The sequence below is a fragment of the Bacteroides sp. 3_1_23 genome (assembly GCF_000162555.1).
GTDB classification, from domain to species: domain Bacteria; phylum Bacteroidota; class Bacteroidia; order Bacteroidales; family Bacteroidaceae; genus Bacteroides; species Bacteroides ovatus.
In genome coordinates, this window is record NZ_GG774955.1 from 1,130,990 (window position 1) to 1,246,332 (window position 115,343).

Here is a 115,343-nt window from a genome sequence, read left to right on the forward strand (position 1 = left end):
AATTTTCTATAAATTGAATAACGGGATATTTTTTGGGGGGGAGAGATTAAATCTCAAAATCCGGTAAATAGTCTGTCAGGACTTTATTAACCTGTTTCCCTTTTACCTGATCTGTTACCGTCGTTGCACCTTCCTTTTTACCGGCATCGTAGTTTAAGGAAACTTTCTCCACTTTATTACTAACGTGAATAGCGGCTTTTCCTTTTTCCGTAAGGTTGCAAGTGATAGTCCAGTCACCTACTTGAATGATATTGCCTTTGCGAACTACCTGCATATCCGGACGGTTGTCTCCATGTGTATCCATCACAGTCAGGAAACGGGCGGTTTTGCAAGGAACAGTTGTAGAAGAGAAATGCCAGTGATTAGGATATTTCACTGCTTTTCCTTGTGCATTCGTCACATTTTTCCAGTTGGTCGGAGCACAGAAGAAAGTATCTACCATTGCCTGTTCCGTTTTTGCCGAACTGAAAAGATGGGCAACAGAGATACCGCCAGCTTTATTCCTTCCGGTTACTTTCACCTCATCGGTCAGTTCCTGTATTTCCATCGGTAATTCTACAGTATGTAAAAGGTAACTCCATGTAACAGCCTCCTTTCCTTCCAGTTCATCATAAATCACGAAAACTCCGGTACTTCCCAGTTGGATGATATGACGGCGGAACATATTCAGTTTGTTCTCATCCCATCCTTTTTCAGGCGTATATTGCGTACCGGATAGTTCTCCACGTTTCAGCCATAGGGGAGAAGTCACTTTACCATAAGCATTGGAAGCATCTCCTACCATATAAGCGATTTTTTCTCCTTCATACCAACGCGGAATCCAGCCATATCCTTCCGTTCCAATCTTTTGAGTCATTCCATTTACCAAAATGCTGTTGTGTGCACGGGTGTTACGGTAAGAATACATACAATGATCGTCCGTAAAACCTGTACGATGTCCGCTGCTGTAAAAAATGGCTTTACCTCCATAGAATGTATTAAAAGCATTCTGATTGGCCAGTGCATGGGAAGTGGAACCATAAGAACTGGAGCGGAACGATAACATGGCATTCTTATCTATATCTCCCAAAGAGGTATTCATCGTACCGATTCCCGTTTCATTGAATACTTTTGCCATGGGTAGTTCGGCAAGAGTATGTCCTTCTTTGGGGAGAGCTTTTTTGGTTGTACAACGATACCAGGTCAAGTCTCCAGATTTTCCGAGGAAAGTTTTTTCCATGATATCCGGTTCCTTTTGCAGAATGGTACGTACATAAGCAGCCGCCCACGGATTATTACATTCACGTGCCAAGGCATCCGCATAACCTACTCGTGTACCGTTCGGCTTCATTTTGCTTTCATGTGAATTGCCTTGTCCGGCTGATTTTGAGAATGGAGGCTGCTGGTAGATGACGTAAAATGCATTGTTGTTATACCACGGATCAGCGAAGAAATCGAATCCGCTGATACGGGAGTAGAAAGCGGGAACTTCAATCAATGTGCGGAGATTGACCTGGAAATAAGAATCACCATTGTGCCATCCTCCATCCGCGTTGAGGCCCGGCAGACGGGATACCCATTCATTGTAGCAATAATCCACCCAGGTGGAAGCCATCGGGAGTTCGCCATACGTAGCAAATGCCGCCATATTCAAGATACGGAAAGTCATTTGCCAGACATGATTATCAGCAATGCGGTTTTCCAAGTGATTGACATATTCATGATAGAACTTCTTTCCATTGTCACGAATCGTTCTTAGGAGTAGTTTTCTCTCATTCGGAGTCAACAGATTGTACCATGCATCATACGCTGAAGTGCTCATGGACAGAATAGTAGAACGATTGAAATCTCCAGCAAAGTACTTACTTTTTTTCCAGGAAAGAATTTCGGAAAGACGCTTAATGCCTTCTTTGTAGTATACCTCATCTTTCGTTAACAGGTAAGCGCGTACCATGGCTTCGATATTTGCTTCTTCACGGTCTACAATCTTACGACTTTCCCGAATCAGGGCAGAACGATATTGAACAATATTTGTCAACTTGACAACCTGGGTTGTATCAATTTCTTCTTCCAGATGTTTCAGCGGGTGGTTCAGGCATTTATCGGCTTTTCGGATATAAGCCTGTGCCTCCGGATTGTTTTTATTCCGTTCGATGATATTATCCCAATCTTCGGCATCAAGCAAGATGCGGGGATGAGTCTTAGGCAATTTGGTTAATACTTCCTGTAGAGAAGGAGGGTTGAATGTACGTATGTGTTCGTCTATATAAAAATGATAAACAGGTGACCATTCTTCTTTTCCTTCTTTGTTAACGTAGGCATGTTGCCAATACCATTTCCCTTTTTCAAAGAGTTTGAATGGGTTGAAAAATGCCCATTTTCTTTCGGCGGTAATCACTTCCGATTTAAATTCGGGGTCGCGTGCAATACGGATGCGGTAGGTTACTTCGGGTTTGTAGTCCTCTTCTTCAACTCCGTCCAATACAGCACCGAGGTGCGGGAACTTATCCGGCCACATAAAACGTGGGGGATTGACAGTAATATGCTGTCCGTCCAGAGGCGAAGGCGTTTCGCGGACTTCATGCATCAAGGTCTGTTGAGTCAGACGCATGATTCCTTTTTGTGCATATCCATTGGCGAATAGCAGAAGGGTGAACAAGAGAAAAATAGATATTCGTTGTTTCATCATATAACTTTGCTTTTATTATTCATCGCTTTGTTATTCAGCGTTGTTTGAACAAATCTTTCAGACGAACAGTCTTGTTATTAATCAGTGGACATGCCCAGAAACCGATAAAGGTGATATATCCTACAAAAACAAGGATAAAGAGCATACCCGTACGGAGTGATGTTGCATCTGCCAGTGTACTTACAATCATCGGACCACCGGCACCACCTACAATTGCCGAGCATAGTATACCTGCGAATGAACCGTGGTGCTGTGACGCAGAGTTCAGTGCCAATGAGAATACGATGGAATACATCATGGAGATGCTGAATCCAACAGCAGGGAAAGCAAGCATGGATACTTCCTTACTTCCGAATAATGCTGATAATAATAGGATGATCGTCAGAATTCCGGAAATTTGCAACAATTGTTTACTGTCAATTAACTTGAGCAGAATCATACCTACCAGACAACCGGCTGTCATCAATCCCCAGAAATAGCTTACGGCCTGTGCACCGTCTGTTTGTGGGTTAACTCCATGATATTGTTCCAAGAAGGTACTCATGAAGATTGAAGTTCCCTGTTCCGTACTTACATAGCAGAAAATTCCCAGGAAAAACAGCCATACATATTTCTGTTTGAATAAAGCCAGATATGAATCTTTAGACCCGCTTTTCTCGTCTTCTTTCAACTCGATCTTGGGAAAACGGGATACACCGACAGCTATCAGCATGACCAATAGCAGGATTGTAAATACCCAATAAAGAGATACCCACGGCATTTCCCGTGGAGTGACATCGGCCAACAGGTCGATAAAGAAACCTTTACCTGCTGTATATGTTGCCGGATCAAGTTCACGAATTAGATAAGTATATACCAGAGGACTTAGGAAAGAAGCAATGCCAAACATGAACTGTGCCAGTTCGGCGATAAATGCATAGTTTTCTTCTCCTCCTACGGTACGTTGGAGTGGATTCAATACCGTTTGTAACATGGCCATTCCCAGTCCGATGATGAAAGAAGAAGCCAATAACATCGGATACGTGTGCATGCAGGCAAATAGGATGGTGCCGATAAACGGCATCAGAAATCCACCGAATAATATCGGCTTTTCACCGAAACGGTCGATGAGCAATCCGGCAGGGATAGACATGATGGCATAGGCCAGGAAGAAAGAAGTCGGGATAAATCCCGCCATTGCCAGGTCACTTAGATTGAAGTTGTGGATAATATCCGGAATGAGTGGGCCTAGAATATTGGTGATAAACGAGATGGTAAACCAGAACGCCATAATCAGCGCCAGCATCCCTAAATTTTTTCTCATAATCTTAAATAGTTGATAGTTGATAAATGATAACTGATAGATGGAAGTTGATAATTAATTGATGATTGAGTATTTGTATGTTGGGATAACTTTCATTTACTAACTATCATTTATCAGCTATCAACTATCATTTATTTTTGTTTTCATTTGAAAAAGAGTGAAGCGGCTCCAATACTTCCGGCCTTGTTTCCAAGAGCGGCAGCTATGATTTGAGTATTCACGGCACAGTCGGGGATGGCGTAACTGCGGGCTTTTTCGCTTACTTTCTGAATATAAAAGTCTCCGGCTTCGGAAAGTCCTCCACCGATCACAATCTTTTGAGGGCTGAAGATATTAATGAATCCTGCAATTCCATGTCCCAGAAAATCACAGTGTTCTTCCAGCGATAGTTGTGCAATCTTATCTCCTTGTTTGTAAAGGCGGACGATCAGTTCTCCATTAATCTCCTCATTCGGGTAGGAGATACCTGCGTCTATTATCCGTTGACTGAAACGGTGTACCAAGGCGGAAGTGGAAGCATAATGTTCCAGACAGCCGACGGAACCACAGGCACAAGGTTCGCCATTGGCAATGAGAGGCACGTGCCCCAGTTCTGTCCCCCGGTTGGCATAACCGTTGAACAATTTGCCATCGATGACTACTGCACCGCCAATGCCTGTTCCTACTGTTAGGAAAACAACATGAGTGGCTCCCTGTCCGGCTCCATACATTGTTTCTCCTAATCCCATCAGATTGGCATCATTTCCTAATAAAGCCGGGAGTCCGGTTTCCTTTTCAATGCGGTCCGCCAGATGTATGTTTTCCCAACCGTTGATGTTTTCCGCACCTCCCAGAACTATGCGGTTTGTAGAATCTACGATGCCCGGTGTACCGATTCCTATACCATTGATTTTGTAGCCTTGTTCCTGTGCAAAGGCTTTCACTTCATTGATAGCAGTAACCAACTGTCCGATGACAGCTTCTGCTGATACATCGGCTTTCGACGGTAACTTCCCTTGAAAGTAAAATACGCCTTCATTATCAATTAGGGCGTATTTTACAGAAGTTCCGCCAAGGTCAATTCCTATAGCGTATTCTTTTTCCATATCACCAAGTAATACTTAATACATAATACTTAATACTTAAAAAAATCACACTCTTTCTGCCCAAATCGGTGAACTCCAAGCCCATTGTCCGTCACGTTGGCGAACGCGTACATAGTAGTAGTCCGTATCACGTTGCGGGTCTTTATCTTCCATGTAGTGTTCCAGAGTGAAACAGCTTTCCGGCATAGCACGATTGAAAAGGATCGCCTCGCTCAACCAACCGATCATGAAGTGTGAACGTGAACCTTCGAGCAGCTCGCCCAACGTATGTTCAAACTTCTTGCCATTGAATTCGGCAATGATCTTACCGTCTTTGGGCATTTCCACATCCAGAATGACGGCTTGCATGGCTGCTGTAGTCGTATTCGGATTTTTGCTGCTATACATATCTAGTTCGGTTTCCTTGTTGCCAACGGATACGATACGGTTGACATGCGTGTGGAATTCAGTTTCACCTTCTTGCGGAGAAGTGAACGCTGCGCCACGGAAACAAGGAGTTACACTATGGATCTGTCCTTTGTCCACGGACAGTTTACCCTGCCAATGTACGTATTTCTCTTCACGATTCCAACCAAAATCAACTTTAACTTTGCAACGTACCGTATCACCTTCCGGGGCAATCGGAGTCAACGGGCCATTCATGCGAGCTAAAATCTGTCCGTTCTTGACAATATCTACATAGTCGATACAGCTTTCACCTGTAACGTTCAGATAGATACGGCGGCTGTTACCGCGAACCACGTCACCCATGAAAGCGTCGTTGAGGCGGAAGTCGATAATAATTTTATCACCGGTTGCGGCACATACATGGCGGGTGCGGAGAGCTTCCCAAATAGCGTCGCGAGTCAATGACGGAGCCATGACACCGATACGACCGTCGCCATAGCTTCCCGGATAACCGGAATGTTGATCGGTAGAAGCCATGATACCGAATTTGTTGCCTAATTCAAGACCATATTGAATGGTTCCTTCCCATTGGCGCGGACCCATATCGTGTAGATAAGGATAATCTCCCTGATCGCTTTCTGCCAGACCATGACGGGAATACATTTCTACGAATGGGGTAATATCTCCTTCGGTAAAGCATTTCCAGTTGTAACCGCGATAGCCGCCCTGGTAACCCATGTGATGTGGAGTAATAAATACTTTGTGTCCTTTTGCCTTCTGTTTCCAGTCTTCGATAGAAGTACATTCCACAAGCGGTGCGTCGAGATCATAATTCAATGCAACATGGTCACCATGTTCCATGCTGTGGGCCTCGTATCCGACAAAAGTAAGGAATTCACCTTCTTTATTATATTCATTCGTCATTTTTACGTACTTCTCATAACCGCCTTCACGCAAACGTTTGAAAGCTCCTGTGTGATAATCAATCACCCATTTCAGGCGGGGATCATCTGCTCCGGGAATATCCGGCCACATAGCATGAGGAGTGACACTGACAAAATCCAATTGTCCTTTCGCTGCTTCAAAAGCGTCGCGCATGTCGCCGTGTCCGTATGTGATGTTGCAATGGTTATGTAAGTCGCCCCAGTACATTTTGAGGTTACTGGCTGACGGCATAATCTTTTTTGCTTCTTTGCTTCCAGCTGCGCAAGAACCCAGCAAACTGCCTGAAGCTGCCAATCCGAGGAAAGACCAGCCTGTGTTTTTTAAAAACTTTCTTCTATCCATGGTTTTATCTAATTTATTCGGTAAACTAATAATGAAGCATATTAATTCTTATTTATATGTCCTCCTCTTAGCGGTTTTGCATTTGTCGGCGATCACCTTTAAAGAGGACTTTTTCCTTTTCATCCGGGTCAGTATCTTTGTACTGTTTTTGAGTGTCCTGAAGTAGCTCCATCAGCTCTTTTTGTACTTTAGCATACTCCGGTTTGCCGAAGACGTTGTTCATTTCTCTCGGATCAGCTTTCATGTCATACATTTCCCATTCGTCAATATCGTTGTAGAAATGAATTAGTTTGAAATCTTGTGTACGGATGCCATAGTGACGTTTTACAGAGTGTTCTGCAGGGTATTCGTAATAATGGTAATAAGCAGCTTTACGCCAGTCGGCCGGGGTTTTGCCTTCGTTGACCAATATCGGTTTCAAAGAAGCTCCTTGAATATCTGACGGAATATCTACTCCGGCAAAGTCGAGGAAGGTAGGAGCAAAGTCTACATTCATGCTGATTGCATTACTGGTACTTCCTGCTTTGATTGCTTTCGGGTAACGGATGATAAGAGGCATGCGCTGACATTCTTCATACATGAAGCGTTTGTCAAACCAGCCATGTTCGCCAAGAAAGAAACCCTGGTCGGAGGTGTAGACAATGATTGTATTGTCTAGTTCACCAATCTTTTCGAGATAATTCAGTAGTCGGCCGATATTTTCGTCTACTGCCAGAACCGTAGCCAGATAATCGCGCATATATTGTTGATATTTCCAGCTGATTAAAGATTTGCCTTTCAAGTCACCTTTGCGATATTCGGCAATGCGCCCGGCGTATACAGAATCCCATTTATCCTGAACTTCAATTGGCATACGTTTATATACACTATAAAGACGGTTGGTTGTATCTTTCAGCATTTCTTCACGAGTCATCAATTTGAGATCCCAGTCGTTTGTCAACGTGTGCTCGATAGACATATCCTGCTCGCGAGCAGCTCTTCCACGACCTTCGTAGTCGTCGAACAGATTAGCCGGTTCCGGAAAAGTTGTATTGTTGAATATGCCCAAATGGCGGGGAGCGGGCATCCAGTTACGGTGTGGGGCTTTCTGGTGATACATCATGCAGAACGGTTTGTTCTTGTCACGTCCTTCAAGGAATTTAATTGCTTTGTCGGTAATAATATCCGTAGCATATCCTTTTTCTACGATATGTTTTCCGTCTTCCCAGAAATCAGGATCGTAATAGTCACCTTGCTCATGTTGGCCGCTAAGGATACTCCAATGGTCGAAACCTTGCGGTTCGCTGATGAGATGCCATTTGCCAATCATGGCAGTCTGGTATCCGGCTTGCTGAAGAAGTTTGGGGAATGTCTGCTGATCGCCGTTGAATGTACTTGCATTATCGGTAAAACCATTTTCGTGACTGAACTTGCCGGTGAGGATGCAAGCGCGCGAAGGTCCCGAAAGAGCATTGACAGCGTAACAATTATCAAAGCGAATACCTTCATTGGCAATCCGGTCCATATTAGGAGTTTGAATCAAATTTCCTCCATAACAGGACATCGCTTGAGTGGTGTGATCATCCGTCATCATGAAGATAATGTTCGGCTGTCTGACTTCTTCTTTCTTTTGGCTGCTGCAAGAAACGAGACTTAGTGCTGCCAATGGGAGGAGTAGGGTAGAGGAGGTGTAATAGTTTTCCATAATGATAAGAAGCCTCTCCCAAGAAAAGGGGCAGGGAGAGGCTTTGAGGCTTTTTATAGTTTGTATTTTAATGACTGTTTCTTTCCGTTTACTTTCACTTCTACTTCCAGACCGTTTTCATCGAACGCTTTGTTCTTGAATTTAGCGTCAAATTTAGGGGCATCTGCGCTTTTCTTAACCGGGTAGATAACAGTGATGTAACGTACAGCTTCTTCGCCGTCTTTTCTCACGTTGAACGATACATTCATACGTTTGTAGCGTTTGCGATAAGCTGTTGAACACCATCCTGGTTCTTTCTTCATACTCATGCCAGCAGGGCCAAAGCATTGCAGTTTCATATTGCTTCCATCCTCAAACTGTGTCAGGAACGTCATGTCTTCGCGGCTGTTGGCAATTTCTCCTTTCGGCATCTGATAGTGAAGATTGATAGAACCTTTACCGCTACCTGCCATTTCATCTACAATGACAAAGTAAGTGTTATTAACGAAGAAAACAGAACGACGGTGTTTCAGATTCTTGTAACTCGGATTTTCAGTCACTAAAGTCTGGATAGCACCTTCCGGTTGCCATAACTTAGTAACAGATTCTGTTGTCTCGAGATTTTTGTTGTCCAAGGTTACTGTGTTGTGAACACAAGTCTGACGGTGCCAGTTGCGTTGTTCCATTACTTCGCCTTCACCGGCGTATACATACGAACCTGAATCCGGGAACAAATTCTTGCCGTTGAACCAAAGTTCAAATGTACCATTATCCGGCTGACAGTGCCAAAAAGCTTTCGGACCTGCCTTTACTACCATTTGGGTAGCATCCATTCCCCATGAATTACGGAATACAAAGAAGCCTGATTTCAGGAAACCTTTAGACATATAATCCGGCAATGCACCTTCTTTTCCTTCTGTAGCAAAGTATTTGATTGCCTGGTTCTTCGGGAACAGTTTGCTCCATGACTTGTAGTTTTTCACCATTTCTTTCTTTGTTGTCAACTTGGCGTCGCTGAAACATGGATTGGTGTAATCAGGGAAAGAAATGTTTGCATAGAACATAATCATGTTTTCAATGGTATCCAAATAATCTTGAGGGAATTCCTTACGGAATCCGTTGGCATCTGCGATACCTAAAGCTTTACAGAAAATGTTAATAGCTGCCAGATGATAATGTGGATCAAGTTCGAACTGTCCGCCATCTTCGTATACCTGTACGTGAATTTCACGGTTCAGAATGTCGATACCACTTTTTCTCCAAGCCGGAGCATCTTTGAATTCAGGGAAAAAGGCACCTGCATAAATCATGCGTTGAGCTTCAAACAGTAAATGGTTGCCTTGATCCGAGTAATTAGCAAGGATATGTACAGCATGTTTGTAATAGTTCACCAGGAATTCTGTCAGGAAGTCTGGAGTGAAAGAAGGGGAGGGGAGGAATAACTGGAACTGTGAAGTCTGGTCTTGCAGACGATTACTCACTTCCAGAGGACGCCATGCAAAACGTACGTTTTCTACTTCACCTTTGATTTTTCCATCACTTACCAGCTCATATTCTTTCTTGTCCATCTTCACCAACGGATTCTTTTTAATCCAATCGATATACTGGTGTGCCCATTCTTTAGCATATTTTTCATCACCGGATATGCGGTAAGCTTTTCCCATCGGAGTGAACCATTTGTGACGATGCAACTGCCAGCGCAGCTCATTATCTTTCACCGGCCAGTATTGCCAGTTGATATCTTCTCCATAATTGTAAGAAGGTTGATAACCTTTATGTACGAAGAATGTATGTTTCAATCCATCATCTGCCCATTGCTGTTCTTCTTTGCTGATGGTCACTTTGTTCAGATTAATATCCGGAGTTTTTACGTTGGTACGTGCACGGTAATAGTCCAGTAATGCTTTGGCAGCATCCTCATCTTTACCCTCCTGATGCAAAGCTTTTACTTTCTCCAGTCCCGGATAATCCAGGTTAAGGAGAGAAAAGACTTCACTTTTCAGTTCTTGGGCGTAACCCTTGCTTACGAAACATGCGATTGCAAGCAAAATGATGTACTTTAAAGTTTTATTCATGATATAATAGGTGTTATAATTTTATGTATTAGATATCTTTGTAGTTGATACCTTTCAGATTCATGAATCTCTTCAATGCTTCCAGATAATAGTAGTCAGCATAGTTCAGTGGAGTGTCGATTTCAGAACCATTGGGTAGTGAACCTACGGAGTGCATCAAAATGAATCCTTGATTGTCACCCACTTTTGCGAGATACGCATCACTTGACAAACTCTTCAGAATCTTTTCCGCATAATCCAGATATTTCTGTCCATCGGGAACCATTGTGCTTAGTTCGATCATTGCAGAAGCAGTGACAGAAGCAGCAGATACATCACGTGGAGTTTCTTTGGTTACAGGAGCATCATAATCCCAATAAGGAATAGCGTCGTCTGTTTTTACGCGATCCATAATCATATCGGCTATGTCCTTTGCAAAGTTCAGGAAGATACTATCATTTGTTTCGCGGAAACAAGCGGTGTATCCGTATACAGCCCATGCCTGTCCGCGTGCCCATGAAGAATCATCGTTCTTGCCTTGGTGGGTTTGTTTTCGTTCTACTGTACCATCGCTATTATAGCTTACTACATGCCAGCAAGTATAATCCGGGCGGAAGTGATTATGCATGGTTGTCATGGCATGCTTGATAGCGATGTCTTTATATCTATTGTCACCTGTCGCCTTTGCTACATTGAACAGAAGATCAAGGTTCATCATATTGTCGATAATAACCGGGAAGTTCCATGTTCCGAAATCCCATGAACGGATAGCGCCGATAGAGTCGCTGAAACGACCGCAGAGGTTATCGGCAGTTTCTCTCATCACAGCGGCAATGGTGTCGTTGGGTGAAAGACGCTCTGCATTGCCATAGCTGCAGTTGACCATGAATCCCAAATCATGCGTACCTTTATAATAGCGTACCGGATTCAGTAGATTTGTATATTGGATGGCTTGAGTTTTCAGTGTATCGTTTCCTGTCAATTCGTATGCATACCACAGTGAACCGGGGAAGAAACCGCTCGTCCAGTCATAAACGTTGCAGAGGCGACGTTTGCCTAATTGCTCGGCAGTAGGTTGTGCACGTAGTGAATCTTTAAATGTTAATGAATCTCTTTCCAACTGACGGCAAAGGAAATCCATGTCATAGCCGGTACGGATGGAGCGTGGCAACATCCCTGTACCACTAACCTCTTCAGCAGAAAGTTGTAATTGGGCAGAAGCTACATCCAGTCCTTTTTTTATCCAACTGTAGTCTTCCTTTGGGGGTATCTGGCACGACGCAAGTGCAATACTAACCGAAGCAAAGAGAACAAGTTTCTTTTTCATGTTATTCATTTTAAGTAATTGTTTTTAGAAGTTTTGTAACTGATGCAAAAGTAACCGAAAGACTAAACTTTCCGTTGCAGGATTGTCCAAAAGGTGTTTGAACCTTGCTTTTCAAGTTTTGATTTTGTTGAAAATGGTTTTAAATTTCTCCAATATGCCCTATCTAAGGCATATTGGAGAGAAATTATGTTTCTATTTTAAATCAATTATTTACCCCAGCCCGGATTTTGATTGAACTTTTTCATCAGGTCTAAATCTCGTTGTGGAATAGGGAGTAATTCATGTTTACCTTTCTTCGTAAAGGTGTAGGCTATAAAATTACCTTCTGGATACCAACCCACAATATCTTTGTACGTATTAACAATTGATTCATAATAAATTCCCCAACGCACTAAGTCTTGACGACGTTGACCTTCAAAAGCTAGTTCATAAGCACGCTCATTTTGAACGGCCTTTTTGAAGTCTTCATATGACATTGTTTTTAGATCAATTGCAGAATTGCCTGTTAGATAAGGTTTCCCATATCCGCGACGACGTACCATATTAATTGCAGCTAATGCATCACTGGTTGGTCCATTATGACACTCGTTTAAGGCTTCAGCATAAAGTAGGAGGACGTCTGCATAACGAAGAATATACCAATTTATGTTTGACTTATCTTTGTTTAATAGTGAGTTGTGTTGCTCAACATATTTTTCGGTATCCCATTTTGCCGGAGTGTAAATTTGTTCGTTTTTCTGTCCTGCACTTGGATCTTCTAATTCACTTTCTTTGACGTATAATATTTTATTTGGAGCATATTTGTAGTTGGCAATTGATAGATCACGACGCAAATCATTGGGCTCTTTTTCTTTCCATCTTAGATAAAAAGGGTGTATAACTTTTACGTTTGCTGAATTACTAGCACGTTTACCTTCAATTTCAGATACGGCTACTCCATTCCATTTGCCGATACGACCACATGGATCTTCACTTGCGCTACCTGTAACAGTTGGAGCAAAGAAACTAACTTCAATTAAGCTTTCCGCAGGATCCCAAACACCATTACAAGTGTTTTTCCATAACTGTTCATAGCTATCTAACAAACGGTGTTTACCAGAATTGATGAGTAAAGAAGCGGTTTGAGCAGCCAGTTCCCATTTACTTGTATCCTTTAAGGGGGCACCCGCCCATGTTGCATACACTCTGGTCAGTAATCCTAATACAGCTCCTTTAGATAAACGGAATTTATTATCTCCCCGAAGTTCATCTTCAGTTGCATAGGGAAGTACGTCAATAGCATATTTCAAATCATTTTCAATATACTTATATACATCTGTGGGATCTGCTTGCACAAAGGTTTCTGGATTCTTATAAGATTCAGACGTACTTGTAATGAGTGCTATGTGTCCATACCACCGTACTAGTTCAAAATAATATAATGCTCTCAATCCCCGTGCTTCTGCTAAATAGAGTTTTGCTAATGCTTGGTCTTCAGTGTTATAAGTTATCATTTTTGCTTCTAATCTTTCTATAAAATCATTGGCGTCATAAATAGCGTTATATAGTGCAGCCCAAGTGTTTTGTACATATGAATTACTCGTAGTAAATGCGTTTGCCGGATAATCCCGGAAACTATTAGTTGTATTACCTTCGCATTGGGCCAAATCATTGGTTATGTCAAAGTATATAGATAGGTTTAAGGCATACATGTTGTCGGAAACCATATCTCTGTATACACCTAATAATACATTTTTAGCTTCTGTCGCGTTATTCATGTAGTTGTTTTTTCTGATTTCAGAACGTGGATCTTCGTCCAATAGGTCAGAACATGAAGTGAAAGGCAGAATGCACAAAGCTAATGTCGAAATATAATATACTAGTTTTTTCATTGTCTTTCTTTATTTAAAATTGAATATCAAGTCCGAATGTAAATACTTTGCTCTTAGGATAAGCTCCCCAATCCAGTCCTGGTGTCATCGGATTGCTGGCAGCTGAACTGACTTCAGGGTCGTATCCACTGTATCCGGTAATACAAAATAGGTTTTGCGCACTAGCATATACACGAAGTTTGGATATATATGCTTTCTTAGTCCATTTATGAGGTATAGTATAACCCAAGGTTAGGTTTTTCAATCGTAGAAATGAGCCATCTTCTACAAAACGGGAATATACATCTCCTTTTACATAGCCTTTTAAAGAAGGTACTTTGTTGGATGCATTCGTTTCTGTCCAACGGTCTGCAACTTCTGCTAGCATATTGTATCGTTCGTCTTGTGAGCAAGTGGCGAATAAACGAGTGGCATTATACACATCATTTCCATAGTTGAATTGCAGCATGAAACTAAGATCTACTCCATAGAAATTGAATGTGTTAGTGATACCACCGAACCATTTTGGCATAGCGTTTCCGATTACAGTACGGTCTCTGGTATCAATAATGCCGTCTCCATTCTGGTCTTTGTATTTTACAACACCAGGTGCTACTCCTTGTGTATAACGTGTATTATTAGTAATCCCGGGTTTTAGTACTTTTTGCCCTCCCGGAGTTGTATAAAAATCGTTGGCTTGATAAATTCCATCAAATTCATAACCGTAAATAAGACCTAATGATTCTCCTACAATAGCCCGATAGTCTGATTGAGTGAAGTTTGTTTTATCAAAATTAGAATATGCTTCAGCATAATTGGCTCCTGAAGATAAAGCTTTCAGTTCATTGCGGATAAATGAAATATTGAAATCTGTAGTCCATAGAAAATTTCGTTTCTGAATATTTGTACTGTTGACACTTACTTCAATACCCCTGTTTTGTATTTTACCAATATTCTGCATTTGTGATGAGAAGCCAGTTACGTATGCTAAGTTTTGGGCCAATAACAAATCTTTGGTGTTTTTGATGAAAAAGTCTGCTGTTATGTTCAAACGGTTAGCGAAGAAGCCTAAATCTATTCCGAGATTGGTAGTCGTTGAACCTTCCCATTTCAAATTATTATTTTTCAGATGTTTGGGGTTCAACACGGTTGCGGTGCTGTTGCCTATACCATATTTACTTAAAGAATATAAATCGAGAGATAGGAAGTTAGCAATCCGGTCGTTACCTACAGTACCCCATCCCAGGCGTAGTTTCATATTTGAAAGGAACGGTAAATTCTCTTTGATAAATTTCTCTTCGGAGATACGCCAAGCAGCAGAAAATGAAGGAAAGAATCCCCATTTGTTTTTGTATGAGAACACTGTAGAGCCGTCAGCACGTACAGTCGCCGTTAATAGGTATCTGTTGTCATAGCTATAATTACCACGGGCAAAGAAAGATAGCATGGTTTTATCAGTGAAAGAAGTCGCAACTTTACTAGGGGTGGCACCTAATCCAAGATTATCATTTTCCATTTCATCAGTTGGAAAGTCTTTTGCCTGTCCCAGTAGATATTCTGTGCTTTTGTACGAAATCTCTTCACCTAACATTACATCATAACGATGTTTTTTAATTTTCTGTTCCCAAGTTAATTGATTATAGTTTGTCCAACGTTTGTCACGTCCCATTTGAGTTTCTCCATAAGGCATTCGGCCATTTGTAATCGACTGGCGTGATTTCTCTTGATAGAATATATCTGTACGGCTGTTGTTAGTATTATATGTTCCGGCTGTTTTAAATGTCAATCCCTTTATAATCTTATAAGTTAATGACATATTTGCAGTCCACATTTCATTTCTTTTGTTATTTGTCACAGATTCAGCTTGAACGATAGGATTCATTTGTGCCAGACTTTCTCCGCTTTCCATCATGATAGGGTCTATGGCACTTGCCAATAGTTCTTCATTGGTCATTCTTAATCCACCGGTAGGACGAGCTCTTAATACTTGTGCCAACATATTGAAGCGTCCGCTATCACCGGAAGTTCCTGCTCCCATTTTATTCGTGTTAGCATAATTAATAGTAGCATCTAAGGTGATTTTCTTTGTGATTTTCTGGTTGACACGGAATTTACCTGTAGTTTTAGTGAATCCACTATTTTTAAATATACCGTTTTCTTTATAATGTGAGAATGAAGCTGAATATTTCGTGTCTTCATTACCACCCGTTATCGAAACATTGTGATCTTGTGACCAAGTTGGAGTGAAGGTCTCATCTTGCCAATCTATCGGACTAACTCCGATATAGTCATCTAGTGTCTGGTATCTGTATGGAACGCCATTTTCATCTTCTCCTTGTTTGTAGTAATTAGGAATATATTGCGCTTTTTGTTCACTTTGTAATTTTACAAATTCATATGGATTCAATACATCTAATGTTTGTGCGATTTTACGGTAGCTTGCCGAACCATTATAACTAATAGAGGGCTTGCCGGATTTTCCGGATTTTGTTGTGACTAATACAACGCCATTTGCTGCACGGGCACCATAGATAGCGGAGGAAGAAGCATCTTTTAATATTTGAATAGATTCAATGTCAGAATTGGATAAATAATCAATGTTGTCTACTTGAAACCCATCAACAATGTATAGTGGAGAAGCATCACCATTTAACGTTCCTACACCGCGAATTTTAATGTCGAATCCAGCACCGGGAGTACCATCTGTTTGGGTAATTTGTACACCGGCTACCTGACCTCCTAATGCTTCCATAACGGAGCTACTTTTGAAACCTTCAATATCTTTAGAAGCGACAGAAGCTACTGAACCAGTCAAGTCATTTTTCTTCATGGAACCATATCCCACTACTACGACTTCTTCCAGCATGGCATTATCGGGAAGTAATTTTATAGAAAGGACTTTTCCCGATTGAGCTTTTACTTCTTGTGTTTGATAGCCAATATAGCTAATAACCAACGTTGCGTTTTTGCCGGCTTTAACTGTAAACTTACCATCTAAGTCAGTCGTTGCCCCGGTTTGAGCACCTTTCACTCTGACTGTTGCTCCAATAAGAGGTAAATCAGTTTCGTCTACTACAACTCCTTTGATGTCTTGCGCTGAAACGCAAATTGTAATGAGGAGAGCTAAGAGGGTGAACCACCCTCTTTTGCTGATTGTTTTATTTAATATATTATACATAGTATATTTACTTTTTTAGTTTAGAAATTTTCGTCAAACCAAATTAATATAGGGAATATCTTGGAACCGTTGTTTATATTATTTTCATTTTTGTCTTTTGTAAACGTCATTTGTCCTATCATTATTCCATTTGCATAACTGCTGGCAGGTGCTTCTCCTTCATTAGATAAATTATCGTCGCCATACCATTTATTTGCATTAATCTTAACTGCGAATGTTTCGGGAATTACATAACCTAAAGGTTTGGTAAGATCTCCGGTATTTTTATAATATGACATTGGGCTCTTTTCTCCGTAGTTAGGTACTCCACTTCCATAATAGTTGCGCCATACTTGATTCATAAAATAAGATTCGTCAGCTGGAGTAGTGACTCCTCCAGTCGTCTTATTCGTACTAATAGCACCACTTTTGTGGGATTTAGGTCCATTCAGATTATAATAGAAGAATGAACGACGATAGTCTAATAATAACTGGGATGTGTCGCTTATACCACTAATTACAGGATTTGTTGAAGTCCCGCCCCTATTTGGATTCACTTTGAATACAAATGGAGTGTATTCGATAGTAACGCCACTAGATGCGGCAGCGTAATCAAAAGCCACTGGTATTTTAAGAGTTCTTTTTTCTTCTCCTGATCCGGCAGAAGCTTCTATAATAAGTAGAGCGACTGGTGAATCTGTTGATATGTAGTCATCAGCAGATAGAGTTATCTTACCTGTATTTGGATCAATGGTAGCATTTGCCATGTTACGTTGACTTGTAATTTTCCAAGTGATGTTGATTCCCTTACCATCCAAATTAGTGGTAGGCATTAAATTCAAAGCAGCTAGGCTAGCACCATCTTTTACTCTATATTGTGAGGCTTCCTTCGTTTTGTCAAGACCTAAATTGTTTCCATAATAAATATATTGGATGTCGTTGGGATTTTCCTTTATATTTAATGTAAATGTTGCATTCTGGCTACCTTTATTATTAATTGCTTGTACGGTAATAGTATAAGTCCCTATAGGGATCGTATTATTCTTTTCAGCTTTAATAGCTCCGGTCTCACTATTGAGTAGTAATTTACCATTCCACTTCGGATCTGGATCTACAAATGAAAATTGTATATCATCTCCTTTTAGCCCTTCTGAAGGAGCGACTGAAATACTTGTATATTGCACTCTTTCTACATTAGTATATGAGAAGTTTTCAATAGGAGCGATATATCCTACCGCAGATAGTGTAAAGGCACCTTCCATTACTATACCTTCTGGTGCATATTCATTGATAACTTTTATATCAATCACATAATCAGTTCCATTTATCATTCCATGATTTGCTGCTACGGATAATACACCGGTTGTCGGATCTATTTTTATTTTATCTGTAGCAGGTGTCACTTTTTCAATACTGTAAATCAAACCTTCTGTTGAGCCTTTTAGTGTTGGTATAGGGCTGGTATAGCTTGTCGGTCCACTTGAAACGGATTCTTCTTCTATTTTTCCCTTATTTTCAGAGTTGTAAGTTACTGATAATGGTTTGGAAGTTATATTGAAAGTAATTGCATTTTCAAATATACCTTCTCCAGCAAGCGTAGTTAGTTTTAAAGAAACAGGATAAATGCCAGGTTGCATTTCTGCTGTTTTATCTTTATTGATTGAGATAACACCCGTGTTGGATATTTTAAAAAAGTCGCTATTTGGTCCTTTTGCGATCGCATAAGTTCTGATAGACACATGCTCTCCTTCAGTGGTGACTTGGGCAGTTGCTTTAGATTCTCCAACTTCTTGGAAATTAACCTTTATATAGTTAGGTTCTACTTTGATACCATCAGGAACAGGAGCCATCATGTTTATTGCAATTGCATCTTTAAATTCATGATAAGAGCCATTGGACTTACACCCAATTGAAATGCTATAAAGACCTACTGCTAAATTCTCCGTATTAGTGATTTCAATAGAGCCTTTATTAGGATCTATGATGAAACTTTCACTCGAACATACTTCTCCGTTAAGAGTGATATTGGTTATGTTGAATTCTGATGGCGTACCTCCGACATACGTTGGAGGATTTACAGTGTAACTCATTGATGGCCCTATATCAGTTACACCATAGTAATAGACTGCAAAACCGATAGTATTCGTTGTCTCTGTATCTTCACAAGAGATACCTATAGCACTTAAAGTAGCTATAGACAAGGTTATAAAGAATCTTGTTGTTAACTTTTTTAGATTCATTGTTTTTATAATATTAGTTAGTTATTATAGTGTATAGCTTAAATTATATTCTTCGCCATTGACTGTGACTTTGATAGAACTTCCGTTCTCGCTGTAATTTTCATCTGTAAATTCGGCAGATATGGTAGCTGATGCGGCATCTGCAATAGGTAAAATTACTGTGATAAAACGAACAGCTGTCTCTTTAGCTCCCTTTCTAAGTGTTACCGTATATCCTTTGCGATTAATTGAAGTGTCGATATCATTGGATAGCTTTCCATTGAATGAAGTTGCAGCGTCAGTGATATTCTTGCTGGCAAATGTTCTCATTATAATGTTGTTTCCGTCAGCAAAAGCAGTATGAGCTCCAAACTGGTTTAAGTCAAGAACTACTTCTTCATCAGTTCCTGGGCAGAGGTTGAAATTTAAATTGTATTTTTTTCCGTTATCAGCTCCATACCCTTCATCTATAAGAACAAAGAATTCTTTATCTACATTATTCTTATTTACATAGAAAATGGCACGGCGATGAGATAAGGTTTCGTAGCTTGCATTTTCTGTTACTACAACATCCACATTATTTTGTGTTTCCATTTTCAGAAAACGTCCTTCTGTTGTTGTAATATTATTCGCATAGATAGTCATTGTGTTGTGCCATTTAGTTTGGCGGAACTCATTACGCTTAGCTTCATTGCCACTATATGCGAATACTCCTGAATCAGGGAAAAAATTACGTCCGTTACGATATAAACTGAATGTACCATTATCTGGTTGACAGTGCCATTTGTCATCCGGATTATAGTTGTTTTTTAGAATCAACATAGTGGAACCTGCGTCCCAACCGTTACGTAAGATATAATAACCGGAATATTTGTAGGCTTTGGTTAAATAGGTGGGTTTTTCCCCCTCATTTCCTTCGGTAGCCATCCACTTCATGTTTTCATTATCGGGAAACATCTCAACATAGCGTTTGAAGTTCTTGATTAATACGCTCTTTGATAAACGTGCTGACCGGGTATCATTGAAATTATCCATTGTATAGTCAGGGTAAGTGATATCCATGATAAACTCTGTAGCTTTACGTAATGACTCCATATAATTGGCAGGAAATTTATTAGCCTTATTGTTTTTTTGAGCTACTTCGTAAATATTGTAAAAATCGGATATTGCACCAATATGATAACTTGGGTCAAGCTCATAATGTACACCGTCTTCATTGAACTGTTCTTGTACTTGAGTATTCAGCTTATTAGCTCCTTCTTCTAACCATGTGGAAGCATTCTTAAATTCGGGCAATAATACGCCTGCCATAGCTACTGCATATGCTTGTGTTACTAAAATATTACTATCTGCATAGTAGTTTTTGCGAATGTTTTCCACTTCATCAGAGAACTGACTTAGAAAGATTGATAACCAAGCTGGAGTGAAGTTGGAAGAATACATATAATAAGTCATCAATTCTATTTGTGAAGTAACGCGTTCTGCTACTTGCAATCCGATCCATGGATAATAATCATTAGGAGTGATACCGTCTGGGCATGGATAATTCGCCATCCAATTTGAATAAACTTCAATCCATGATTTAACATATGATTCATTTTGAGTGACCCGATAAGTTTTGGCTTGGGGGACCATCCATTGATGACGATGAAGCTGATATTTGAATTCGTTGTCTGTTATACCACTAGGAATATAATTCCAATCAATTTTTCCATCTTTATTTTTAAAAGAGTAATAGACATTGTCGGCATCAGTTTCACCTTTTTTCTCCTGAAAGTTACGAATGTAAAATCGGTATTCTAAAGCTTGCTCTGCCATATTTTGCTCGGAAGCGGATGCTGTTGTACTAATAAGAGATATGTTAGGGTTGATTACCTCTGTTCGCAAACGATAATATTCTAGCAGTGCTTTAGCTGCTTCGTAATATTCTTCCGCTTGATAGTGCTTTTTAACTTCTTCCAATCCGGGATAGTCGAGGTTGATGACATCAAAAAGTTTTTTTTCAATACCATTTTCGAGGGATGGTTTGGATGTTGTTCCTTCTTTGTTGGGTTCTCCAATGATTAATTCGTCTTTGTCGTCTGTGCAATTAGACAGAAAGAACATTGCGAATAAACAAATAAAGATGTTCTTCATACTTTATTAGGTTTTAATTATTAAAAGTTATATTTTACTGTTTGCAAATGTAATCTGTTTATTTAGAAATAGTGATTGGTCTTGTTCACACTTTGTTCAAAAAATGATTTTTTGATATTAATATTGTTGAATCATATATCAATAATGTCTAAAAAAATGTTTTTTAGGCTGATAGTAAGTCTTTTATATATCATAATGTAAACTTTATCCTGTTCAATTCATGAAATAAACTAATTCATTTTGGTGCGGAAATGAGCTAAATAATCATTTATTTTTAGGCATAAGAACAAAAGAACATAAATGCTGCGCTTTGAAAATTATTTCAGTTGCTTATTGAACTGCTATTTTATTTTTTGTTCTTATGTTCTTCTGTCTGAATTAAATTCCCGTTTAACCAAAAACTGCCTGGTTTGGAATCAATTGGCACTAATGATTTTATTAGTTATTTTTAAGCAATCGTTTACCTATTAATAGGTATTTCATTTCCTAAGGAGTTTTCGTTTGACAATTGTCAAGCGATAGTTCAACATATGTCAAGCGTTCGTTCAACAACTGTCAAACGAAAACTTCTTAGGCAATTGAAAAAATAATATAAGCAAGAGAAAGAAATAAAAGCTGCATATTGACGAGTTATTGTCAGCGATAGTATTGGGGGCTATTTCCATACCGAAATGAATTAGTCCAAATCCGTGCGGGAAAGAAGAAAAGCGCTACTTTATATATTGGTGTATGTGCAAAACTTCACCTTGTACTTACAATAGGAATTCTTCTATATTATCAGGAGTAATCACTGTGAAAGTAGCTTCCGGATTTATCAAAAGAACAAAATTCAAGCTTTTTTCTTCAAATCCAAAAATATCATGGTTTTTGTGGATTGTATTCCGTAAAAAACATGATATTTTTGGATTTGCTTTGCTGGTTACTTATCCTTTTGCTTTCTTAATATACTCCGTAGGCAAACATCCGAAATACTTCTTGAAACTCGTAGCAAAATAAGACGGCGTATTGAAACCTACCATTGTGCTGACCTCTGCTATTGTATAGCGGCCATCCTTCAGTAATTTTGCCGCTTCGTTGAAACGAATCTTGCGTATAAAGTCAATAGTCGATTCGCCTGTGATGGCTTTCAATTTAAGATGCAGATTAGAACGACTCATATTCATTTCTCTGGCAAATTCGTCAGTAGAGAATTCAATATTATCCATATTCTTTTCTACAATCGCTACAGCACGTTTTAGTAAAGCTTCATCCATGGCGTTAAACGTAATCTTTTCCGGTTCCACTTCCAGGGATTTGGAATACCGTTCAAGCATACGTCTACGGGTACGCATCATATTCTGTATCTTCGTAGTCAGGATAGCAAGTGAGAATGGTTTCGGGATATAATCATCCGCACCCATTTGCAGACCTTCCATCTGGTCTTTGACTTCGCTTTTAGCAGACAGGATAATCACGGGAATATGACAGGTACGGATATTTTGCTTCACATTCTTGCATAATTTGATACCATCCATCACAGGCATCATGACATCAGTTACAATGATGTCAACTTCATTGTCTTTCAGTTTTTCCAAAGCTTCTTCACCATTTCCGGCTTCCAGCGTATTGAAGAGTTCGGCTAGTCCGCTGCTAAGATAATGGCGGATTTCATTATTGTCTTCTACAATAAGAATAGTGCCACGCTTCTTGTCACCGCCTTCGATCGTTTCGTTTTCGACCTTTTCCGTATCAATGAAATACATTTCTTTCGAGTTGGTGGAATATACCTGTCCTTCCTCATTCAGAGTGTCATTAGAAGCTAGTTCGGAGGGTTTGTAGGTATTTATGTCTTGTGGCAGATAAACAGAGAAAGTACTGCCTTTACCCTCTTCACTATCCAGTTCGATACGACCATGGTGCAATTCTACCAGGCGTTGTACCAGTGAGAGACCGATACCACTTCCTACGTGCTCACTCTCTATCTGATAAAAACGTTCGAATATTTTTCCCTGTTTATTGATGGGAATACCAATACCGGTATCACTAACTTGCAGTACCAACCAATTATTTTCCTCTTTCAATGTCACAGTAATGCTTTGACCGCTTTCCGTATATTTGAAAGCATTTGAAAGTAGGTTATTAACAATCAGTTCCAGATAATTAGGATCAAAAAGTTCCTCTTTATCTTCCAATTCGGAATGGAGAGTATAGGTAATCTTTTTGTGGCGTGCCAGTTTATCATAAAACAAGAAATTATCTTGTATTAGTTGATGCGCATTCTCTCTCTTTGCTTTCAGCTCGAAAACTCCCAATTCGGCGCGGCGATAATCCATCAATTGATTGACAAGATGTAGCAGGCGATTAGCGTTGCGTTGGATATATTCCAGCTGATTACGAGTCCAGCGGTCACTGATCTTATTGATTATTTCTTGTAGAGGAGCTAAGATAAGAGTCAACGGCGTGCGAAGCTCATGGGAAATATTGATGAAGAAACGCATCTTCATCTGGTTGATTTCTTCTTGATGTTCCTTGTCCCTACGTTCAATCTCCAGCTCTGCTTCCATGCTTTTACGCATCCAGAAGAAGCGGAAGACGAAAGTGATAAAGCCGATAAAAATAGCGAGGAAAAGCACGATTGCCCACCAGGTCTTGTACCATATAGGGAGAACAACGATTTCCAACATCGTAGGAACGGTATTCCATTTCCCGTCACTATTAGCAGCTTTTACCAGAAAATGATAAGTACCTTGTGGCAAGTTGGAATAGGAGACAGTACGTTTGTCTGTCAGATAATACCACTCTTTATCATATCCTTCCAATTTATAAGCGAAAGTATTGTGTTGACCTGAAATATAGTTGGATACCACAAATTCAAGCGTAAAAGCCGTTTGCCATGATTTTAGCGTGATACTTTCTGTTTCATTGATATTCTTAGTCAAGATACCGGTTTCATCATCCGGACGGACTGTTTTGTTAAACAGTTGAAGTTTAGTAATGACTACCGGAGGAGTGTAAGGGTTGTCCAGTAGGAGTTCCGGGCGGAAAGTTGTGATACCGTTGATACCCCCGAAGTACATTTGCCCGTTAGAGGTGCGGCAGAATGAAGAAGTATTAAACTGATTACTTTGCAACCCGTCGGATTCCGTAAAATTGCGGAACTTCTCTGTCTCCGGATTGAAACAGGAGATACCACGGTTGGTGCTTACCCAGAGACGCCCAAAGGTATCTTCCAGAATACCGTAAACCACATTATTGGGTAAACCGTTAGCAGTCGTATATCGTTTGATCTTCTTCTCTTTTTCATTAAAACAGTAGAAACCTTCACGTGTACCTACCCAAATGATGCCATTGGCTGCTTCATAAATGCAATTGGTAAACATCTTTGTTACAGATGATTCCGGAAGGATAGGAGCTTTTTCTATTTCGATTCCTTCCTGCTGAAAGACTGATATACCTTCTTCACCACCGATCCAAAGACGTTTACGAGAATCTCTGAACAGGATTGTGATTCGTTGTGAAGTAAATGGCGTACCGTCTTTTTCTTTATCTATGGTGGTGAAGCTCCGTTTCTCCGGATTAAAACTAACCAGTGCACTTAAAGTTCCTAATAAGATACTACCCTCCTTGTCAGGAAGAATGGCATACACATTTTCATTGACCAACTGGCTATTCAGCTGGTTGAAACTTTCCATTTGTCCACTGTTGCGGTGGAGAACAGTCAGGCCACCAGCATGTGTTCCTATATATACAAGCGATTTTTGTTCATCTACATATACGGCTTTAATATTGTTGGAACCAATACCGATTTCCCGTTCGTTTTCCTGTAAGATATAGTGCGTAAACTGTTGTGTCTTGGGACTATATAGATTCAATCCCCCATCATTCGTTCCTATCCATAAGTTCTTATCCTTATCTTCGGTAATGCAACTGACTACGTTGTCACTTAAAGAATTCTTATATGGAATACGCTGAATATTCTTGAATCTGTTGCGGATCGGATGATAATAGTTTAGTCCTCCGAAATAGGTTCCAAGCCACATTCCACCCTGCGAATCCATAAAGATACTGCGGACCGAACGCTGTGACAGACTGCCGCTTTCTACCGGACTGCTGCTGTAAGAAACGAAAGAATCGTTTCCTTCATGATAAATGTTCAGATCATTGAATGTTCCTATCCATAGGCGATTTTGCGAATCCAATGCCAGGGAACGGATATAATTGGAACTGATACTTTTAGGATTGGAAGAAGAATGATGATAGGCCTTGACTTCTTGTGTTTTCGGGTTAAATAGAAGTAGACCGGCTCCTTCGGTGGCTATCCAGATGCGGGTAGGAGATTGTTGCAAAATGGCTTGAATCTGCTTAGTGCCTGTTATCGGAGTAATTCTTTCCAGTTTCTTTTGAGGAATGGAATAGCTGTAAAGCCCGTCAACCGGGGTACCAATATAGATAATATCGCCCTGTCTGTAAAGAGCAGAAGCCACTATCTTATGCATAGCCGTACTAAAAGAATCATCAACGAATCGTGATTCTTTAATATCGAACATAGTCAGACCTTCCTGTGTACTTATGAGCAGTTGTTCCGGTGAGATCTCCGCAATACCGTTGATTTGCAGCTTCTTCCCCTTCTTTTCGTAGAAGAAATTTCTGAATTTATCCTTCTCTTCATCATAATATGACAAACCGTCCCGCGTGCCGATCCAAACCCGTCCCTGACTGTCAGCCTTTACGATTCGCGAAATGTCATTAGCGATGCTGTTCGGATCATCTTCATTATGCTGATAAACTGTAAATGAATACCCATCGTACTTGTTTACTCCGTCATAAGTTGCGAACCACATATTGCCTCGTTGGTCCTGATCGATAGAGAATACAGTACTTTGTGACAATCCTTCATTAATAGAGATATAGGAGAAGTTGATTTGCTCCGGAATATCAGAAAAAGCATAATTAACCCCTGCGCATAGAAAAAGTAGACAGATTGCTATTTTGTTAAAGCTGCTCATTATTAGTTCATAAGATTAATAATGGCATCAAAGATAGTGAAATCTTTGATATACCCCATGAATTGACCGGAAAACTATACAATCTTTCCAGTCTATACAGTGGGTGTATGGAGGTGTTCAACAGAGAGAAAGAAAATGTAGGAGGATGGAAAAAATGCCACCGATTTCACAGATTAACATGGACTTTTGTATCGAAAATCTTCGAATTACATTTAAGTCCATGTTAATCTGTGAAATCGGTGGTGAAACTTGAAACTGGCAGGCAATTTATTATTTAGCTAAATCTCCTATTTCGTCTAAATTCTTCTGAATATCATCATCAGTCAATGAATAGTTTACCAAGTCACCGGCCAAATACTTATCATAAGAAGTCATATCGATCAGGCCATGTCCGGAAAGGTTGAACAGAATCACTTTTTCTTCTCCTGTCTCTTTGCATTTGTTAGCTTCGCGGATAGCTGCTGCAATAGCGTGGCTGGACTCTGGAGCCGGAATAATACCTTCAGACTGTGCAAACAGACAACCTGCTTCGAAAGATTCCAATTGCTGTATATCTACTGCTTCCATCAGATTATCCTTGAGCAACTGTGAAACGATGACACCTGCACCATGATAGCGAAGACCGCCGGCATGGATATGGGCCGGAGCAAAATTGTGTCCTAAAGTAAACATCGGTAGCAACGGAGTATATCCGGCTTCATCACCGAAGTCATACTGGAACTTACCACGTGTCAGTTTCGGGCAAGATGCAGGTTCGGCAGCAACGAAACGAGTCTTTTTTCCTTCCTGTATCGTGTGACGCATGAATGGGAAAGAGATACCTCCGAAGTTGGAACCACCTCCGAAACAACCGATTACGATATCCGGATATTCGCCTGCCATTTCCATCTGTTTTTCGGCTTCCAGTCCGATAATAGTCTGGTGAAGAGTAACATGGCTAAGCACAGACCCGAGCGTATATTTACAGTTGGGAGTCATTTGTGCCAGTTCGATAGCTTCTGAAATGGCTGTTCCCAATGAACCCTGGTAAGTAGGGTGCTTAGTCAGAATATCCTTGCCGGCACGGGTAGACATGGATGGAGAAGGGGTCACCTGTGCTCCGAAAGTCTGCATGATGCTGCGGCGGTATGGCTTTTGTTCATAACTGATTTTTACCTGATAAACAGCAGCTTCCAAACCGAAAACCTTAGCTGCATAAGAAAGAGCGGCTCCCCATTGTCCGGCACCGGTTTCAGTGGTGATGTTGGTAACTCCTTCTTCTTTGCAATAATAAGCCTGTGCTAATGCGGAGTTCAACTTATGTGAACCGATAGGGCTGACACTTTCATTCTTAAAATAGATATGAGCCGGAGTACCGAGTGCTTTTTCCAATCCGTAAGCACGAACCAGCGGAGTACTGCGATAGTACTTATACATTTCGCGTACTTCTTCCGGTATTTCGATCCATGCATCGGTTTGATTCAGTTCCTGATGGCACAGCTCTTTAGCGAAAATCGGATACAAGTCTTCCGCTTTCAGCGGTTGTTTGGTTCCCGGATGCAACGGAGGCATAGGTTTGTTTACCATATCAGCCTGAATGTTGTACCAGTAGTGTGGAATTTCTTCTTCGGGTAAAATATACCGTTTTCTTTTTTCACTCATAATATTGTAGTTTTTTAGTTTCTTGTTGCCAAAAGTACTCATTTTTTTAATATTCAGAAAATTTTGTCAACAAAGAATCGGTTCTGATTGTTATTTTACTTAAGTTTGCACGACCCTGTTAAAAAAGATGATATGAAGATTTATCATAAGTTTTTATTGTATCAAAATAAACTGCTAAAACCCTATGTACGTATCCTGTTAGGACTGGTAGAAGCACTCACCTATCTGGCATCTCTGTTGTTGATTGTCGGAGTAGTATATGAACACGGCTTTCCCTTATCCGTAGATGAAGTGGCTAATTTGCAGACATTGTATAAAACAGTCTGGATTATCTTTCTGATTGATGTTACTTTACATATTTCACTGGAATACCGGAATACTAAAAAACAATACCGGCGATTAGCCTGGATATTAAGCGGGTTATTATATCTTACTCTAATACCCGTCATTTTTCACCGCCCGGAAGAAGAAGGAGCTATTTTGCAGATTTGGGAATTCCTGCATGGGAAGTTTTATCATCTCCTGTTATTATTAGTCCTTTCTTTCCTCAACTTGTCCAATGGTCTGGTGCGCCTGTTGGGACGGCGTACCAATCCGTCTTTGATATTAGCAGTCAGTTTTATGGCTATTATCCTGATTGGAGCAGGTCTACTGATGCTTCCGCGCTGCACGGTGAATGGTATTACCTGGGTAGACTCTTTATTTACGGCTACCAGTGCCGTATGTGTTACAGGTTTGGTTCCGGTAGATGTATCCACTACATTCACCACTTCCGGATTAGTTGTCATTATCCTGTTGATTCAGATTGGAGGATTAGGAGTGATGACATTAACTAGTTTCTTTGCCATGTTCTTCATGGGAAACACCTCCATTTATAATCAGCTTGTTGTGCGTGATATGGTTAGTTCCAATTCGTTAGGATCTTTGCTGTCCACCTTACTATATATATTAGGCTTCACCTTGGTAATTGAAGGGATTGGCATGGTCTCGATTTGGTTTAGTATTCACGGTACGTTGGGAATGACTTTGGAAAACGAGTTAGGTTTTGCTGCTTTCCACTCTATATCAGCTTTTTGTAATGCGGGCTTTTCTACGCTTTCCGGTAATTTAGGAAATCCGATGGTGATGACCAATCATAATGGACTGTTTATTTCTGTTTCTTTGCTGATAATCTTCGGTGGTATCGGCTTCCCCATTCTTGTCAATTTCAAGGATATTGTATTATATCACCTGCGTCGTTTCTGGAAATTGGTCCGTACACGCAAACTGGATCGTCACAAAATGCAGCATCTTTATAACCTGAATACGAAAATCGTGTTAATCATGACTTTTCTGCTTTTATTAATCGGTACATTAGCTATTGCTGCTTTTGAGTGGAATGCTTCCTTTGCCGGTATGCCTTTGGCAGACAAATGGACACAAGCTTTCTTTAATGCCACTTGTCCTCGAACAGCCGGTTTTAGTAGTGTCGACCTGGCATCATTGAGTGTGCAGACTTTGTTGGTTTATCTATTCTTGATGTGGGTTGGCGGTGGTTCACAATCTACGGCAGGTGGTGTGAAAGTGAACGCTTTTGCAGTTGTGGTTCTGAATCTTGTAGCCGTATTGCGTGGTACTGAACGGGTAGAGGTGTTTGGCAGAGAATTATCTTACGATTCAATCCGGCGTTCCAATGCAACAGTAGTCATGTCATTGGGAGTGTCATTCATTTTTATTTTCACATTGAGCATACTCGAACCGGGTGTTTCCATCATGGCATTGACTTTCGAATGTGTCTCTGCACTTAGTACTGTGGGATCCAGTCTGAATCTGACCCCTCATTTGTGTGATGCCAGTAAGTTGTTGGTATCCTTGTTGATGTTTATCGGACGTGTGGGATTGATAACATTGATGTTGGGAATTGTCAAACAGAAAAAGAATACAAAATACCGTTATCCGAGTGATAACATTATAATAAACTAAAGATATGAAGTATATTATTATCGGTTTAGGAAATTACGGCCATGTGTTGGCAGAGGAATTGTCTGCATTAGGGCACGAGATTATTGGTGCGGATATTAGTGAAAGTCGTGTAGATTCAATCAAAGATAAGGTTGCTACGGCTTTTGTCATTGATGCCACTGACGAACAATCATTATCAGTGTTGCCATTGAATAGTGTGGATATAGTAATTGTAGCGATTGGTGAGAATTTTGGTGCATCGATACGTGTTGTTGCCCTATTGAAGCAGAAAAAGGTTCCCCGAATCTTTGCCCGTGCTATTGATGCCGTACATAAAGCGGTGCTTGAGGCTTTTGAACTTGAGCGAATCCTGACTCCGGAAGAAGATGCTGCCCGCAGCTTGGTGCAATTGCTTGATTTTGGAACGAATATGGAAGGATTCCGCATCGATCAGGATTATTATGTTGTGAAGTTCACGGTTCCGGAGAAATTTGTAGGATATTTTGTGAATGAGTTGAATTTGGATGAAGAGTTTCATTTAAAGATGATAGGGTTGAAGAGAGCCAATAAAATAACCAATTGCTTGGGCATTTCTTTAATGGAGCTTCATGTAAAGAATGAATTACCGGCGGATGAGAAAGTGGAAGAGGGAGATGAGCTGGTTTGTTACGGTAGATATCGCGATTTCCAAGCTTTCTGGAAAGCTATTTAATGTGCAAAATCTAGTGGATTTCAAGATAGAGGGATGATGATATTTGTTGGTAAATAGTATAATGTTGGCAGTTATCCCCTTTGGTTTTGTCTGATTATTGTAATTCCGGTTTGCAATTATTAATTGTTGCAGGATGAAGTTTTATACTATATCCTATAGAGGTGAAATTGAGCTGCACAATCAGGCTTTGTGATGTTTCCGGTTTTCGTTGGTCGAACACGAAGTTGCCTAGACTATAGAAAATAGGCTTACCTTTAAAATATTCTTCTTTCTGAATGACATGCGGATGGTGTCCGATGATGGCATCCGCACCTGCACGGATAAGCCGGCGTGCTCCTTTTCTTTGGCTAAGAGTAGGGGAGGACTGATATTCCATTCCCCAATGTAGAATAACCACCACATAACTTTCGGGATTCTCTTGCTTGAAATTCTTGATTTCCTTTTCCATCTCTTCTATTGGTTGCTGGCAGATACCGGGATCATTTTCTAAATATACCCAATTTTCCAAAGGAAGTGTAACTGAATTGAAGAGTGCTACTTTAATTTTTCCTTTCTTTATCACTACAGGTTGGCAACTTTCGGAAGAAGTATTACCATATCCTATCGGAGTGATTCCTGCCGATAAGAGATGCTGATAAGTATCTATCAATCCACTTCGCCCCTGATCCATAGTATGATTATTCGCTAAAGCCGCATGACTGATGCCAGCTTTAGCCAATTCTTCCATCCATCTCGGTTCCGCGCGAAAGATATATTTCTTGTGTAACGGTGAATGAACGAAAGTGGCGGGACATTCCAGATTGATTACCGTAGCATCCACTTGGTGAAAGAGAGGAGCTACCGACGCAAATAAATCTTTGACACCTCCCCGTTGAATCTGTTGGCGTACCCCTCTGTCCAGAAGAACATCTCCGGTGAAAGCGATAGAGAGACATTCTTCTGACGAGTGCTGGCAGGCAGTAAGCAATAATAGGCTTATACCACCTATAATCCGGTTAATTCGGGAAAAGGATATTAGCATCCTGAACTATAAAAAACTCTGTCATCTACTTTAGGTTCTTTCTCCAGCAGGATATTTTTCATCCATTCCGGGACGGCAGGCGCTTTCTTTTCTTCCAGCATTTTCTGCCATTCTTCGTCCGTGAGCCGAGTATCCAGTGGCTGGACAAACTCGTAGTAACTAAATGTGGCACCACGGGTAAGATAGAGATTACCCCCTATTTCTACTACCACATAGATATTGTTGGCATTTCCTGTTGCTACATGCAGTACTCCATTCTTATCACATCCCCTCACGTTGTGGGTATAAATATCAGCCACTACAGCTATCGACTTGTCCGGACCTTGCACTAATGACCAGTTATCCAGATGTAAATCAGGATCGAGTACAGACAGAGTGAAATATTCTATACTACTTCCCATATACTCAAGAGTGCGATATTCTTGTTCGGTCAGTTTTTCTCTCCGCAGTTCCTTTTCTGTTACTTGAATCAGAAAGCTGACATAGTCTTGCAGCTGCTCTGTTTTTCCTTTCAAGTCATCTGTCAGGCAATTGCTTTGTTGCAGAACCAGTTGGGTGGCTTGCAGAATCCCTGACATTTTCTTCCAGAAAGGAAGATTCGGTTCTACATATCCCACTACGATCGGATCAGGAGGTCCGGCGCCTCCACATTCTGCTGCCATGGGCTGTTCTCCGTAAAGGATCGCGTCATGCTTCAATTCAGCCCAAGATGCCAGAGCTGTATTCAGGTTCTTGTATCCCCATTCGGGCGTTTGCATAAATCCCGGCTGGCTCTTATCCGTTTTCTGCATGGTGAACAGACTTTTCATCCATAATTCGTAGACAGATACTTGCGCAGGCTGGGAAGCTTTGAATTTATCTTTCAGTTTTTGTAATTCTACGGTATACTGGTTCCAGTTGTCCGGTTCTTTGTAAACATCAGTCAGTAAAGTCTCGGCGGAGTTTACTCCGAAAGCTGCAAAGACATCCAATCCTTTCGGATAAGCACGTTTGCTGTTTGGAGTGACGTCTACCAATTCCTGAAGTATTTCATTATCTGCCAGATATCTTTGTGGCATAAAGTTGATTTTGTCCCGGCAGGAGATTTCTATTTTAGGTTTTATCCTGTTCTTACTTTTTGCCAGTTCAATGAGCGCTTGATTCACCTTTTCTATTTGAACCGGAGTCAATGCATCTTCAGTATATTCTGCTTTATTTTTCTTCAGAATCTGTGCAATATCGAGAAGAGAAAGATTATCAGTCTCACCCATCAGGAAAGTAAGTGGTGTATAGACTCGTTGGTATAGTTCTATTAGCGGTGTCCTGGCCATATCCTTATAAGTAGATAGTACGGTAGCCTGAAAGATTGCTTGTTTGAGCTGTTCTTGTTGTTCTCTGCAAAAGCAGGCAGTTTGAAGCCACATCATAGCCTGAAAGTATGCCTGTAATTGGGGTTCACGGGTATAATGTCCGCGTGGTTTGAAAAGACTGTATGGGAAGTATGCCTCTTTGTATGAAAGAAATTCCGAGAAATCATCTTCTTGTGCATTAATATGTTCTATTTCCTGTTGATATGCTTTTTGATATTTAGCAGGGAGATTGGGCGTTTCCTTTGTCAGCAAATAATAAGGGATAGCATAAAAAGTAGCGGCATATTCTGCTATATCTTTCAGAGATTCGTCTTCTGTCTGGCGGGAGATGCTTATGCAAGTTGCGTTGAGTGATAGACATAGTCTTTCCAAAGTAGGAATGATGTGTTGTTTCTCCAGACTTTTCAGTACATAAGAGAAATACATGTGAAATGCCTGTAAATATAAGTCAGTGGTGATGAAATTGGGCACTTGGCGATAGTCATTCTCTTCATAAGCATGAAATAACTGTAAGTTACTTCCCTCTGTAATGGCAAAGTTGTTCTGTTGCAACCTGGCTAGTAATGTCTCGTCTATATCTTTGAATTGGAACAGGTTGACTATATTATTTGCATTTCCTAAATAATAAGAGTCTCGTTGAGTAAACTGTTGCTGACGCATTTCTGCCATGCGAGCATCGATGCGTTCTACGAAAGCCTTCTCTTCAGCCGTCAGTTTGACTTCATCATAGTTTTCCGGAAATTTATTCTCTCCGTCCGCCTCCGATTCTTCCCATAACTTCCAGACAAGATCATTATACCATTTCGTATTGGCCGAGAAGAAAGCATTGATGTCCGCTTCCATAAAATGATAACCGTGTATAGCGTATGGATAACTACGTAATAAACGCAACTCCTGAAAAGAGTAACGACTGATATCCTGCTTCAAATCAATAGATTGAGGTAGAACCGTATCGGTCAATAATGAAGTGGCAGTCGTAACAGTATCTTGTGCCAATGCCGTTGAGGTATTTTTATTCTTGTTCTTGCATCCGCAGAGAATAAGAATCAGTGTACAGGACAGTAATAATAGTCGTCTCATGTTTTTCATTATCCTATAAATATCCATATATAAATGATAGTATCTAACGTTAACGTTCAAGAATGCGTTTGGCCTCCTTTTCTTCTGTCTCGCGTTTCAGATATCCCTTAAAATCCAGACCAAAACCTCTCCATGCATATTCCGCTATCAGAAAATTTCCACTTCGTTCCCGTTCCACGGTGCGTATCAATACAGGAGTATGTTCACGAATCACTCTAAAATCTTCCAAAGGTTGTGCTACCCTCGAACCTAACCAAAGTGGGCGGATATACGCTTCATCTGCAATCCGGTAAATAAATAACCGCTTGTCGGGTTTGGGATCGAATCGGGTAGGCTTGATAACCCCCACAATAATTTCCGGCATCCCGTCTCCTGTAACATCTCCATAATCAAATTGATAGACAGGATAAGGCAATTTCCAAACAGAGTGGGAGGGTTGGTCTGTATTCAAATGAATGACATAGAGCGAATCAGATTCTTTGTTCAGAGATACTTCCATGTGTCTTTGATTTACTTGCCATTCAAACCTGTTTTCTTTCCGGCATGAACAGAACATCAGTAAAAGACCTGTAAAAATAAGGAAGTGAATCCTGTGCGACATATCTGTAACGTTTTCTTTGGCAAAGATAGATATTAACCTGTATTTACCTGCTTCTTTTCTCGTAAAAGTGAAAAATCCAGTATATTATATATGAAAACCACCGGACTTCTCTTTAGTTAAGAAATCCGGTGGCTTATCAGATATTATAAAGCGTATGCCTTATTTCGTTTGAATACGAATATTTCCGGCTTTCACTCCATTTGCTTTGGCTGTAAATACAATTTCTCCGGCAGTTTCACCAGCTTGTATGATAGCTGTCAACATTCCGTTGAAAGCATGCATCTTCGGAAGATGAAATTGTTCCAGATTTGTCGGGTCGCCATTGGCAGCGGCACGATATTTACCAGTTCCCTTTGCAGAGAAGTTAATCTGACGATTATCAGTAGGGCAGAGGTTACCATCTTTGTCTACAACTTTCACAGTCACATACGCTAAGTCTTTTCCGTCTGCAGTCAATTCGTTACGGTTGCTGACCAGTTCGATATGATGAGGTTTTCCGGCAGTACGAACCACTTTTTCCGCTACAGCTTTTCCTTCTTTGTTATAGGCTACTACTTTTACTTCTCCCGGTTCATATACAGCATCCATCCACATCAGACGATAGCGGTTCTTCAACGAACTATTATTCTTGCTTTGTTTACCATAACTTTTACCGTTGATAAACAGTTCGGCTGTAGGATAGTTGGTATATACAAATACAGGAGTCACTTCGCCTTCACGTCCCGGCCATGTCCAGTGAGGCAGAATATGCAAGGTTTCCGCATCCTTGTTCCATACACTGCGATACAGATAATAGCGGTCTTTAGGCAGACTGGCAAGGTCGATAATACCAAACATGGAACTGTGATTGGGCCATGCATCCGTGTCATAAGGTGATGGCTCGCCCAGATAGTCAAATCCTGTCCATACAAATTGTCCGATTGTCCAATGGTTATCGTCGGCCAGTGCAAAGTCCTCGTCCGGAATATTTGACCAGGAACAGGCTTCCACATCATAAGAGGAACACTGATGGTCTTCATACTTAGTACTTTTCTTATCCTCTACCGGGAATTTGTATACCCCGCGTGAACTGACAGTAGAAGCAGTTTCACTACCCAGAATCAGATTCTGCGGAAGTTGGTCATAAGATTCCTTATAGCGTTGGGTACGGTAATTAAGTCCCGGAATGTCAATCATTGCTGCAAATCCGTTCGCAAGTACACAAGTAACCTGATCCATTCCACAAGTGACAGGACGTGTCGGATCTTCTCGGTGGCAAATGTCTTGCAGGAATTTAGCCACTTTATAGCCGACAGGGCTACATTGGGTCGGCACTTCATTACCGATACTCCACATAATCACACACGGATTATTCCGATAATTATGGAGCATATTTACCATATCACGTTCCGCCCATTCATTGAAATAACGGTGATAACCGTTTTCGCACTTGGCAATGTCCCATTCATCGAACGGTTCAATCATCATCATAAATCCCATTTCGTCACACAATGCTACGAGTTCGGGAGTCGGCATATTATGAGAAGTACGGATAGCGTCACATCCCATATCTTTCAGCAATGTAAGCTGATGGCGAAGTGCTGCCACATTAATAGCGGCACCCAGCGGACCTAAATCATGATGATTGCATACCCCTTGGAATTTGCGATGTTTTCCGTTCAAATAGAAACCCTTATCAGCGATATATTCAATGTTGCGGATACCGAAACGGGTCGTGTAAGTATCCACCAGTTTATCATCTGCGTAAATTTTGGAAACAGCCTTGTAGAGCGACGGACTTTCCGGCGACCAGAGCTCGGGCGCATTTACAATAAAGTTTTGTTCGAATGGTTGTCCATGATTAATGCGGCTCGTATTCTCTTTGCTGGTAGCCACTTTTCCGTCCGGAGAAAGAATCTCTGTTTCTATACGGATTTGTGTTTTCTCATCGGCATTATCAATCTTCGTTTGAAGACGTACGGCTGCAAAGTCCTTGCTGACATGAGGAGTTGTGATTTGTGTTCCCCATACAGGCACGTGCACTTTATCAGTCACGATCAGATGCACATTACGATACAAACCTGCTCCCGGATACCAGCGCGAGGACTGCGGACGATTTTCCAAACGTACGGCCAGCGTATTATTCTTTCCGTCTTTGTTTAATAAAGACGTCACGTTACAGTGGAAAGAGTTGTAGCCGAAAGGCCAGAAACAAGCTTCTTTTCCATTTACATAGACACGTGCTTCGCTCATGGCGCCATCAAAGAGCAGCGTCACCTCCTTATCGGCAGGAGCATCAAAACTGGTTCGATACCATCCGGTGCCTACATAAGGGAGCCCACCGGTACGTCCTGTTTTCAAGGAAGCCTTTTTCTCGAAGTTCTGTGTTACAGCTACATTCTGCAGGTCATTATTCATATCGAATGGACCGAAAATCGCCCAATCATGCGGAATAACAACCGACTCCCATTTAGTGTCATTAAACTCCGGCTGGCTAGCCTCTTTAAAATCTCCTTTACTGAATTTCCAGTTTTTCTCGAGCAGCGTCTCACTGCGTTGCGCTTGCAATGTGCAAGCGACGCCCATCAAAAGTACAGCTAATAACTGTTTTTGGTGTTTCATGTTCATTTTTGCTTTTCAGGTATAAAATATTTTGGATTCGGGGTAAAGTTATAAAAAATGATTCAATAATCTTATCTCTTGAAAGCATTAAATGCGCTGGTGGGTTTACCGGTATCGTCAAACAAGCCTTTGTGATAGCCTTTCCAACCACCGTAACTTTGAGGTTCCCAAGTGAAAACACCGAGGCATTGATCTATTTCTTTAGCTTTAGTCATGAAATCGGTAAAAAACTCTTCTGCTTCTTCATAATTCCAGTAAATACCAAGCTCACACATCATGACAGGTGTATTATATCGTTCAATCAGACTTTTCATATTAGCAATACAATCATTGTTTAATTGTCGCCAGTCTTGGGTATCCGGTTCCGGATAAAGAGACATGCCGATTATATCCCATTTTCCCCCATCAGCTTTCAGACCGTCAAACAGCCAGATATATCGATTGGAATTATTGCCCTGATCGATATGTACGATAACTTTAGCTTCCGGGTAGATTGTTTTAACGGCATCGTATCCCGCTGTTACCAATTGAGCGAAGTTGGCGGTTTTTCCGCTGCTAGCAGCTCCGTCAGGTTTTAACATGCCTGTACGTGTCTCATTACCCACCTGCACCCATTCCACATCGATACCTCTTGCTTTGATTGCACTTAATACTTCAGTGGTATGGTCGGCTACTGCTTGTTTTAATTCATCAAAGGATAGGTCGGCCCAAGCCGCCGGTTTCTCTTGCCGTCCCGGATCCGCCCAAATATCACTATAATGGAAATCAATCATAATACGGTAGCCTAAGTTGTGAGCGCGCCATGCCTTGGTCACTACATCGTCTTTATCACACCATCCTTCCGGATTAAAGAAACCTTCCTCTTCCGACCATCCCTGATCGGGATTTACCCATACACGTAGACGGATGGCATTCATGCCCAAATCCCGAAGTAGTGACATACATTCATGTCCGTTTCCTTCAGCATCATAGAATTTGTAACCTTCCTTTTCCATTTCTGTCAACCAACTGACATCGGCTCCTTTAGCAAAACCGGACATGTCATAGGCTTGATCTTGATTTTCCGGAAATACCGGTTTATCATCATTGTCGTCACAGGCTGTGAAGAAGGCTCCGCATAGTAGTGCGGAAGCCATCAATATATTTTTGAATCGTTTCATAATTATATACTGTTATCTAAAGGTTATTTATTAGAAGCGGAATAAGTACCGTCTATCAGATTGACTGTGATAGTATAAGTTCCGGCAGTCAATGGAATACCGTCGTTACTGTTATAATATAGTTTTCCATTGCTTCCTCCATACGCTCCGGTCCAGTCCTCTTTTATATAAAATTTGATTCCCCAGTTAGAATCTTGTGATAACGTAATCGTTCCCGAATATTCTCCGGCAGTTCCTGTTGTGGCGATAGGATATAAATTGTTATCCCCCTCTATTCCATAATAACAATAGATGTTATTTCCAACTGCATAAGTTTTATAGGTCAACTCTTTTAATGAAACGTCAAACAGATAAAGACCGGCAACAGGTGCAGGAATATTCTTTGCTTGTCCATTTACAAGAGTTCCAGCTTCTGCCGTACTTTCCGAGTCATCATTGGCAATGGTGTACATTTTGTCGGTGTCCCATGCATCTCCTGATGAGAACAGGGTCATCGCATAATTTCCGTATTGTGAGTTGACATCCACTATACCTGCATATTTTTGTTCTTCCTTATAGTACACTTCAATTTTATGATCGTATGTCCAGTCGCTACCTTGGCCGATTCCCGGCAAATACAAATATTGTCCCTCTTCCGGTTCCGGCTCCGGTTCTATAGAACCTTCTTCTACTGATACAGTCCATTGTTGAGAATTACTTAGATCGATAGAAAGCGTACACTCTCCTGCCTGTGGCACATTAACTGTTATGTCTCCAGCTGTTTCTCCGAGATTTAACGCTGTGCTGCTGCCGCTGAATGCCATAGGAGTATCTTTAGCTTTCGTGTCATCAATGTCGTATCCACCATTATCATTCGGATTGGCACATGTATGGTCATATAATTTACCCGTTCCACTGATTTGGATAGTCATACTTCCGGCTGCATTAGCATTGAATGTAGCTGTCCATTTTCTGCTTGTTTGGTTAAATTCCATTGTTGCATCGATATCTCCACTGACGTTCAATGTTGGTATTTGTATTCCGTTCCATTGCTTATTATTCGTGTCAAATGTGATATAATAGCAACCTCCAACTCCTGGGAACCAGCATTTCCAATCCCCTGCTGTAGTTAGTAAGAACGGCATTCCGGTTTCGTTGTCATTTCTCCAGATCGTTCCGTTGGCTTCTTTAATCAGGAAGTTGTACCAGGCATTTACTCCTACAAATCCTTTGTATACACCATCTGTATTTACTGAAAATAAACTCATACCGGTGTCTGTGCCGTTTTGATCCAGCATGCTGGCGAAACGCATATCCAGTTCATAAGGAGTGATGGTGATTACTTCCACATTGCTATATGCCGGTTCGATGTTGTTCCCCGTTGTTCCTTTCAGTCTGAAATAGAATTTAGTGGCTACATTGGCTTCAACCCCCAGATTATTGGTAACAATATTCAATTCGGCTCCATTGTAAGTCTTGGAAAGAGAGGTTTCGGTAGACTCAACGATCGTTCCGGAGAAATCTTTGTTTAATGCAACCTGTATACTTGTTTTCAATAAGTTGGTCGGTTTGAAATCCGGATTGTTGATAGCCAATGTCCGGTCGGTCCATGCCAGTGACAGAACATTCTTTTGTGCGATATCTTCCGTCAATACAATGTTGTTTGTAGAAGCTATCAATTCATTTTCTGTCAGGCTCGATAAATAATATTTATCTGCGTCATCTTCACAGGCACTCCATATAAAGAGAGCCGCCAATGAAAGGAACAGACTGTTTATTGTTTTCATATATCGTTTGTATTAGAGGATGATTAATAATTTTCATTATATAAATTGGGATTAGCCGTCAGTTCGGTAGCCGGTATCGGATAGATATTATACTTGCTATTTACAGCTACGCCACCTTTTTCACCACCTTTCCATTGCCACAGATATTTGTCGGTAGTGAACATTCCGAAACGGATTAAGTCGGTACGACGGTACCCTTCCCAATAAAGTTCACGGGCACGTTCTTTCAGGATAAAGTCCAGTGTCAGGTCGGCTTCCGCTTTATTATGAGAGTCGTCGCCATAAGCACGTTCTTGCAGTTTATTGATATATCCCAATACAGTTCCTTTATCACTACCCGTTCCGCCACGTACCACAGCTTCCGCCATCATCAGATATACGTCTGCCAAACGGAATAAAGGATAATCTGTATTTACACCACCATCTGCAGTGTTGGAAGCAGTTGCTCCGGCATCTGTCAGGTTAGTCCATTTTTCTACAAAATATCCGTTTGACTGGTTATCTATCACATCCAGATATTGTGTTTGTCCGTCAGTGAAGAACATATAGCGCTTATCATCAGTTCCACTAAATAAGGCCGGAATCTCTCCGCGTACACGGAACATTCCCCAACCGCTTTTCACACCATAATTTTCAGGAATCTGTTTGTCGGAAGTATTACTTACGGCACCACAGACGATGTAGGTGGAAGAACCCCAAGATACGGTATGTGTAGCGTCCACAGGTAAGGTGAATATAATTTCGTTGGCAGTACGCTTATCATTATCCGCATTGAATAGTTTGCTGTAGTCATCTTCCAATGAATATCCCTGTGCGATAGCCTGTTGACAGGCAGCGATACATTCTGTATACTTCGACGTTTCAATATACACCTCTGCGTTCAGATAAAGTTTGGCAAGCAATGTATAGGCGGCTCCTTGTGAAGCACGTCCATAAGGACAATCCCCTTTGCTAAGCATATCATTTGTAATGGCATTTAATTCAGATTCTATATAACTGAAAATTTGTGCAGACGTATAATGTGGAGGCAGATAGCCGACAGTCGGGTCATTCTCTGTTATGAACGGGATGTTGCGGAATAAGTCCATTGCATGGTAGTAGAATAAAGCACGCATGAAACGAGCTTCAGCCCGGTAATGGCGGATTTCAGCTTGATCCTGTTCGCTAAATTCTGCCAGCTTTTCATCGGTTGCGTTACGGAGAAATTCATTGCACAATGCTATGTTATAATAAATCCGATAGTACATGTCCGATACCCAAGGATCATTAGCATCCCAACTTAAATAAGTCAATCCACTCACATTATCACCTGACAACCAGGTAGAGGCCACCTCGTCTGTTCCACATTCCTGCAGGTTGAAGAAGCAACGCATATAATCCTGTCCACTATTACTGCTCAAGTCTGGATCACCCCCTTTTTCCTGTCCGGTGGTCACCATGGCAGCATATATCTTACCTAAAACGGCTTTATAGTTTTCAGCATTGGTATATATCGTAGAAGATGTTTCGTCTTCATGCGGATATTGGTCTAAGTCGCCTATGCAGGAGTTCAGCAATAATGCACTGCAAAAATAGAAGGCTGTATATAATATCTTTTTCATGATTCGCTTGTTTTTAAATAGTTAGAAGTTGAAACCTACATTCAGTGAGAAGGTGCGCGGACGTGGATAGAAGGAATTATCCACACCATTAGGAACCTCCGGGTCGACACCGCTGTACTTGGTGATACAGAATACGTTCTGAACCATAGCACTCACATTCAGGCTACATCCTTTGCAGATTTGACCGAAATTATAGTTCAACGATAGATTATCCATTTTCAGGAAAGAAGCATTTTCTACATAATAGTCGGACAAGTACTGACGGGTCTGGAATCCGGTTTTCAGATAACTTGTAGACAGGTTATTCAATTGATAGGAGTTGTAGCTTACTGTTTCCCAGGCTCCAGCGTTCATAGCCATGGCATTATAGACATAGTTGCCGATGTTTGCACGCAAGCTTGTACTCAAGGTCCATTTTTTCCAGCGCAGTGAAGTACTGAAACCGAGAATGTAATCCGGAGCGGGAGAGTGGTAACGATATAAATCGGAAGAGTTGATTTGTCCGTCTCCATTCACATCAAGATAGGCACCTTCTACCGGTTTTCCTGTTTTTTCATCATAGAGTTGATGATAAACGTAGAACATATAAGGGGCGTATCCCTCACTTAATGTTTGTACTTGGTAACTGTCGATATATGGACCTACTGAAGTATTTGTAGCGACAGTTCCGGCAGATAAAGACAGATTTTTTACCTTCATCTTTTGCCAAGTCATGTTGAAGCTGACATCCCAGTTCCAGTCTTCTGTCTGGATAGGAGTTGCATTCACGCTGAATTCAATACCCTGACTGTCCACATTTCCCACATTGGTGGTGATGTTACGGTCGAAGGTGGTACCTGCTGCGGCGGGAACTGTTGCAATCAAATCTTTAGTTTGGCGAGTGTAGTAGTCAAAGCTACCGGTAATACGGTCTTCCAGAAAGCCGAAGTCGAATCCTATATTCCATGAAGTAGTGGTTTCCCATTTCAAGTCAGGGACGTAAGAGCTGGGACGGTAGGTATGAATATATTCATTTCCCATGATACCTTCCGCACCATTTTGGCTTTGAGTATAGATAGGTAGATAATTGTAGTTACCAATACCGTCCTGTTGTCCGGTCACACCGTAACTGGCACGAATTTTCAGATTGCTCAATACTTTATTATCTTTCAGGAAAGATTCTTCTGTCACTCTCCATCCCAAGGCTACAGAGGGGAAAGTACCCCAACGTACATTCTTGGCAAAGCGTGAAGTAGCGTCCCGGCGGATGGTGGTAGTTAGCATATAACGTGAATCGAACGAATAATTCAAACGACCGTAGTATGAAAGTAGTACATGGCGTTCGTCTTTAGCCTTTGAAGTCTTTTGTATTTCTCCCAGCGTGTTCATTTCGTAGTAAAGCGGAGTTGTAGCTTTCCAGTACTGATAATCGTAACCGGCTGTTACGTCAAAACTACTTTTAATCGATTCTACCAATTTGTTGTAGTTGGCATACAAAGTCAGCAGGCGATTTTCTTTCTTCTGTGGACCGTAGCTGTAATCCAGACCGGAAGTGGTGTAATTCTGTGCAGCTTCCGCCGGAACATATACACTTCCCTTACCTTGTGCATAGTCGTAACCTAATGTAGCGTGTAGCTTTAAATCGGGGAAGAAATGAACACGATAGTCCGCATCGATATTTCCGATGAAACGTCTTACGTTACTTTGGGAATCATTCATTTTGATAAGTCCCACCGGGTTCATTACAGCACCGTTGGCTGGTGCACCTGTATTGTCTATTGCTTCCGTGTATCCTCCAAAAGTATCCAGTCCTGAATAAACAGGGATGGTTGGATTCATTGTAGAAGCTGCCCAGATAGCATTCGTGTTACCAAATGTGTTGTTGTTAATAGACCCTTTCGCATTAATATTCAGTTTCAAGTGGTCTTTGAAGAAAGAGGGGGTTACCATGATGCTTCCCGTGTAGCGTTCTGCGTTGTCTGTGCGTAACAAACCGCTTTGATTGTAATAACCTACTGATATACGAAATGGCCAGTTTTTAGCAATTTTTCCGGAGATACTAAGATTATTATCCGTACCGAAAGCATTCTGGTAAATCTCATCATTCCAGTCCGTATGGGCTGTGCCGAGTAAAGATTGTTGGGCAGTCGTTCCTTGCGTACGGATAGTGTTGACAAATTGGTCATAACTTAGCATATCAGCCAGCTTGGTACGTGTCTGGATGGAATTTGTCGTACTGAATGTAATCTTCAGTTTATCCGAACTTCCTTTCTTAGTAGTAATCAGAATAACCCCGTTGGATGCACGCGAACCGTAAATGGCAGTCGAAGAAGCATCTTTCAGAATGGTCATACTTTCAATATCGTTCGGGTTGATGAGGCTAAGGAAATTCCCGTCATTACCGCTGATGCCTCCCTGTTCCAAAGGAACGCCGTCCAGTACGATCAAAGGGTCATTACTAGCGTTCAGTGAAGCACCACCACGCACACGGATCGTACTTCCCGCAGTGGGAGAACCACTGTTGGACATGATTTGCACACCGGAAATCTTACCATTAATCAGTTGCTCGGGAGAGCTGACCAATCCCATGTTGAAGTCCTTGCTGCTGACGTTAGTTACCGAACCTGTCAGGTCGCTTTTACGCTGCGTACCATAGCCGATTACTACAACGTCGCTCAATACCTGTGAATCACTTTTCAACTGGACATTCAAAGTAGTACTGTTGGCAGGAACTGGTACTACCTTTGTTTCATATCCTACATAAGAGAATTGCAACTCTTTGCTGCCTTGTGGCACATTGAGTGTATAATTACCGTCGAAATCGGTCACTGTTCCGGTAGAAGTACCGACAATGAGGATACTTACTCCGATCATCGGTTCCTTGTTCTCGTCAATCACTTGTCCGGTGATTTTCTTGCCTCCTTGTTGGGCGAAGGCAGGAATGGTGCCTCCTAAAAAGGCTGTACACAACATAAGTAGTACAGTCAGATGGCGTAGATTTAAGATATTCCTGTTCATAATTACTGTGTTATTGATAATAGATTTATTTTTACTTTTTATTTAAAAATCAGCGGCTTTTCCCTTTCTGTCTCTTCCGTTTGCTACCCCCTTTCAGAAGGCTTCAGACGTGGTTCAGACGAAAGATTTGTTCCTCACCGAGGAAGACCTTGTTCCTCACCGATGAACGACCCTTTCCTCACCGAGGAACGAAGGCTTCGACAACGGGGAACTTTAAGAACGATTATTCCAGCCAGATATTTCCTAGTTCAATCTCAACTAACTCTTTCTTGTTTCCTGACATTGACAACTCCAGCTTTTCAATCCTTTCCGGTAAAAATGCGATTTCCGTTTCCGGATGGAAATACTGTTTCAAGAAGGTCGGATAAGCTATCGGCAGCAGTGCCGTGTCTGTCTGGCGTAAATCTTTCAACGGTATCCGTATGATTCCCTCCGATGATGGAGCAGGACAAGGGCTTTTATAAGTATATCCGTCTGACGTTACGAAACCGGCACTGAGTCCTTCCGGAAGTGCTTTCGTGCGATTTACCCGGATACAGAGAACGCTACAACCCTTTACTCTTTCTTTTCTTTCTTCAATCAGGTTCTTTACGAACGTGCGGAGGAAATAGTGCGGATTTTCTCCTTTAGGAGTAAACCGGAACCGGAGCAAAGGTTTTTCCACCGGAGAAGAATCAACCAAAGTACGTTGGAGATCATTCCATTCGGGAAGCGTGTATGCTTCTATCCGGCTATCTGCGTCCGTAATAGTCAATAGTGGTATCGCACTATCTGGGGCAACAACACGAGTAGTCCAATAGGCTCCGGAAGTATAATTCCAGTCCAGTGGATTTCCCTTTATTCCCGATGATGAATTCCTGTAATCGGAATTTCCTGTGGGATAAGTGCGAGTGCTGTTGCCCCGGCATACGATGATGTTATACCTGAAACAATCATCCTTTATTTCTGTAGCGGGTATCGTTGCTTGATAGGTATATCCGCCTGTACGTTTCATCTTGATATATGGATTATGCTCATTCCAAAAAGATATCTTATCGGTGTAGATAATCACAGAATCCGGGAATTCGGTTCCTACCACCTGTGCACTAATCGTCAAATCCTTATTTGCTTCAGTGGTTGCCGATGGAGTATGAACGACTTTATAATCCGTCACACGTGGAGCAGGAGCCACATACTCTCCGATGCGGATGGAATTCCATTGAGAGTCTGCCTGCCAGTTCTGTTTGGGCGTACAGTTTTTACGTTTCAGCAGATAGGTACCCGGACGAAGTCCGCGGATAGTCCCGTCTGTCACATCTCCTTTCTGCTGATTTCCTTGATTGAGGGCCGTAAAGGTAAATTCCATCCCTAAATCAGGTATTTGCAAAGCCATGTCCCAAGTACCATAAGCGATGGTAACCACTTCTTTATCGAGTGACGGTTTGGCAAACGGATCGTTCACTACTACCGCGTCCGGCATCACTTCCAGTCTCCAGACTCCCGGTTCGAGGCAATCCATGAAATAAGCACCTGTTCCCTCATAATGAATGATCGGAGAACTGCCACAACCGGCAATGGAAACAAGTTGTGACGCATCTTTGGGCTGGGTGTTGGTATGATTGGAATAATAGAATTTCTTTCCATTATTTAATTCGCTCAAGTCCTCTGTATAACTGACACGAAAACCGTCACCAAATAAAGTGTTCTGTGGATAACTGCCGTATGATTCACCTCTTTTCAGACTGCGTGCAGCTTCGGCGGCTATCTTCATACTGATAGCTTTATGAGGCGTACAGGCAAGATTCAAGAAATGAGTCTGATATTCCGTATTGGCATAAGCGATATCCATCGGATCATACGCAAACTGGGTAATCCATTGAAAACCTGCTGTACGGAAAGTGCGTACCATGGCCGGATACATATAAGAATACATGATATCTGCCGGATCGAACTCATATACCATCCGTGTTTTCTTATCGAATCCTTTCACTTTATCGGAAAAGGGAATATCATAGCGGTCTATATAGGGAAGGAAATTTCCCTGCTGTGTCTGTCCGGATACCAGTCCGATGGGATACCATTGATAAGTAGTTCCCTGAATGGCAGTTTCGTAATAAGCCTCTACTACATATCCGTTGTGGCTTACATTATAGAATACAGGTTTGCGGTTTCCTGTTTTATTGATCGCTTTCAGCATCCGGTTGATATAGGCTTTTACCTCTTTCTTCGTACCGGAATGACAAGGTTCATTATTGATTTCGAACCCAACAATGGAGGGATCGTCTTTATAAGCTAACCCCGTATATGGATTGACGTGCTTCACCAAACCATGAAGATAGGTTTCTTGTGCAGCGATAGCTTCCGGGTGGGAGTGCATATCGCATTTATCATATTTATAGGAGAAGCCGCCCGTCTGTATGTTTCGTTCGGGATATCCGTTCCCGAAGTTGGTCTGCGCGGTAATCACAATATGAATATTGCGTTCTTTGAGTTTGGCAATCAGGTAGTCCATCAAGTCGAGATGCTCGTTTTCGAGGAGATTTCCCTGTCCGTCTGTCAGTTCCACATCCCATAAATGAATATGGTAAGCATTCAGTCCCAGACGGGAGATATGATATACATCTTTATCTATAGCAGCTTTGCGGTCCAGTCCCAAATATCCAATGGCACGGTAAGCATGGGCGAAAGGCAGCGTATAATTAACACCGAAAAAGGAAGCCTCCCGGCGGGTGTCACTCCAACGCATCACCCCATTTCCATCTATATATATAATAGGTGTAGAGGATGATTTGCCTTGCACTTTGACAAAGGTAGATATCAAACAAATAAAGGTAAGGATCAACAGTCTTTTCATGCTATCAAATTTATCGGTTTATTGACAGCAACAAAAGTAATTTATTGGTCATTTCAATAAAAGCACAGATTGGACATATAAGGATAAAAATAGGACGAAATGTCTCCAAATGCCTCTACAGGTCTTCATTAAGGTACTGGCGTGGCGTTTTTCCGAATTCTGCCTGAAAACATTTGGAGAAGTAAGAATGATTGGAAAAGCCTACCATGTACATCACTTCGGCAACGGTAAACTTCTTTTGTTGCAACAACATGGCCGCCTTTTTCATCCGGATCGATTTGATGTATTCCACTGGAGACATTCCGGTCAGCTGTTTAATTTTCCGGTAAATCTGCTTATTACTGATACCGGATAATTCACAAAGCGCATTCACATTCAATTCCGATTCAGAAAGATGATCCTCAATCAGGCGGATAATGTTCGACAGAAATTTCTCATCTTGAGATTCTGCTTCGATTGGTTTAAGAACAGGCAACGATTCCAACTGCTTTTTCACTTGTGTCGCCGGAATCTCTTCTTTCTCTACGGCGATGACAGGGATATTCAGGCCAATGGAAGTTCCTTTTCCTTCGTTCGAGGTGACTCCGTTGATGTGACCGCCATGAAGTTCCGTATAAGTCTTGACCAGATAAAGTCCGATACCTGTACCTTCCTTATTGCCGGAATGTGGAGACTGGAAAAAGCGCTGGAAGATATATGGAATATCTTGTTGCGGGATTCCGCTTCCTGTATCAGAAACACAAATATCCAACAATTCCGTTTCTTCACGATAGAAAAGAGACAGGCGGACACTTCCACCATCCGGGGTGAATTTGACGGCATTTGAAAGCAGATTATCTAAAATCACTCCAAGTTTGATGGCATCCATATCAGCATAAATTTTGGCTTTATTCGTCTCGAAATGGAATGTGATCTGTTTGTTTTCCTCATAGACGGAAAACAGGCTACGGCTGAATGACACAAGTTCGATGCGCGACAAAATCAGCAGCGAATCTTTATTATCCTCTATCCGGTTGAAGTTTAATACCTGATGAATCAATGAGTTTATTTTCATTGCATTACGCTGTACCTCCTCCAGTGTCTGTTTCTCATGCACTTCTTCTGCAACGGGGAGCAATTGACTGACAGGAGCGATAATCCGGCTAAGCGGTGTCTTTAATTCATTAGACAAATGGGTAAAGAAAGCCATTTTCTGGCGTGATTGTTCCAGAATCTTCTCTTTTTCCATCCGTTCCATTTTTAGACGGTTCTTGACACGGAAAAAGTTGATAACCCAGGCAATGAGGCTCAAGAATAAAAGAATGTAGATTATCTTTGCCCAAAGTGTGTAATACCATGGAGGGAGAATTTTAATATTCAGGATATATGGATGCTCGGAAGGAGAACCGCTCTTTTCTACTTTGCTGATTACCAGCTGATAATCCCCATAACCCAGATTACTGTACGTAATGCGATTCGTGTTGGATTGCAGGAAATTCCATTCTTTGTCCATACCTTCCAGCCGGTAGACGAATTCATGTTTTTCTTCTAGCGAGTAGGGGAGGTCTGAAAGTTCGAAAGCCAGGTTGTTCTGGTCGTATTTTAGTTCGATAGCATCGGTATAACGGATGTTGGGAATATTCTCTCCAGTATGCGGAGACATCAGTTGATTGTTGATATATAAGGCAGTCAGTAAAATGGAGTGTTCCGGCTGATTCATGGCTTGTATTTCGGGACGGGATATGCCGAACCCGTCTGCACCTCCCAGATAGATATTTCCATCTTCCGGATCAAACATGAGACTGGTGAAACGTTTATCCGTCAGGCTTTGCTGGCGGGCATCCATTGTTCTCCGGTCGATGATCCAAAGTCCGTTAGTGGTGGAAACCCAGATATGTTCTTTTACAGAGGTCATAGACAGAATCTCGTTATTGCTGAAATTGCCGAAAGAGATACTTTGCTGACTCGAGTCTTTGGGATTGATACGCATCACCCCTCCGTGAAATCCTACCCAAAGCATGCCGTCTTCATCCCGTAAAAGGTAGTTCGGGCTCTTCTCGCCACTTAATTCATCGGCAAACAGCTTTGTCACTTGCCGCGTACGGGCATTGATTTTGTCTATTCCTTTGCTGTTGTATAACAATACCCATACATTACCTTCCGCATCAGGGACAATCTGATTAATGAACATCCCCGATAACCCATTATGAATGGAATAATTTTGATCGGCTACATACGATTTTCCGGCAGATTGTATCAGTTTATGTTTGTCCACTACAAAGATGCCTCCGAGACAGGTGGCGATCCAAAGCTTCCCGTCAGTATCTTCAAACAGGTAATAAGCCCAGTTGGTATTATAAGTTCCTGTATTGTCTACGATGTTGTAATGTACAAATTGATGGGTATTATAGTCATAGCGGTTGATACTTCCGTCTGTGGCTATCCATAACTGCTGTTCTCTATCCTCGTAGATGTGCCGTATCCGGTTGTGGGATAACGGATGGTTTTTATCCCCCATTCTATACCAGATAGCATCGTGTTTATTGCCTGCCGGATGGGTGAACCGGATCACTCCGTTTGTACCTCCGAACCAATAGAATCCTTTGGAATCCCGGAACAGGGAATAGAACTGATTTCCGTCTCCCGTGCCTGTGATTTGAGAAATCGGTACAAATTGCAGCGCACTGTTATAGCGTGACAGGGAAATGCCATAATCTGTTCCCAGCCAGATATTATGTTCCTGATCCGAGAATATGTTCCAGATAATATTGTTGGTTAGTGACTGGATATTGCGTGAATCGTGAATGATATGCTGCAAAGGTTCTTTGTCATTCTGGTACACATAAAGCCCGTTGTCTGTACCTGCCAGCAAATTTTCATCTCCGTCCAGTGCCAGTGATTTGATGGAGTTGTTATGAAATACCTCTATCGCCTTCATCTCTCCTGTAGTGGGATTGTATTGGAAGAGATAACCTTCCATCCCGATCCAGATACATTGTCGGGTGGTGTCTTCCAACAGAGAATTGACAAACAAATTGCTGCCTCCCCGGTTAACGGGCAAAAGGATGTTTTCAAATTTTCCACTTGCCTGCACATAGCGGCATAATCCGTTGTAAGTACCTATATAAATTTGATTATCTTTTGTCTGAATGACGGAATAGATGGTGTTATGAGGCAATCCGGTCTGTTTGCTATCGAAATGATTCAGTTGACGGCTTTTTAACTGATAAGTATATAATCCATTCAACGAACCTATCCACAATGTATCTCCCTGGAGTACCATGGTACGGACATCCGTTGGGAAATCAGTATCCGGTTGCTCATATTTGTCTGTTCGATAGTTATAAACAAGAATCCCGTTATCTGTTCCCAGATATAAATAAGTGTTATCTGCTATAATACCGCAGTAGATACGTGTGTTAGTACGTTCTCCATACGTGAAATGCTGTTGTGTGGAATAACCGTCATAACTGAATAAACCCTTGTTGGAACCCACCCATATCAGTCCCTCGCTATCTTGCAGGAAGCAACTAATCACCGAAGCTTCGGCCCCGAGATAGATGTTGTCGAATTGCTGATAATTTACTTTTTGCCCATACACATTGCCACTGCTACAGTAGGCAAGGATGAGAAAAAGAATTGTTGTAATTCGTTCGCGCATGGTGTTAGGTTTGCAGGTTTTTAAATCTGTAATTGTTGTAAAAGTATTCCTTCTTTTCTGCAAATGTAGGAAAAATGTCGGTTACACTTGTAAATATCCCGCTCTTTTTGTTCCTTTGCTATCTATTTATAAACAGAAAACTTACGTATGAGAAAACTAATTTATTGGCTTTTATTGCCGTTGGCAGTGGCTGTGAGTGCATGTGGCGGTAAAAAAGGATCTTCAGATAATACGTCGACATTGGCGATGATAGACAGTGTGGATGCTCACGGATTGCAGCGTATGCAGACGTCTAAGAGCGAAACCGACTTTAAATTTAAGGGGAAAGATTATCATTCCCTCGTTTCGCGTACTCCGGATGAAAATCTGCCCCATGTGACAAACGAGCTGGGAGATACCTATGTCGACAATAAAATAGTGTTGCACCTGACTCGTGGTAATGAAACCGTGTTGAACAAGACCTTTACCAAGAATGATTTTTCATCGGTAGTCGATGCGAACTTCCTATCTAAGTCTATATTGGAAGGCATTGTATATGACAAGACTACTCCGCAGGGAATTGTGTATGCAGCGAGTGTTTGTTATCCGCAGACAGATTTGTATATGCCGCTTTCCATAACGATTACCGCTGATGGAAAAATGAGTATACAGAAAGTGGATATGCTTGAAGAAGATTATGACGATGAAGCACCTAATTAAGCTTGTAGGCGGGTGTTGACAGTAAAATTACACAAATGTGAAAACATTTGAGACAAAAGAAAGGCAGCCAATGAGGTTGCCTTTCGTATTTTTGCACCGTCAACAAACTTAATACCGAATAGAATGAAGAAAAACATTTTTGCTATCTGTGTGGTAGCAGTAGGATGTACGGCACTGACCGCTCAAACCCAAGATACACAAACGTTGGTTCCGCTTACGGAACGGGTAAACGTGCAGGCGGATTCGGCACGCGTCAATCAAATTATAGACGATTGCTGGGTAGCAGTAGGGACTAAAAAGCCTCATGCAATTCAACGCGACTTCACACGTATGTTCAACGGTAAGCCTTCCTATCGTTTTGAATTGAAGGAAGATGATAACACCCTGTCAGGATATGCCAAAGGGGAAACAAAAGGGCGTGCGGAATTTTCTTATTGTTATGCAGCTTCCGATGATTTCAAAGGCCTGCCTGCCGATGTTTATCAGAAAGCACAGATTACCAAAACTGTATATCATCATGGGAAAGGTATTTGTCCGCAAGGAGCTTCCCGCGACTATGAGTTTGCCGTATATATTCCTTCTTCATTGGGTAGCGATGTCTCGACAATTTTTGCCCAATGGCATGGGATGCCGGATCGTACATTGGTACAAACTCCACAGGGAGAAGTGAAGAAACTTACGATTGACGAGTTCGTTGAACTGGAAAAGACTACAATCTTTAAAAAGAATGAAGGGCACGAGAAAGTAGCCAAGCTGGATAAACAAGGTAATCCGGTGAAAGACAAACAAGGAAATCCTGTATATCAGGCCGGAAAGGCCAACGGATGGCTCGTGGAACAAGGAGGCTATCCTCCATTGGCGTTCGGGTTCTCCGGCGGATGGTTCTATATCAAAGCAAATTCCGACCGTAAGTGGCTGACGGATAAAGACGACCGTTGCAACGCAAATCCCGAAAAAACACCGATCATGAAACCTGTAACATCAGACTATAAAGCATCGACCATTGCTTACAAAATGCCTTATGCCGATTTTCCGAAAGACTGCTGGATTACATTCCGCATTCATATTGACTGGACAGTCTATGGCAAAGAGGCGGAAACGATTGTAAAACCGGGTATGCTCGATGTGCAGATGGACTATCAGGAAAAGGGGAAAAAGGTTAGTAAACACATTGTAGACAATGAAAAAATCATGATTGGACGTAACGACGATGATGGTTATTACTTCAAGTTCGGTATTTACCGTGTAGGTAATAGCACTAAGCCGGTATGTTACAATTTGGCAAACTATTCAGAAAGGTAATTAGTCAGAAGGTAAAAAGAGAGTGATATCCGGATGTTCTTTTTGTGAGCATCCGGATATTTTTTTAGTTCTTTTACCGTTTATTTGTCAGCGCAGCAATGATAGTGATACCATTTTTTACTGTCATAATTTGCTGATTGTAATAAAGTTAAAAATGATAAAAAATAGGACTGCATCTAGTAAGTACGTGTCAGGTATGCAAAAAGATTTGTTTTTTTGCCGCTTGCCAAATGGCATATATAAAATAACTAGTGATGCAAATGATGAACAAAAATGGGTTTAGCCGATGTGCAGAGTTCTACATCGGTCGTTTGCGAAAGGAAGGAAGGCATTCTACAGCGCATGTCTATAAGAATGCTATCTTCTCTTTTAGCAAATTTTGTGGCACGTCCAATGTGTCGTTCAGACAGGTTACCCGCGAGCGTTTACGACGTTACGGGCAGTACCTTTATGAGTGTGGCTTGAAGCCTAATACGATTTCTACGTATATGCGTATGCTTCGTTGTATTTATAATCGAGGAGTGGAAGCAGGTAGTGCACCTTACGTACCCCGATTGTTTCATGATGTTTATACGGGAGTAGATGTTCGCCAAAAGAAAGCTTTGCCTATCGGTGAATTACGTAGACTTTTGTATGAGGATCCCAAATCGGAGCGTTTGCGTCGAACACAGGCTATTGCTGCCTTGATGTTTCAATTCTGTGGAATGTCATTCGCGGATTTAGCTCATCTGGAGAAATCAGCTTTAGATCAGAATGTGTTACGGTATAACCGTATCAAGACTAAAACTCCGATGAGTGTGGAAATACTTGATACTGCAAAGGAAATGATCAACCGGCTTCGTAGTAACCAGGATTCTCATCCGGATTCTCCGGATTATCTGTTTGATATTCTTAGCAGTGATAAGAAACGGACGGATGAAAGGGCTTATCGGGAATACCAGTCTGCCCTCCGTCGATTCAACAACCGTTTAAAGGACTTAGCGAGAGCTTTACGTTTGAAGTCTCCTGTCACTTCTTACACACTTCGCCATTCTTGGGCAACGACAGCGAAGTATCGGGGAGTATCGATTGAAATGATTAGTGAATCATTGGGACACAAATCTATAAAAACCACACAAATCTATTTGAAAGGCTTCGGACTTAAAGAACGTACGGAGGTAAATAAAGGGAATTTATCTTACGTGAGAAACTGTTGTGTAGACAGATGGTAGATATGTAAAATGTTGATAATCAGAAGTAAAATATGTGTGTTACTTCTTAGGTAACAGAACTTAAATTTGACGCAAAGATAGACAAAAACACGAATAGTAAGCAAATATTCTTCCACTTTTTTTCGTTTTATCTGAAACATAGAGCAAAAAACTATCTGAACATGAAATAATCTTATTTCCATGCTCTATACTTTTTCATTGCCTAATTCAATAGTTTTCTTATTGAATATTAGGCTTTTCCATTTTCTACGCCTTTGTCATGTATGTGATTTCTATTTTCACTGTAGTATGCGTTTCGTGTATGTATTGTCTGTTACCTAAGAAGTAACGGATGAACATGGGGTAAAAAAATATGATTTTAACGAAACCGAAATCAGTAAATGCCGGGCCTAGTAGTGGGACAGGGGAAGGCGTAGCACACTCAAAACGCTGGTATGTAGCACTCGTTCGAATGCATCACGAGAAAAAAGTTGCCGAGCGTTTGTCTAAGATGGGAATTGATTCTTTTGTTCCCGTTCAACAACAAATCCATCAATGGAGTGACCGTCGTAAGATGGTTGATACAGTCTTACTCCCAATGATGGTTTTTGTACATGTCAATCCAAAAGAACGTATGGAAGTCCTTTCATTTTCTACGGTCAGCCGTTATATGGTGATGCGTGGAGAGAGTACTCCTGCCGTTATTCCTGACGGGCAGATGGCCCGTTTCCGTTTCATGCTCGATTATTCCGAAGAAGCAGTCTGTATGAATGATACTCCACTAGCGCGTGGTGAGAAAGTTCGTGTCATAAAAGGTCCTTTGAGTGGACTTGTTGGCGAACTTGTGACTGTAGGCGGGAAGAGTAAGATTGCCGTTCGTTTAAATATGCTTGGCTGTGCTTGTGTAGATATGCCAATCGGTTATGTAGAACCCACAAAGATCACCAATGACAACACGAAGAAAATTTAACGTATTTCTATTCATTCTGTTGCTGGGAGTTTTTTCTCCTTTAATGGCTCAAAATATGAGCGACTCCCAAGTTCTTGAATATGTCAAGGATGGCATCCGCCAGGGTAAAGAACAGAAACAACTAGCTTCTGAACTGGCACGTAGAGGTGTGACCAAAGAACAGGCAACTCGTGTGAAGCAACTCTATGAGCAGCAAAACAATGTCAATGCTTCCAATGCAACGGGTACCGACATCAATGAATCACGCCTTCGTGAGGAAATGAAAGAAAACACTTCCGATATGCTGGAAGACCACCCGAGCACTCAAGACCTCGCACTTGGGAACCAGGTTTTCGGACGAAATATTTTCAACACCCGTAACCTTACTTTTGAACCCAGTGTCAATATCGCCACCCCCTTGAACTATCGTCTGGGTCCCGGTGATGAAGTGATTATCGATATCTGGGGAGCCAGCCAGAACACTATCCGCCAACAGATTTCTCCTGACGGCACGATCAACATTCAGAAAATAGGTCCTGTCAACCTGAACGGACTAACTATTGCTGAAGCCAATGACTATCTCAAAAAAACATTAAACAAGATATATAATGGTCTTAATAATGCGAATGATCCCACCTCTGACATCCGTCTGACTTTGGGCAGCATACGTACTATCCAGATCAATGTAATGGGTGAGGTTGTCCAACCGGGCACTTACTCTCTCTCTTCTTTTGCCACAGTCTTTCATGCACTTTACCGTGCGGGTGGAGTCAGTGACATAGGAAGTCTTCGCAATGTGCAGCTGGTACGTAACGGCAAAAATATCGCCACGATCGACGTCTACCAATTTATCATGAAAGGAAACATTCAGGATGACATTCGTCTTCAGGAAGGCGATGTAGTAATAGTCCCTGCCTATGACGTATTGGTTAAGATCGACGGAAAAGTGAAACGCCCGATGCGTTTCGAAATGAAAAAGGATGAGAGCTTATCCACCCTTATTAGTTATGCCGGTGGCTTTGAAGCTGACGCCTACACCCGTTCCTTGCGTGTCGTACGTCAGAACGGACAGGAATATGAAGTAAACACAGTCAAAGACCTTGACTATAGTGTCTATAAAATGCGGAACGGTGATGTTGTGACCGTCGAAGCCATCCTTAATCGTTTCATCAATAAACTTGAAATCCGTGGAGCCGTTTATCGTCCCGGCATCTACCAGTTGAATGGAAAACTGAATACAGTCCGTGAACTGGTAAACGAAGCTCAAGGCCTGACCGGTGATGCCTTCTTGAACCGTGCCGTTCTCTACCGCCAGCGTGAGGACTTGACTACCGAAGTTGTTCCAGTAGACATTAAAGCTATCATGGACGGTACTTCCCAAAACATCATCCTGATGAAAAACGATATCCTTTATATTCCGAGTATTCATGACCTGGAAGACAGAGGCAACGTCGTAATCCATGGTGAAGTAGCCAAACCTGATTCCTATCCTTATGCGGATAACATGACCCTTGAAGACTTGATCATTCAAGCGGGTGGATTGCGTGAAGCCGCTTCTGTGGTTCGTGTAGATGTATCCCGTAGAATTAAGAATCCTCGTAGTACAGTAGATAACGATACTATCGGCCAGATATATACATTCTCCCTAAAAGAAGGTTTTATTGTAGATGGAACTCCTGGCTTCGTACTTCAACCTTATGATGAAGTTTATGTACGTCGTAGTCCAGGGTATCAGGCTCAACAGAATGTGGTTGTTGAAGGTGAAATTCTGTTCGGAGGCTCTTATGCAATGACCAGTCGTGAAGAACGTCTTTCGGACTTGATCAATAAAGCTGGAGGTGCAACGAATTATGCCTACTTACGTGGTGCAAAATTGACTCGTGTGGCTAATGCAAGTGAAAAGAAACGCATGGGTGATGTGATCCGCTTGATGAGCAGGCAGTTGGGTGAGGCTATGATGGACTCTTTGGGTGTTCGTGTGGAAGATACCTTTAGTGTTGGTATTGACTTGGAAAAGGCATTGGCTAATCCTGGTAGTACAGCAGATATTGTCTTGCGTGAAGGTGATGTGATTTCTATTCCGAAGAACAATAATACGGTTACAATTAATGGTGCTGTAATGGTTCCGAATACAGTTTCATATATAGAGGGTGAGAATATAGATTATTATCTGAATCAAGCCGGTGGTTATTCTGAAAATGCAAAGAAGAGTAAGAAATTTATCGTATACATGAACGGCCAGGTAACTAAAGTGAAAGGTAGTGGTAAGAAACAGATTGAGCCTGGGTGTGAGATAATTGTTCCCAGTAAATCAAAGAAGCGTACTAATATAGGTAATATTCTAGGTTACGCTACTACATTCAGCACTTTGGGAATGATGGTTGCATCTATTGCTAATCTGATCAAAAAATAAAAGATAACAGCTTATACCACTATGATAGAAGGAGAATCTGAAAAAGAAATAAGACAGAAGCAGAGTAACCATACAGATGAAGAGATCGAAATTGATCTAATGGATATTCTTCGTAAGATTATAGGTATTCGTAAGACAATCTATAAAGTTGCTGGTATTGGTTTGATAATTGGCATTATTATAGCAATCAGTATTCCTAAACAGTACACAGTTGAAGTTACTCTTTCTCCAGAGATGGGAAGTAATAAGGGCAATGGTTTATCTGGTTTGGCAGCTTCTTTCCTTGGAAATGAAGTTGCCATGGGTGATGGTACTGATGCATTGAATGCTTCTTTGTCTGCCGATATTGTTTCTTCTACTCCTTTTTTACTAGAACTTTCTACAATGGAAATATCAGTATCGAAAGATGAAAATATGACATTGAATATTTATTTGGATGAGGAATCTTCTCCATGGTGGAATTATGTAATTGGATTCCCTGGTATGGTAATTGGTGGAATGAAGTCATTGTTTGTTGAAGAAAATAACGAATTAGTAACTTCAGATAAAATCAATCAGGGGATAATTGAATTATCTAAGAAAGAGTCAAGGAAGATTGAAACTTTAAAAAAAATGATAACTGCCTCTGTAGATAAGAAAACATCTATGACCACGGTTGCTGTGACTTTACAAAATCCTAAAGTAGCTGCGGTAGTTGCTGATTCTGTTGTAAGAAAATTGCAAGAGTACATTATAGACTATCGTACATCCAAGGCTAAAGAAGATTGTCTTTATTTGGAGAAACTCTTCAAAGAACGTCAACAAGAGTATTATACTGCCCAGAGAAAATATGCTAATTATGTAGATTCTCATGACAATATCATATTTCAGAGTGCGCGTGCTGAACAGGAGCGATTACAGAATGATATGAGTTTAGCGTATCAAGTGTATAGTCAGGTTGCAAATCAGCTTCAAGTTGCTAGAGCTAAAGTTCAGGAGGAGAAACCTGTATTCGCTGTTATAGAGCCTGCAGTGGTACCATTGAATCCTTCGGGAACCAGTAAGAAAATATATGTTTTGGCTTTTGTTTTCTTTTCTGTTTGTATTGTCATACCATGGAATTTATTTGGGAAAGATATTTTGAATAAATTTAAAGATATGCGAGCTTAAGATCAATAAGTAAAGTGATATGGCATCAACTAACCAGATAAATAAAATAGTAGAACTTATTGCTGTTTTAGGAGATTTGATCATACTGAACTTTAGTTTGTATCAATTCCTTTTCTTTTGGAAAAAAGTATTCATATATTTACCTTTTTCTTGTACTGCTTCTTTTATGATGACTTCACTAAGTCTTTGCTATTTGGCATGCTCGGTATCTCGTGGAAAAGCTTGGAATAGTCGAGAGATTCGTGCAGACCAGCTAGTGTTACGTGTATTGAAGAATATTATAATATTTTCAGTCTTTTGGGCATGTATCATGGCTTTTAGCGGAATTTCTATTATTTCTCCACTTTTTTTTGTTCTTTATTTTTTTATTCTCTTTGTTATTTTAAGCATCTATCGTATCATTATTCGTCATTTGCTAATTAGCTATTGTGCTAAAGGTAATCATAAACATTATACAGTTTTTGTAGGTGGAGGTAATAATATGCAGATGCTATATGAGGAAATGGAGAGCTCTTTGGCATCTGTCTATGAAGTTGTCGGCTATTTTGATATTCTCCCTAATGAGGAGTTATCCTCACAGTGTCCTTATCTAGGTACTCCTGACTGTTTTGCGGATTTTATGGCAGGAAGGACTGATATAAAGCATATCTTTTGTTCTTTGTCTGTGGAACAGGGGCGTTATAATGTTCCTATAACAAATTATTGCGAGAATCACTTACTTTATTTTCATGGTGTTCCTAATGTTTTTAAGGGGTTTCCTAGGCGTATTTGTCATAGTATGGTAGGAAATATGCCGATTCTTAATTTACGGTACGAACCGCTTAGTAAAATGGAGAATCGTCTATTGAAACGAGTGTTTGATATAGTTTTGTCAGGATTCTTTTTAGTTACTATTTTCCCATTTATTTATCTAATTGTGGGGATTATTATTAAACTAACTTCTCCTGGACCTATCTTTTTTACACAAATGAGGACAGGCTTGAATGGTGTGGAATTCAAGTGTTATAAATTTCGTTCTATGAAAGTAAATGAAGAAGCTGATAGTAAACAAGCAACGATTGATGATCCTCGAAAAACAAAATTTGGAGATTTCATTCGCCGTTATAACATTGATGAACTGCCTCAATTTATAAATGTTTTTAAGGGTGAAATGTCAATAGTGGGGCCTCGTCCTCATATGTTAGCTCATACTGAAATTTATGCACAGCTAATTGATAAATATATGGTACGTCATTTTATCAAGCCTGGAGTAACTGGGTGGGCACAAACACATGGCTTTCGTGGTGAAACTAGAGAATTGTCCCAAATGGAGGGTCGTGTTAAGGCTGATATTTGGTATATGGAACATTGGACACTATTACTTGACTTATATATTATTTATAAGACTGTGATAAATGCACTTATTGGAGAAAAAAATGCATACTAAGGAAAGATATATAAATAGTCTTTCTTTCTAGGAAAAATGTTGTAAAAAATAGAAATATGGAAGCTCGAATTATAGATTTGCCTAAGATTTTAGATAGACGAGGTAATCTTTCTATTATAGAGGAAGAAAATCATATACCATTTAAAATAAAACGTACATATTGGATTTATGATGTTCCTGGAGGAGAAAAACGCGGAGGTCATGCTTATAGAGAAAATCAAGAGTTTATAGTAGCTCTCTCTGGAAGTTTTGATGTACTTCTTGATGATGGGAAAGAACAAAATATTTTTCATCTAAATCGTTCTTATTATGGATTATATGTACCGAAAGGATTTTGGCGGAAAATGGAAAATTTTTCAACAAATTCACTTGCTTTAATATTATCATCTACTCCTTTTAATGCGGATGATTATATATATGATTATGAACAATTTAAGAAAGTATTTAATGGCTAAGTCAACAGTATATGATTGTTCTATCATAGAACTTCCTAAAATAGAGAATCGTGCGGGAAATATAACCCCTATTCATGGAGGTTTGAATGTTCCTTTTGAGATAAAACGTGTGTTTTATAGCTATGATATACCTGGTGGAGAAGCTCGTGGAGCACATGCTCACAGAGAATGTCATCAATTTCTTATTGCTGGTAGTGGTAGTTTTGAGGTAGTACTTGATGATGGAGTAAATAAGCGTACTGTATTACTGAATCGTCCTTTTTATGGATTACATATTCCCCCTGGAATATGGGCTTCTGAACAGGGTTTTTCTTCAGGATCTATTTGTTTGGTATTAGCTTCCGATACTTATAATGAGAAAGATTATATAAGAAATTATGATGATTATTTAGTATATAAAAATGCGCTATGATTGAAATACAACAATATAAACCAGATTGTATACAAGTTTGGAATCAGTATGTCCATAATTCAAAGAATGGGACTTTTTTGTTCGACAGAAATTATATGGATTACCATTCAGAGCGATTTCAGGATTTTTCCTTAATGATATATCGAAATTCTAAACTTTATTGTCTTTTACCGGCAAACAAAGTCGATAACATTCTATATTCTCATCAAGGATTGACTTATGGTGGTTTTATTATAAATTCTAAAGTAACAGTTTCGGATTTAATAGAAGTTTTGGATGCTGTTAATTGTTATTTGAAAGAAAAGGGGATTGTGAAAGTCATTTATAAGGCAATTCCATATATTTATCATAAATTGCCAGCGCAAGAAGACCTATATGCTTTATTTAGAATTCCTGGATGTAGATTAATTGCTCGAAATATTTCTTCAACAATCTTTCTAAGTAATAAAGTGAAATTTATAGAATCTCGTAGGTCTGGTATTCGCAAAGCTTTGAAGAATGAAATAAGAATAGAAGAAAGCGATCATTTAGAATTATTTTGGGATATATTAAATACAAATCTGAAAAATAGATATGGTGTGAGACCTGTTCATACACTTCAGGAAATGCAATTATTAAAATCTCGTTTTCCGGAGAATATAGTTCTATATTTAGCTTTTCAAGGAGAACGTGCAATAGGGGGAACCTTATTGTATCTAATGGGGCATATTGTTCATACACAGTATATTTCAGCCAGTTTAGAAGGTAAAGAGGTTGGGGCTTTAGACTTGCTTTTTGATTATTTGATTAATACACAATATGCAACTTGCGAATATTTTGATTTTGGTCAGTCAACAGAAAATAATGGTGAGTATTTGAATGAAGCCTTGATTTTTCAGAAGGAAGGCTTCGGGGGGCGGGGAGTTATTTATGATATTTATGAATATGAACTATGAAGATTGATATTTATGATGGCTTTATCATTAATCCTACTGTTGAAGTAACTCCAACCATTCGGATTTCTCCTTTCATCGAGAAGGATTTGAATCGTTTAAATGTAGATATAGAGATTGCTAAAGAATATTTGCGTGAAAGATTTGGGGAATATTTATTGACCATAAAAGCACGTGATGCAATTTCTTTGGCTTTGTCATATTACGATCTAGTTCATGATGATGTTGTAACGATATTAACGACATCTGGTAATTATTATATAAGTAGCTGTGTTACTAGAGAAATAGAGAAATATTGTTTATGGTCTAGAGAAATAACAGAACGGACTAAGATTATTTTTATTAATCATGAGTTTGGGTATCCTTGTGAGAGATTAAATGAATTGAAAAAATATAATATACCGATTATTGAAGATTGTGCACATTCTTTTATTTCTAAAGATAAACATTCACTGATAGGAAAAATAGGTGATTTTGTAATATATAGCTTACCTAAAATTTTTCCAATGCAAATAGGAGGTGTTTTAGTCTCAAATAAAATGCAATTTCCTTCTGATAATATGATACCATCACGTTATCAAGATTATATTTTAAAGAATCTTTCAAGAAATATACCATTAATAGATTATATTGCTGAACGGCGTTTATTTAATTATACATATTTGTCTGAAAAGCTTTCATATATAGGGATCTCTCCGTTTTTTTTATTGGAGAAGAAGAGCATTCCAGGTGTCTTTTTATTTAAATGGGAGGATAATATAGACTATAATTCACTGAAGATTTTTATGCAAAACAATGGTGTTGAATCAAGTGTTTTTTATGGTAAAAGTGCATTTTATATCCCAGTCCATCAACAACTCGATATGTTTCATTTGGATTATATGATAACTTTACTAAAATATTTCAAAGATGGTTTATGCTAATATTATGCTAGGTGAAAATGTGCAATTAGACCCCTCATCGTCGATTAATAATATAATTATAGGAAATAATGTAAGAATAGCCAAGTATGTATCTGCATATGGTGGTCCTAATAATTTATTAGAAATTGGAGCTAATACCTATATTGGGATGAATTGTATCTTAAATGGGTTTTCTGCAAAGTTAACAATAGGAAAATATGTAAGTTTTGCTCAAAATGTTAATATTATGGTAGATTCAGGTCCAAATGCTAGTAGTGAAATGCAAAAAATTTATCCAATATATAAAAAAGAAGTCTCTATTGGAGATCATTCATGGATTGGTGCATCGGCAATTATTATGCCAGGGGTTATATTGGGCAAATTTTGTGTTGTTGCAGCTGGTAGCTTTGTAACAACTTCATTTCCTGATTTTTCAATAGTTGGCGGAACACCGGCAAAACTGATTCGAAATTTTTCAGATAGTGAAATAAAAAAATTAGCTTATGATTAAATTTTTAGATTTACAAAAAATAACAGAAAGATATTCTGTTGAAATACATGAAGCGGTTAGTCGTGTTATTGATTCAGGCTGGTATCTTCAAGGGAAGGAAAATGAAGATTTTGAGGTAAATTATTCCCAGTATATTGGGACTAAATATACCGTAGGTTGTGCAAATGGGTTAGATGCATTAGTTTGGATATTTCGTGCTTATATAGAAATGGGGGTAATGCATCCTGGTGACGAAATAATAGTTCCTGCTAATACTTATATTGCCTCTATTTTAGCGATATCAGAGAATGGGTTAATCCCTATTTTGGTAGAACCTAATATTGAGACTTATCAAATAGATGACTCCAAAATAGAAGCATTTATAACAGAGCGCACAAAAGGTATCTTAATTGTTCATCTTTATGGCCAATGTGCCTATACTGATAAAATAGGGGATATTTGTAATAAATATCATCTTAAGTTGGTGGAAGATAATGCTCAAGCTCATGGTTGTATATATCAGAGTAGAAAGACAGGTTCATTAGGAGATGCTGCTGGGCATAGTTTTTATCCAGGTAAGAATTTGGGGGCATTAGGAGATGCTGGTGCAGTAACAACTAACGACGAGGAATTAGCAAAGGTGATTCGTGCGATTGCTAACTATGGTTCACATAAAAAATATGTATTCAAATATTGTGGACGCAATAGTCGATTGGATGAGATACAAGCAGCTGTGCTAAATGTGAAATTAAAGCATTTGGATGAAGATTTAGCTATTCGTAAGGAATTTGCAAGATATTATATTGATCATATAACTAATCCAGCAATTATTACTCCAATAATAAAAGACTGGGATACTCATGCATTCCATATTTTTACTATTCGTGTAAAAAAACGTAATGAATTGCAGAAGTATTTAGCTGACAATGGTGTACAGACTATTATTCATTATCCTATACCTCCTCATAAACAAGAGTGCTTTAAGGAGTGGAACAAACTTTCGTACCCTATTACGGAACAAATTCATAATGAAGAACTTAGTTTGCCATTAAGCCCAATAATGATGAATATGGAGATAAAAACTATTGTTGATTTACTGAACAAGTGGGAATGATATATAAGTTTGCCTCTTTTGCTAAACGTACAGCGAAAGAGGATATAGTAAAAGTGTTTTCATTTAATGCTATATCTACCTTAGTGCGTATGCTTACAGGATTAATAAGCGTAAAAGTTGTGGCTTCTATTATAGGTCCATGTGGGATTGCTCTATTAGGTCAATTGAATAATTTTTCAACTATCTTATTGGGAGTAGCTAATGGCGGAATTAATAGTGGAATAACGAAATATGTAGCAGAATATAAAGAAGATGAATCTGCAATAAAAAAAATTCTATCCAATGCTTTACAGATAACTTTATTTTTCACTTTTATAGTGAGTTTAGGGTTAATAATTTTACATAATCAACTTAGTCGTTTGGTAATGCTTTCTGATGAATATGGATATGTATTCTTAATTTTTGGTTTTACAATATTTCTGTACACTCTGAATACTCTATTAATTTCTATCCTAAATGGATATAAAGAGTTTAAAAGATATGTGATTGTGAATATATCAGGGACTATAGTTGGATTACTTTTTACTATATGTTTTGTTTTTTCTATGGGATTGAAAGGTGCATTGATTAGTGCCGTTTCTTATCAGAGTGTGGTGTTTTTTGTTACATTTTGGATATGTAGAAAAGCTCCATGGCTATCTGTCATCTATTATAGAGAGAGGTTAGATAGGAAGATACTTCGACGTTTCCTGAATTATTCAGCTATGACATTAGTCTCATTATCAGTTGTTCCGGTTAGCCAAATGTTATTACGTGGATATGTTATTTCTGAAATATCTATGACAGAAGCTGGATGGTGGGAAGCAATGAATCGTATTTCAAACGTATACTTAATGGTGATAACCACCTCTTTTAGTATTTACTACTTACCTCGTTTATCAGAGATAAAGGAAATTTCGGAATTACGGTATGAAATATTCAAGTGTTACAAAGTCATTATTCCTATATTATTATCGGGGTTAACTCTTGTATATTTATTGAGACATTTTGTTGTTATGATACTTTTTTCTCCAGATTTTTATCCGATGGAGAGCTTGTTTATTTGGCAATTGTTAGGAGACTTTTTTAAAATATCTAGTTGGTTGTTAGCTTTTTTGATGGTAGCAAAATCTATGACTAAAACATTTATTGCAACTGAAGTCGTATTTTCTGGTTTATTCGTGGTATTAGGATATTTGTTTATGAATCTAAATGGAGTGGTTGGGATAACACAAGCATATTTTGTGAACTATGTAATATATACGGTTTGCATGGTTGTCATATTTAGAAAAATTATCGTTTATAGGGTATTATGAGGCAATAATAGAGATAATGTAAGATTATAAATTCTCTTTTATTTTAATATTAATTTGTAGTGTTGAGAACGTAGATTGTTTTGTCGTTGAAAATCAAAACTAAAGTATATACTTCATAACTATATAGAAAACTAGATAAGCTGATAGTTTAAATAAGTTTAGATTATTTGTGAACAGAATAGAATGCTAAAGTGGCATAGATTATGAAAAAGGGTACATTGACAGAAAGGCAAGTAATAGACATTTTTGAGATAATAAAACAAAAAGCTTCTGATAAGATGCAAAGTGGGCATTTGGAACAGAGTATTTGTTATATAGAAGTAGCTGCACAATGGGCTTATAATTATAATTTTAAATATGTTGATGAAGATTTGGAGTTTCTTCTGCAAAATATATCTTGTAGTATAAAAGAACGTTTGCTGCAGGATAGATTCACGGTAAATAATGGAGAAGAACGTATCGTGCTTGTTTGTAACAGAACTATAAATGGAGGGGAAGTGACTCAACAATATAGTAAAGCATTGGCCAAGGTCGGAGTTCCTGTTTTAATAATCGTATTAAATCGTATTGTTCAAATTAATGGGGTTAGAATTGGTTCTACAGAAATTCCAGCCTATTTGCAAGATAAAGAAAATATTACCATTAAAATAATTGAGGAGTCAAGATCTTTAATGGATACAACGGAGGAGGTGGCGAGAGAAATCCGTAATTTTAATCCAACGAAAATATTGACTCATGTATGGCCATGGGATGCACGGTTAATAATTGCTGTCATGGCTGCTAAGCAATGCCCATGTTATAATATTAATTTTAATGATCACACATTTTGGATTGGTAAATCAATGCTTGATTATTTGATAGAATTTAGACCATATGGAGCTTCAGTTTCGGTAGATAGACGTGGGGTGAAGTTGAGTCAATTGCTTTATTTACCTTATTATCCTATCATATCCGACGATATACCTTTTCAAGGATTCCCTTTTGATCGAACAGGGAAAGTTGTGATTTTTACAGGAGGGACAGAGTATAAAATGTTAGATGAGGAGAATTTATTCTTTGACATCATGGATAAAGTTTTAGATGATAACCCAAATTCGATTGTCTTTCTTGCATCTACATCATTAAGGGAGATAAAAAAACGTATCCTTAGAATGAAGAATGGAGAGCGCGTATATACATCTAAATATAGAAAGGATATATCTCAACTTTTTAGAAACTGTGATATATATTATGGTACATATCCTTTGTCTGGAGGTCTAATGTGTCAATATGCAGCTGCTTTTGGTAAACCAATTTTGGCTTATGCAAAAAAGAGAGTAGAGTTGGATGAGGTGGATGGCATTGTTAATTATCATAATGAAGCACCGATTGCCAAAAATGATTTAGATACACTATTTGCATATGCTAAGGAATTATGTAATGATCCTTTGTATAGAAAATCAGAGGGACAAAGATTGCGTTGTGCAGTAATTAATTCCCAAGAGTTTGATAAAAAACTTAATGATTTATTGACTGGTAATTATGAATCAAAGCAAATGTTACCTTTGGATATTGCTTATGATAACATTAAGGAGTTCTATTTTAATTATGCAAACAACTATTGTAATGGGTATTTATCACTTCTACTTAAAACATTTAAGTTTCGCTCTTTTATTTATTTTCCTCGTTATTCTGTATTATTTGTAATGCGATTATTAGACTTTTTTATATATAAGTTGAAAGCTTTCTTTTAATGGACATATCTAGCTATATGTGCTATGTTAATATGGGAGATTTGCAGATGAAGAGCATTTTAATGATATATAGTTTTGATGAATTGCTAAAATATAATGATGTATGGTTTATTTATTGGTATTTCAGTTGTTAGTTTTCTTATTGATATGCAATACTACTTTTGTTGCGCTGACATCACTAATAGTATTTTTATCATATAAGATAAAAAGAAAATATAAATTGGGAGGGGTGGACAGTCAAAACGATGTAATAAAGAATAAACACTCTTCTCTTTATCTGTTGAAACGCTATTTGGGTGGATTTATGCGTTATTATGATTACCGGGTATCACAAGTACCATCCCATCATTTTCGTAACTTTGTTTATCGTAATGTATATTGTGTAGATATGGCACCGAAAGTCGTAATATATTATGGTACTGAAATGAGAGAACCCTATAAAATAAGAATAGGATGTGGAAGTATTATTGGAGACCGGGCCATATTGGATGGGAGAAATGGCATTGAAATAGGTGAAAACGTAAATTTATCTTCTAATGTGTCTATTTGGACAGAACAGCACGACCACCGAGATTCATTTTTTCGTTGTGATACACAAACGAAAACTCCTGTTAAAATAGGTAATCGTGTTTGGATAGGTCCCAATGCCTTAATTCTTCATAGTGTGGAGATTGGAGAAGGAGCAGTAGTGGCAGCAGGTGCAGTAGTCACGAAGTCTATAGAGCCTTATACTATTGTTGCAGGAGTTCCAGCCAAAAAAATTGGGGAACGAAATAAGAATTTAAAATATGAAATGACTGGGGAATATGTACCATTCTACTAGTATCTTGATATGAATATTGATGATTTTACTATAGGAATAAAAAAGAATGGAATTCTAATCTTTTTAAAGTGTAATAGTTGATGATATAGGATCCTTGAGCTTTTTATTTGTATGAGTTGAAGATTAGAGAATACTTACTAATAAAAAAGAATGTATGTTTTTCCGAAGAATGCAAGACCTTTGTTTTAAAATTATGTCTAAAATGGTAAGCCCACATGGTGCAGCTGAGCTTATGAGGAGTAAGTTTCATTATCTTGGTAGAAATGTGCAGTTATATTCGTGTAGTATACCAGAACCATATTTAGTTAGTATTCATGATAATGTAATTTGTGCTGCAAATGTAAGGTTTATAAATCATGATGTAAGTTGCTTTAATATAGCACAGTATTTGGGGATTTCATTATCAGAAGTGGATAAAGTCGGTAGTATTGAACTTTTTGAGAACTGTTTTGTAGGGGCATATTCAATACTTTTACCTAATACCTCTGTTGGTGCAAACTCTATAGTTGCTGCAGGTAGTATAGTTACTAAACATATTCCATCTGGGGAAGTATGGGGAGGAGTTCCTGCTAAATTTATAATGACTACGGATGAATATGCCAAAAAAGTAATTAAGAATTGCCATAATTATCCGTGGATGAGTAAAAGATGCAATAATAGGGATCTTATAAAAATGAGGCAACAATATTTTTTTAGTAAAAATAAAGCCTAGTATTTTCTTTTTTTGATAGATGATTTCTTCATGTTTACATTGTTGTATTTAATAATTAGTTTAAGATTCTTATTTATATTCTAATTAGAAAGTGTTTATTAATATTGGGGATGATAAATGAGGGTAATATATTTATATGAGTGATGCGAATTAACCGTAAAACATTAGTCGATTATTGGGGAGTTTTAGTCATAATATTAGGGTCTGGGTCATATTCATTTGCTCATAAGTCATATGTTCCAGCATTTATTGTAATGTTGTTAACTTCACTATTTTACCTTTATTATGATAAGCATACCGTAAATAAACATCGTCTGCATACTTTAGGGTTCATATATTGTTTGATATATGGAGGAATAATCTTTGTAAATCGGTTTGTTATACATACAGATGTATTGAATCATAGTTGGGTGTCTTGGCTGTTTAATTTGATGTTTTCTTTTGTTATAATTTGTCGTTATCCATTTTATATCTTTAAAAAGATTTATTTAAATATTTTGACAGTACTAGCTATATTTAGTCTGATAGTTTTTGGAGGGGTTGAAATGGAATTATTTACTCCTCAAATAGTCAGTAGATCTGGAGAAGAGGGGCAGTATTTAGAATTTTTTTTTTCATTGTGTTGGGTGGGATTATTTATTTCATCGGAATGCTGGTTTATTCCATGAGCCAGGTGCATATCAATATTTCTTAAATTTTGCTTTTATATTGTTCATTCCTGAAATAAAAGAGGGGATGTTGAATCGAAAAGAAAAATGGCAAATGTTAGTTATTGTAGTCACACTTCTTACAACTCTGTCTACAATGGCCTATATTGCTTTTTTGGGAATAGCTTCATTGGTTATTTTCTTCTCAAAATATGGTAGGATGCATAAGGGGTTTTATCCTATAGCTATGTTGTTGATATTTGGGTTATGTATTATGATGATAAATTCTCCCGTGGTTGCAAGAAAAATAGCAGCAAATGATGCAGGAGAGGAGCACATATCTAAAGTGACTCGTACTCGTGATTTGATTACTCAATTTGAAATGACATTAGAACAACCGATTTGGGGATATGGCATTGCTACAAGAAACTTTGAGAAACGAAATTATGGGAATGCTGGCGGATGTATTGGTTTAGTAAATAACTCTGCATCATTGGGATTGCTATGGTTAGTGATATTTCTTTGTTTTGCTTATAGAGGTATTAAACGGATGCAATTAGGCGTTCCAACAATTCTTGTTCTACTTATATTTATTTTAATAGAATGCAATGAGAACTTTGTGGATTTACCTATTACTTATCTATTTATCTTAAATTTTTTGAACTATCAACGTATTAATGTAAATGCAAAAATAGAAAATAATGAAAGTGTGTAATATTGGATATATTCAAATCTTTACAATACTCAATACTTTGCTTTTGTCTGGGGTGTCTTGGCTGATAGGTTGGCATATCAGTGCTATTCATTTTCCTGTTGCGTTTATATTAAGTGTTGTTATCCTGCATTGCTTTAGGAAGAATATAATCAAAGATGTAAGTATTAGCTTACTTTTAATGTTGTTTGTAATCTTACTATCAGCTATCATTCCTGACGGCAGTTATGACGGACAAGCTTATCATCAACCTATGATTTACGCTTTGTCTCATGGATGGAATCCTATTTATGATAGTCACAATACAATAATATCAGAAAACTGGGAAATGAATATATGGATAGATCATTATTGTAAAGGAATGGAGACTGTTTCGGCAACAATTGTAGCTATGACAGGAAATTTAGAATCAGGAAAGGCTGTCTCTTGGCTACTAGGATTATCTTCTCTTTTTCTTATTCATGATTTTTTGGGTAGGAGTGTAGTGGGGAGGACATTAGATTTTAGAAAAAAATTATTTTATACTCTTTGTTTAGCTTTACCTCCCATTTTTGCAACACAAGTATTTTCATATTATATAGATCTATGTGGGTACTTTACTGTTGTTTGGCTTATTGTCGCTTTATATGGAATTTACAGTAGAAAAGCTATTTTAGATTATTTATTAATGACTGCAGCAATCATTTTAGCTGGAAGTACAAAATTTAATATGTTATTTTGGGTTGGATTTTTTACTTTTGTCTTTTTAATATTTCTTTTTGTACAGAAAAAATATAGATTAATGAATAGAATTATAGCGGTGGCTTTGGGGGCTGTAGTTCTTACTATTCTAACTTCAGGTTTTAATCCATATATTACTAATACCATCGATCATTGTAATCCTATTTATCCTCTTGGAATTGGAGATAAGGAGACTGAATATCTAAATGATGGTGCTCAACCGCAATTTTTGCAAAAGAAAAACCGTATTATACAAATATTATATAGCTATACTTCTCGTCCTAGCAATATTCTTGATGGAAAATATATTCCACCATATATTGTAACAGAGAATAATATAATGAGTGCCGGTTCTCCTGGTGCTAGAATAGGGGGAGGTGGAATTGTATTTGTGGATGTTTTATTACTTTCTTTTATATTGTATGCTATATCTAAAAAGAGTTCAATATATAGGAATACTTGTATTTTTATAGGTGTGTTGTTATCATCTTTACTGATACTTCCAATGGGAAGTTCATATAGGTATGTACCTTTTTTCTATATCCTCCCTATTGTGATTCTATTATATACTGAATATGCAGGACTTAAATATAATATTGGGAAATGGTTGAGACGATTAGTGTATGTGTTACTTGTGCTGAATGTAAGTATGGCTATGACGATTTCTTTAGGATATTCAATTCTTAATAAATGTGTGACGGAATATTATGTAAAAGCTATACAGCAAACGAGTCCGCAATACTTTAGAAGTAAAAATTGGAGTTTCAATTATAAAGTTTTTAAAGATGAAATCATAAGGTATGATCCAACGGAAATTGGAGAAGACGCAATAGATTATGAAGAAATTCCTTTTCAAAAAAGTATTCCAATATATGTCAATAGAGAAGAGTTGGACAAAGCAAAAAAGGGATGGGTTACCAAGTTTTTGATTAAGTAATTTTATACTATATGTATGTTCTATTTATGAATTTATTGAGGCTAATTAGGCCACAGCAATGGCTAAAGAATTTATTTATTTTCTTGCCATTATTTTTTGGCGGACATATTATGGACTTGTCTTATATGTTCACATCTCTAAAAGTTTTTTTTGCCTATTGCTTTATAGCTAGCAGTATTTATTGTTTTAATGATATTTATGATCGTGAGTCGGATCGCTTACATCCTAAGAAAAGGCTACGTCCTATAGCAAATGGAAGAGTATCAGTGTTTGTTGGATATATACTAATGATGGTGATGTTTACTCTTTCTATAGTAATATGTTTTTTGCTTACTGATGAAATTGCTTGGAAAGTGATAAGTATTATCATGTTTTATTTTATAATGAATATTGCTTATTGTATTAGATTGAAACGAGTTGCTTTGATAGATGTGTTCATTATAGCAATAGGTTTTGTATTGCGTATATGGGTAGGTGGGATCGCTACTGGCATTTGGATTTCTCAATGGATTGTGTTGATGACATTTCTTCTCGCTTTATTTCTTGCTTTTGCTAAACGTAGAGATGACGTTGTTATGTATGAGGAAAGTGGGGTAAAGGTCCGTTACAATATTAATCGATATAACTTGCAGTTTATGAATCAGGCAATTACAATAGTGTCGGCTGTTACAATGGTATGTTATATTATGTATACGGTATCACCTGAAGTACAGGAACGAATGCATACCTCTTATTTGTATGTAACATCAATATTTGTATTAATTGGATTATTACGTTATATGCAACTAACAATTGTGGATGTGAAAAGTGGGAGTCCTACCAAAATTCTAATGTATGATCGGTTTATTCAACTGTCTATCCTTGGCTGGCTTTTGACTTTTTTTGTCCTAATCTATTTGTGATGAGTATGCTAGAGGGAAAGAAAAATATTGCCGTATTTGATTTTGATGGTACAATTACAAATAAAGACACTTTACTGTATTTTATTCTTTTTACAAAAGGATATTGGGCTTTTATGGTGGGTTTCTTGTTGCACTCCCCTTTATTAATAGCATTTAAGTTAAGGTTGTATCCTAATTGGAAGGTCAAACAAGCTCTTTTCTCATTATTTTTTTGGTGGCATGGATTATAAGGAATTCCAACGATGGGGAGAAATTTTTGCTGATGAAGTGGAAAAAATAGAGCGTGAATCGACTGTCGATAAATTAAAGAATCATTTGAAAAATGGTGATAAAGTGTATGTGATAAGTGCTAGCATAGATGATTGGGTCCGCCCATTCTGTTGCTCGCGTTTGGGAGTAACTGCTACTATAGGAACTAAAGTTGAAGTTGATCCTGGTGGAAAACTGACTGGGCGTTTCTTGACGAAAAATTGTTATGGTCCCGAGAAAGTAAATCGTTTATTGGAAATAGAACCTGATAGAAAAAATTATTTTTTATATGCTTATGGGGATAGTCGTGGCGACAAGGAAATTTTGGAGTTTGCTGATAGAGGCATAATGATACGATGAACATTTAAATAGTATTGTCTTATAAATGAAGTTTATGTCTAATAATGTCTATTGTTTAAATTTACTAAAACAAATTTATATCATTTATATATTATAATAATATGAATATCATACTGATTTTAGTCAGTGTTTTACTGAATTGTACTGCACAACTGTGCATTCGCAAAGGTATGTTGCTTGTGGGAGAAACGGGAATGAGTAATATGACTACAAATATAGGTGCGATGATAACAAATCTTTGGCTTTGGGGAGCTATGATTTGCTATGCACTTAGTATTTTTCTTTGGATGGCGGTTCTTTCAAAAGTAGAAGTTAGTTTTGCTTATCCATTCTTAAGTGTAGGATATGTTGTAGCGGCAGTGGTGGGATATTACTTCTTTGGTGAAGCACTCTCGGTAATTCGGATTGTTGGTATTGTAATTATTTGTATTGGTGTGTATTTAATTTCAAGAAGTTAAAATAGTAATGAAGTATTATATTTTTGGAGGAGATGGTTTCGTTGGGCGTTACTTGAGCAATGCGCTGATTGAGCGTGGGGAGAATGTGGTAGTTGGTGATATCCTTTCTACACTTGATGAACGTATTAATAAGAAAGCCAAGTTTATAAATGTAGACATTCGTGATAAGTCTGCTATACGTAAGATTGATATAATGCCCGATGATTTGGTAATCAATCTGGCGGCGAATCAGTATCACACTAAGGTTCCAAAAAATCGTAAAGAATATTTTTACAGTACTAATTATGTTGGTACTAAGAACATTCTAGAAGTGATGGAAGAAAAGAATTGTATGCGCTATTTGATGTTTACTACTGATATGACGTATGGTAGGCCACAATATCTTCCAGTGGATATAAAACACCCGCAAAATCCTTTTGGTCCTTATGGACAAAGTAAAAAAGCGTGTGAAGAAATCTGTCGGGAATATCGACAAAAAGGTATGAATATTACTATTTTCCGCCCTCGTATGATCAATGGACCAGGCCGCCTAGGTATTTTAGTAAAGTTATTTAAGTTAATTGATATGAATTTACCAGTACCAACAATTGGTAATGGCAAGAATCATTACCAAATGATTTCAGTATTTGATTGCGTTAGCGCTATTCTTTGCGCTATAGACAAAGGATTACCTAACAAAGAATATAACTTAGGCTCTAAGAATCCGCCTGATATTCGTACCCTATTGCAGGGGGTTGTTACGTCAGCGGATAAACATTCTATAGTAATTCCAACGTCTGGTAAACTCGTAAAGTTAGTGTTAGGATTATTAGATAAATATGGTTTTACATTAATGTATCCAGAACAGTTTATGATTGCGGACGAAGAGTATGTTCTGGATATTCAGGAAACTGAAAAAGATCTAGATTGGCATCCACAGTATAGTGATGAGGACATGCTGAAAGAGGCATATAAGATGTATAAAAAGAAGAAATAAGATTTTACATACTCAAATATGAATAATAACTTTCCTCGTGTCTCAATAATAACAGTTTGTTATAATGCTGTATCTGCCATACAAAGAACTATATTGTCTGTACTTAGTCAGACTTATGAAAATATAGAATATATAATTATAGATGGAAAAAGTACAGATGGTACCTTAGCAATTATAAAGAAATACGAAAGCAGGATATCTTTTTGGTTATCAGAGCCGGATAATGGTATATATGATGCTATGAATAAAGCTATCAATAATGCCACTGGAGAGTGGGTTCTTTTTATGAATGCGGACGATGAGTTTGTTGATAATAAAGTAGTAGAACGTTTTGTTTTTGTTGTAAAAACTCATAAAAATTATGCTGTCTATTATGGTGATACGATTCTCCGTTATGCCATAGGAGATAGACCAGTGAAAGCTTTGGGGTTGAAAAGTATGCGTTATATGATGGCTTTCTCACATCAAAGTGTGTTCATTCGAACTGATTTGATGAAGGGGAAAAAGTATTCTCTTAAATATAAGCTTGCGTCTGATTATGATTTTCTACTTTCAATTTATCTCGCAGGGGAACGATTTTATTATTTGAAATATTATGTTTCGAGAGTGAGGATTGATGCAGGTGCTAGTTTCTCACATTTTATAGAATCGAAGAAGGAAGTACTGCAGATTCATAAGACAAATGGATATGGAAGGTGGGAGGCTTATTGTTATTATTGGAAGGCGGTATTACGCTTTAGGTTAAGCAATATGCTAAAGAGCATAATCCCAAAAGGATTGATAAAATTGTTACTCAAGATTGAATAAATAATAAAAAGATTTGTAGTAGTGATGAGAATACTTGTTGTTTCTTTTTCTGTTAATGGTGCAATGGGGGATAATTTTTTCTTGCTAACAAAATTCTTTTCAAAAGAGCATGAAGTATTTGTTGTGACTAATAAAAATATTGGGTATGAACTATTAGGAACGAAGAATATATGCAACATCCCTTTTGATAGAAAAAAAACTTTAGATTTCGTAAATCCATTGTCATACTATTGTATTTATAAGTATGTTCATTCTCTCGATTTTGATGTGTGTTTCATTCATAGTCCGCATCCGGTTAACAGATTCATCTATAGAATAGTAGACCATAAAAAAATTATTTCTTTTGTTCATGATCATATTCTTCATTCGGGTGTTAGACAATTAGATGCTTATCTTTTGAAGGCTCAATACAAAGATTATTTTAAATATAGCGCAAAAATAATTGTATCATGTCATTTTATGAAAAATGATATACTGCGACTTGGGCTGATAAAGGATGAAAAAAAAATAGCAGTGAATTATTTGGGTTTAATTGAGAATTTGGTATATCCTAAAAATGAAAATAAGATTTTAGATATAGATGTGTTATTTTTCGGTAGAATAGAATATTATAAAGGTCTTGATATATTAGTAGAAGCGGGAAAGCAGATGAAGAATGTGAAATTCATGATTGCTGGAAAAGGGGATATAAGTCAAATTTTTGGAATAGATTCGCTGCCGTCAAACTTTGAACATGTTAATAAGTATGTGCCTGATAATGAGTTGGCAGGATTGATTCAACGAAGTAAAGTAATAGTATTACCTTATAGAGATGCCACAGGTACGCAGACGGTACAGAGTGTGTTCTATTATGAAAAGCCAGTGGTAGCAACAAATACAGGCTGTTTCCCTGAATATATAGAAGATGGAGTAGATGGTATTATTGTACCAGCTTTAGATATTGTGGCCTTACGGCAAGCTTTGGAGAAACTTTTAGGAAATGATGAGCTAAGAAAAACTATGGGGAAAAATGGTTTCAAAAAGCTTGCAGTGAAGTTCTCTAATGATGAAATTTACAAGAAATACATTTCGATATTTGGCTCGATTTGTAAATAAGAAACAGTTCGAAATAGAATTATGAAAATTTTGCATGTTGGTCAAATGATCGGTGGGCTTGATATTTATATCCGAAACTCTATTGTATATGCAGAAAGTGGTTATGAATATGTTATTGTTCATGGAGATAAGGATAATAACAAACCGATAGAGAAATATGGAAGAGAAATAAAGGAGTATAGAATAAAACTTTATCGGGATTTAAATTTGTGGAATGATTTAAAGGCTATTGTGCAGACTGTGAGAATCATAAAGAAAGAACGTCCTGACTTGATTCATTGTCATAGTGCTAAAGGTGGAATTGTTGGGCGGGCAGCTGGATTCTTGACTCATACGAGAACTTTTTATACACCTCATGCTTTTTCTTTTTTAAGTGCACAATCCGTGGTAAAAAGAAATATCTTTTTGTTTATTGAATGTATCACGAAGTTTAATGCTCGTCTTCTGGCTTGCTCAGAGTCTGAAAAAATAATGGGAGTGAATATGGTGCATTATAAAAAAGATAGGGCTTTTGTTTGGAATAATGCTGTGCCTGATGCTATAAATGAATTGAAAAAAAAATGAGACTGGACAAATATATTTGTTATATAGGGAGACCATCATATCAGAAGAATCCTATTTTTTTAGTAGAAGTGGTGAAAGAGGTTCATACTTTACATCCAGAGGTGGGATTCTGTTTATTGGGAGTAGGTTATTATTCACCAGATCTGGATAGGATGAAAGTAAAGATTGCTGAATATGGTTTGGATAAAGTAATAGAATTGTCTCCATGGCTTAGCCATAAGGAAACATTGGAATGCGTAAAGAACTCAATGTTTTACCTGACTGTAGCCCGATATGAAGGGTTACCTTTGGCAGTGATTGAAGCTATGTCTTTAGGGAAAGCAATAGTTGCATCTGATGTGGTTGGGAATAGAGATTGTGTAGAGGATGGGTATAATGGAAGATTACTTCCTTTTAAGAAAGAGTCTTTTTTGAAGGCCATATGTGAATTGGTAGAAGATAGACAGAAAAGAGACTGGTACGGAGAAAATTCACGAACTCTTTTTGAAAAGAAGTTTCTGATAACTAATAGAATTAAAGAATTAGAAGCTATTTATCAATCATTCTCTTTATAAAATTCTTCAATTATTGGGAACTACAAAATGTACAGTCCTATCATATAAAATATATTGTGATTATCATTAAAAATGAGTATCAAATGAATTAGTATATGAATGTTAGACAAGAATTAGGTATAAAATAAAATGTTGAGATGTAATAAACACGTGAGTGTTTCGTATGTGAGATGAAAAAAATGTAGGTCCCTAGCTTCATGCTGTAAACAGTATGATTCTCCTACATTGTGGATTGGAAATCGTACGACGGTACATTTCTGATCTACGCCCTGACATCGGAGGTTAAAGCCGATGTGAATTTCCCACTATATCAACTGTCTGTGAAGATCGTTGATATTTTTTTACTCTCATTATACTGGATAATAATATCAGTTTTCTTTGTTTATATGTTGAAATATTTGTAACTTTATAGCATAGAAAATAGTAATAAAGAAACGATGGAACATTCAGACTTTGTAGTGAAATGTTATAATAAACAAGAGTTAGCCCAGATGTATTTTCCTGATTTGACAATTCGTGCTTCGGTCAATAAACTTCGGAGGTGGATGAGGAGATGCAAGCCATTGATGAATGAGATACTGTCTACTGACTTTCATCCGAAGACAAAGGCATTTTCTGTGAGAGAAGTGCGGCTTATTACTTATTACTTGGGAAAGCCGGGAGAACTATAAATGATATAAACATAAAAAACTACGGGAGACTGCACTTTCGCGAGCTCCCGTAGTTCTTTTTATATATTCATATACTCTTTTCGACTGTCAAAACAGGGACAAGCCTTATGAATCGAAGCACTAAGTTGATAATGCCCCAGGATTTGCGCATCCGGATACTGATGTTTGAGAATCGTCAACAAGTCAAGTAGCGCGAAGCGCTGCGCCTGTGTTCTCGTATCCGCCGGACGACCTTCTTCATCCAACCCACCTTCATAGCAAATTCCAATACTATGCCGGTTGAAACCTCGCACATGCGCACCGGGCTCTGATACCGGGCGACAATGGTGAAGTTCCCCATTACGGGTGATGTAAAAATGATACCCTATGTCCTTGAAACCTCGTTGCAGGTGACATTGTCGAAGCTGCTCTACGGTGAAGGAAACATTGCAGCGCGTCGCGCTGCAATGAATCACCAACAACTTAATCTCACGTGGGAGATAGTTTTCTTCTGAATTTTCCATATCGGTCAGCAGGAGATTAATGTCCCACGCAGGACGTTACACCGATAGCCGAAATGATCGAAGTCGCGATAGTTACAATAAACTGGAGAATGTTTTTCCAAAGTTGCTTTTTCATATAAATTTGAATTAAAGAATAAATACTACTGATACATTATGAACTCAAGAACCAGTCAACAACCGGTTGATTAAGCTGCCGGGTCCGGAGCTTCCCCGCTGCCGGAACCTCCCTGATTATCATCACCGCCATCATCAGGAAGCGGATCTTTATCCGAATCAGTGGAAGAATCACTTTTATACAATGTATAATCCAATGTCTTACACAACTTGCGGAGATCACTACCCGGATAGAAGAGCACTTTGCCCTTATCAATGCATGATGCCTTGAATTCCTTTGCCGTATCGGTAGGAGTACCGGTCTTGATACTCATACGGAAATTACCCAGGTCACCCATCTGGACGATATTTCCTTCATCCAGTACATTGACGATTTCGAGCAAAAACTCACCGATACAACCTTCCAGTTCCCCTTTGGAATAAGAAGAGCGTTCAGTGATACGTTTACAAACTTCCTTGACCGTCACTTTACGACCGCTACGCGCCACTGCATAAAATTTCGGAGTTTCACTAGGTTTCAACAGGTTCTTACGAGCCATGAGAGTGTAATTCTGTGCCATAACTTTTAATTTTAAATCATTAATTTTTAATTGTTTAATTGCCTTGTAATCGATTACATGACAAAAGTACTACATCGGGAAAGCGGCATGACGCATAATGACGCACACAGGCGCACAGATAAAAAGAAAAAACATCGGGAGATTTGTATCGAAACTTCCCAATGTTTGATTTCAATCATTGAGATGTTTTTTTCAAATCTCCCGATGTTTTTCCGGACTCTTCAAAAGGACAAAAGGACAAAAAGGACAGATGTGACTATTGCTCATTCATCTTGGTATAGGAACCATGGGATATCTTATTGATCTTTACTCCATTAAGCGATTTTAGCAGACGTGTTACCTTACGATGGTTGAAATCGTATTTTGCGCCAATCTGAATCGCTTCATCTGTCGTGAAACTGTCGGGCAACTCTTGAACAAAATTACGAATAGTGTCCGGATTCTTCAGTGGACGGACCGAAGGAGACGGCATGGATGAGTGCAACAACCGGCTATGCTCGTAACAACATAGAACGATTTGAAGAGAACGCTCAAAATCAGCGTCCGTGCAATAAATCTCGGGAGAAAGATCGGTTGCTTCAAATTGCCGGATACGGGTCTGGATCATACTGATACGCATCACCAGAAAAGCATAGCGTTTCACTACGGCTTGGAGGTCATCGTTGCCTTCCAATGCCACCTCGGACAGCATACGTGAGAAAATCTCATTCAGACGGTTCCATTGCAGGCGGTTGAAATGAAAAAGAACCGGATGAGCCAGACAGAAGTGATATAATTCGGAGACACGATGCGCAATCGGTTTGAAAGAATCTTCCAGTGAGACGCAGTCGTCGCCCATTTCTTTCCAGTGCGGAGCTTCGCGGAAAGTGTAAATCAGGGTGCGGCTGGGCAATCCGTTTTCGTAGCTGCTCAATAGGCCGTCTATTTGTCCGGGAGTACCCGTCAGCAACAAAGCCAATTTGGGATGGCGTATATAGATCGGAATGAGGCCGTTGGCTTTGTAGGAAGAATCTATATTTTCGTGCTCAAAAGCCTTGCGGAGCATATCGTCGAAATTGCCACAATCCAGATGATTGGTTGTGGATAGCGTTTGTGCCTCCGTGTCGAAAATGATGCTTCCCTGTGGACCGTTGTCCTGCATCTGCATTTGCATGCGGGTATAGCTGGTAGTAGCAGGAATGAATAGCATTTTGAAAGGAGGTCGTTGCGGTTCTTCGGAGCATGCTTCTCCTTTCTTTTTCTGTTTTTGATATTCTGATTGCCAGTTATTATGTACAGTTTGGTAGTTTTTCATCATAGATTCACTGGTAGACAGGATTTCTGAATGTATTTCTTCCAACAGGTATCGTCCGGTTTGGGCGATACTTTTACCACTGGCGGCAGGCGAAAGTATGACACTGAATATATGCGTGGAGTATTTTTTATGATTATAAATTCCGAAAGTCTGCGGAAGTGCTGCGCTCAAGGCCGTGAGATCGGAAAGGAGAGCGACATCTTGTTCGCGTTCGCTTCCGTCTTCAATGATACAGTCATTTAATAGGTCGGGAAGATTATTGTACAAACTGCGGGGAAATAAAGGGGTTCCTTTTCGGAATTCTTCTCCCAGCCAATAGGCTTCGTCGTCGGTATCGGAATTTTCTGCAGTACTATATTGTCTTTTTGTCCTTATGTCCTTTTGAAAAGAAGGGTCGCTGGCCGGAGAGGAAGCGGGTGCATGTTCATTAACTTGTTTATATCCAGACGATAAAACCTTTGTTAGCTCTTCGGAACGAAAATCTGTGTGCTCGAAAAATAGAGAAAGTTCGCGTAATATGCTTTTCTGGGGATAGTGTCGGCGGCAGGCTTCGCAGGCAAGTTTGAAGACGTTGGAATGGCGCTGACCGGCTGTTAGCGGATGAAAGAAAATATAGGACGAAATAAATTGGGCGATTTCTTCTTCAGACACGTTTTCCGGAGTATTATCCTGAAGGGGAAAGGGAGGAAGCACTTCATTTTCAGAGAAAGTGTTTGTTTCTTCTTTTATAAGTGGCTCCAACACAAATGCCTGATAGAGCGCCGCAACATATCCGTTGGGGGAATAACTGAAATAACACAGGCGACTTTCGTCCTTGCATGCCGGGTCACTCTCCAATCCCAGCAGTTGATTGTAGTAGCGGCTCACTAGTTGCTGCCCTTCACGATGGCGGTTTTCGATACCTTCTACATAGGCGAAAACTTTCACTCCGTCGGTAGGGCTTTCTATTGCCGCTACTGTGTGGGGATCTGCCGCACAACGTTGGATGACTTGAAGACGATCTTTTACATGATCGTAATCAAGTCCGACAATATGGCTGGGGAGAAGAAAGTTTTTGATAGCGTGCGCTCCGTCGAATGTGCCTGCCGGAGTGAAGCAGGGGAGTTGGTTTTTCAGCTTCTGTGCCGCGGCATGGTCTCCTTCTGCATAGTACCGCCGAATAGCGTTTATGATGGAGGCATAGATCGGATGAATGCACATAATAATGACTTCAAGGAAAGACATGACTCGGGGCTTTTTTGAATACACATTTTCGTAAACCGAGACTTTGATTTCTTCTAAAACTTTCATATAAAATTGTTTTTGTAAGATTGAGCTACCTGACTATCAGATAACGGGAACAAAGGTCGGGATATTAAAAATAGGGTTGCTTCCCTATGTGGATAGCACTTGATAAAGCAAATAAAAAATGAAATATTATAATTTATTAATCATAGAATGACATGGCAAAAGAAAAACAGGAACCTTATGAGTTTTTAAGCAATTTGGTATTGGCTTTAATGGATATGGATCGTATTTTCAGTAACAGTTTTTTCATAAGCGAATTCGCTATCTCTCCTAAAACATTAGGGGAGATAAGGCGGGGAGAGGATATGTGCATTTATCAGTATGTACGGGTGATCCGGTGTATGACGAAATATCTTCATTTGATTATTCAGCTGGATATGTTGCTGAAGGAGTTAAGAATCGTACTGTCTTCCCATTGTGACTTGGTGGTCGCTACGGTTCCGCATCGTTCTTGCGGAACTTGTCAGCCGACAGAATGGGTGGCAGTGATGCATTGGGATGGAGTGAAATTGTGATTTCTACAGAAAATAGGGCATTTTTTCAATCTTTTTGCCCGATTTCTTTCTTTATTTAATTTTTTTTATATCTTTGCTTTCATATTGAGAAACACGGATAAAAACTCACTTATTTATTCATATAAATTTAATAAATTATGTTCAAAGCTCCTTTCTCATTTGACGGGCGTATTCGTAGAATTGAATATTTCCTGTCGGGCATTATCGGTGGTATAGTTTCCAGTATTGCATGGGCACTTGGTGTAGGTACATTTATTTTGGGTGCTGCCAGCGGATCGGCCGGTGGATCAGTATTTGGTTTATTGATCGGTCTTGCTGCTATGATTGCTTCCATTTGGTTCTCTTTGGCACAGGGTGTGAAACGTCTGCACGACTTAAACAAATCCGGTTGGCTGATTTTGTTGTGCTGTGTGCCTATCATTGGTTGGATTTTTGCATTGTATATGTTGTTTGCAGATGGTACGGTAGGTCCTAATCCTTACGGAGCAGATCCGAAAAACCGTATGCCATATCAGGCACAGCCTGCTTCTGTAAATGTGACTGTAAACGTTTCAAGAGAAGAGGTGAAAGTTGACAAGCCGGTGGAGGATGCTCCCGCACCTGCAGAAGCTCCAGCGGAGGAGAATAAAGAAAAAGCTGAATAATCTTATTAAAGAAGAAATAAGAAAGCCTCTTGCAAAATTCGTTTTGCAGGAGGTTTTTTGTTACTAATCTGTTTGTTATTCAATATTTTGTATAAATTTGTAGAATAAATAATCAATCTATCGAATATGTATATGTTAAGCACAGTAATCTCTCAAACTGGTGAATGCAATGCACAGCACGCGACAGACCCTTGTTTTTTAAATCAATGGGGATATTCTACCCTTTTGTTAATCATTATCGGGATAGGTTTAGTATACCTGCTTTTTAAGAAGCGGAAATTCTTAGTGGATAACCTGAAATGGATTGCAGGTACAGTATTTATTGCAGGTTTCCTGATATATTGGTACGCTTTTAATGAGGGAGGGAGTGACAGTAATTCGATAGCGTTGGCGTTTAGGTCTGCTCTGTCTTCTATGGAAATGTTCGCTTCGCATTCCGATCTTTTGGAGGTTCCTGAAGATCTGCATCATGATCCTTTCTACATGACGATATTTTCTGTGATACATTTCCTGGCCGTTATAGTGAGTGCGGTTTTTATCATCAAACTGTTAGGATTCAGATTCATCTCATGGGTGCGGTTATGTGCGGCGAATCTTTCAAGAAAGAAGAAATGCCGGCTGTTTATTTTCTGGGGTGTCAATGATAATGCGATACTGCTGGCTAACAGCATAAGAAAAAAAGCGGCAGAGCCCAAGGGGAAGGAATGAAGAAGGTTGGGAGGAATTGTAAATTACATTTTTGTTGAGGTTGGCTTTCTGCTAATGAAAGCAGTTCTCATGGCCGGTTCACATTCAGTCATTTCTTTAATTCGTCTCATGACGGAACTGAAAAATTCATAGAAAAGATAGAAGAGCTTGACGGCATACTGGTTAACTCTAAATTTGGAATCACAGGCCGGGTTATAGATAAAGTCAAATCGGAATTTGATTTATACAAATATCTCGGATTGAGGAGATTGGGAAATCTAATCAAGAAGTATCCGCAGGCAACTTTCTATTTTTTGTCTCCCAATGAAGAACTGAATCTGGAGGCGGTGTCTGTTTTTAAGGAAATAGCGAAATGTAAAGAAGATAGAGTCCATAATCTGGTTCAGATTTATTGCCATGCGCGTAAGAACAACCAGAACCAGAAGTTGGAAATATGTGATGGGTTGAAACATCAGATTCATATCATCGACTCGTCTAATCTTGCTGTATTGCAATTAAAAAAGAATGTGAGGAATCACCCCGTGAATTTTGTAGATGTCGATACATCGAAGGCTTGTGTAAAGAAACCTTTTACGTCGATGATTATTGGCTTTGGAGAAACCGGACGTGATGCATTTCGTTTTCTATATGAGTTTGGGGCATTGATCGATGTAAATGGCAATAGGAACCCTCAAAAAATATATGTGGTTGATGAACATATGGATGAATTGAAAGGTGATTTTTTAATGAAAGCACCTGCCTTGAAGGAGAGGAAAAATGAGTTGGAATGGTGTGAAGAAATGTCTATCCATTCCGAACGTTTTTGGGAAAAATTTTCTGAAATCATTCATGATCTAAACTATGTTGTAATTGCTATAGGAAATGATAATGAAGGGATGGCATTGGCGATTGATCTCTACGAATATGCCTATCGATATAGAAAGGATTGTTTCAATGATTTTAGGATTTATCTGCGCGTCAATGGAAGTTGCAACACCATTCAGCTGAAGCAAATAAAAGAGTATTTTAATATTTATGGCAATACCCGGGATGTAATCATAACTTTTGGAGCGCAGGAAGAAATATTCTCGTACGATGTGGTATCGACAGATGTGCTTGAAGTATTGGCAAAGGAATTTTATTATGCATATCAGAAAATTATGATTGACGCAATGCCTGAAACGAATGAGAAGGAAATTGAAGAGAAGAAGAAAGCGAAGGAAAGCCTGAAGCAAACAGCGGAAGAAGAATGGAATGCGCGTAGAGAGGCATTGCAGGACAAGCATAGCTTGAATGCACAAATTAAATTGGCTTATCAGGAAGAGCAGGATAGGGCTAATGTATGGCATATCGATACCAAAAAGTTTTTAGCCGGGGCCATGGGAGAGGATGGCAAAGATAATAAGGAAAGATTGAAAGAGATGGTTGAGCTGACGCAGCGTGATGCCCATACATTGAACTATTCTAAGGTTTGTGACGTTGTTTCCAGTACATTATTTGATAATTTGAGTAAGTGCGAACATTTGCGTTGGAATGCATGTATGGAACTGCAAGGATTTGTAACGTGTGACGGAGATAAAGACTTTCAGCAGAAGAAGCATAAATGCATCGTCGATAATGATATTTTAAGAAGTAAATATCCGGAAACCATCCCTTATGACCAGTGTGTGGTTGAGCTAAGTTTTAGATTGAAAAAGAACTAACTATATGACAGATCAGGAAATAGTCGACGGATTAATCAATCGGGATGAAAAAATCACCGATTGGTTTTTCAACATAAAATATCGTCCGTTGTTTATCAATGTAATTAAGCTGATATTTGATTACCAGGTTGATTACGATGAATGTATCAGCGAACTCTACCATCATCTAATGAAGAATGATGCTGCCGTTCTTCGTAATTTTGAGGGACGTAGCACCATTGGAACATGGATTAAGATTGTGGCAATTCGTTTTTTCTGTTCCCGGAAAAAACGTGAACAGATGATAGAAGACGAGAGTAAAGAGCCTCTTTATGAGCAGAATCATGAAGAAGAAATAGACGACTCTGAATCGAAAATAGCCGCAAAGATTGATTTGGAACGTTTGTTCGATCTGATGTCGAATAAGCGGTATGTGATGGTCATCAGGGAATTAGTACTCAAAGAGGTCGAACCTGAATTTTTAGCATTATCTATGGGAATAACTGTTGCTAATCTGTACAATATTAAAAAGCGTGCGCTGGCAGCATTGGCTCACTTAGCTATGAATGATAAGAAGAAGTATGAAAACAAAAGATAAAAATATGATAACCGAAGAATTGTTGGCTGCTTTTGAAGAAGGTAAGACGAATGCTGAAGAAACAGCTTTGGTACTTGAATATCTGGCGACTGATGAAAGTTTGCAAGAGGAATTTATCTTGTCTCAACAGTTGGATGCCATGATGGGAGCTGATGATGAAGAAACGGACTTCCTGCCAATGGCGCAGATGGCAGCCAAATCGGAAGGTAATCTTTGTGATTTCCAGTGTGAGCAGTTTATTTTGAAACGTAGAAAGATTGAATATAATTCGGATGAACTCTCGGAGGAGGCCAGAAATAACAGTTGGTTGAGGGAGAGGGGAACTCCTTTGCATAGTGTAGGCCGCCTGCTCGAACAACGCGGATTGATTGTGATGCGCAGTTATGGTTCCAGTATTGACAGTGTCATACGTGCCCTCAAGGCCGGACATGATGCGATTGTTGTGGTAAATAGTTGCCGGTTGCCGGGAAATAGTGAGGAGGAAATTGCTTATCATGCAGCAGTAGTGCTTGACGTAAATGAAGAGGAAGTGACGCTTTATGATCCTGCAACAGGAGAGGAAAGTACGGCCTATCCCAAGGATCACTTTATTGCGGCATGGAATGATGCAAAAGCGTATCTTGCGAGAGTGAAAGTGCCTGATCTGGATTATAATCCGCGGCCTATTGATCTGGAAGATGTTGAATTGAGCACTGATTTGATTGAATTGCGTGAAGCCATTGCTGAAAATGCGCACGAAATCTGGGCCGACCAGCGCCAGGAAGAGGGATGGACTTATGGACCGCAGAGGGATGACGAGAAGAAAGAGACTCCGGACATGGTGCCTTATTCCATGCTTCCTTATTCGGAAAAAGAATATGATCGACGTATGGCGTTTGATACGATCAAGCTGATGAAAAAGCTGGGGTATAGTATTATCAAACAGGGCGATACGGCTCTTCATAATGAGCTGATGAGAAAATTGAAGAATGAAGGTGATGCCAAAGTCTGTGAATGTGGTGCGTCTATTTTTATGGACCAAATCTATTGCAGTCATTGTGGTAAAAAGATAGATTGGAAATTGTTCCGCTAATATATAAATAATGAATCATAAAATGAAAGAGTATATTCCCAATCCGGTGGATACAGGACATATCCAACTCCCGAAGGAGTTGGAATATTTGGTAGAAGAGATGGCTAAGAATGTTCATGAAGTCTGGTCGAAAACCAGAATAGAACAAGGTTGGACGTATGGAAAAAAGCGGGATGATGTGTTGAAGCAGCATCCGTGCCTGGTTCCGTATGAAGAATTACCTGAAGAAGAAAAGGTGTACGACAGAAATTCTTCGGTGGAAACCTTGAAACTGATTATGAAACTAGGGTTCAAGATTTCGAAGGATGAGGAATAGGCGATTTGCCTGCATCCAACAAGATAAATGGTGCCCAATATTTACTGTCTGCATATCCGTTCTCACGAAGGTACTGTTGCGCTTTTATAAGAGCCTGTCGTTCGGATAACCCTGAAATGATGTTCTCATAGAATTTAGTCATGAGAAGCATGGAGGCCTGGTCGTCAACAGCTGAAAGTGTCATGAGGATGGTTTGTACTCCTGCATTCTTAAAGCCTCGTTGAAGACCGAAAAGACCATCCGCACCAAGAGTACCTTGACCGGTGTTGCAGGCAGAAAGAACAACCATACGACAACCGCGGAGGTTTAGTTTACTTATTTCATCTGCACGGAGCAGTCCGTCGTTATTCTCTTCCGTGGCATTGGCGCCGGACATAATCAGGAAGCAATGCTTCATCGCATCATCGGCTTCACGTTGCTTCAATTCTTTATAGTCTCCGTGAGTAGCTATGTGAATCAACGAAACAGCTTTGCCGTCGAGTGCCCGGAACTGCTTTTCCGTTCCGTTTTCACCTACGAATAGATTGGTTTTAATCTTCTTTTCTTTCAATAGGGAATTTACGTTATTTACTTCATTGAGCGTATATGGTAACTCATGATACCCATTCTGTCCGTTACGGAATTTCCCGGAGTTATGATCTGTAGAAACAATATTGCGAACTTTAGTTGAAGCCATTTCGTAGTCTAATCCTCCGAAAAGTGCGGCTGATGAGTAGTTCAGTGAAGCTTTGTCGAGTGCGATTTCTTTTGTTGACGATAAACGATAGACGGCTTTCTGGAATGCTAACGGCGGGTTACCCGCTCCATACGGAAGATATTCTACAGGTAACTGATGAAGTATCCCGTCAGGTGAAAAATAAATAGTATCCGCTTTGCTGATATATTCATCCAGCGCTTTCCAGAAATGTGCCCCGTTTTCGGTTGTGGTGAAAGCCGTAGGCGATTGCATCTCTTTCGATAGCAATTTCTGACTCATTAACTTGATTGCGGTGGGAGACGTGTCGCCCGGACGAAGTACGAAAGCGGCCAGGTGTTTGTCCGGAGCTAGTAGTTCATCGTCTATGAGAGCAAATTCTATGGCGATGGAGTTTCCATGTAGATGCTTTTGTACGTCTTGCCATTTGACAGAAAGATAACGGGTATAGTCGCCGAAATCAGTAGATTTTCGCATCAAGTCCAGTTGCAGCTGTTCATACTCCTCTTTCTGGCGGATGATATTTTTCCGTGCTTCCGTCTGATTGGTTGCATTCGGGAGTTCACTTTGCATGGATAAAATTTGTTCCGCCATAAGGGTAGCCTTGTTGTATTGGTCGAGCAGGGATTTATCTCCCGAAGCGCGGATCAGAGACTCCAGTTCAATAGACGAATTGAGCATAATACCTTTCGAAAACAATAATGCATCGTAACCTAACCGGGCAAAACGTTGTTTTTGTTCAGGTGTACCTGTTGCGGCGATATTGGCTGCACGGAGGGGAATACTGTCCAGTGAGGAACGGATATCCTTCCAGAATGCCAGGCGTTCATCGGCTTTCGAGAGACGGAAAAGATTACGCAGCGCGGTTGTTTCGCCGGAGAGGAAAGGTTCCATATAGGCTAATGCCTTGTCGGTCTGTCCTTGGGTATAGTAGATGTCAGCGATAGTCCCTAATGCGGAGACATACATCAAACCGTCTTCTCCCCATTGCAGGCGATAAGCGTCCAATTGTTCAAGATTCTCTTTCAATAGCCTGTTTAAAACCGCCATTCGTTGACGTTCGGCATCCTGTTCTGTCTGCCTGGCTGCTGTCTCATTGCCCATCATGGTGTGGCAACGATTCAGACTGCTAAGTACATCCTGATATTTTACATCACTGCCTGGAAGAACTTTGTAAATGTCTGCAGCTTGTTGGTAGTTTGCTGCTGCTTCTGCATATTGTTTTTGTCGGTATAAGATACTGCCTCTGGAACGCAGAATTTCCCCCATCTTATCTGACTTATCACCCGTCGGAAGCAGTTTTTCGGCTTTTGTGAGTATTTCGAGGGCTTTTCCGTACTCCTTGGTGAATTCGTAGTTACGGCACAATGCAATGGAGGCGTCTACATATTTGTCCAGTTTGTCCGGCAACATCTGTGCATAAACCGACAGTGCCTGGTTGAGCATACGATTGGAGGCCTCATACTTGGCGGCAATGCTATAATTGAGTCCGCCCAGATAAGATTCCAATGCAAATTTAGCCTGTTCGGCAGGATTGTTGCGAAGGATGTCTGCTGCCAGTTCGTAGTATTCGCCGGCAGATGCATGATCTTGTATTCCGGAGAGAAATTGCGCATAGTTGTGGCGTACTTTAAAAACGATCTCCTTATGGGTATTCACATCGCATTTCTTTAAAGCCTCCAGAAAATGTGCCCTTGCCTTGTCGTTGTCACCTATACTGGCGAAATACTGTGCACGCTCGGTCAGACAAACGGGCTCGTCGCAAGGCTTCTCCAATTCTTTTTTATTGTGAGCTTCTGCCAATTTCATGTATTCCAATACTTTCGGCTGATTGTTCAGCTCCAGGTAGATGGACGATATCCAATCGAGAAGTTGCTCGTATTCTTTTGAATCGTCAGGAAAGATGTTGAAGGCCTGCTCATAATAAGTTACCCCTACGTCTTTACGTTCCGACAGGTAGTACAACGAACCTATCTGCTGGAGTTGACGGGCAACTGAAAGGGACTTTTCGCCATACATCTTTTTACTGATGGCTATTTCCTCTTCTACGATGGCACTTGCTTTGTCCATTTCTCCTAAAGCTATGTAGCAGCGGGCGAGATTGATATGAAACATGAATGCCTGTTCGGGACGGGGTTGAATGCGACTGCACAATTCCCATGTCTTGCTGTGAATTTCTGCTGCTTTAGGATAGTCTTTTGCAACAGTCAGGTAGTAGAGTCCCGTGTTGTTCAGGGAGGAAATGTATTTGATATTTGTTTCGCCCAGTATGGTCTTGCGCATATCTGCTGCCATTTGTGTATAGGTTAGTCCTTCGGGACGTTCCAGATTCAGATAACAACGGCCGAGAATGTGCAGGCAGGTAGCGCGTTCCGCACTCTGTGTCTTTCCCGTTTTGACATATAATTCATCCGCTTGTTTCAGTTTGGTAATGGCAGTTGGGTAATCTTGTTTACTTTCTAGTTTTTGAGCTTCTTCAACCAGTAGGTCGGCTTGGCTTGCAGTCTGTGAGTAGGCTGTCAGACATAGACAGGCTAATAGAGATAGAATGAATTGTCGCATATAATAGAGATTTTAGTGGATTAAAATAAGATCAAGGCAAAGCTCCCGTCTCTCTTGCTTTTATTGGTGATCGAGACGATGATTTTATACCGTTCGTCCGAGCTAACCTTTTCTTTACGGAAAGGAAGACCTTTCCGGACACTGTCATTACATTTGTATTCCCGTTCACTTTTCGATTGATAACCGATTGTCTTTATTTTCCAACTGAAAGAGCGATTCACCTCTGCCACACAGCCTATCTGCGAGGTTCCCGAACAGCTCGGAATCTCGAAAGTACAGGTCTGACCGGCAGCCACCATTTTGGTATCTAATCTTACTTTGTTGGCGGAGTCCTTATCACCTCTCATCCTCGCTTCTGCTGCATACTTGTCCGCAATTTCATAGATTGTTTCATTATCAACGCAGGCTTGAATGAATTCGTAGTCAAATACCAGATGTCCTTTCAGGCTCAAGACATCGCCCTTGGTTTGTTTGACGGTTAATGGGATAGGGGCTGCATCACGCAGCGTTTTGCTTACTGCCAGCAGTTGTTCGCCACTGGCAAAGCCGCCGTCCAATGCTTCACATGCTTTCTTACAGGCGTCGAACACCGTTTCAAAGGGTGTCGTTGTCTGTGCATTGGCACTCATTTGCCCTCCGATGGAAAAAAACAGGAGGATGAATACTCTGAAAATAGTTTTCCTGCTCATTTTTATTCTGCATTCATAGTGTTATTGAATAGGATTAAGTACCACACGAAATCCGATATGTGGTTCTGATGTATCGTAAGTCTGTACGCTACGATGGCGAATGTCCATATCACGTTCGTTGGCCAGATAGCTGCCTCCTCTCACTATCTTTTTATGGTGTCCGGGATTCTCTGCCGGACCTTGGGGATCTGTGACCCGTGTATTTTCATACCGGATCATCCAGTCTGTACACCATTCGGCGGCGTTACCTGACATGTCGTATAAATCGAATCCGTTTTCGCGTTTCTCGCCAACGGGATGCAGGCGTTCATTAGCATTGGAGGCATAGTAAGCTACATCACGAATGTTGTCTGAACCAGCATAAGGATAGCTTTCGCCTCCGGCTGCTGCATATTCCCATTGCGCCTCCGTAGGGAGAGAAAAAGGTAAACCGGTGAGCTTGTTCAGCTTCTTGGTGAAGGCTTCTGCATCATTCCACGTTATATGTGTCATAGGCAGCATGCCTTCTTCCGTAACAATGGAGTCATTCATAATGGCATACCACAACGAACGTGTTACTTCGTATTTACACATATAATAATCGGAACTTAATACAACGGTGTGCTGCGGTGAGTCATATCCTTTTCCCATAGTTTTCCCCATGATGAATTCTTTGTTTTTGGCCGGAATCAGCAGCATATTATTCATCATGTCCACCAGGGAGCGGAGCTGGGGCAGTGTGATTGTGGGATTCCATTTTACGTCTACCCATTCTTTCTCTCTGTCTTTTATATCCCTGTTCCCGGTGTTGTTTACGGAAGCGCGTCCGTCATTCCGGAGTGCATTGAATTCATGCAGGATGGAGTCGCATGTAGATTTCAAAGAACTGTCCGGGTGTTTCTTTATGAAACTACTATAATCGTCATAAGTGCGGCAATCCTTGAATTCCAGTTTTTGTTCTGCCGTTCTTTGGATGGAAGTATAAGTTTTGCTTCCTGCTACTATTAATGATAGAGCAATGAAAGTCATCACAAGCCATTTGGCAGATACATAAGAAGGTTTTGATAACATTTGTTTCAGGAGGTCACCCTTTATATCTTTGAATCGGGCTACTCGTGAGTTACTGTAAAATACAGCTTGAAAATCTTTTAATCCGCTAATGTCCGGTGGTAGTTGCAGGGTGGCGAAATCATAGCTTTCACTTTCCTGCGGAGCAATCGGAATGATATTTATCTGTTTGGGGTTTCTACTCCGGCGGTGTAACGCACGGCCTAATTCTATCCGGACAAAATCGATTTCTCCGGTATGGCTGATCTGCTTAATTTCCGTTTCAAACTCTTCATAGGTCAAGGATGCCATCCGTTCGTAGAAAGCCACTTCTTCCATGTCCCATGTTGCTTTTTCGCCTGTCTCGACCGCTTCTTCATTGAGCGGGCGGATCGTTGTAAACGTCTCCGGCACCATAAACATAATGAAGTCTTTGCACTCATCAATACGGCGAATCAACTCAACATCAAACCGACCGTTTAAATTGTCTTTATCAAAGCTCACCCTTTTGCGGAATCCGGATTCTTCCAGCATCAGTTGTAGCATTTCAGGCTTGTCGCCCGAACATCTTTTACGGTAACTTATGAATATGTCGTAATTATGCTTGCTCATCAGCTGCTAAGATAATAAAAAGAAACAGATTTGTCAATCTTACTCGAAATTTATTTTTATCTTTGAAATTCGGTAAACAGAAAAAAGAAATATATATGAAAAAAGTAATTTGCAGTGAGAAAGCTCCGGGGGCTATCGGCCCTTATAGTCAGGCGATAGAAGCCAATGGTATGGTATTTGTGTCCGGTCAGTTGCCTATTGATGCCGCTACGGGACAGATGGCTGAAGGGATAGAAGGACAGGCTCGCCAGTCGTTGGAGAATATCAAACACATTCTTGAAGAAGCAGGATTGACAATGGGAAACATTGCCAAAACCACTGTCTTTCTTCAGGATATGTCCCTGTTTGCAGGGATGAACGGTGTGTATGCCACGTATTTTGACGGAGCCTTTCCGGCACGTTCGGCGGTTGCCGTAAAAGCTCTGCCAAAGGATGCGTTAGTAGAGATTGAGTGTATCGCGGTTCGCTAACAAATCTGCGACAATGAAACTGCTGCCTCCTACAAAGATCAGATCTTTGGGGGGGCAGTTCTTTTTTGCCGCCTGTACAGCTTCTACAACAGTGGGGTAGGTGGTACCTTTCAATCCGGCTTCTTCTGCCAATGCCAGTAGTTCATTTTCCGGAAGCGCGCGTTTAACGCTTGCTTTGGTAAAATAATAGGTGGCATATTTCGGCAATGCTCGCAGAACCCCCCGGATGTCTTTGTCATTGACCATGCCGAATACAATATGGATCTCCTGATCGAAGGTTTTGTGAATGGCATTGAGCTGTACATGGATATATTCGATTCCATCAACATTATGTCCCGTGTCACAGATAATATCCGGATAGCTGTGTACTTTCTGCCAACGCCCCATCAGACCGGTGAGCTGACATACGTTTGCAAGACCTGCGCGATAGTCCTGGGATCTGATGTTGTAGTTCAGACGGGTCAGTGTCGCAAGAGCTTTTAGGATGGTAAACATATTTTCGAATTGGTAAGCTCCGCTCAACTCTGTGAAAAGTCCGAAAGGAAACATCTCATTGTGGATTTTGATAGCATCTTTTCTTTTGTCGAGTATCTGGTCTAGCGTACGTAGACTGTCTGACAGGTCTAACATGAGTAATGCTTGCCGCATCTGGTTTGCCTCTTCTTCTGATTGTTCGTCCATTGCTTCGATCATTTCGTGCATGCTCTGAATTGTGTTGTCCATCATCGGTCTTATTTCTTGCAATTTCGAATAAGGAACTATTTCCATGTCCCAGTACCGGGCATTTTCACGGGCATATTCGATAGGCGCATTCTTTTCTTTAGCTTTCATGGTAAATACACGTTTCACTGCCCCTTGGGCTCTGCCGATAACGACCGGAACTCCTTCTTTGATAATTCCGGCTTTCTCTTTGGCAATCTTCGTCAGCGTGTCACCCAGATATTGGGTGTGGTCGAGGCCTATGTTGGTGATAACACACAAATCCGGATGGATGATATTCGTACAGTCCAATCTTCCGCCCATGCCTACTTCGATAACTGCTACATCTACTTTCTGGTCGGCAAAATAACGGAATGCCATAGCGGTGGTCAGTTCGAAGAATGAAGGGTGCAGCGGCTCGAAGAAAGAGCGATGCTCTTCTACGAAATTGACTACATACTCTTCCGGTATCATCTCACCGTTGATACGGATACGTTCGCGGAAGTCGATTAAATGAGGGGAGGTGAATAGTCCTACCCGGTAACCGGCGCACTGCAATACGGCTGCGATGGTATGTGAACAGGATCCTTTTCCATTGGTTCCGGCGATATGTATCGTCTTGAATTGTTGATGAGGATGCCCAAAATGTTCGTCCAATTTGTGTGTGGTCTCTAAACCCGGCTTATATGCTTTGCCTCCTATTTGTTGAAACATTGGCGCACTCTCATATAAGTACTTTAAAGTGTTCTGATAGTCCATGTTTTATAATATTTAACGTCGGGCAATCTTTATTGCCCACTAATTTGTTTATCTTTAGAACCGTCAATCTGACTATAAATGGGGGATTGGCGAATGAGATTGCAAATATCAACATTTAAATCTAAGAAATCATGGGAACTAAGAAAAATTTTGTGCTAGACACAAATGTTATTCTTCACGACTACAATTGCTTGAAGAATTTTCAGGAAAATGATATTTACCTCCCTCTTGTTGTACTCGAAGAACTGGATAAGTTCAAAAAAGGAAACGAGCAGATAAATTTCAATGCTCGTGAGTTCGTGCGCGAATTGGATGTGCTGACAAGCGATGAGCTTTTCTCCGACGGAGTGAAGCTTGGCGAAGGATTGGGACGTCTGTTTGTCGTGACAAGCAATGTGCCGGCTGCCAAAGTGTGGGAATCGTTTCCTATAAAGAAACCCGATCATTTGATTTTGGCGGCAACCGAATACCTGACCGACAAGTATCCGAAAATGAAATCTATCTTGGTGACCAAAGATGTGAATCTGCGCATGAAAGCCCGTTCAATCGGATTGCTTTGCGAAGATTATATTACGGATAAGGTGGTAAATGTAGATGTGTTCGAGAAATCTAATGAGATTTTTGAAAATGTAGATCCGGCATTGATCGACCGTATTTATTCTTCAAAGGAAGGCATTGACTTGAGTGAATTTGACTTTAAGGATTTGATTCATCCCAATGAATGTTTTGTATTGAAGAGTGACCGGAATAGTGTATTGGCACGCTACAATCCTTTTACCCATTCTATTATCCGTGTGATGAAGGGTAAGAATTATGGAATCGAACCACGGAATGCGGAACAGAGTTTTGCTTTTGAGATTCTGAATGACCCGAACATCAAACTGGTGGCTCTGACAGGAAAAGCAGGAACAGGTAAGACTTTGCTGGCTTTGGCTGCTGCTTTGGGCAAGCTGACGGATTACAAACAGATTTTGCTGGCACGTCCCGTTGTGGCGCTTTCCAATAAGGATATCGGTTTCCTTCCGGGAGACGCACAGGAAAAAGTAGCTCCTTATATGCAGCCGTTGTTTGATAACCTGAACGTCATAAAACGTCAGTTTGCTACAAACTCTACCGAAGTGAAGCGCATAGAAGATATGCAGAAAAGCGAGCAGCTGGTGATTGAAGCTCTGGCATTTATCCGTGGTCGTAGTTTGAGCGAAATGTATTGCATCATTGACGAAGCGCAGAATCTGACCCCGAATGAAATAAAGACAATCATCACCCGTGCAGGAGAAGGTACGAAGATGGTATTTACGGGAGATATCCAGCAGATTGACCAACCTTATCTGGATAGTCAGTCCAATGGCTTGGTATATATGATTGATCGTATGAAAGACCAGAATATCTTTGCACACGTCAATTTGCTGAAAGGTGAACGAAGTGAATTGAGTGAACTGGCAAGCAACCTGTTATAACAGATTTCTCTGCTAAGCGAGATAAATTAATAAGTGATTAAAAAAGAAAACGGTGAACATCCTGTTGCAAATAGCACAATTTGTTCACCGTTTCTTTATTGATTGAGTATACTTTTTCCTTATTCTTTCTTTCCGAAATATTTCAGGAACTGTGTACGTTCGAATGTATTAACACCCTGAACATCCTTAATATTCAGTTTGCCTTTGAATTGAGCTATATTCCTGAATCCTTTGCGTTCCATCCATGCAGAGAGGAAGCGATTGGCTTCTCCGATGAATGCATTTGTATTTAGATAGACTGCGCTACAAACTTCTACAGCCGAAGCACCGGCAAGGATAGCTTTCACTACTGATTCTGCATTGGCAACACCACCGGAAGCTGCATAGTCGATCTTGTCTACTACTGCAGACGCAATTCCGATCCAACGAAGCGGAATGGCGAGGTCGGAAGCATTGCTGAATATTTCGCCTGAAATATGCTCCATCTTTTCGATATTGATGTCCGGCTGATAGAAACGGTTGAAGAGAACAACTGCTGCTGCACCGTTGGCATACAACTGATCGATTAATGCCACAGGATTTGTCAGGTTATCACCCAGTTTCATGATTACAGGTATCTTGATTGTTTTTTTAATGTGGCGGAGAATATCGATGTGGCGTTGTTCGAATGAACCGTATGTATATTGCACTTCCGATTGCAGGGCAAGGATATTGATTTCCAATGCGTCGGCACCGGCTTCTTCAATCATCTTTGCAAAGTCAATCCATTCGGAATCAGTGTAGCAGTTGATGCTGGCAATGATAGGAATGGGGCATACCTTCTTACTTTCTTTTATTAAAGTCAGGTATTCGGATAGCTTGTGCTCACGGATATATTCTTCCAGATAGTCACTGGCTTCCGGATAGAAAGCCGGATCTTTCAGTTGGTCTGCTTCCAGCATGATCTGTTCCTCAAACAGTGATTTCAGAACAATTGCACCGGCACCATCTTCGGCCAATTTTTTGTTTTTGCCGGCACTGTTGGTCAGCCCCGAGCTACTGATAATGATAGGGTTTCTAAGGGAAAGCCCTGCGAAAGTAGTTTTTAAATCGGTCATAGCAATATGTTTTTTACTCCTGATTAATAAATTCGTTCTCCGAAAATCTTGCTTCCTACCCGTACCAGCGTACTTCCTGCGGCAATGGCTTCGTGGTAGTCATGTGACATTCCCATCGACAGCTCGCAGAAAGTATCGGAGTGGATGAACCAAGTTGTTTTTATCTCGTTAAAGAGCCTATTTAGTAAACCAAATTCCCGGTTGATTTGTTCAATGCAATCGGTGTTGCTGGCCATCCCCATTAATCCGCAGATGCGTACATGAGTCAGCTCTTTCCATTCTCCGGCATTCAACATCTCCTTACATTCTTCGGGACTGAAACCAAATTTGGTTTCTTCCTGCGCAACGTGAATCTGCAACAGGCAGTTCACTGTACGTCCCGCTTTGACAGCTTGTTTGTTGACTTCGGCCAGCAGTTTATAACTATCAATTCCATGAATCATCGCTACGTATGGTATCATGTATTTGATTTTGTTCGTCTGCAGGTGTCCGATGAAATGCCATTCAATGTCTTTGGGCAAACTTTCGTATTTAGCTGTCATTTCCTGCACTTTGCTTTCTCCAAAAATACGCTGTCCCGCCTGATATGCTTCTTCTATCGCTTCATTGGGATGGAATTTTGAGACAGCAACCAGCCGGACTCCTTGAGGGAGTTCGGCCAGCACTTGCTTTAAATTGTCAGCAATACTCATTGTTATTTATGCTTTTGATGGATCAAACTCCGGTTTGTCATTCGGTTCGGCGCTGTAAGGATATACATCCATGAGCGGAGTCTCGGATACCATACCGATCTGATAATCTGCCATGGTTCCTTTCATTCCTTCATCCAGCTTCTTGACTGCGTCGCGCAAGTCGGCAGCTTGTACCAGTACTTGGGTAGAAGTCTTTTTTTCAGCACCGCTTTTTTCATCCAGAGTGATGAAAATAAGTTTGCATTTGAACCAGCGGTCGGCACTTTCTTCGTCGCTGGGGAAAAGTTCGCTATAGTTGGCACGTTTAATATCCGAAACGGTAAATTCTCCGGAGATAAACGGAGTCATTTCTTCAATAATCCGTGCTTCTGCTTCTGTAAAACTGAGTGCGTCAACAAGATAAGGTTCAGTTACTTTCTTCTGCATTCCGTTTTCCATTACTTTTTCATAACGGATCTTGCACTCAAACCATGTATGCATTGCCATAATTTTCTTCCTTTTTAATTAATTGATTTATGTAAATTGCCTACAAAGATAAACAAAATCCCAAAGTAAGTGCCGAAAGCTTTTTATTTTCTTTTATGCAGATTCTTTAATTCAAATGAAAGCATGACACGGAAAAGTCCGATGATGAGGAAAGCAAAAGAAATCATATACACTGCGTAGAGCGCTCCTATGGCGGGTTGCCATAATATTAAAAGAGAGCACAGGATGGCAAGAATACCGAAAGCCATGTACCAGCCCCAGTCGCGGGTTCCGTAACGTTTCAGGTCGATGGAATAGCCGGTGGAGGAGAAGCCTCGGAACATAAGCCAGAAGGCTATGATGAAAGGAATAACTTCCATGCTGACCATCGGATAGGCAATCAGGTAAATACCCAGAACGAGGTCGATGAGTCCTCCTACGATATACCATCCCCAGCTCGGGACACCTTTCCGGTTGCTAAGAGCAAAGATGATTTCCAGAATACCGCTTATCAGCATCGATACACTGAAAATGATACTTAGAGCTACATAGGTGCTTACGGGTGAGAACATGAGCCAAAGGGCTACAATGATATACACGATTCCCAAAAGAAGAGAAGTCCACCAATTTTTTACTGAATGTTGAATCTCATTGAATACAGTTTCCATACATTTTATATTTTAAATTGAACACTAGAGTGATTTCGTTGAGGAATAACAAATTGAATTTAGAAAAGGTTTTCCGTGAACATATTTGGGGGAATAGTTGTTTCCTATATAAAGTAATTTTTAAATATATATGCATTATGGCAACAACAAATTTCAAAGGACAACCGGTGAAACTGATCGGTGAATTTATACAAGTAGGTAAGGTAGCTCCTGACTTCGAGCTGGTAAAAACAGATTTATCTTCTTTCTCTCTGAAAGATTTAAATGGTAAAAATGTGATTTTAAATATTTTCCCTAGTCTGGATACCAGCGTATGTGCAACTTCTGTACGTAAGTTTAATAAAATGGCTGCCGGATTGAAAGATACGGTAGTATTGGCTATTTCTAAGGATCTTCCTTTTGCACACGGCCGTTTCTGTACGACAGAAGGTATTGAAAATGTAATTCCATTGTCTGATTTCCGCTTCTCTGATTTCGACGAAAGTTACGGAGTGCGTATGGCAGATGGTCCGTTAGCAGGACTTTTGGCGCGTGCGGTAGTTGTGATTGGTAAAGATGGCAAAATTGCATATACGGAACTTGTTCCTGAAATCACCCAGGAGCCTGATTATGACAAAGCCTTAGCTGCTGTAAAGTAATATAGAATATGGAGTATTAAGTATTAGGTATTAACTATTAGTTGCAGCTAATAAACGAATATGGCTAATACTTAATACTTAAGCCTGCTACTTATCTTAAAGATTTTGACCTAATGGGAACTGGTAAAAAGGCTTGGTAAACTGCCAAGGCTCCGTTCTTGTTAGGTTGTGTTTTTTCTACACTAAACCTCAACTATCATGAACAAAATGAAAACTCTATTCATCGCCCTGTTATGTATGGGCGTTGGAACCTTGTCGGCCCAAACTGCCGATAGTACACAAATTTCTCCCTGGACAAAAGAAGGATTTGCCGGACTGAAACTAACGCAAGTGAGCCTCACTAATTGGGCTGCCGGAGGTGATAACTCCGTTGCCTTTGACTTGCAGGGCACTTATCAGATTAATTATAAGAAAGGAAAACATCTGTGGAATAATCGTATCGAACTGGCTTATGGATTAAATAAGACCGGTGACGACGGAACCAGGAAAGCAAATGATAAAATCTATTTGAATACGAATTATGGCTATGCTATTGCCAAAAGTTGGTATGCCAGTGCGTTCGCCACTTTCCAGACACAGTTTTCTCCAGGATATGACTACTCCGTCAATAAAGACATTGCTATCTCCGAATTTATGGCTCCTGCCTATTTGACTACCGGTTTGGGCTTTACGTATGATCCGGGTAAGATATTTACCGTTGTATTGTCTCCTGCTGCGTGGCGCGGAACATTTGTACTCAATGACCGTCTCTCTGACGAAGGAGCTTATGGAGTGGATCCGGGCAAACATCTATTATCCAGCTTCGGTGCTAACTTGAAAGGAGAAGCCAAATATGAATTCTTGAAAAATATGACGGTATATTCACGTTTGGATCTATATTCCGATTATCTGCATAAGCCGCTGAATATAGATGTGAACTGGGAAGTACAAGTAAATATGATTATCAATAAATGGTTCTCAACCACACTTACTACTAACCTTATGTATGACGATGATGTGAAAATCGTGCAAAAGGATGGTACAAAAGGTGCTCGTGTGCAATTTAAAGAGATATTGGGAGTAGGAGTTCAGTTTAATTTCTAATTAGCTCTTATCTACCACAAAAAAATAAACCACAGAGGACGTAGAATACACAAAGAAGTAAGAATTTAACGGGTAATAGCCGATTTACAATAATGGATGCCCCGGTAACTCTATGTTCTTGCTTTGTGTTCTCTGCGTCCTCTGTGGCTTTGCAATGAGTATTTTACTACTTATTTTCTTTTTTTCAGCCCTTTATAAGCCAAAAAAACGATTACAATTACCACCACTGCTATAATGACATAGCCGATTTCGTGACTGTATTCGGTGGCCATTACATAGACATCGTTAGTCGTTTTGAGGTCTGTAAAACGGTAAATCAGGTATCCGAGCAAAGCTAATATGCTGTTCCATATAGCAGCGCCGAGAGTTGTATAAAGCAGGAAAGGACCTATTTTCATGCCGGCTAACCCTGCGGGAATACTGATAAGTTGGCGTACAGCCGGAATAAGACGGCCAAAGAAAGTAGAGGCTGCACCGTGCTTTCTGAAATATTCTTCTGCATGGTGTATTTTCTCTTCGTCAATAAGGCACATGTGCCCTAAACGGCTGTTAGCGAATTTATAGATAATAGGACGACCCAACCAACGTGCCAGGTAATAATTAACTAATGCACCGATATCTGCTCCTATAGTTGCAAATAGGACAACGAGAAAGATATTCATACTGTCGTCTGCCATAGCTTTCCATGCGGCAGGGGGTACTACGGCTTCCGAGGGGAAGGGAATAAAAGAGCTTTCGATAGCCATAAAAATAGTGACTACCCAATAGTTCAAGTTTTCTAATACCCATTTAAGAAGTTCTGCTACTGATTCCATGTTTTTTGAGGATAGAATTTATAAATTGATTTATTTTTTTCCTTTTGTTTTTTTCTTATTCTCTTTTTTCATGCGTTCCCACACTTCTTTGAGAGTTCTTTCGTCTTCTTCTCTGTGTTCGGGACTGTTCAACAGATCCAGGATCATGTCTTCTTCCAGTGGATGTTCACATTCCTTGTTATATTTAAAGAAGTTGTCGATTTCACCGTGCATGAGGCAAAGAACACTCAATTTCTCCGTCACATCTTCGTATTTCGGATTTATCTGGTACACTTTTTCAAAGTATTCTTTCGCTTCGATCAGATAGTCACTTTCCGAATAAGCAGAGGCAATCATATACCACATTTCTATGTTCGGATTGATCTCTATCGCTTTTTCGAAAGAGATGGCAGCTTCGTCTTCCAGTTCCTCTGCCAGGTATAGTTTTCCTTCTGTCAGATAAATCAATCCCTCGTTCGGGTTTATCTCTTTGGCTTTCTCGCATAACTCATGCGCCTCTTTATACCTTTCCAGGTGAGAGAGGGCGAATGCTTTGCTGGTATAGGTGTCTATCAATAAAATAGACTGCTTGTCTCCGTCTTCTTCAAAACGTTCGATCACTTTGTCGTAATAGTCATCGGCTTTTTGCCATTCTTCTTTATTACCGTAGGATATTCCCATAAACATGTAACCCAGTTCGGGGGGAATGGCTTTGAGCTCAATCGCCTTTTGGTAATTCTCGATGGCATCATCCGAATTGTTCAGATAGAAGAAACAATGTGCCTTGTAGGCATAAGCTTCCCCGTACTGATCGTCGGCTGCCAATGCGAAATCACAGGCTTCGATGGCTTTGTCTATTTGTTCCTGGACAAAGTAACATTTCACCAGTCCCATCCAGTAGGAAGGGTTGAATGGAGATTTGTCAATGAGTTTATTGTAATAGATGATGGCTGATTCTACCTGATGGGTCGATGCCAGATAATCGGCTGTGAGAGCCATGTATTCTTCATCTTCGGTATAACGGGATTTACCTCTGTCGAGCCATTCTTTGGCTGCGTCCGGGTATCCCATGTCCAGATAGAGAAATACAACATCAATGATTGTTTCCAGCTCGTCGGCATCCGCTATTGTGCTTAACAGCCATTGAGCTTCCTCCAGTTTTCCTCCATTCAGCAATAGTTCGGCTTTCAGCAGTTTCACTTCGGAATCAAATTCTTCGGTAATCGAATCCGCTACTTTTTTTGCTTTTTGCAGCTTTTGGGTATCCAGGTAAAGATATGCTTGTTCTATAAGCAAATCTGTGTTTCCCGGATGTATTTTAAGTCCATAAGTGATTACTTCTTGTGCTTCTTCAAATTTTCGTTCGGAGGCATACCAGTCGGCGATGTCGGCCAATTGGTCAGCATCCAGATAAAGTTGTCGGTTTTCTGCTTTTGCTTCTTCGTAGTTTGTGATTAGTGTGACTAGTTCCTTTTTTGCTGATGGCGAATTTTTTCTACCCATTTTACTTTTAGATTTTTAATTGCTAAGATGGGGCTGTTGCAAAAGTTCAGATGATGATCCTTTTGACACAGCCCCATTGTAAAGTTAAGCTTGAAAGCTTAGTTATTTATTGATCTTACCCCATGTGTCTTTCAACCCTACTGTACGGTTGAAGATTAGTTTATCCGGGGTTGATTCTTTGTCGATATTAAAGTAACCGATCCGTTGGAACTGCAGATAGGAGAGTGGAGGCAAGGTAGCTGCGAACTTCTCTATGTAGCAGTTGGGCAGAACTTTCAATGAATCCGGATTAATGATTTCTTTCATGGCTTCCAGTGCTTCGCATTTTTTTGCTTCGCGGATGGCAGCCAGTTCGTCACGTGGATTTTCCACTTTCCACAAACGGTCGTACAAACGTACTTCTGCTTGCAGGCAGTGGTTGCAGCTTACCCAATGGAGCGTACCTTTCACCTTGCGGTTCGCATCCGGCATGCCGCTACGGGTATTTGCGTCATATTCGCAATATACTTCTGTGATTACACCGTTTTCGTCTTTCTTGCAACCGGTGCATTTCACGATATAAGCATTTTTGAGACGTACTTCTTGTCCCGGTGTCATGCGGAAATATTTCTTGGGAGCGTCTTCCATGAAGTCTTCGCGCTCCATCCACAATTCGCGGCTGAACTCGATCAGGTGACTTCCTGCTTCCGGATCTTCCGGATTGTTGATTGCTTCCAGTTCTTCAACCTGTCCTTCCGGATAGTTGGTGATAATCAATTTAACCGGGTTGATTACTGCAGATATACGGGTAGCACGGCTGTTCAAATCATCCCGGACAGAGCTTTCCAACAGGGCGATGTCGTTCAGGGCATCGTAAGTGGTATATCCGATTTTATCGATAAACTTATGAATGGACTCCGGTGAATAACCGCGACGGCGGAAACCGCAGATAGTCGGCATACGGGGGTCGTCCCATCCGTTTACCAATCCTTCTTTCACCAGTGTGAGCAGGTTGCGTTTGCTCATCAGGGTGTAGCTTAGGTTCAGTTTGTTGAATTCGGTCTGACGGGGACGGTTGTCGTTCAGGTCTTTTCCTTCTTTCAACCAATCGATGAAGAGGTCGTAAAGCGGACGGTGTACCACAAATTCAAGTGTACACAGAGAATGAGTCACTCCTTCGAAGAAGTCACTCTGTCCGTGGGCGAAGTCATACATCGGATAAGCTTTCCAGGTAGTACCCGTACGGTGGTGCGGGTGTTTCACTACACGGTAAATAATCGGATCGCGGAAGTGCATATTCGGATTAGCCATGTCAATCTTGGCACGGAGCACCATGGCGCCTTCTTCGATCTCACCGCTATTCATTTTCTTAAAAAGTTCGAGGCTCTCTTCGATGGGACGGTTCCGGTAAGGGCTTTCCACACCCGGTTGGGTAGGAGTACCTTTCTGCTGTGCAATCAGTTCCGAACTCTGTTCGTCGATATATGCTTTTCCCTCCTGAATCAGGCGGATAGCGAAGTCCCATAATTGTTGGAAGTAGTCGGAAGCGTAGTATTCGTTTCCCCACTGGTAGCCTAGCCATTGGATATCTTCTTTGATAGCTTCTACATATTCCACATCTTCCTTGGTAGGGTTAGTGTCGTCGAAACGAAGGTTACATACACCGCCGTGTTTTTCTGCGATGCCGAAATCAAGGCAAATAGCTTTGGCATGGCCGATGTGAAGATAGCCGTTGGGCTCGGGCGGGAAACGCGTCTGCACTTTTCCACCATTTTTACCTTCTTTCAAGTCTTTCTCTACTGCCTGTTCAATAAAGTTCAAGCTTTTCTTTTCGCCTGCTTCTTCGTTTTTAATATCTGTCATAACGGTTAATGTTATCTGTATTTAGGCTACAAAAGTAGGACATTTTTTTTATTTAACCGGAATATAACCGCTCTTTTTTATAATGTCCTGTCCGTCGGATGAAAGAATAAACTGAATCAGGGGGTTAACTTGTTCCTTATTTTTTACATTGTAATAGTAGTAAAGCGGCCGGACGATAGGGTAGGTTTTGTTGGTGGCATTCTCTATCGTAGGGGTGGCGTAGTAGCTTCCGTCATAAGACACGGAAAGCGTTTTGACACGGGGAGACACGTAGGCCAGTCCTACATATCCGATGGCTCCTTTGGTCTGGCTGACAGACTGGATAATAGCACCTGTTGCCGGCATGGAAAGGCTGCTTGCCATGTAGTTTTTATTTTTCAGTACGCTCTCTTTGAAAAATTCGTAAGTACCGGACGATGTTTCACGCGAGTAGACTACTATTTTTCGGTTGTCTCCGCCTACCTGTTTCCAGTTGGTTATCTTCCCCCGGAAAATATCCTCCAGTTGTTGGCGGGTCAGCTGTTTCACCGGATTAGAGGGATGCACCACCACGGCGAGGGCGTCGTAGGCAACAATCACTTCGTTTACTTCTTCTCCTGCCGCTTTAATTTTCATCTTCTCGCTGAACTTGATCGGGCGGGAAGCCATTGCAATGTCCGTTGTATTATCCATTAAAGCGGAGATACCCACACCGGTTCCGCCACCGGTTACAGTGACACGGGCATCCGGATGCTGGTTCATAAACCGCTCTGCTGTCTGTTGTGCGACAGGCAGTACCGTGTCGCTACCTTTTATACGTTGTGCGTTGGCACCGAGCGAGAGTAAGGAAAGGGCGATTAATAAGTTTCTTCTCACTTTCATATTTCTTCTTTTTATTGACTTTGCAAATTAAGCAATCGGATATTACATTTCCATTTCATCCGGAATGGAAATGATACTTGTAACACAAACGTAACATGATTGAAACATTTCCTTCAAACGTTAGTCACACCTCCTTAATAAAGAGACGCTTTCTTTGCATCAGAAATCATAGTAGGTATGAAAAAGGTATTTGAAAGGATTATAGAAGGAATGTTGACTTGTAGCGGTTTCGTGACAAGTATTACTATTCTGCTGATTGTGCTCTTCCTTTTCACGGAAGCTTTCGGGTTGTTCAAGAGTAAGGTGATAGAAGAGGGATATGTGTTGGCGCTGAATAAGAGTAACAAAGTTAGTGTGTTGAGCCCTGCACAGATAAAGGATGTTTTTGATGAGGAGATTACAAACTGGAAGGAACTCGGTGGGGAAGATCTCCCTATCCGGGTTTTTCGTTTGGAGGATATAACGCAATATTGTACGGAAGAGGAGTTGGGACCTGCTTATGAATATGCAGGCGACAAGATTACGGAACTGGTAGAGAAAACACCGGGTATCGTAGCTTTTGTTCCGCAGAAGTTTATTGTTCATCCGGACGCGGTGCATTTCATAGAGGATAACACCATTTCCGTGAAAGATGTATTTGCGGGTGCCGAATGGTTTCCTACGGCCACTCCGGCAGCTCAATTCGGCTTCCTGCCGTTGATTACCGGTACGTTGTGGGTGAGTCTGTTCGCCATCCTTTTTGCTTTGCCGTTCGGGCTTTCGGTTTCTATCTATATGTCTGAAGTGGCAAACCCGAAAGTACGGAACTGGCTGAAACCGATTATCGAACTGTTGAGTGGTATTCCTTCCGTGGTTTATGGCTTTTTCGGGTTGATTGTCATCGTTCCGTTGATTCAGAAGTTGTTTAATCTTCCGGTGGGAGAGAGCGGCCTGGCAGGGAGTATCGTACTGGCCATTATGGCATTGCCTACCATCATAACGGTGACGGAAGATGCGATGCGTAACTGTCCGCGTGCAATGCGGGAAGCGAGTCTGGCATTGGGGGCTTCTCAATGGCAGACGATATATAAGGTAGTAATTCCTTATTCTATTTCGGGTATTACATCTGGTGTGGTACTTGGCATCGGACGTGCTATCGGGGAGACGATGGCAGTATTGATGGTGACAGGTAATGCGGCTGTGATTCCGACAACGATCCTTGAGCCTTTGCGTACCATTCCGGCTACGATTGCCGCCGAACTGGGAGAGGCTCCTGCGGGTGGTCCGCACTATCAGGCATTGTTCCTGTTGGGTGTCGTACTGTTCTTCATAACATTGATTATCAACTTTAGTGTGGAATATATTTCTTCTAAAGGATTAAAACGTAGCAAATAAGATGGAAATACGGAGTAATAATAAAGCTAAACACCGTTCGCAGAAACTCGCTTTCGGGATTTTCCGGTTGTTAAGTCTTTGCATTGTACTGATATTGTTTGCGATTCTGGGATTTATCGTTTATAAAGGAATCGGTGCTATCAGTTGGGATTTTATCACTTCGGCTCCTACGGATGGAATGACAGGTGGCGGTATCTGGCCGGCTATTGTCGGTACTTTCTACCTGATGGTGGGAAGTGCGCTATTTGCATTTCCGATAGGGGTGATGAGTGGGATTTATATGAATGAGTATGCGCCGAAAGGCAGGTTGGTACGCTTTATCCGGGTGATGACCAATAACTTGAGCGGTATTCCTTCCATCGTATTCGGATTGTTCGGTATGGCGCTGTTTGTCAATTATATGGGGTTTGGTGATAGTATTCTGGCAGGTTCTTTGACATTAGGTTTGCTTTGCGTACCTTTGGTCATCCGGACAACGGAGGAAGCCTTGAAAGCCATTCCCGACAGTATGCGTGAAGGTAGCCGGGCATTGGGAGCGACGAAGTTGCAGACGATATGGCATGTTATTTTGCCGATGGGTATGCCGAACATTATCACTGGGTTGATTCTCGCCTTGGGACGTGTTTCGGGAGAGACGGCGCCGATTCTGTTTACTTGTGCCGCATATTTCCTGCCGCAACTTCCTACCGGCATTTTGGATCAGTGTATGGCCTTGCCTTATCATTTGTATGTGATTTCCACCAGTGGAACGGATATGGAGGCACAACTGCCGCTGGCTTATGGCACGGCATTGGTATTGATTATGATTATCCTGTTGGTGAATCTGCTGGCTAATGCCTTGAGAAAGTATTTTGAGAAAAGAGTAAAAACGAACTAAATTAGTATATGGATACAGTGAAAATAGATGTGCGTGATGTGAACTTCTGGTATGGGGACTTTCATGCATTGAAGGGCATCAGCATGCAGATTGAGGAAAAATCGGTTGTTGCTTTTATCGGACCGTCCGGTTGTGGCAAATCTACTTTCCTCCGGCTTTTCAACCGGATGAATGATTTGATTCCTGCTACCCGTCTGGAGGGAGAAATCCGTATCGACGGACATAATATCTATGCGAAAGGCGTGGAAGTGGACGAACTCCGCAAGAATGTGGGAATGGTGTTCCAGCGTCCCAATCCTTTCCCGAAAAGCATATTCGAGAATGTGGCTTACGGACTTCGTGTGAACGGAATAAAAGATAATGCTTTCATTCGCCAGCGTGTGGAGGAAACATTGAAAGGAGCGGCTCTTTGGGATGAGGTGAAAGATAAGTTGAAGGAATCGGCTTATGCATTGTCCGGCGGACAGCAGCAGCGTCTTTGTATCGCCCGTGCGATGGCTGTCTCTCCTTCGGTATTGCTGATGGATGAACCTGCGTCTGCGCTCGATCCTATTTCTACGGCGAAAGTGGAGGAGTTGATTCATGAACTGAAGAAGGATTATACGATTGTAATCGTTACGCATAATATGCAGCAGGCGGCCCGTGTCAGTGATAAGACGGCGTTTTTCTATATGGGAGAAATGGTGGAGTTCGATCAGACGAAAAAGATATTCACCAATCCGGAGAAAGAGGCTACCCAGAATTACATAACGGGACGTTTTGGGTAATCCGGGTATCTGGAACCCAATTGATAGAATATTAATCATTTATATATAATAGACTATGGTAAAGTTTATAGAATCGGAACTCATCCTATTGAAGAAGGAAATTGATGAAATGTGGACCTTGGTGTACAACCAGCTTGACCGTGCCGGAGAGGCTGTGTTGACCCTTGACAAGGAGCTGGCTCAACAGGTGATGGTTCGCGAGCGCAGGGTGAATGCTTTTGAATTGAAGATAGATAGTGATGTGGAAGATATTATCGCATTGTATAATCCGGTGGCGATTGATCTTCGTTTTGTGTTGGCTATGTTGAAGATTAACACAAATCTGGAACGTTTGGGTGACTTTGCGGAAGGGATCGCCCGTTTTGTACTTCGTTGCAAAGAACCGGTATTGGATGCGGAGCTGTTGTCTCGTCTTCGCCTGGCAGAGATGCAGGCAGAGGTGTTGTCGATGCTGGAACTGGCAAAACGTGCCTTGAATGAAGAGAGTAATGATTTGGCGGCAGGAGTGTTTGCTAAGGATAATTTGCTAGATGAAATCAATGCGGATGCAACAGGGATTCTTTCAGACTATATTATCGAACATCCGGAAGCTGTACATACTTGCGTAGATTTAGTCAGCGTGTTCCGTAAACTGGAACGTTCGGGAGATCATATTACCAACATTGCCGAGGAGATTGTATTCTTCATTGATGCCAAAGTGTTAAAACATCGTGGAAAAACCGATGAAAATTACCCGGAAAAGTAATTTTCTGCCGATTTTTAAACAGAAATTAGGGCTCCTTAAAAAAATATCTTATATTTGTCTCCTGTAACGGACAAGTTACAGGAGATTTTGCTTCAAATGATAATAAATCCAAAGAATTTTCAAAAAGATGTTATATGACATGTTTTATAATTTGGATAGTATCGGTAAAACCGCCTATATTTGCACCGTTATCCTGAAAACAATCTTTTTACCTTAAAAAAAAACTAATACCTATTGAAAACTGAAAAATGGAGCTTTGTGAAAAGCCCCATTTTTTTTTGCTCTTATTTTCTAAGCTGCTTCCTTATTCGTATCTTTGACCCTTGCATTAAGAGAGTACTTTCAATTGTAAAATCGTAAATAGTAAATAGAATTATGTTTTCTGGAATCGTAGAAGAATATGCTACTTTGGTAGCACTGGTGAAAGACCAGGAGAATATACACTTTACATTTAAGTGTTCGTTTGTGAATGAGTTGAAAATCGACCAGAGTATTTCTCACAATGGTGTATGCCTGACGGTAGTGACTCTGACGGATGATACGTATACGGTGACTGCCATGAAAGAAACATTGGAGCGTTCTAACCTCGGTTTGTTGAAAGTGGGGGATAAGGTGAACGTTGAACGTAGCATGATGATGAACGGTCGGTTGGACGGACATATCGTTCAGGGACATGTGGATCAGACTGCTACTTGTATCGATATTAAGGATGCGGAAGGCAGCTGGTATTTTACATTCCGATATGCGTTTGACAAGGAGATGGCGAAACGCGGATATATCACCGTGGATAAAGGTTCGGTGACTGTGAACGGTGTTAGCCTGACGGTATGTAATCCGACGGATGATACTTTCCAGGTGGCTATCATTCCTTATACATACGAGCATACGAACTTCCATACGTTTGAGATTGGCAGTGTGGTAAATATCGAATTCGATATTATCGGCAAGTATATCAGCCGGATGATTCAATATAAATAAGAAAATATAAATAAGTGACCGGAGGATTGGAAATGGCATATACTGATTTTCTTCAATTGGTGCAGGCTCGTCAAAGTGACCGTTCGTATGATAAGGAACGTCCGGTGGAGCCGGAAAAGTTGGAACGGGTACTTGAAGCTGCACGTTTGGCTCCTTCGGCCTGCAACGCACAACCTTGGAGGTTTGTGGTCATCACAGACAAGGAACTGGCTCAAAAAGCCGGGAAAGCTGCTGCTGGCTTGGGAATGAATAAGTTTGCCAAAGATGCTCCCGTGCATATTCTGGTTGTAGAAGAATCTGCTAATATAACCTCCCTGCTTGGCGGAAAGGTAAAAGGCAAGCATTTTCCGTTGATCGACATTGGAATAGTGGCTGCTCATATTTCTCTGGCAGCTGAAGCCGAAGGTTTGGGTTCTTGTATTCTGGGTTGGTTCGATGAAAAAGAGCTGAAACAGCTTGTCGGTATTCCTGCTTCGAAACGTTTATTGCTGGATATTGTCATTGGCTATCCGGCAAAGGAAAAACGTAAGAAGATAAGGAAGCCGAAAGAAAAGGTGATTTCATACAATCGTTATTGATTGAAAAATAATTATATTCTTAGCCCTTTAGGATAAGCATATAACAGAAAGCATCGTTGGTTTTAAAGGAAGGGGACGTTCCTTTTAAACCAACGATGCTTTCCTTTTAAAGGAACGACCTGTTTCTTTAAAACCAATAAATGGCTTTTTTAAGGTGTTGATAGTTAGCGTGTTATTGATGCCGCTTTTCCGGCGGCATCAATAATGCTATATTTATTTCTTTTTTGACAAATCTTTCAATAGGTAGTCTACTGCTGCTTTCAGTTGTGCATCTTCTCCTTTCAGGCTGGCTGCCGGTTCGTTATAAACTAGAATATCAGGTTGCAAGGTCTGATTTTCGAGATAGTTGCCTTGCATATCCATGCAACCCACCTGCGGGATACCGAATACAATAGACGGATCTATCTGGCGTTCCCACCACACGGCGGTCATCGTGCCTGCCACCGGGGCGCCTACCAGTTTACCAATGCCTAGAGTCTTATATACGTAAGGAGTGCCATGAGCATTGCTGTAATTGTCTTCGCAAGTTAGCATGCATGAGGCTTTCAGCCATTTGTTGAATGGATCGCTGCCGATATATTGTCCGCGTGGCACGAAACGTTGATATTCTTTTCCACTAAGTAAGGTGACTACATCATCGTGTAGCCATCCGCCGCCATTATGACGGGTATCTACCACTACGGCTTCTTTATTGCGATAACGGCCGAGCAGTTCGGAATAGATCTTGCGGAAGCTGGGGCTGTCCATACCTTTAATATGTACATAAGCAATGCGTCCGCCGGAAAGCTCTTCCACTTTCTTGGTGCAGCGCTCTACCCAACGTTTGTAAAGCAGCTCGCTTTGAGTTCCATAGCTGATTGCCTTTACTGTTTCTTCAAAACGTTTTTTAGTAGAAGGATCGTATACGGTAAGTACTACTTTGCGTCCGACTTTGCCTTCAAATAACGGGAAGTAATCAGCACCGGCTTCAATCGTTGTGCCGTCTACTTTTTCAATGATGCAACCTGCCTTCACTTCTGTCTTTTTCTGCGTGAAAGGACTTTGCTTCATGATTTCCTTGATCTTTAACCCGGCACCGTCGTATGACTCATCGTAAAAGACTCCCAGAGTAGCGGTAGGCATTGCGCTGCCTCCTGCTGCAAACCGGGCTCCGGTATGGGAACCATTCAATTCGCCAAGCAATTCACTCAACATTTCCGTGAAGTCATAATTGTTGCTGATGTGGGGCAAGAAGCGTTCGTATGCTTTTTTATATCCTTTCCAGTCCACTCCATGCAAGTCGGCAGTATAGAATTTGTCATTTACTTGTTGGCAAACGTGGTCGAAGATGTATGCGCGTTCATCATAAGGACGGTAATCGAAGAATGCTTCAAATTCTATCGGTGTAATTTTGCTACCGGCAATCTCTATTTTCTTCAATCGGCCGCCTGTGCACATAAAGATATTCTTTCCTTCTTTATCCGGTATGAGTGAGCCGCCGCCAACTCCTTTCAATAATATTTTAGTCGTATTTTCTTTCAGTTTATGCTCCCAAAGGTCGTAGTCTCCTTCAAAAGCTGCCAGGTAATAAAGAATATCACCTTTCGGACTCATGACAGCGTCACCCAGGCGGGAAGAATTTACAGTTAGACGGACGATGCGGTCAAAACGATTCTCCAAATCGAATGTAAGAGGCTTTATCTCTGTACTGTCTTTTTTCGCATTCTCATTCTGGTTCGTTTTCTTCTTACTGTCTTTAGTGTCTTCTTTCTTCTCTGCCTTTTCTTTCTTGTTTTTTTCTTTTTCTGCTTTCTCTGCCTTTTCCGCTTCTTCAAGTAAGGCAATATCTTCTTTGCTCATCAGGAAGCGGTTGTAGGCATCGACGTCGAAAAACATAATATAGGTGTCGTCTTCACTTCCCCAGCTACCATGGCTACGGTATCCGGCACGGTCACTGTTCCATATCATTGCTTTCCCGCCCAACACCCATTTGGCGTTGCTGTCGCTGTATCCGCTTTCGGTAAGATTGACCATTTCGCCTTTTCCGTCGGCTTTCAGCAAAACAACGTCTTTATTGTTCCAGCCTCCTATGCCAATGAAGTCTGATAGAATCCATTGGCTGTCGGGGCTCCATTGGAACCATTGGTCACCGTCGGCATAAGAATATTGATATTTGGCATCCATCACTGTGCGCACAGCCTTGTTTTTTAGATTGATGACACGGATAGCGGTACGGTTCTCGAGGAAAGCAACCTCTTTACCGTCAGGACTGAATTGTGGTTGGAAAGAAGCGACTTTGGAGTTTGTCAAACGTTCTTCTTTCAATTCTGTGGCATAGGTGAATTGTTTCTCCTCTTTGCGTACGATGGTGGAAGTGTAAAGCTGCCACAATCCATCGCGTTCTGAAGAGTAGACGAGTGTGCGTCCGTCGGGAGCGAAACTGATGTTACGTTCCTGATCGGGTGTGTTGGTAATTTGTTTGGTTGTTTTGTAGTCAATGGAGGTTACGTAAACATCACCGCGCATAATGAATGCGACCTCTTTTCCTTTGGGAGATACAGCGATGTCGGTAGCCCCGTTGGATTTGATTTGGCGGATAATATCTTTGTCATTCTTGTCTGCCAGGATACTTATATTTACCTTTTGGGGTTGTTTGCCCGGAGTAAGTGTATAAATTTCGCCGTCATAACCATAACAGAGTGTGCCGGTGGTTGAAATGCTTAGAAAACGTACGGGATGCTTTGTATGGAAAGTGATTTGTTGGGAAGTGGTGGTTCCGGGAGTACGTTGGAATATATTGAAGGAACCTTTCTCTTCACTTAGATAATAGAATGATTTACCATCAGGACTCCATACCGGTTCGCGGTCTTCACCTCCGAAAGTAGTTTGTTTTTGATAAACAGGTTTTTTCCCGGGAGTGTATGTCCAGATGTCACGGGCAATAGGGGATACCTGATGCTTGCGCCAATAGTCTTCGTATCCTTTCTTGTCCTGATAGAGCATCACTCCCTCCTTATTAATAGAGATGCACTCCATTGGCATGGATGAGAACATAGCGGGGCGTCCTCCCGTCACGGCTACCTCGTACACTTGCTGGAACTGGCCGGAAGGAAACCCGGCATCTTCGGCAGAGGGAGCAATGTTGGCTGTGAATAAAATGTGTTTGTTGTCTTTGTAGGCAACAGGTTTCTCACTGCCTGAATGAGTGGTCAGTCGCTGGGGTGCTCCTCCTTCACTGGATACGACGAAAACGTCGAGACTTCCCATGCGATCCGATGCAAAGGCAATTTGTTTACTGTCGGGACTCCATACCGGTTCCGTATCAAAAGCCGGATTGGTGGTGATTTGTGTGGCACGTCCGCCGGTTGACGGTACCGTGTAGATGTCTCCTTTGTAGGTAAATGCAATGGTGGTTCCGTCTGGAGAAAGAGCGCAGTGGCGCATCCATAA

86 protein-coding genes and 1 pseudogene (1 of these 87 cut by a window edge) are annotated in these 115,343 nt (G+C 40.4%); 47 read left to right on the top strand and 40 right to left on the bottom strand.

Annotated features, from left to right (window positions below; all coding sequences use genetic code 11):
• Window positions 1–46: 46 nt before the first annotated feature.
• From HMPREF9010_RS02420 to HMPREF9010_RS02360, 13 genes are all read right to left on the bottom strand, one after another.
• A complete protein-coding gene (locus tag HMPREF9010_RS02420) occupies window positions 47–2,668 on the bottom strand; it encodes a DUF4962 domain-containing protein (protein ID WP_083792385.1) in 2,622 nt (873 codons plus the stop codon).
• A 34-nt stretch (window positions 2,669–2,702) separates the two neighbouring features.
• Entirely contained in the window at window positions 2,703–3,971 is a 1,269-nt protein-coding gene (locus HMPREF9010_RS02415) for a sugar MFS transporter (protein ID WP_032852921.1), read from the bottom strand.
• A gap of 143 nt (window positions 3,972–4,114) precedes the next feature.
• A complete protein-coding gene (locus HMPREF9010_RS02410; RefSeq protein ID WP_004305716.1) occupies window positions 4,115–5,056 on the bottom strand; it encodes an ROK family protein in 942 nt (313 codons plus the stop codon).
• A gap of 45 nt (window positions 5,057–5,101) precedes the next feature.
• A complete protein-coding gene (locus HMPREF9010_RS02405) occupies window positions 5,102–6,730 on the bottom strand; it encodes a Tat pathway signal sequence (RefSeq protein WP_004312479.1) in 1,629 nt (542 codons plus the stop codon).
• 67 nt (window positions 6,731–6,797) lie between these two features.
• On the bottom strand, window positions 6,798–8,414 hold the full coding sequence (locus HMPREF9010_RS02400) for a sulfatase (RefSeq protein ID WP_008651375.1): 1,617 nt from the start codon (window positions 8,412–8,414) through the stop codon (window positions 6,798–6,800).
• Between the two features lie 53 nt (window positions 8,415–8,467).
• A complete protein-coding gene (gene hepC / locus HMPREF9010_RS02395) occupies window positions 8,468–10,468 on the bottom strand; it encodes a heparin-sulfate lyase HepC (protein ID WP_008651377.1) in 2,001 nt (666 codons plus the stop codon).
• 28 nt (window positions 10,469–10,496) lie between these two features.
• Window positions 10,497–11,783 (bottom strand): DUF4995 domain-containing protein, encoded by a 1,287-nt coding sequence (locus tag HMPREF9010_RS02390; RefSeq protein ID WP_008651379.1) that lies wholly within the window; start codon window positions 11,781–11,783, stop codon window positions 10,497–10,499.
• A 197-nt stretch (window positions 11,784–11,980) separates the two neighbouring features.
• Window positions 11,981–13,645: a RagB/SusD family nutrient uptake outer membrane protein gene (locus HMPREF9010_RS02385; RefSeq protein ID WP_008651382.1), complete on the bottom strand. Its 1,665-nt coding sequence runs from the start codon at window positions 13,643–13,645 to the stop codon at window positions 11,981–11,983.
• Window positions 13,646–13,658: 13 nt separating this feature from the next.
• Window positions 13,659–16,802, bottom strand: a complete 3,144-nt coding sequence (locus HMPREF9010_RS02380) for a SusC/RagA family TonB-linked outer membrane protein (RefSeq protein ID WP_008651384.1) — start codon at window positions 16,800–16,802, stop codon at window positions 13,659–13,661.
• A gap of 20 nt (window positions 16,803–16,822) precedes the next feature.
• Window positions 16,823–19,021 (bottom strand): surface glycan-binding family protein, encoded by a 2,199-nt coding sequence (locus tag HMPREF9010_RS02375; RefSeq protein WP_008651385.1) that lies wholly within the window; start codon window positions 19,019–19,021, stop codon window positions 16,823–16,825.
• 24 nt (window positions 19,022–19,045) lie between these two features.
• A complete protein-coding gene (gene hepC, locus HMPREF9010_RS02370) occupies window positions 19,046–21,136 on the bottom strand; it encodes a heparin-sulfate lyase HepC (RefSeq protein WP_008651387.1) in 2,091 nt (696 codons plus the stop codon).
• A 923-nt stretch (window positions 21,137–22,059) separates the two neighbouring features.
• Window positions 22,060–26,121 carry a two-component regulator propeller domain-containing protein gene (locus HMPREF9010_RS02365; protein WP_008651389.1) on the bottom strand — a complete coding sequence of 1,354 codons (4,062 nt, stop codon included), beginning with the start codon at window positions 26,119–26,121 and terminating at the stop codon, window positions 22,060–22,062.
• Window positions 26,122–26,391: 270 nt separating this feature from the next.
• Window positions 26,392–27,762: a TrpB-like pyridoxal phosphate-dependent enzyme gene (locus HMPREF9010_RS02360; protein ID WP_004325359.1), complete on the bottom strand. Its 1,371-nt coding sequence runs from the start codon at window positions 27,760–27,762 to the stop codon at window positions 26,392–26,394.
• A 132-nt stretch (window positions 27,763–27,894) separates the two neighbouring features.
• On the opposite strand from HMPREF9010_RS02360, the gene HMPREF9010_RS02355 reads away from it, so the two are divergent.
• Both HMPREF9010_RS02355 and HMPREF9010_RS02350 read left to right on the top strand, forming a co-directional pair.
• Entirely contained in the window at window positions 27,895–29,724 is a 1,830-nt protein-coding gene (locus tag HMPREF9010_RS02355) for a TrkH family potassium uptake protein (protein WP_008651401.1), read from the top strand.
• A 4-nt stretch (window positions 29,725–29,728) separates the two neighbouring features.
• Window positions 29,729–30,415 carry a potassium channel family protein gene (locus HMPREF9010_RS02350; protein ID WP_004305738.1) on the top strand — a complete coding sequence of 229 codons (687 nt, stop codon included), beginning with the start codon at window positions 29,729–29,731 and terminating at the stop codon, window positions 30,413–30,415.
• Between the two features lie 94 nt (window positions 30,416–30,509).
• Here the strand turns inward: HMPREF9010_RS02350 and HMPREF9010_RS02345 are convergent, their stop codons facing one another.
• The 10 genes from HMPREF9010_RS02345 to HMPREF9010_RS02300 all read right to left on the bottom strand — a co-directional run bounded on the left by HMPREF9010_RS02345 (window position 30,510) and on the right by HMPREF9010_RS02300 (window position 51,064).
• Window positions 30,510–31,436: a CapA family protein gene (locus tag HMPREF9010_RS02345; RefSeq protein ID WP_008651404.1), complete on the bottom strand. Its 927-nt coding sequence runs from the start codon at window positions 31,434–31,436 to the stop codon at window positions 30,510–30,512.
• Window positions 31,430–33,865 (bottom strand): DUF3160 domain-containing protein, encoded by a 2,436-nt coding sequence (locus tag HMPREF9010_RS02340; protein WP_032852922.1) that lies wholly within the window; start codon window positions 33,863–33,865, stop codon window positions 31,430–31,432. Before HMPREF9010_RS02340 ends, HMPREF9010_RS02345 begins: the two co-directional genes overlap by 7 nt.
• 49 nt (window positions 33,866–33,914) lie before the next feature.
• Window positions 33,915–34,364, bottom strand: coding sequence for a hypothetical protein (locus HMPREF9010_RS02335; protein ID WP_032852923.1), 450 nt, complete (start codon window positions 34,362–34,364; stop codon window positions 33,915–33,917).
• Window positions 34,365–34,625: 261 nt separating this feature from the next.
• A complete protein-coding gene (galB, locus tag HMPREF9010_RS02330; RefSeq protein ID WP_008651410.1) occupies window positions 34,626–37,073 on the bottom strand; it encodes a beta-galactosidase GalB in 2,448 nt (815 codons plus the stop codon).
• Window positions 37,074–37,138: 65 nt separating this feature from the next.
• A complete protein-coding gene (locus HMPREF9010_RS02325) occupies window positions 37,139–38,227 on the bottom strand; it encodes an arabinogalactan endo-beta-1,4-galactanase (RefSeq protein ID WP_008651412.1) in 1,089 nt (362 codons plus the stop codon).
• 23 nt (window positions 38,228–38,250) lie between these two features.
• On the bottom strand, window positions 38,251–39,993 hold the full coding sequence (locus HMPREF9010_RS02320) for a DUF5114 domain-containing protein (RefSeq protein ID WP_008651426.1): 1,743 nt from the start codon (window positions 39,991–39,993) through the stop codon (window positions 38,251–38,253).
• Window positions 39,994–40,016: 23 nt separating this feature from the next.
• Window positions 40,017–41,594 carry a RagB/SusD family nutrient uptake outer membrane protein gene (locus tag HMPREF9010_RS02315; protein ID WP_008651428.1) on the bottom strand — a complete coding sequence of 526 codons (1,578 nt, stop codon included), beginning with the start codon at window positions 41,592–41,594 and terminating at the stop codon, window positions 40,017–40,019.
• Between the two features lie 21 nt (window positions 41,595–41,615).
• Entirely contained in the window at window positions 41,616–44,591 is a 2,976-nt protein-coding gene (locus HMPREF9010_RS02310) for a SusC/RagA family TonB-linked outer membrane protein (RefSeq protein WP_008651430.1), read from the bottom strand.
• A gap of 223 nt (window positions 44,592–44,814) precedes the next feature.
• The gene (locus tag HMPREF9010_RS02305) at window positions 44,815–47,424 is read right to left on the bottom strand and encodes a cellulase family glycosylhydrolase (RefSeq protein ID WP_008651432.1); all 2,610 of its coding nucleotides are present in this window, start codon (window positions 47,422–47,424) and stop codon (window positions 44,815–44,817) included.
• A gap of 115 nt (window positions 47,425–47,539) precedes the next feature.
• The gene (locus tag HMPREF9010_RS02300; RefSeq protein ID WP_008651436.1) at window positions 47,540–51,064 is read right to left on the bottom strand and encodes a two-component regulator propeller domain-containing protein; all 3,525 of its coding nucleotides are present in this window, start codon (window positions 51,062–51,064) and stop codon (window positions 47,540–47,542) included.
• A 147-nt stretch (window positions 51,065–51,211) separates the two neighbouring features.
• Here HMPREF9010_RS02300 and HMPREF9010_RS02290 point away from each other — a divergent pair, with 147 nt between their 5' ends.
• From HMPREF9010_RS02290 to HMPREF9010_RS02175, 29 genes are all read left to right on the top strand, one after another.
• Window positions 51,212–51,763 (top strand): DUF4738 domain-containing protein, encoded by a 552-nt coding sequence (locus HMPREF9010_RS02290; protein WP_008651438.1) that lies wholly within the window; start codon window positions 51,212–51,214, stop codon window positions 51,761–51,763.
• Window positions 51,764–51,886: 123 nt separating this feature from the next.
• Window positions 51,887–53,065, top strand: coding sequence for a heparin lyase I family protein (locus HMPREF9010_RS02285; protein WP_008651441.1), 1,179 nt, complete (start codon window positions 51,887–51,889; stop codon window positions 53,063–53,065).
• Between the two features lie 260 nt (window positions 53,066–53,325).
• The gene (locus HMPREF9010_RS02280) at window positions 53,326–54,276 is read left to right on the top strand and encodes a tyrosine-type DNA invertase cluster 3b (RefSeq protein ID WP_004325372.1); all 951 of its coding nucleotides are present in this window, start codon (window positions 53,326–53,328) and stop codon (window positions 54,274–54,276) included.
• A 352-nt stretch (window positions 54,277–54,628) separates the two neighbouring features.
• The gene (locus HMPREF9010_RS02275; RefSeq protein ID WP_008651443.1) at window positions 54,629–55,225 is read left to right on the top strand and encodes a UpxY family transcription antiterminator; all 597 of its coding nucleotides are present in this window, start codon (window positions 54,629–54,631) and stop codon (window positions 55,223–55,225) included.
• On the top strand, window positions 55,203–57,617 hold the full coding sequence (locus HMPREF9010_RS02270) for an SLBB domain-containing protein (protein WP_008651445.1): 2,415 nt from the start codon (window positions 55,203–55,205) through the stop codon (window positions 57,615–57,617). Before HMPREF9010_RS02275 ends, HMPREF9010_RS02270 begins: the two co-directional genes overlap by 23 nt.
• Before the next feature lie 21 nt (window positions 57,618–57,638).
• Entirely contained in the window at window positions 57,639–58,766 is a 1,128-nt protein-coding gene (locus tag HMPREF9010_RS02265) for a Wzz/FepE/Etk N-terminal domain-containing protein (protein ID WP_008651448.1), read from the top strand.
• 19 nt (window positions 58,767–58,785) lie between these two features.
• Window positions 58,786–60,192: an undecaprenyl-phosphate glucose phosphotransferase gene (locus HMPREF9010_RS02260; protein ID WP_008651449.1), complete on the top strand. Its 1,407-nt coding sequence runs from the start codon at window positions 58,786–58,788 to the stop codon at window positions 60,190–60,192.
• A gap of 56 nt (window positions 60,193–60,248) precedes the next feature.
• Window positions 60,249–60,647, top strand: coding sequence for a sugar 3,4-ketoisomerase (locus HMPREF9010_RS0124840; protein ID WP_032852924.1), 399 nt, complete (start codon window positions 60,249–60,251; stop codon window positions 60,645–60,647).
• Window positions 60,640–61,059: a sugar 3,4-ketoisomerase gene (locus HMPREF9010_RS0124845; protein WP_032852925.1), complete on the top strand. Its 420-nt coding sequence runs from the start codon at window positions 60,640–60,642 to the stop codon at window positions 61,057–61,059. Before HMPREF9010_RS0124840 ends, HMPREF9010_RS0124845 begins: the two co-directional genes overlap by 8 nt.
• Window positions 61,056–61,994 carry a GNAT family N-acetyltransferase gene (locus HMPREF9010_RS02255; RefSeq protein WP_008651451.1) on the top strand — a complete coding sequence of 313 codons (939 nt, stop codon included), beginning with the start codon at window positions 61,056–61,058 and terminating at the stop codon, window positions 61,992–61,994. Before HMPREF9010_RS0124845 ends, HMPREF9010_RS02255 begins: the two co-directional genes overlap by 4 nt.
• On the top strand, window positions 61,991–62,914 hold the full coding sequence (locus tag HMPREF9010_RS02250; protein WP_008651453.1) for a DegT/DnrJ/EryC1/StrS family aminotransferase: 924 nt from the start codon (window positions 61,991–61,993) through the stop codon (window positions 62,912–62,914). The genes HMPREF9010_RS02255 and HMPREF9010_RS02250 overlap by 4 nt, the downstream gene beginning before the upstream one ends.
• Complete coding sequence (locus HMPREF9010_RS02245; RefSeq protein ID WP_008651455.1) at window positions 62,901–63,404, top strand: acyltransferase; 504 nt, start codon at window positions 62,901–62,903, stop codon at window positions 63,402–63,404. The genes HMPREF9010_RS02250 and HMPREF9010_RS02245 overlap by 14 nt, the downstream gene beginning before the upstream one ends.
• A complete protein-coding gene (locus HMPREF9010_RS02240) occupies window positions 63,397–64,497 on the top strand; it encodes a DegT/DnrJ/EryC1/StrS family aminotransferase (RefSeq protein WP_008651457.1) in 1,101 nt (366 codons plus the stop codon). Before HMPREF9010_RS02245 ends, HMPREF9010_RS02240 begins: the two co-directional genes overlap by 8 nt.
• Complete coding sequence (locus HMPREF9010_RS02235) at window positions 64,494–65,792, top strand: O-antigen translocase (protein ID WP_008651458.1); 1,299 nt, start codon at window positions 64,494–64,496, stop codon at window positions 65,790–65,792. The genes HMPREF9010_RS02240 and HMPREF9010_RS02235 overlap by 4 nt, the downstream gene beginning before the upstream one ends.
• Before the next feature lie 203 nt (window positions 65,793–65,995).
• Window positions 65,996–67,525 (top strand): hypothetical protein, encoded by a 1,530-nt coding sequence (locus HMPREF9010_RS02230; RefSeq protein ID WP_008651460.1) that lies wholly within the window; start codon window positions 65,996–65,998, stop codon window positions 67,523–67,525.
• Window positions 67,526–67,628: 103 nt separating this feature from the next.
• Window positions 67,629–68,348: an acyltransferase gene (locus tag HMPREF9010_RS02225; RefSeq protein ID WP_008651468.1), complete on the top strand. Its 720-nt coding sequence runs from the start codon at window positions 67,629–67,631 to the stop codon at window positions 68,346–68,348.
• 193 nt (window positions 68,349–68,541) lie between these two features.
• The gene (locus HMPREF9010_RS02220) at window positions 68,542–69,060 is read left to right on the top strand and encodes an acyltransferase (protein WP_229090527.1); all 519 of its coding nucleotides are present in this window, start codon (window positions 68,542–68,544) and stop codon (window positions 69,058–69,060) included.
• A 735-nt stretch (window positions 69,061–69,795) separates the two neighbouring features.
• Window positions 69,796–70,422, top strand: a complete 627-nt coding sequence (locus HMPREF9010_RS02215) for an O-antigen ligase family protein (RefSeq protein ID WP_032852926.1) — start codon at window positions 69,796–69,798, stop codon at window positions 70,420–70,422.
• Window positions 70,409–72,076, top strand: a complete 1,668-nt coding sequence (locus HMPREF9010_RS02210) for a hypothetical protein (RefSeq protein WP_008651476.1) — start codon at window positions 70,409–70,411, stop codon at window positions 72,074–72,076. Before HMPREF9010_RS02215 ends, HMPREF9010_RS02210 begins: the two co-directional genes overlap by 14 nt.
• 26 nt (window positions 72,077–72,102) lie before the next feature.
• Window positions 72,103–72,978, top strand: coding sequence for a decaprenyl-phosphate phosphoribosyltransferase (locus HMPREF9010_RS02205; RefSeq protein WP_008651477.1), 876 nt, complete (start codon window positions 72,103–72,105; stop codon window positions 72,976–72,978).
• Complete coding sequence (locus tag HMPREF9010_RS26805) at window positions 72,978–73,208, top strand: hypothetical protein (protein WP_369746657.1); 231 nt, start codon at window positions 72,978–72,980, stop codon at window positions 73,206–73,208. The genes HMPREF9010_RS02205 and HMPREF9010_RS26805 overlap by 1 nt, the downstream gene beginning before the upstream one ends.
• Window positions 73,198–73,587, top strand: coding sequence for an HAD family hydrolase (locus HMPREF9010_RS26810; protein WP_369746658.1), 390 nt, complete (start codon window positions 73,198–73,200; stop codon window positions 73,585–73,587). The genes HMPREF9010_RS26805 and HMPREF9010_RS26810 overlap by 11 nt, the downstream gene beginning before the upstream one ends.
• 101 nt (window positions 73,588–73,688) lie before the next feature.
• Complete coding sequence (locus tag HMPREF9010_RS02195) at window positions 73,689–74,045, top strand: SMR family transporter (protein ID WP_008651478.1); 357 nt, start codon at window positions 73,689–73,691, stop codon at window positions 74,043–74,045.
• Between the two features lie 7 nt (window positions 74,046–74,052).
• Window positions 74,053–75,021, top strand: coding sequence for an NAD-dependent epimerase/dehydratase family protein (locus HMPREF9010_RS02190; RefSeq protein ID WP_008651479.1), 969 nt, complete (start codon window positions 74,053–74,055; stop codon window positions 75,019–75,021).
• Between the two features lie 18 nt (window positions 75,022–75,039).
• On the top strand, window positions 75,040–75,828 hold the full coding sequence (locus HMPREF9010_RS02185) for a glycosyltransferase family 2 protein (RefSeq protein WP_008651480.1): 789 nt from the start codon (window positions 75,040–75,042) through the stop codon (window positions 75,826–75,828).
• Between the two features lie 24 nt (window positions 75,829–75,852).
• Entirely contained in the window at window positions 75,853–76,923 is a 1,071-nt protein-coding gene (locus HMPREF9010_RS02180; protein ID WP_032852927.1) for a glycosyltransferase family 4 protein, read from the top strand.
• Window positions 76,924–76,944: 21 nt separating this feature from the next.
• Window positions 76,945–77,487, top strand: coding sequence for a glycosyltransferase (locus HMPREF9010_RS0124850; protein WP_032852928.1), 543 nt, complete (start codon window positions 76,945–76,947; stop codon window positions 77,485–77,487).
• Window positions 77,484–78,041, top strand: coding sequence for a glycosyltransferase family 4 protein (locus HMPREF9010_RS0124855; protein WP_032852929.1), 558 nt, complete (start codon window positions 77,484–77,486; stop codon window positions 78,039–78,041). The genes HMPREF9010_RS0124850 and HMPREF9010_RS0124855 overlap by 4 nt, the downstream gene beginning before the upstream one ends.
• A gap of 437 nt (window positions 78,042–78,478) precedes the next feature.
• Window positions 78,479–78,712, top strand: coding sequence for a DUF4248 domain-containing protein (locus tag HMPREF9010_RS02175; protein ID WP_004296628.1), 234 nt, complete (start codon window positions 78,479–78,481; stop codon window positions 78,710–78,712).
• Between the two features lie 59 nt (window positions 78,713–78,771).
• Here HMPREF9010_RS02175 and HMPREF9010_RS25770 read toward each other — a convergent pair whose 3' ends face one another.
• The 4 genes from HMPREF9010_RS25770 to HMPREF9010_RS02165 all read right to left on the bottom strand — a co-directional run bounded on the left by HMPREF9010_RS25770 (window position 78,772) and on the right by HMPREF9010_RS02165 (window position 82,473).
• Window positions 78,772–79,215, bottom strand: coding sequence for an N-acetylmuramoyl-L-alanine amidase (locus HMPREF9010_RS25770; protein WP_008020284.1), 444 nt, complete (start codon window positions 79,213–79,215; stop codon window positions 78,772–78,774).
• Between the two features lie 16 nt (window positions 79,216–79,231).
• Window positions 79,232–79,330, bottom strand: a complete 99-nt coding sequence (locus HMPREF9010_RS26235) for a smalltalk protein (RefSeq protein ID WP_004303901.1) — start codon at window positions 79,328–79,330, stop codon at window positions 79,232–79,234.
• Window positions 79,331–79,400: 70 nt separating this feature from the next.
• Window positions 79,401–79,889: an HU family DNA-binding protein gene (locus HMPREF9010_RS02170; protein ID WP_004296631.1), complete on the bottom strand. Its 489-nt coding sequence runs from the start codon at window positions 79,887–79,889 to the stop codon at window positions 79,401–79,403.
• Between the two features lie 256 nt (window positions 79,890–80,145).
• A complete protein-coding gene (locus HMPREF9010_RS02165; RefSeq protein ID WP_008651493.1) occupies window positions 80,146–82,473 on the bottom strand; it encodes a DUF3987 domain-containing protein in 2,328 nt (775 codons plus the stop codon).
• 152 nt (window positions 82,474–82,625) lie between these two features.
• On the opposite strand from HMPREF9010_RS02165, the gene HMPREF9010_RS02160 reads away from it, so the two are divergent.
• The 6 genes and pseudogenes from HMPREF9010_RS02160 (at window position 82,626) to HMPREF9010_RS02135 (ending at window position 87,984) form a co-directional block, all read left to right on the top strand.
• Window positions 82,626–82,985, top strand: a complete 360-nt coding sequence (locus tag HMPREF9010_RS02160; RefSeq protein WP_004303898.1) for a hypothetical protein — start codon at window positions 82,626–82,628, stop codon at window positions 82,983–82,985.
• A 137-nt stretch (window positions 82,986–83,122) separates the two neighbouring features.
• Window positions 83,123–83,629, top strand: coding sequence for a DUF805 domain-containing protein (locus HMPREF9010_RS02155; RefSeq protein WP_004303897.1), 507 nt, complete (start codon window positions 83,123–83,125; stop codon window positions 83,627–83,629).
• 126 nt (window positions 83,630–83,755) lie between these two features.
• Window positions 83,756–86,019: pseudogene (locus HMPREF9010_RS26815) on the top strand (hypothetical protein).
• Between the two features lie 4 nt (window positions 86,020–86,023).
• Window positions 86,024–86,596 carry a sigma-70 family RNA polymerase sigma factor gene (locus HMPREF9010_RS02145; RefSeq protein WP_008651496.1) on the top strand — a complete coding sequence of 191 codons (573 nt, stop codon included), beginning with the start codon at window positions 86,024–86,026 and terminating at the stop codon, window positions 86,594–86,596.
• A 4-nt stretch (window positions 86,597–86,600) separates the two neighbouring features.
• Window positions 86,601–87,668: a RyR domain-containing protein gene (locus HMPREF9010_RS02140; RefSeq protein WP_004310255.1), complete on the top strand. Its 1,068-nt coding sequence runs from the start codon at window positions 86,601–86,603 to the stop codon at window positions 87,666–87,668.
• A 22-nt stretch (window positions 87,669–87,690) separates the two neighbouring features.
• Window positions 87,691–87,984, top strand: coding sequence for a RyR domain-containing protein (locus HMPREF9010_RS02135; protein WP_004303891.1), 294 nt, complete (start codon window positions 87,691–87,693; stop codon window positions 87,982–87,984).
• Here the strand turns inward: HMPREF9010_RS02135 and HMPREF9010_RS02130 are convergent.
• The 3 genes from HMPREF9010_RS02130 to HMPREF9010_RS02120 are packed head-to-tail and all read right to left on the bottom strand — an operon-like array spanning window position 87,959 to window position 93,567.
• A complete protein-coding gene (locus tag HMPREF9010_RS02130) occupies window positions 87,959–91,240 on the bottom strand; it encodes a CHAT domain-containing protein (protein ID WP_008651499.1) in 3,282 nt (1,093 codons plus the stop codon). The two genes, HMPREF9010_RS02135 and HMPREF9010_RS02130, sit on opposite strands and share 26 nt — an antisense overlap.
• 20 nt (window positions 91,241–91,260) lie before the next feature.
• Window positions 91,261–91,929 (bottom strand): hypothetical protein, encoded by a 669-nt coding sequence (locus HMPREF9010_RS02125; protein ID WP_004310258.1) that lies wholly within the window; start codon window positions 91,927–91,929, stop codon window positions 91,261–91,263.
• A 21-nt stretch (window positions 91,930–91,950) separates the two neighbouring features.
• The gene (locus HMPREF9010_RS02120) at window positions 91,951–93,567 is read right to left on the bottom strand and encodes a formylglycine-generating enzyme family protein (RefSeq protein ID WP_008651502.1); all 1,617 of its coding nucleotides are present in this window, start codon (window positions 93,565–93,567) and stop codon (window positions 91,951–91,953) included.
• Window positions 93,568–93,662: 95 nt separating this feature from the next.
• Here HMPREF9010_RS02120 and HMPREF9010_RS02115 point away from each other — a divergent pair, with 95 nt between their 5' ends.
• Window positions 93,663–94,037: a RidA family protein gene (locus tag HMPREF9010_RS02115; protein ID WP_004303886.1), complete on the top strand. Its 375-nt coding sequence runs from the start codon at window positions 93,663–93,665 to the stop codon at window positions 94,035–94,037.
• On the opposite strand, the gene HMPREF9010_RS02110 is transcribed toward HMPREF9010_RS02115, so the two are convergent.
• Complete coding sequence (locus HMPREF9010_RS02110) at window positions 94,005–95,495, bottom strand: bifunctional folylpolyglutamate synthase/dihydrofolate synthase (protein ID WP_004303885.1); 1,491 nt, start codon at window positions 95,493–95,495, stop codon at window positions 94,005–94,007. The two genes, HMPREF9010_RS02115 and HMPREF9010_RS02110, sit on opposite strands and share 33 nt — an antisense overlap.
• Before the next feature lie 131 nt (window positions 95,496–95,626).
• Between HMPREF9010_RS02110 and HMPREF9010_RS02105 the strand changes: the two genes are divergently transcribed.
• On the top strand, window positions 95,627–96,952 hold the full coding sequence (locus tag HMPREF9010_RS02105; RefSeq protein WP_004296645.1) for a PhoH family protein: 1,326 nt from the start codon (window positions 95,627–95,629) through the stop codon (window positions 96,950–96,952).
• A gap of 119 nt (window positions 96,953–97,071) precedes the next feature.
• Here HMPREF9010_RS02105 and HMPREF9010_RS02100 read toward each other — a convergent pair whose 3' ends face one another.
• From HMPREF9010_RS02100 to HMPREF9010_RS02085, 4 genes are all read right to left on the bottom strand, one after another.
• A complete protein-coding gene (locus tag HMPREF9010_RS02100; RefSeq protein ID WP_004296646.1) occupies window positions 97,072–98,049 on the bottom strand; it encodes a dihydroorotate dehydrogenase-like protein in 978 nt (325 codons plus the stop codon).
• Window positions 98,050–98,072: 23 nt separating this feature from the next.
• The gene (locus HMPREF9010_RS02095) at window positions 98,073–98,741 is read right to left on the bottom strand and encodes a YggS family pyridoxal phosphate-dependent enzyme (RefSeq protein WP_004296647.1); all 669 of its coding nucleotides are present in this window, start codon (window positions 98,739–98,741) and stop codon (window positions 98,073–98,075) included.
• Window positions 98,742–98,747: 6 nt separating this feature from the next.
• Window positions 98,748–99,227, bottom strand: coding sequence for a DUF4494 domain-containing protein (locus HMPREF9010_RS02090; protein WP_004296648.1), 480 nt, complete (start codon window positions 99,225–99,227; stop codon window positions 98,748–98,750).
• A gap of 83 nt (window positions 99,228–99,310) precedes the next feature.
• Complete coding sequence (locus HMPREF9010_RS02085; RefSeq protein WP_004296649.1) at window positions 99,311–99,874, bottom strand: HdeD family acid-resistance protein; 564 nt, start codon at window positions 99,872–99,874, stop codon at window positions 99,311–99,313.
• Between the two features lie 137 nt (window positions 99,875–100,011).
• On the opposite strand from HMPREF9010_RS02085, the gene tpx reads away from it, so the two are divergent.
• On the top strand, window positions 100,012–100,512 hold the full coding sequence (gene tpx, locus HMPREF9010_RS02080) for a thiol peroxidase (protein ID WP_004296650.1): 501 nt from the start codon (window positions 100,012–100,014) through the stop codon (window positions 100,510–100,512).
• A gap of 198 nt (window positions 100,513–100,710) precedes the next feature.
• Window positions 100,711–101,595 carry a DUF3078 domain-containing protein gene (locus HMPREF9010_RS02075; RefSeq protein WP_004296651.1) on the top strand — a complete coding sequence of 295 codons (885 nt, stop codon included), beginning with the start codon at window positions 100,711–100,713 and terminating at the stop codon, window positions 101,593–101,595.
• Window positions 101,596–101,765: 170 nt separating this feature from the next.
• Here HMPREF9010_RS02075 and HMPREF9010_RS02070 read toward each other — a convergent pair whose 3' ends face one another.
• The 4 genes from HMPREF9010_RS02070 to HMPREF9010_RS02055 form a co-directional block, all read right to left on the bottom strand.
• Window positions 101,766–102,410 (bottom strand): DedA family protein, encoded by a 645-nt coding sequence (locus HMPREF9010_RS02070; RefSeq protein WP_004296652.1) that lies wholly within the window; start codon window positions 102,408–102,410, stop codon window positions 101,766–101,768.
• Window positions 102,411–102,440: 30 nt separating this feature from the next.
• A complete protein-coding gene (locus HMPREF9010_RS02065; RefSeq protein WP_004296653.1) occupies window positions 102,441–103,892 on the bottom strand; it encodes a tetratricopeptide repeat protein in 1,452 nt (483 codons plus the stop codon).
• A 102-nt stretch (window positions 103,893–103,994) separates the two neighbouring features.
• Window positions 103,995–105,734, bottom strand: a complete 1,740-nt coding sequence (locus HMPREF9010_RS02060; protein ID WP_004303881.1) for a glutamine--tRNA ligase/YqeY domain fusion protein — start codon at window positions 105,732–105,734, stop codon at window positions 103,995–103,997.
• A gap of 48 nt (window positions 105,735–105,782) precedes the next feature.
• Window positions 105,783–106,595 carry a PstS family phosphate ABC transporter substrate-binding protein gene (locus HMPREF9010_RS02055; protein ID WP_004303880.1) on the bottom strand — a complete coding sequence of 271 codons (813 nt, stop codon included), beginning with the start codon at window positions 106,593–106,595 and terminating at the stop codon, window positions 105,783–105,785.
• A gap of 177 nt (window positions 106,596–106,772) precedes the next feature.
• Between HMPREF9010_RS02055 and pstC the strand changes: the two genes are divergently transcribed.
• The 6 genes from pstC (at window position 106,773) to HMPREF9010_RS02025 (ending at window position 111,914) form a co-directional block, all read left to right on the top strand.
• Window positions 106,773–107,969, top strand: coding sequence for a phosphate ABC transporter permease subunit PstC (gene pstC / locus HMPREF9010_RS02050; RefSeq protein WP_004303879.1), 1,197 nt, complete (start codon window positions 106,773–106,775; stop codon window positions 107,967–107,969).
• Window position 107,970: 1 nt separating this feature from the next.
• Window positions 107,971–108,846, top strand: coding sequence for a phosphate ABC transporter permease PstA (gene pstA, locus HMPREF9010_RS02045; protein ID WP_004303878.1), 876 nt, complete (start codon window positions 107,971–107,973; stop codon window positions 108,844–108,846).
• 8 nt (window positions 108,847–108,854) lie between these two features.
• Window positions 108,855–109,613: a phosphate ABC transporter ATP-binding protein PstB gene (pstB, locus tag HMPREF9010_RS02040; RefSeq protein WP_004303877.1), complete on the top strand. Its 759-nt coding sequence runs from the start codon at window positions 108,855–108,857 to the stop codon at window positions 109,611–109,613.
• 55 nt (window positions 109,614–109,668) lie between these two features.
• On the top strand, window positions 109,669–110,358 hold the full coding sequence (gene phoU / locus HMPREF9010_RS02035) for a phosphate signaling complex protein PhoU (protein WP_004296659.1): 690 nt from the start codon (window positions 109,669–109,671) through the stop codon (window positions 110,356–110,358).
• Between the two features lie 375 nt (window positions 110,359–110,733).
• The gene (locus tag HMPREF9010_RS02030) at window positions 110,734–111,336 is read left to right on the top strand and encodes a riboflavin synthase (RefSeq protein ID WP_004303876.1); all 603 of its coding nucleotides are present in this window, start codon (window positions 110,734–110,736) and stop codon (window positions 111,334–111,336) included.
• A gap of 32 nt (window positions 111,337–111,368) precedes the next feature.
• On the top strand, window positions 111,369–111,914 hold the full coding sequence (locus HMPREF9010_RS02025) for a nitroreductase family protein (protein ID WP_032843709.1): 546 nt from the start codon (window positions 111,369–111,371) through the stop codon (window positions 111,912–111,914).
• Window positions 111,915–112,127: 213 nt separating this feature from the next.
• Here the strand turns inward: HMPREF9010_RS02025 and HMPREF9010_RS02020 are convergent, their stop codons facing one another.
• Window positions 112,128–115,343: the 3' portion of a S41 family peptidase gene (locus tag HMPREF9010_RS02020; RefSeq protein WP_008651518.1), read on the bottom strand. The gene runs 69 nt beyond the window's last position; the window shows 3,216 of its 3,285 coding nt (coding positions 70–3,285); its start codon lies beyond the right edge, outside the window; its stop codon occupies window positions 112,128–112,130.

What these genes read in the sequence shown, in the direction of transcription:
- HMPREF9010_RS02290 (WP_008651438.1), top strand. Translation starts at nt 51,212, where the DNA reads ATGAGAAAACTAATTTATTGGCTTTTATTGCCGTTGGCAGTGGCTGTG.
- HMPREF9010_RS02415 (WP_032852921.1), bottom strand. Translation starts at nt 3,971, where the DNA reads ATGAGAAAAAATTTAGGGATGCTGGCGCTGATTATGGCGTTCTGGTTT.
- HMPREF9010_RS25770 (WP_008020284.1), bottom strand. Translation starts at nt 79,215, where the DNA reads ATGGAAAATTCAGAAGAAAACTATCTCCCACGTGAGATTAAGTTGTTG.
- HMPREF9010_RS02400 (WP_008651375.1), bottom strand. Translation starts at nt 8,414, where the DNA reads ATGGAAAACTATTACACCTCCTCTACCCTACTCCTCCCATTGGCAGCA.
- HMPREF9010_RS02345 (WP_008651404.1), bottom strand. Translation starts at nt 31,436, where the DNA reads ATGCTAATATCCTTTTCCCGAATTAACCGGATTATAGGTGGTATAAGC.
- HMPREF9010_RS02255 (WP_008651451.1), top strand. Translation starts at nt 61,056, where the DNA reads ATGATTGAAATACAACAATATAAACCAGATTGTATACAAGTTTGGAAT.
- HMPREF9010_RS02235 (WP_008651458.1), top strand. Translation starts at nt 64,494, where the DNA reads ATGATATATAAGTTTGCCTCTTTTGCTAAACGTACAGCGAAAGAGGAT.
- phoU (WP_004296659.1), top strand. Translation starts at nt 109,669, where the DNA reads ATGGTAAAGTTTATAGAATCGGAACTCATCCTATTGAAGAAGGAAATT.
- HMPREF9010_RS02060 (WP_004303881.1), bottom strand. Translation starts at nt 105,734, where the DNA reads ATGACAGATATTAAAAACGAAGAAGCAGGCGAAAAGAAAAGCTTGAAC.
- pstA (WP_004303878.1), top strand. Translation starts at nt 107,971, where the DNA reads ATGGAAATACGGAGTAATAATAAAGCTAAACACCGTTCGCAGAAACTC.
- hepC (WP_008651387.1), bottom strand. Translation starts at nt 21,136, where the DNA reads ATGAAGAACATCTTTATTTGTTTATTCGCAATGTTCTTTCTGTCTAAT.
- pstC (WP_004303879.1), top strand. Translation starts at nt 106,773, where the DNA reads ATGAAAAAGGTATTTGAAAGGATTATAGAAGGAATGTTGACTTGTAGC.
- HMPREF9010_RS02055 (WP_004303880.1), bottom strand. Translation starts at nt 106,595, where the DNA reads ATGAAAGTGAGAAGAAACTTATTAATCGCCCTTTCCTTACTCTCGCTC.
- HMPREF9010_RS02070 (WP_004296652.1), bottom strand. Translation starts at nt 102,410, where the DNA reads ATGGAATCAGTAGCAGAACTTCTTAAATGGGTATTAGAAAACTTGAAC.
- tpx (WP_004296650.1), top strand. Translation starts at nt 100,012, where the DNA reads ATGGCAACAACAAATTTCAAAGGACAACCGGTGAAACTGATCGGTGAA.
- HMPREF9010_RS02220 (WP_229090527.1), top strand. Translation starts at nt 68,542, where the DNA reads ATGTCTAAAATGGTAAGCCCACATGGTGCAGCTGAGCTTATGAGGAGT.
- HMPREF9010_RS02275 (WP_008651443.1), top strand. Translation starts at nt 54,629, where the DNA reads ATGATTTTAACGAAACCGAAATCAGTAAATGCCGGGCCTAGTAGTGGG.
- HMPREF9010_RS02385 (WP_008651382.1), bottom strand. Translation starts at nt 13,645, where the DNA reads ATGAAAAAACTAGTATATTATATTTCGACATTAGCTTTGTGCATTCTG.
- HMPREF9010_RS02090 (WP_004296648.1), bottom strand. Translation starts at nt 99,227, where the DNA reads ATGGCAATGCATACATGGTTTGAGTGCAAGATCCGTTATGAAAAAGTA.
- HMPREF9010_RS02145 (WP_008651496.1), top strand. Translation starts at nt 86,024, where the DNA reads ATGACAGATCAGGAAATAGTCGACGGATTAATCAATCGGGATGAAAAA.
- HMPREF9010_RS02075 (WP_004296651.1), top strand. Translation starts at nt 100,711, where the DNA reads ATGAACAAAATGAAAACTCTATTCATCGCCCTGTTATGTATGGGCGTT.
- HMPREF9010_RS02335 (WP_032852923.1), bottom strand. Translation starts at nt 34,364, where the DNA reads ATGGAAGTATCTCTGAACAAAGAATCTGATTCGCTCTATGTCATTCAT.
- galB (WP_008651410.1), bottom strand. Translation starts at nt 37,073, where the DNA reads ATGAACATGAAACACCAAAAACAGTTATTAGCTGTACTTTTGATGGGC.
- HMPREF9010_RS02390 (WP_008651379.1), bottom strand. Translation starts at nt 11,783, where the DNA reads ATGAATAACATGAAAAAGAAACTTGTTCTCTTTGCTTCGGTTAGTATT.
- HMPREF9010_RS02260 (WP_008651449.1), top strand. Translation starts at nt 58,786, where the DNA reads ATGGCATCAACTAACCAGATAAATAAAATAGTAGAACTTATTGCTGTT.
- HMPREF9010_RS02100 (WP_004296646.1), bottom strand. Translation starts at nt 98,049, where the DNA reads ATGACCGATTTAAAAACTACTTTCGCAGGGCTTTCCCTTAGAAACCCT.
- HMPREF9010_RS02185 (WP_008651480.1), top strand. Translation starts at nt 75,040, where the DNA reads ATGAATAATAACTTTCCTCGTGTCTCAATAATAACAGTTTGTTATAAT.
- HMPREF9010_RS02310 (WP_008651430.1), bottom strand. Translation starts at nt 44,591, where the DNA reads ATGAACAGGAATATCTTAAATCTACGCCATCTGACTGTACTACTTATG.
- HMPREF9010_RS26810 (WP_369746658.1), top strand. Translation starts at nt 73,198, where the DNA reads ATGGATTATAAGGAATTCCAACGATGGGGAGAAATTTTTGCTGATGAA.
- HMPREF9010_RS02065 (WP_004296653.1), bottom strand. Translation starts at nt 103,892, where the DNA reads ATGGGTAGAAAAAATTCGCCATCAGCAAAAAAGGAACTAGTCACACTA.
- HMPREF9010_RS02155 (WP_004303897.1), top strand. Translation starts at nt 83,123, where the DNA reads ATGTTCAAAGCTCCTTTCTCATTTGACGGGCGTATTCGTAGAATTGAA.
- HMPREF9010_RS02230 (WP_008651460.1), top strand. Translation starts at nt 65,996, where the DNA reads ATGAAAAAGGGTACATTGACAGAAAGGCAAGTAATAGACATTTTTGAG.
- HMPREF9010_RS02240 (WP_008651457.1), top strand. Translation starts at nt 63,397, where the DNA reads ATGATTAAATTTTTAGATTTACAAAAAATAACAGAAAGATATTCTGTT.
- HMPREF9010_RS02365 (WP_008651389.1), bottom strand. Translation starts at nt 26,121, where the DNA reads ATGAGCAGCTTTAACAAAATAGCAATCTGTCTACTTTTTCTATGCGCA.
- HMPREF9010_RS02350 (WP_004305738.1), top strand. Translation starts at nt 29,729, where the DNA reads ATGAAGTATATTATTATCGGTTTAGGAAATTACGGCCATGTGTTGGCA.
- hepC (WP_008651377.1), bottom strand. Translation starts at nt 10,468, where the DNA reads ATGAATAAAACTTTAAAGTACATCATTTTGCTTGCAATCGCATGTTTC.
- HMPREF9010_RS02405 (WP_004312479.1), bottom strand. Translation starts at nt 6,730, where the DNA reads ATGGATAGAAGAAAGTTTTTAAAAAACACAGGCTGGTCTTTCCTCGGA.
- HMPREF9010_RS0124840 (WP_032852924.1), top strand. Translation starts at nt 60,249, where the DNA reads ATGGAAGCTCGAATTATAGATTTGCCTAAGATTTTAGATAGACGAGGT.
- HMPREF9010_RS02300 (WP_008651436.1), bottom strand. Translation starts at nt 51,064, where the DNA reads ATGCGCGAACGAATTACAACAATTCTTTTTCTCATCCTTGCCTACTGT.
- HMPREF9010_RS02140 (WP_004310255.1), top strand. Translation starts at nt 86,601, where the DNA reads ATGATAACCGAAGAATTGTTGGCTGCTTTTGAAGAAGGTAAGACGAAT.
- HMPREF9010_RS02180 (WP_032852927.1), top strand. Translation starts at nt 75,853, where the DNA reads ATGAGAATACTTGTTGTTTCTTTTTCTGTTAATGGTGCAATGGGGGAT.
- HMPREF9010_RS02265 (WP_008651448.1), top strand. Translation starts at nt 57,639, where the DNA reads ATGATAGAAGGAGAATCTGAAAAAGAAATAAGACAGAAGCAGAGTAAC.
- HMPREF9010_RS02205 (WP_008651477.1), top strand. Translation starts at nt 72,103, where the DNA reads ATGAATTTATTGAGGCTAATTAGGCCACAGCAATGGCTAAAGAATTTA.
- HMPREF9010_RS02130 (WP_008651499.1), bottom strand. Translation starts at nt 91,240, where the DNA reads ATGCGACAATTCATTCTATCTCTATTAGCCTGTCTATGTCTGACAGCC.
- HMPREF9010_RS02320 (WP_008651426.1), bottom strand. Translation starts at nt 39,993, where the DNA reads ATGAAAACAATAAACAGTCTGTTCCTTTCATTGGCGGCTCTCTTTATA.
- HMPREF9010_RS02105 (WP_004296645.1), top strand. Translation starts at nt 95,627, where the DNA reads ATGGGAACTAAGAAAAATTTTGTGCTAGACACAAATGTTATTCTTCAC.
- HMPREF9010_RS02375 (WP_008651385.1), bottom strand. Translation starts at nt 19,021, where the DNA reads ATGAATCTAAAAAAGTTAACAACAAGATTCTTTATAACCTTGTCTATA.
- HMPREF9010_RS0124855 (WP_032852929.1), top strand. Translation starts at nt 77,484, where the DNA reads ATGAGACTGGACAAATATATTTGTTATATAGGGAGACCATCATATCAG.
- HMPREF9010_RS02030 (WP_004303876.1), top strand. Translation starts at nt 110,734, where the DNA reads ATGTTTTCTGGAATCGTAGAAGAATATGCTACTTTGGTAGCACTGGTG.
- HMPREF9010_RS02420 (WP_083792385.1), bottom strand. Translation starts at nt 2,668, where the DNA reads ATGATGAAACAACGAATATCTATTTTTCTCTTGTTCACCCTTCTGCTA.
- HMPREF9010_RS02120 (WP_008651502.1), bottom strand. Translation starts at nt 93,567, where the DNA reads ATGAGCAAGCATAATTACGACATATTCATAAGTTACCGTAAAAGATGT.
- HMPREF9010_RS26235 (WP_004303901.1), bottom strand. Translation starts at nt 79,330, where the DNA reads ATGAAAAAGCAACTTTGGAAAAACATTCTCCAGTTTATTGTAACTATC.
- HMPREF9010_RS02210 (WP_008651476.1), top strand. Translation starts at nt 70,409, where the DNA reads ATGAAAGTGTGTAATATTGGATATATTCAAATCTTTACAATACTCAAT.
- HMPREF9010_RS02280 (WP_004325372.1), top strand. Translation starts at nt 53,326, where the DNA reads ATGATGAACAAAAATGGGTTTAGCCGATGTGCAGAGTTCTACATCGGT.
- HMPREF9010_RS02270 (WP_008651445.1), top strand. Translation starts at nt 55,203, where the DNA reads ATGACAACACGAAGAAAATTTAACGTATTTCTATTCATTCTGTTGCTG.
- pstB (WP_004303877.1), top strand. Translation starts at nt 108,855, where the DNA reads ATGGATACAGTGAAAATAGATGTGCGTGATGTGAACTTCTGGTATGGG.
- HMPREF9010_RS02025 (WP_032843709.1), top strand. Translation starts at nt 111,369, where the DNA reads ATGGCATATACTGATTTTCTTCAATTGGTGCAGGCTCGTCAAAGTGAC.
- HMPREF9010_RS02355 (WP_008651401.1), top strand. Translation starts at nt 27,895, where the DNA reads ATGAAGATTTATCATAAGTTTTTATTGTATCAAAATAAACTGCTAAAA.
- HMPREF9010_RS02095 (WP_004296647.1), bottom strand. Translation starts at nt 98,741, where the DNA reads ATGAGTATTGCTGACAATTTAAAGCAAGTGCTGGCCGAACTCCCTCAA.
- HMPREF9010_RS02285 (WP_008651441.1), top strand. Translation starts at nt 51,887, where the DNA reads ATGAAGAAAAACATTTTTGCTATCTGTGTGGTAGCAGTAGGATGTACG.
- HMPREF9010_RS02085 (WP_004296649.1), bottom strand. Translation starts at nt 99,874, where the DNA reads ATGGAAACTGTATTCAATGAGATTCAACATTCAGTAAAAAATTGGTGG.
- HMPREF9010_RS02195 (WP_008651478.1), top strand. Translation starts at nt 73,689, where the DNA reads ATGAATATCATACTGATTTTAGTCAGTGTTTTACTGAATTGTACTGCA.
- HMPREF9010_RS0124845 (WP_032852925.1), top strand. Translation starts at nt 60,640, where the DNA reads ATGGCTAAGTCAACAGTATATGATTGTTCTATCATAGAACTTCCTAAA.
- HMPREF9010_RS02305 (WP_008651432.1), bottom strand. Translation starts at nt 47,424, where the DNA reads ATGAAAAGACTGTTGATCCTTACCTTTATTTGTTTGATATCTACCTTT.
- HMPREF9010_RS02380 (WP_008651384.1), bottom strand. Translation starts at nt 16,802, where the DNA reads ATGTATAATATATTAAATAAAACAATCAGCAAAAGAGGGTGGTTCACC.
- HMPREF9010_RS26805 (WP_369746657.1), top strand. Translation starts at nt 72,978, where the DNA reads ATGAGTATGCTAGAGGGAAAGAAAAATATTGCCGTATTTGATTTTGAT.
- HMPREF9010_RS02135 (WP_004303891.1), top strand. Translation starts at nt 87,691, where the DNA reads ATGAAAGAGTATATTCCCAATCCGGTGGATACAGGACATATCCAACTC.
- HMPREF9010_RS02245 (WP_008651455.1), top strand. Translation starts at nt 62,901, where the DNA reads ATGGTTTATGCTAATATTATGCTAGGTGAAAATGTGCAATTAGACCCC.
- HMPREF9010_RS02110 (WP_004303885.1), bottom strand. Translation starts at nt 95,495, where the DNA reads ATGGACTATCAGAACACTTTAAAGTACTTATATGAGAGTGCGCCAATG.
- HMPREF9010_RS02325 (WP_008651412.1), bottom strand. Translation starts at nt 38,227, where the DNA reads ATGAAACGATTCAAAAATATATTGATGGCTTCCGCACTACTATGCGGA.
- HMPREF9010_RS02175 (WP_004296628.1), top strand. Translation starts at nt 78,479, where the DNA reads ATGGAACATTCAGACTTTGTAGTGAAATGTTATAATAAACAAGAGTTA.
- HMPREF9010_RS02225 (WP_008651468.1), top strand. Translation starts at nt 67,629, where the DNA reads ATGGTTTATTTATTGGTATTTCAGTTGTTAGTTTTCTTATTGATATGC.
- HMPREF9010_RS02215 (WP_032852926.1), top strand. Translation starts at nt 69,796, where the DNA reads ATGTTGAATCGAAAAGAAAAATGGCAAATGTTAGTTATTGTAGTCACA.
- HMPREF9010_RS02340 (WP_032852922.1), bottom strand. Translation starts at nt 33,865, where the DNA reads ATGAGACGACTATTATTACTGTCCTGTACACTGATTCTTATTCTCTGC.
- HMPREF9010_RS02115 (WP_004303886.1), top strand. Translation starts at nt 93,663, where the DNA reads ATGAAAAAAGTAATTTGCAGTGAGAAAGCTCCGGGGGCTATCGGCCCT.
- HMPREF9010_RS02165 (WP_008651493.1), bottom strand. Translation starts at nt 82,473, where the DNA reads ATGAAAGTTTTAGAAGAAATCAAAGTCTCGGTTTACGAAAATGTGTAT.
- HMPREF9010_RS02250 (WP_008651453.1), top strand. Translation starts at nt 61,991, where the DNA reads ATGAAGATTGATATTTATGATGGCTTTATCATTAATCCTACTGTTGAA.
- HMPREF9010_RS02190 (WP_008651479.1), top strand. Translation starts at nt 74,053, where the DNA reads ATGAAGTATTATATTTTTGGAGGAGATGGTTTCGTTGGGCGTTACTTG.
- HMPREF9010_RS02125 (WP_004310258.1), bottom strand. Translation starts at nt 91,929, where the DNA reads ATGAGCAGGAAAACTATTTTCAGAGTATTCATCCTCCTGTTTTTTTCC.
- HMPREF9010_RS02170 (WP_004296631.1), bottom strand. Translation starts at nt 79,889, where the DNA reads ATGGCACAGAATTACACTCTCATGGCTCGTAAGAACCTGTTGAAACCT.
- HMPREF9010_RS02160 (WP_004303898.1), top strand. Translation starts at nt 82,626, where the DNA reads ATGGCAAAAGAAAAACAGGAACCTTATGAGTTTTTAAGCAATTTGGTA.
- HMPREF9010_RS0124850 (WP_032852928.1), top strand. Translation starts at nt 76,945, where the DNA reads ATGAAAATTTTGCATGTTGGTCAAATGATCGGTGGGCTTGATATTTAT.
- HMPREF9010_RS02410 (WP_004305716.1), bottom strand. Translation starts at nt 5,056, where the DNA reads ATGGAAAAAGAATACGCTATAGGAATTGACCTTGGCGGAACTTCTGTA.
- HMPREF9010_RS02360 (WP_004325359.1), bottom strand. Translation starts at nt 27,762, where the DNA reads ATGAGTGAAAAAAGAAAACGGTATATTTTACCCGAAGAAGAAATTCCA.
- HMPREF9010_RS02315 (WP_008651428.1), bottom strand. Translation starts at nt 41,594, where the DNA reads ATGAAAAAGATATTATATACAGCCTTCTATTTTTGCAGTGCATTATTG.